Origin of the sequence: Bariatricus sp. HCP28S3_A4 (genome assembly GCF_052066395.1) — a bacterium.
Classification (GTDB): Bacteria; Bacillota; Clostridia; order Lachnospirales; family Lachnospiraceae; genus Allocoprococcus.
In genome coordinates, this window is the sequence record NZ_JBQHSE010000008.1 from 1 (window position 1) to 110,481 (window position 110,481).

The 110,481-nt window shown below is 40.7% G+C and carries 114 protein-coding genes, 1 tRNA gene and 3 pseudogenes; 76 read left to right on the plus strand and 42 right to left on the minus strand.

Features of this window, described 5'->3' with window-relative positions:
• The first annotated feature begins 166 nt into the window (after window positions 1-166).
• The 6 genes and pseudogenes from ACTNBF_RS05695 to ACTNBF_RS05720 form a co-directional block, all read left to right on the plus strand.
• Complete coding sequence (locus tag ACTNBF_RS05695) at window positions 167-874, plus strand: LytR/AlgR family response regulator transcription factor (protein ID WP_441088888.1); 708 nt, start codon at window positions 167-169, stop codon at window positions 872-874.
• Window positions 778-2,190, plus strand: coding sequence for an ATP-binding protein (locus ACTNBF_RS05700; RefSeq protein ID WP_441088889.1), 1,413 nt, complete (start codon window positions 778-780; stop codon window positions 2,188-2,190). Before ACTNBF_RS05695 ends, ACTNBF_RS05700 begins: the two co-directional genes overlap by 97 nt.
• Window positions 2,191-2,471: 281 nt before the next feature.
• Window positions 2,472-5,357, plus strand: coding sequence for a glycoside hydrolase family 3 C-terminal domain-containing protein (locus tag ACTNBF_RS05705; RefSeq protein ID WP_441088890.1), 2,886 nt, complete (start codon window positions 2,472-2,474; stop codon window positions 5,355-5,357).
• A gap of 76 nt (window positions 5,358-5,433) precedes the next feature.
• On the plus strand, window positions 5,434-7,857 hold the full coding sequence (locus tag ACTNBF_RS05710; protein WP_441088891.1) for a glycoside hydrolase family 3 C-terminal domain-containing protein: 2,424 nt from the start codon (window positions 5,434-5,436) through the stop codon (window positions 7,855-7,857).
• Window positions 7,858-7,872: 15 nt separating this feature from the next.
• Entirely contained in the window at window positions 7,873-8,472 is a 600-nt protein-coding gene (locus ACTNBF_RS05715; RefSeq protein WP_441025062.1) for a hypothetical protein, read from the plus strand.
• Between the two features lie 117 nt (window positions 8,473-8,589).
• Window positions 8,590-9,032: pseudogene (locus ACTNBF_RS05720) on the plus strand (glucuronate isomerase); the annotation flags it as partial.
• Window positions 9,033-9,156: 124 nt separating this feature from the next.
• Here the strand turns inward: ACTNBF_RS05720 and ACTNBF_RS05725 are convergent.
• Window positions 9,157-10,332, minus strand: coding sequence for a M20 metallopeptidase family protein (locus ACTNBF_RS05725; protein WP_427807596.1), 1,176 nt, complete (start codon window positions 10,330-10,332; stop codon window positions 9,157-9,159).
• 130 nt (window positions 10,333-10,462) lie between these two features.
• Complete coding sequence (locus tag ACTNBF_RS05730; RefSeq protein ID WP_441088892.1) at window positions 10,463-11,170, minus strand: TraX family protein; 708 nt, start codon at window positions 11,168-11,170, stop codon at window positions 10,463-10,465.
• A 322-nt stretch (window positions 11,171-11,492) separates the two neighbouring features.
• Between ACTNBF_RS05730 and ACTNBF_RS05735 the strand changes: the two genes are divergently transcribed.
• On the plus strand, window positions 11,493-11,822 hold the full coding sequence (locus ACTNBF_RS05735) for a helix-turn-helix domain-containing protein (protein WP_427807591.1): 330 nt from the start codon (window positions 11,493-11,495) through the stop codon (window positions 11,820-11,822).
• Between the two features lie 259 nt (window positions 11,823-12,081).
• Here the strand turns inward: ACTNBF_RS05735 and ACTNBF_RS05740 are convergent, their stop codons facing one another.
• A complete protein-coding gene (locus ACTNBF_RS05740) occupies window positions 12,082-12,315 on the minus strand; it encodes a helix-turn-helix domain-containing protein (RefSeq protein WP_427807589.1) in 234 nt (77 codons plus the stop codon).
• Between the two features lie 120 nt (window positions 12,316-12,435).
• A complete protein-coding gene (locus ACTNBF_RS05745; protein ID WP_427807587.1) occupies window positions 12,436-12,597 on the minus strand; it encodes an Arc family DNA-binding protein in 162 nt (53 codons plus the stop codon).
• Window positions 12,598-12,733: 136 nt separating this feature from the next.
• Here ACTNBF_RS05745 and ACTNBF_RS05750 point away from each other — a divergent pair, with 136 nt between their 5' ends.
• The 4 genes from ACTNBF_RS05750 (at window position 12,734) to ACTNBF_RS05765 (ending at window position 14,840) form a co-directional block, all read left to right on the plus strand.
• Window positions 12,734-13,186, plus strand: a complete 453-nt coding sequence (locus tag ACTNBF_RS05750) for a hypothetical protein (protein ID WP_441088893.1) — start codon at window positions 12,734-12,736, stop codon at window positions 13,184-13,186.
• Between the two features lie 112 nt (window positions 13,187-13,298).
• Entirely contained in the window at window positions 13,299-13,556 is a 258-nt protein-coding gene (spoIIID, locus tag ACTNBF_RS05755; protein ID WP_427807583.1) for a sporulation transcriptional regulator SpoIIID, read from the plus strand.
• A 198-nt stretch (window positions 13,557-13,754) separates the two neighbouring features.
• Window positions 13,755-14,471 carry a tetratricopeptide repeat protein gene (locus ACTNBF_RS05760; RefSeq protein ID WP_427820698.1) on the plus strand — a complete coding sequence of 239 codons (717 nt, stop codon included), beginning with the start codon at window positions 13,755-13,757 and terminating at the stop codon, window positions 14,469-14,471.
• A 66-nt stretch (window positions 14,472-14,537) separates the two neighbouring features.
• Window positions 14,538-14,840 (plus strand): hypothetical protein, encoded by a 303-nt coding sequence (locus ACTNBF_RS05765; protein WP_441088894.1) that lies wholly within the window; start codon window positions 14,538-14,540, stop codon window positions 14,838-14,840.
• 129 nt (window positions 14,841-14,969) lie between these two features.
• On the opposite strand, the gene ACTNBF_RS05770 is transcribed toward ACTNBF_RS05765, so the two are convergent.
• Entirely contained in the window at window positions 14,970-15,323 is a 354-nt protein-coding gene (locus ACTNBF_RS05770; RefSeq protein WP_427808835.1) for a cupin domain-containing protein, read from the minus strand.
• 320 nt (window positions 15,324-15,643) lie between these two features.
• On the opposite strand from ACTNBF_RS05770, the gene ACTNBF_RS05775 reads away from it, so the two are divergent.
• From ACTNBF_RS05775 to guaA, 6 genes are all read left to right on the plus strand, one after another.
• On the plus strand, window positions 15,644-16,120 hold the full coding sequence (locus tag ACTNBF_RS05775) for a DUF554 family protein (protein WP_441025024.1): 477 nt from the start codon (window positions 15,644-15,646) through the stop codon (window positions 16,118-16,120).
• A 136-nt stretch (window positions 16,121-16,256) separates the two neighbouring features.
• Window positions 16,257-16,937 carry a GrpB family protein gene (locus ACTNBF_RS05780; RefSeq protein ID WP_441088895.1) on the plus strand — a complete coding sequence of 227 codons (681 nt, stop codon included), beginning with the start codon at window positions 16,257-16,259 and terminating at the stop codon, window positions 16,935-16,937.
• A gap of 8 nt (window positions 16,938-16,945) precedes the next feature.
• Window positions 16,946-17,806 (plus strand): DNA glycosylase, encoded by an 861-nt coding sequence (locus ACTNBF_RS05785; RefSeq protein WP_427820840.1) that lies wholly within the window; start codon window positions 16,946-16,948, stop codon window positions 17,804-17,806.
• Between the two features lie 56 nt (window positions 17,807-17,862).
• Window positions 17,863-18,042, plus strand: coding sequence for a hypothetical protein (locus tag ACTNBF_RS05790; protein ID WP_441088896.1), 180 nt, complete (start codon window positions 17,863-17,865; stop codon window positions 18,040-18,042).
• Window positions 18,043-18,212: 170 nt separating this feature from the next.
• The gene (locus ACTNBF_RS05795) at window positions 18,213-19,220 is read left to right on the plus strand and encodes a helix-turn-helix domain-containing protein (RefSeq protein ID WP_441088897.1); all 1,008 of its coding nucleotides are present in this window, start codon (window positions 18,213-18,215) and stop codon (window positions 19,218-19,220) included.
• Between the two features lie 65 nt (window positions 19,221-19,285).
• Window positions 19,286-20,827 (plus strand): glutamine-hydrolyzing GMP synthase, encoded by a 1,542-nt coding sequence (gene guaA, locus ACTNBF_RS05800; RefSeq protein ID WP_441025017.1) that lies wholly within the window; start codon window positions 19,286-19,288, stop codon window positions 20,825-20,827.
• Window positions 20,828-20,906: 79 nt separating this feature from the next.
• On the opposite strand, the gene ACTNBF_RS05805 is transcribed toward guaA, so the two are convergent.
• The 3 genes from ACTNBF_RS05805 to ACTNBF_RS05815 all read right to left on the minus strand — a co-directional run bounded on the left by ACTNBF_RS05805 (window position 20,907) and on the right by ACTNBF_RS05815 (window position 22,992).
• A complete protein-coding gene (locus ACTNBF_RS05805) occupies window positions 20,907-22,091 on the minus strand; it encodes a site-specific integrase (protein WP_235251053.1) in 1,185 nt (394 codons plus the stop codon).
• Between the two features lie 33 nt (window positions 22,092-22,124).
• Complete coding sequence (locus tag ACTNBF_RS05810) at window positions 22,125-22,319, minus strand: DUF3173 domain-containing protein (RefSeq protein WP_154322052.1); 195 nt, start codon at window positions 22,317-22,319, stop codon at window positions 22,125-22,127.
• Window positions 22,320-22,674: 355 nt separating this feature from the next.
• Window positions 22,675-22,992, minus strand: a complete 318-nt coding sequence (locus tag ACTNBF_RS05815; protein WP_235251052.1) for a helix-turn-helix transcriptional regulator — start codon at window positions 22,990-22,992, stop codon at window positions 22,675-22,677.
• A 152-nt stretch (window positions 22,993-23,144) separates the two neighbouring features.
• Between ACTNBF_RS05815 and ACTNBF_RS05820 the strand changes: the two genes are divergently transcribed.
• From ACTNBF_RS05820 to ACTNBF_RS05860, 9 genes are all read left to right on the plus strand, one after another.
• Complete coding sequence (locus tag ACTNBF_RS05820; RefSeq protein WP_441088898.1) at window positions 23,145-23,423, plus strand: hypothetical protein; 279 nt, start codon at window positions 23,145-23,147, stop codon at window positions 23,421-23,423.
• Window positions 23,424-23,773: 350 nt separating this feature from the next.
• Window positions 23,774-24,916, plus strand: a complete 1,143-nt coding sequence (locus ACTNBF_RS05825; RefSeq protein WP_235251050.1) for a transposase — start codon at window positions 23,774-23,776, stop codon at window positions 24,914-24,916.
• A gap of 34 nt (window positions 24,917-24,950) precedes the next feature.
• The gene (locus ACTNBF_RS05830; protein WP_427739564.1) at window positions 24,951-25,994 is read left to right on the plus strand and encodes a YqaJ viral recombinase family protein; all 1,044 of its coding nucleotides are present in this window, start codon (window positions 24,951-24,953) and stop codon (window positions 25,992-25,994) included.
• A gap of 24 nt (window positions 25,995-26,018) precedes the next feature.
• On the plus strand, window positions 26,019-28,265 hold the full coding sequence (recD2, locus tag ACTNBF_RS05835) for an SF1B family DNA helicase RecD2 (RefSeq protein WP_441019053.1): 2,247 nt from the start codon (window positions 26,019-26,021) through the stop codon (window positions 28,263-28,265).
• Between the two features lie 103 nt (window positions 28,266-28,368).
• Entirely contained in the window at window positions 28,369-29,313 is a 945-nt protein-coding gene (locus ACTNBF_RS05840; protein WP_235250686.1) for a hypothetical protein, read from the plus strand.
• Window positions 29,314-29,379: 66 nt separating this feature from the next.
• Complete coding sequence (locus ACTNBF_RS05845; RefSeq protein WP_235250685.1) at window positions 29,380-30,597, plus strand: CHC2 zinc finger domain-containing protein; 1,218 nt, start codon at window positions 29,380-29,382, stop codon at window positions 30,595-30,597.
• Window positions 30,598-30,650: 53 nt separating this feature from the next.
• Window positions 30,651-31,439 (plus strand): class B sortase, encoded by a 789-nt coding sequence (srtB, locus tag ACTNBF_RS05850; protein ID WP_235250684.1) that lies wholly within the window; start codon window positions 30,651-30,653, stop codon window positions 31,437-31,439.
• Window positions 31,440-31,550: 111 nt separating this feature from the next.
• On the plus strand, window positions 31,551-32,483 hold the full coding sequence (locus ACTNBF_RS05855; protein ID WP_235250682.1) for a ParM/StbA family protein: 933 nt from the start codon (window positions 31,551-31,553) through the stop codon (window positions 32,481-32,483).
• A 17-nt stretch (window positions 32,484-32,500) separates the two neighbouring features.
• Window positions 32,501-32,878, plus strand: a complete 378-nt coding sequence (locus ACTNBF_RS05860; protein WP_235250680.1) for a hypothetical protein — start codon at window positions 32,501-32,503, stop codon at window positions 32,876-32,878.
• A 141-nt stretch (window positions 32,879-33,019) separates the two neighbouring features.
• Here the strand turns inward: ACTNBF_RS05860 and ACTNBF_RS05865 are convergent, their stop codons facing one another.
• Entirely contained in the window at window positions 33,020-33,352 is a 333-nt protein-coding gene (locus ACTNBF_RS05865; protein WP_328284220.1) for a helix-turn-helix transcriptional regulator, read from the minus strand.
• A 414-nt stretch (window positions 33,353-33,766) separates the two neighbouring features.
• Between ACTNBF_RS05865 and ACTNBF_RS05870 the strand changes: the two genes are divergently transcribed.
• The 5 genes and pseudogenes from ACTNBF_RS05870 (at window position 33,767) to hydE (ending at window position 37,123) form a co-directional block, all read left to right on the plus strand.
• Window positions 33,767-34,210: a sigma-70 family RNA polymerase sigma factor gene (locus ACTNBF_RS05870; RefSeq protein WP_235250679.1), complete on the plus strand. Its 444-nt coding sequence runs from the start codon at window positions 33,767-33,769 to the stop codon at window positions 34,208-34,210.
• Complete coding sequence (locus ACTNBF_RS05875; RefSeq protein WP_235250678.1) at window positions 34,207-34,395, plus strand: helix-turn-helix domain-containing protein; 189 nt, start codon at window positions 34,207-34,209, stop codon at window positions 34,393-34,395. The genes ACTNBF_RS05870 and ACTNBF_RS05875 overlap by 4 nt, the downstream gene beginning before the upstream one ends.
• 175 nt (window positions 34,396-34,570) lie before the next feature.
• Window positions 34,571-34,896 (plus strand): annotated as a pseudogene (locus tag ACTNBF_RS05880) (tRNA threonylcarbamoyladenosine dehydratase); the annotation flags it as partial.
• Window positions 34,897-34,900: 4 nt separating this feature from the next.
• Window positions 34,901-36,067 carry an ATP-binding protein gene (locus ACTNBF_RS05885; RefSeq protein ID WP_347375388.1) on the plus strand — a complete coding sequence of 389 codons (1,167 nt, stop codon included), beginning with the start codon at window positions 34,901-34,903 and terminating at the stop codon, window positions 36,065-36,067.
• Window positions 36,068-36,085: 18 nt separating this feature from the next.
• Window positions 36,086-37,123 (plus strand): [FeFe] hydrogenase H-cluster radical SAM maturase HydE, encoded by a 1,038-nt coding sequence (gene hydE, locus ACTNBF_RS05890; RefSeq protein WP_347375389.1) that lies wholly within the window; start codon window positions 36,086-36,088, stop codon window positions 37,121-37,123.
• A 90-nt stretch (window positions 37,124-37,213) separates the two neighbouring features.
• Here hydE and ACTNBF_RS05895 read toward each other — a convergent pair whose 3' ends face one another.
• The gene (locus ACTNBF_RS05895; protein ID WP_235251057.1) at window positions 37,214-37,606 is read right to left on the minus strand and encodes an ArsR/SmtB family transcription factor; all 393 of its coding nucleotides are present in this window, start codon (window positions 37,604-37,606) and stop codon (window positions 37,214-37,216) included.
• Window positions 37,607-37,936: 330 nt separating this feature from the next.
• Between ACTNBF_RS05895 and ACTNBF_RS05900 the strand changes: the two genes are divergently transcribed.
• The 9 genes from ACTNBF_RS05900 (at window position 37,937) to ACTNBF_RS05940 (ending at window position 47,031) form a co-directional block, all read left to right on the plus strand.
• Window positions 37,937-38,587: an L-2-amino-thiazoline-4-carboxylic acid hydrolase gene (locus tag ACTNBF_RS05900; protein ID WP_441088899.1), complete on the plus strand. Its 651-nt coding sequence runs from the start codon at window positions 37,937-37,939 to the stop codon at window positions 38,585-38,587.
• A 107-nt stretch (window positions 38,588-38,694) separates the two neighbouring features.
• Window positions 38,695-38,916, plus strand: coding sequence for a hypothetical protein (locus tag ACTNBF_RS05905; RefSeq protein ID WP_441042807.1), 222 nt, complete (start codon window positions 38,695-38,697; stop codon window positions 38,914-38,916).
• Between the two features lie 199 nt (window positions 38,917-39,115).
• Window positions 39,116-39,277, plus strand: a complete 162-nt coding sequence (locus ACTNBF_RS05910; RefSeq protein ID WP_441018704.1) for a hypothetical protein — start codon at window positions 39,116-39,118, stop codon at window positions 39,275-39,277.
• Between the two features lie 78 nt (window positions 39,278-39,355).
• Window positions 39,356-40,237 carry a ketopantoate reductase family protein gene (locus ACTNBF_RS05915; protein ID WP_235251227.1) on the plus strand — a complete coding sequence of 294 codons (882 nt, stop codon included), beginning with the start codon at window positions 39,356-39,358 and terminating at the stop codon, window positions 40,235-40,237.
• A gap of 229 nt (window positions 40,238-40,466) precedes the next feature.
• Window positions 40,467-42,692, plus strand: coding sequence for a peptidyl-prolyl cis-trans isomerase (locus ACTNBF_RS05920; RefSeq protein WP_347375390.1), 2,226 nt, complete (start codon window positions 40,467-40,469; stop codon window positions 42,690-42,692).
• Window positions 42,693-42,714: 22 nt separating this feature from the next.
• Window positions 42,715-44,256: an FtsH protease activity modulator HflK gene (gene hflK / locus ACTNBF_RS05925; protein ID WP_235250995.1), complete on the plus strand. Its 1,542-nt coding sequence runs from the start codon at window positions 42,715-42,717 to the stop codon at window positions 44,254-44,256.
• A 28-nt stretch (window positions 44,257-44,284) separates the two neighbouring features.
• Window positions 44,285-45,181: a protease modulator HflC gene (hflC, locus tag ACTNBF_RS05930; RefSeq protein ID WP_235250994.1), complete on the plus strand. Its 897-nt coding sequence runs from the start codon at window positions 44,285-44,287 to the stop codon at window positions 45,179-45,181.
• Between the two features lie 17 nt (window positions 45,182-45,198).
• Entirely contained in the window at window positions 45,199-46,377 is a 1,179-nt protein-coding gene (hflK, locus tag ACTNBF_RS05935; RefSeq protein WP_235250993.1) for an FtsH protease activity modulator HflK, read from the plus strand.
• 276 nt (window positions 46,378-46,653) lie between these two features.
• Window positions 46,654-47,031 (plus strand): hypothetical protein, encoded by a 378-nt coding sequence (locus ACTNBF_RS05940; RefSeq protein ID WP_441088900.1) that lies wholly within the window; start codon window positions 46,654-46,656, stop codon window positions 47,029-47,031.
• Between the two features lie 50 nt (window positions 47,032-47,081).
• Here the strand turns inward: ACTNBF_RS05940 and ACTNBF_RS05945 are convergent, their stop codons facing one another.
• Window positions 47,082-48,080, minus strand: a complete 999-nt coding sequence (locus ACTNBF_RS05945; protein WP_427738641.1) for a helix-turn-helix transcriptional regulator — start codon at window positions 48,078-48,080, stop codon at window positions 47,082-47,084.
• Between the two features lie 205 nt (window positions 48,081-48,285).
• Between ACTNBF_RS05945 and ACTNBF_RS05950 the strand changes: the two genes are divergently transcribed.
• The 15 genes from ACTNBF_RS05950 (at window position 48,286) to ACTNBF_RS06020 (ending at window position 58,593) form a co-directional block, all read left to right on the plus strand.
• On the plus strand, window positions 48,286-48,504 hold the full coding sequence (locus ACTNBF_RS05950) for a cation transporter (RefSeq protein WP_235250825.1): 219 nt from the start codon (window positions 48,286-48,288) through the stop codon (window positions 48,502-48,504).
• Window positions 48,505-48,613: 109 nt separating this feature from the next.
• Entirely contained in the window at window positions 48,614-50,497 is a 1,884-nt protein-coding gene (locus tag ACTNBF_RS05955; RefSeq protein ID WP_441088901.1) for a heavy metal translocating P-type ATPase, read from the plus strand.
• A gap of 93 nt (window positions 50,498-50,590) precedes the next feature.
• Window positions 50,591-50,896: an ArsR/SmtB family transcription factor gene (locus ACTNBF_RS05960; RefSeq protein WP_235250829.1), complete on the plus strand. Its 306-nt coding sequence runs from the start codon at window positions 50,591-50,593 to the stop codon at window positions 50,894-50,896.
• 135 nt (window positions 50,897-51,031) lie between these two features.
• Window positions 51,032-51,241 carry a hypothetical protein gene (locus ACTNBF_RS05965; protein ID WP_235250831.1) on the plus strand — a complete coding sequence of 70 codons (210 nt, stop codon included), beginning with the start codon at window positions 51,032-51,034 and terminating at the stop codon, window positions 51,239-51,241.
• Window positions 51,242-51,264: 23 nt separating this feature from the next.
• Entirely contained in the window at window positions 51,265-51,969 is a 705-nt protein-coding gene (locus tag ACTNBF_RS05970) for a response regulator transcription factor (RefSeq protein WP_441088902.1), read from the plus strand.
• A gap of 9 nt (window positions 51,970-51,978) precedes the next feature.
• A complete protein-coding gene (locus ACTNBF_RS05975; protein WP_235250835.1) occupies window positions 51,979-53,388 on the plus strand; it encodes a sensor histidine kinase in 1,410 nt (469 codons plus the stop codon).
• A 55-nt stretch (window positions 53,389-53,443) separates the two neighbouring features.
• Window positions 53,444-54,814, plus strand: coding sequence for a L,D-transpeptidase family protein (locus ACTNBF_RS05980; RefSeq protein ID WP_441088903.1), 1,371 nt, complete (start codon window positions 53,444-53,446; stop codon window positions 54,812-54,814).
• 113 nt (window positions 54,815-54,927) lie between these two features.
• On the plus strand, window positions 54,928-55,302 hold the full coding sequence (locus ACTNBF_RS05985) for a winged helix-turn-helix domain-containing protein (protein ID WP_441088904.1): 375 nt from the start codon (window positions 54,928-54,930) through the stop codon (window positions 55,300-55,302).
• A gap of 222 nt (window positions 55,303-55,524) precedes the next feature.
• Window positions 55,525-55,959 carry a recombinase family protein gene (locus ACTNBF_RS05990; RefSeq protein WP_331472909.1) on the plus strand — a complete coding sequence of 145 codons (435 nt, stop codon included), beginning with the start codon at window positions 55,525-55,527 and terminating at the stop codon, window positions 55,957-55,959.
• Between the two features lie 15 nt (window positions 55,960-55,974).
• Complete coding sequence (locus tag ACTNBF_RS05995; RefSeq protein ID WP_331472910.1) at window positions 55,975-56,184, plus strand: hypothetical protein; 210 nt, start codon at window positions 55,975-55,977, stop codon at window positions 56,182-56,184.
• 49 nt (window positions 56,185-56,233) lie between these two features.
• The gene (locus ACTNBF_RS06000) at window positions 56,234-56,455 is read left to right on the plus strand and encodes a DUF5348 domain-containing protein (RefSeq protein WP_154322120.1); all 222 of its coding nucleotides are present in this window, start codon (window positions 56,234-56,236) and stop codon (window positions 56,453-56,455) included.
• 12 nt (window positions 56,456-56,467) lie between these two features.
• Entirely contained in the window at window positions 56,468-56,791 is a 324-nt protein-coding gene (locus tag ACTNBF_RS06005; protein WP_235251277.1) for a hypothetical protein, read from the plus strand.
• Entirely contained in the window at window positions 56,778-57,221 is a 444-nt protein-coding gene (locus tag ACTNBF_RS06010; RefSeq protein ID WP_441088905.1) for a hypothetical protein, read from the plus strand. The genes ACTNBF_RS06005 and ACTNBF_RS06010 overlap by 14 nt, the downstream gene beginning before the upstream one ends.
• A 152-nt stretch (window positions 57,222-57,373) precedes the next feature.
• Window positions 57,374-58,006, plus strand: a complete 633-nt coding sequence (locus tag ACTNBF_RS06015) for a Fic family protein (RefSeq protein ID WP_441088906.1) — start codon at window positions 57,374-57,376, stop codon at window positions 58,004-58,006.
• Window positions 58,006-58,593: an SOS response-associated peptidase gene (locus ACTNBF_RS06020; protein WP_235251176.1), complete on the plus strand. Its 588-nt coding sequence runs from the start codon at window positions 58,006-58,008 to the stop codon at window positions 58,591-58,593. Before ACTNBF_RS06015 ends, ACTNBF_RS06020 begins: the two co-directional genes overlap by 1 nt.
• A 55-nt stretch (window positions 58,594-58,648) precedes the next feature.
• On the opposite strand, the gene ACTNBF_RS06025 is transcribed toward ACTNBF_RS06020, so the two are convergent.
• The gene (locus ACTNBF_RS06025; protein WP_441050044.1) at window positions 58,649-59,548 is read right to left on the minus strand and encodes a DUF5688 family protein; all 900 of its coding nucleotides are present in this window, start codon (window positions 59,546-59,548) and stop codon (window positions 58,649-58,651) included.
• 429 nt (window positions 59,549-59,977) lie between these two features.
• Between ACTNBF_RS06025 and ACTNBF_RS06030 the strand changes: the two are divergent.
• From ACTNBF_RS06030 to ACTNBF_RS06040, 3 genes and pseudogenes are all read left to right on the plus strand, one after another.
• Window positions 59,978-61,246: pseudogene (locus tag ACTNBF_RS06030) on the plus strand (DNA polymerase Y family protein).
• Between the two features lie 13 nt (window positions 61,247-61,259).
• The gene (locus ACTNBF_RS06035; RefSeq protein WP_235251124.1) at window positions 61,260-61,574 is read left to right on the plus strand and encodes a hypothetical protein; all 315 of its coding nucleotides are present in this window, start codon (window positions 61,260-61,262) and stop codon (window positions 61,572-61,574) included.
• 16 nt (window positions 61,575-61,590) lie between these two features.
• Window positions 61,591-62,139, plus strand: a complete 549-nt coding sequence (locus ACTNBF_RS06040; protein WP_441050043.1) for a GNAT family N-acetyltransferase — start codon at window positions 61,591-61,593, stop codon at window positions 62,137-62,139.
• Window positions 62,140-62,314: 175 nt separating this feature from the next.
• On the opposite strand, the gene ACTNBF_RS06045 is transcribed toward ACTNBF_RS06040, so the two are convergent.
• Window positions 62,315-63,373, minus strand: a complete 1,059-nt coding sequence (locus tag ACTNBF_RS06045; RefSeq protein WP_441050042.1) for a helix-turn-helix domain-containing protein — start codon at window positions 63,371-63,373, stop codon at window positions 62,315-62,317.
• A gap of 198 nt (window positions 63,374-63,571) precedes the next feature.
• Here ACTNBF_RS06045 and ACTNBF_RS06050 point away from each other — a divergent pair, with 198 nt between their 5' ends.
• From ACTNBF_RS06050 to ACTNBF_RS06060, 3 genes are read left to right on the plus strand one after another with little or no spacing between them, the layout of a single operon-like run.
• Entirely contained in the window at window positions 63,572-64,951 is a 1,380-nt protein-coding gene (locus ACTNBF_RS06050; RefSeq protein WP_441050041.1) for an MFS transporter, read from the plus strand.
• The gene (locus ACTNBF_RS06055; protein WP_441050040.1) at window positions 64,948-67,419 is read left to right on the plus strand and encodes a glycoside hydrolase family 2 protein; all 2,472 of its coding nucleotides are present in this window, start codon (window positions 64,948-64,950) and stop codon (window positions 67,417-67,419) included. Before ACTNBF_RS06050 ends, ACTNBF_RS06055 begins: the two co-directional genes overlap by 4 nt.
• A gap of 18 nt (window positions 67,420-67,437) precedes the next feature.
• Complete coding sequence (locus tag ACTNBF_RS06060; protein ID WP_288861594.1) at window positions 67,438-68,967, plus strand: glycosyl hydrolase 53 family protein; 1,530 nt, start codon at window positions 67,438-67,440, stop codon at window positions 68,965-68,967.
• Between the two features lie 68 nt (window positions 68,968-69,035).
• Here ACTNBF_RS06060 and ACTNBF_RS06065 read toward each other — a convergent pair whose 3' ends face one another.
• From ACTNBF_RS06065 to ACTNBF_RS06105, 9 genes are all read right to left on the minus strand, one after another.
• The gene (locus ACTNBF_RS06065; RefSeq protein WP_441050039.1) at window positions 69,036-69,563 is read right to left on the minus strand and encodes a hypothetical protein; all 528 of its coding nucleotides are present in this window, start codon (window positions 69,561-69,563) and stop codon (window positions 69,036-69,038) included.
• Window positions 69,560-69,811 carry a hypothetical protein gene (locus ACTNBF_RS06070; RefSeq protein ID WP_441050038.1) on the minus strand — a complete coding sequence of 84 codons (252 nt, stop codon included), beginning with the start codon at window positions 69,809-69,811 and terminating at the stop codon, window positions 69,560-69,562. Before ACTNBF_RS06070 ends, ACTNBF_RS06065 begins: the two co-directional genes overlap by 4 nt.
• A gap of 17 nt (window positions 69,812-69,828) precedes the next feature.
• Complete coding sequence (locus tag ACTNBF_RS06075) at window positions 69,829-70,341, minus strand: AbrB/MazE/SpoVT family DNA-binding domain-containing protein (protein ID WP_288861603.1); 513 nt, start codon at window positions 70,339-70,341, stop codon at window positions 69,829-69,831.
• 61 nt (window positions 70,342-70,402) lie between these two features.
• Window positions 70,403-71,107, minus strand: a complete 705-nt coding sequence (locus ACTNBF_RS06080) for a hypothetical protein (protein ID WP_441050037.1) — start codon at window positions 71,105-71,107, stop codon at window positions 70,403-70,405.
• Window positions 71,108-71,123: 16 nt separating this feature from the next.
• Complete coding sequence (locus tag ACTNBF_RS06085) at window positions 71,124-73,235, minus strand: vWA domain-containing protein (protein WP_427738646.1); 2,112 nt, start codon at window positions 73,233-73,235, stop codon at window positions 71,124-71,126.
• A gap of 20 nt (window positions 73,236-73,255) precedes the next feature.
• The gene (locus ACTNBF_RS06090; RefSeq protein ID WP_427738647.1) at window positions 73,256-73,519 is read right to left on the minus strand and encodes a helix-turn-helix domain-containing protein; all 264 of its coding nucleotides are present in this window, start codon (window positions 73,517-73,519) and stop codon (window positions 73,256-73,258) included.
• A gap of 13 nt (window positions 73,520-73,532) precedes the next feature.
• Entirely contained in the window at window positions 73,533-75,347 is a 1,815-nt protein-coding gene (locus tag ACTNBF_RS06095) for an AAA family ATPase (protein WP_427738648.1), read from the minus strand.
• A gap of 18 nt (window positions 75,348-75,365) precedes the next feature.
• A complete protein-coding gene (locus tag ACTNBF_RS06100) occupies window positions 75,366-76,142 on the minus strand; it encodes a hypothetical protein (RefSeq protein WP_427738649.1) in 777 nt (258 codons plus the stop codon).
• 86 nt (window positions 76,143-76,228) lie between these two features.
• Window positions 76,229-76,936, minus strand: coding sequence for a single-stranded DNA-binding protein (locus ACTNBF_RS06105; RefSeq protein ID WP_427738650.1), 708 nt, complete (start codon window positions 76,934-76,936; stop codon window positions 76,229-76,231).
• Window positions 76,937-77,234: 298 nt separating this feature from the next.
• On the opposite strand from ACTNBF_RS06105, the gene ACTNBF_RS06110 reads away from it, so the two are divergent.
• The 3 genes from ACTNBF_RS06110 to ACTNBF_RS06120 are packed head-to-tail and all read left to right on the plus strand — an operon-like array spanning window position 77,235 to window position 78,866.
• The gene (locus ACTNBF_RS06110) at window positions 77,235-78,056 is read left to right on the plus strand and encodes a hypothetical protein (protein ID WP_320813108.1); all 822 of its coding nucleotides are present in this window, start codon (window positions 77,235-77,237) and stop codon (window positions 78,054-78,056) included.
• A gap of 31 nt (window positions 78,057-78,087) precedes the next feature.
• Complete coding sequence (locus ACTNBF_RS06115; RefSeq protein WP_320813109.1) at window positions 78,088-78,426, plus strand: MmcQ/YjbR family DNA-binding protein; 339 nt, start codon at window positions 78,088-78,090, stop codon at window positions 78,424-78,426.
• Window positions 78,423-78,866, plus strand: a complete 444-nt coding sequence (locus ACTNBF_RS06120; protein ID WP_320813110.1) for a YaiI/YqxD family protein — start codon at window positions 78,423-78,425, stop codon at window positions 78,864-78,866. The genes ACTNBF_RS06115 and ACTNBF_RS06120 overlap by 4 nt, the downstream gene beginning before the upstream one ends.
• 165 nt (window positions 78,867-79,031) lie before the next feature.
• On the opposite strand, the gene ACTNBF_RS06125 is transcribed toward ACTNBF_RS06120, so the two are convergent.
• From ACTNBF_RS06125 to ACTNBF_RS06185, 13 genes are all read right to left on the minus strand, one after another.
• The gene (locus tag ACTNBF_RS06125; protein ID WP_320813111.1) at window positions 79,032-79,466 is read right to left on the minus strand and encodes a hypothetical protein; all 435 of its coding nucleotides are present in this window, start codon (window positions 79,464-79,466) and stop codon (window positions 79,032-79,034) included.
• Window positions 79,467-79,476: 10 nt separating this feature from the next.
• Window positions 79,477-80,163 carry a cell division protein gene (locus tag ACTNBF_RS06130; RefSeq protein ID WP_427738651.1) on the minus strand — a complete coding sequence of 229 codons (687 nt, stop codon included), beginning with the start codon at window positions 80,161-80,163 and terminating at the stop codon, window positions 79,477-79,479.
• 18 nt (window positions 80,164-80,181) lie between these two features.
• On the minus strand, window positions 80,182-80,763 hold the full coding sequence (locus ACTNBF_RS06135; RefSeq protein WP_427738652.1) for a sigma-70 family RNA polymerase sigma factor: 582 nt from the start codon (window positions 80,761-80,763) through the stop codon (window positions 80,182-80,184).
• A 14-nt stretch (window positions 80,764-80,777) separates the two neighbouring features.
• The gene (locus tag ACTNBF_RS06140; protein ID WP_427738653.1) at window positions 80,778-81,191 is read right to left on the minus strand and encodes a zinc-finger-containing protein; all 414 of its coding nucleotides are present in this window, start codon (window positions 81,189-81,191) and stop codon (window positions 80,778-80,780) included.
• Window positions 81,192-81,684: 493 nt separating this feature from the next.
• On the minus strand, window positions 81,685-82,053 hold the full coding sequence (locus ACTNBF_RS06145) for a hypothetical protein (RefSeq protein ID WP_441042803.1): 369 nt from the start codon (window positions 82,051-82,053) through the stop codon (window positions 81,685-81,687).
• A 49-nt stretch (window positions 82,054-82,102) separates the two neighbouring features.
• Window positions 82,103-85,378, minus strand: coding sequence for a VaFE repeat-containing surface-anchored protein (locus ACTNBF_RS06150; protein ID WP_427738654.1), 3,276 nt, complete (start codon window positions 85,376-85,378; stop codon window positions 82,103-82,105).
• A gap of 57 nt (window positions 85,379-85,435) precedes the next feature.
• Window positions 85,436-88,714, minus strand: a complete 3,279-nt coding sequence (locus ACTNBF_RS06155) for a TraG/VirB4 family ATPase (RefSeq protein WP_427738655.1) — start codon at window positions 88,712-88,714, stop codon at window positions 85,436-85,438.
• Complete coding sequence (locus ACTNBF_RS06160; protein ID WP_441079524.1) at window positions 88,711-89,274, minus strand: DUF5038 domain-containing protein; 564 nt, start codon at window positions 89,272-89,274, stop codon at window positions 88,711-88,713. Before ACTNBF_RS06160 ends, ACTNBF_RS06155 begins: the two co-directional genes overlap by 4 nt.
• Window positions 89,275-89,320: 46 nt before the next feature.
• A complete protein-coding gene (locus tag ACTNBF_RS06165; RefSeq protein ID WP_427738657.1) occupies window positions 89,321-91,105 on the minus strand; it encodes a lysozyme family protein in 1,785 nt (594 codons plus the stop codon).
• On the minus strand, window positions 91,106-92,029 hold the full coding sequence (locus tag ACTNBF_RS06170; protein ID WP_427738658.1) for a hypothetical protein: 924 nt from the start codon (window positions 92,027-92,029) through the stop codon (window positions 91,106-91,108).
• Between the two features lie 56 nt (window positions 92,030-92,085).
• A complete protein-coding gene (locus tag ACTNBF_RS06175) occupies window positions 92,086-92,637 on the minus strand; it encodes a hypothetical protein (protein WP_427738659.1) in 552 nt (183 codons plus the stop codon).
• 62 nt (window positions 92,638-92,699) lie between these two features.
• Window positions 92,700-93,410 carry a hypothetical protein gene (locus ACTNBF_RS06180; protein WP_288859596.1) on the minus strand — a complete coding sequence of 237 codons (711 nt, stop codon included), beginning with the start codon at window positions 93,408-93,410 and terminating at the stop codon, window positions 92,700-92,702.
• A 21-nt stretch (window positions 93,411-93,431) separates the two neighbouring features.
• Window positions 93,432-93,812 carry a fimbrial protein gene (locus ACTNBF_RS06185; RefSeq protein WP_427738660.1) on the minus strand — a complete coding sequence of 127 codons (381 nt, stop codon included), beginning with the start codon at window positions 93,810-93,812 and terminating at the stop codon, window positions 93,432-93,434.
• Window positions 93,813-94,288: 476 nt separating this feature from the next.
• Between ACTNBF_RS06185 and ACTNBF_RS06190 the strand changes: the two genes are divergently transcribed.
• The 8 genes from ACTNBF_RS06190 to ACTNBF_RS06225 all read left to right on the plus strand — a co-directional run bounded on the left by ACTNBF_RS06190 (window position 94,289) and on the right by ACTNBF_RS06225 (window position 100,874).
• A complete protein-coding gene (locus ACTNBF_RS06190) occupies window positions 94,289-94,609 on the plus strand; it encodes a helix-turn-helix domain-containing protein (RefSeq protein WP_288859599.1) in 321 nt (106 codons plus the stop codon).
• A gap of 154 nt (window positions 94,610-94,763) precedes the next feature.
• Window positions 94,764-95,489 (plus strand): hypothetical protein, encoded by a 726-nt coding sequence (locus ACTNBF_RS06195; RefSeq protein ID WP_427738661.1) that lies wholly within the window; start codon window positions 94,764-94,766, stop codon window positions 95,487-95,489.
• 135 nt (window positions 95,490-95,624) lie between these two features.
• The gene (locus ACTNBF_RS06200; RefSeq protein WP_441042802.1) at window positions 95,625-96,608 is read left to right on the plus strand and encodes a hypothetical protein; all 984 of its coding nucleotides are present in this window, start codon (window positions 95,625-95,627) and stop codon (window positions 96,606-96,608) included.
• Between the two features lie 232 nt (window positions 96,609-96,840).
• A complete protein-coding gene (locus tag ACTNBF_RS06205; protein ID WP_441088907.1) occupies window positions 96,841-97,401 on the plus strand; it encodes a hypothetical protein in 561 nt (186 codons plus the stop codon).
• A 19-nt stretch (window positions 97,402-97,420) separates the two neighbouring features.
• Window positions 97,421-98,185 (plus strand): hypothetical protein, encoded by a 765-nt coding sequence (locus tag ACTNBF_RS06210; RefSeq protein WP_288859611.1) that lies wholly within the window; start codon window positions 97,421-97,423, stop codon window positions 98,183-98,185.
• 818 nt (window positions 98,186-99,003) lie between these two features.
• On the plus strand, window positions 99,004-99,792 hold the full coding sequence (locus ACTNBF_RS06215) for a hypothetical protein (RefSeq protein WP_288859613.1): 789 nt from the start codon (window positions 99,004-99,006) through the stop codon (window positions 99,790-99,792).
• A tRNA-OTHER gene (locus ACTNBF_RS06220) sits at window positions 99,783-99,881 on the plus strand. Before ACTNBF_RS06215 ends, ACTNBF_RS06220 begins: the two co-directional genes overlap by 10 nt.
• A gap of 42 nt (window positions 99,882-99,923) precedes the next feature.
• The gene (locus tag ACTNBF_RS06225) at window positions 99,924-100,874 is read left to right on the plus strand and encodes an abortive infection family protein (protein ID WP_288859615.1); all 951 of its coding nucleotides are present in this window, start codon (window positions 99,924-99,926) and stop codon (window positions 100,872-100,874) included.
• A 43-nt stretch (window positions 100,875-100,917) separates the two neighbouring features.
• On the opposite strand, the gene ACTNBF_RS06230 is transcribed toward ACTNBF_RS06225, so the two are convergent.
• The 7 genes from ACTNBF_RS06230 to ACTNBF_RS06260 all read right to left on the minus strand — a co-directional run bounded on the left by ACTNBF_RS06230 (window position 100,918) and on the right by ACTNBF_RS06260 (window position 108,208).
• Window positions 100,918-101,844 (minus strand): S1 RNA-binding domain-containing protein, encoded by a 927-nt coding sequence (locus tag ACTNBF_RS06230; RefSeq protein ID WP_427738664.1) that lies wholly within the window; start codon window positions 101,842-101,844, stop codon window positions 100,918-100,920.
• Between the two features lie 17 nt (window positions 101,845-101,861).
• Complete coding sequence (locus ACTNBF_RS06235) at window positions 101,862-103,829, minus strand: VirD4-like conjugal transfer protein, CD1115 family (protein WP_427738665.1); 1,968 nt, start codon at window positions 103,827-103,829, stop codon at window positions 101,862-101,864.
• The gene (locus ACTNBF_RS06240; protein ID WP_427738666.1) at window positions 103,819-104,925 is read right to left on the minus strand and encodes a hypothetical protein; all 1,107 of its coding nucleotides are present in this window, start codon (window positions 104,923-104,925) and stop codon (window positions 103,819-103,821) included. The genes ACTNBF_RS06235 and ACTNBF_RS06240 overlap by 11 nt, the downstream gene beginning before the upstream one ends.
• A gap of 140 nt (window positions 104,926-105,065) precedes the next feature.
• The gene (locus ACTNBF_RS06245; RefSeq protein ID WP_427738667.1) at window positions 105,066-105,737 is read right to left on the minus strand and encodes a DUF6100 family protein; all 672 of its coding nucleotides are present in this window, start codon (window positions 105,735-105,737) and stop codon (window positions 105,066-105,068) included.
• Entirely contained in the window at window positions 105,734-106,270 is a 537-nt protein-coding gene (locus tag ACTNBF_RS06250) for a DUF5697 family protein (protein WP_288859629.1), read from the minus strand. Before ACTNBF_RS06250 ends, ACTNBF_RS06245 begins: the two co-directional genes overlap by 4 nt.
• 245 nt (window positions 106,271-106,515) lie before the next feature.
• Window positions 106,516-107,046, minus strand: coding sequence for a hypothetical protein (locus ACTNBF_RS06255; protein WP_288859631.1), 531 nt, complete (start codon window positions 107,044-107,046; stop codon window positions 106,516-106,518).
• 1 nt (window position 107,047) lies between these two features.
• Window positions 107,048-108,208 (minus strand): MarR family transcriptional regulator, encoded by a 1,161-nt coding sequence (locus ACTNBF_RS06260; protein ID WP_427738668.1) that lies wholly within the window; start codon window positions 108,206-108,208, stop codon window positions 107,048-107,050.
• 628 nt (window positions 108,209-108,836) lie between these two features.
• On the opposite strand from ACTNBF_RS06260, the gene ACTNBF_RS06265 reads away from it, so the two are divergent.
• From ACTNBF_RS06265 to ACTNBF_RS06280, 4 genes are read left to right on the plus strand one after another with little or no spacing between them, the layout of a single operon-like run.
• Window positions 108,837-109,064 (plus strand): hypothetical protein, encoded by a 228-nt coding sequence (locus ACTNBF_RS06265; protein ID WP_008705329.1) that lies wholly within the window; start codon window positions 108,837-108,839, stop codon window positions 109,062-109,064.
• Window positions 109,057-109,275, plus strand: coding sequence for a hypothetical protein (locus tag ACTNBF_RS06270; protein WP_008393122.1), 219 nt, complete (start codon window positions 109,057-109,059; stop codon window positions 109,273-109,275). Before ACTNBF_RS06265 ends, ACTNBF_RS06270 begins: the two co-directional genes overlap by 8 nt.
• On the plus strand, window positions 109,272-109,469 hold the full coding sequence (locus ACTNBF_RS06275) for a hypothetical protein (protein ID WP_024853999.1): 198 nt from the start codon (window positions 109,272-109,274) through the stop codon (window positions 109,467-109,469). Before ACTNBF_RS06270 ends, ACTNBF_RS06275 begins: the two co-directional genes overlap by 4 nt.
• 2 nt (window positions 109,470-109,471) lie before the next feature.
• Complete coding sequence (locus ACTNBF_RS06280) at window positions 109,472-110,437, plus strand: Arm DNA-binding domain-containing protein (RefSeq protein ID WP_441088908.1); 966 nt, start codon at window positions 109,472-109,474, stop codon at window positions 110,435-110,437.
• Window positions 110,438-110,481 lie beyond the last annotated feature (44 nt).

Consider the following 110,481-nt stretch of genomic DNA (forward strand, 5'->3'; position numbering starts at 1 on the left):
CTCCTTTGGTGTTTTGGAATTTTGGTCGAGGACATTATACCAGAAAAAGGGAGGTCAATGCTCTTTTTATTTGCATTCTCCCATAAAATCAAGGTTTTTATTGAATTTTGGAACAAAAAAACAGGTAGTTTTTGACACTACCATTAATGGAGAGGAGGATATTTTTATGATTCGAATCGCCATTGTAGAAGATGAAGAAAGTTATGTCAAGGAATTGACCGGGTATCTGAAAGAGTACCAGAATACATACAAAGAAGAGCTGGAAATTACGGTATATCGGGACGGAGATGGGATTACATCAAATTACAGGGCGCAATTTGATATTATTCTGATGGATATTCAGATGAAATTTATGGATGGAATGTCCGCAGCGGAAGAAATACGGAAACAGGATTCGGAAGTTGTGATCATGTTTATCACGAATATGACACAGTATGCCATCCGTGGATATGAAGTGGATGCACTGGACTATATTTTAAAACCGGTGTCGTACTTCGCATTTTGCCAGAAACTGTCCCGGGCTATTGCACGCATTAAGAAACGGGGAAGTAAACAGATCACAATCCCGGTTAAAGGCGGAATCGTGCGGCTGGATGTTGAGGATATATATTATATTGAAAGTGTGGGACATAATCTGATTTTCCATACAGCACATGGGGAACATATCTCATCCGGTACGATGAAATCGGCAGAAGAGGAGATGGAGGGCTTAAGTTTTTCCAGGGGAAATAAGTGTTATCTGATCAATCTTCAGCATGTAGATGGAATAAAAGATAAATGCGCGATCGTGAAAGGAGAATCGCTGCAGATCAGCCGTCCGCGAATGAATGCATTTATGCAGGATTTGACGAAGTATTGGGGGGATTTGAAATGACACCTACAGAAATGCAAATCATACTTCCGGATATCCCCAGATTTTTTACGGCATTGGCGGAGTGGCTGGCGTGCATTCTGTGCCTTCTGGAAATGAAACGAAGATACTCCAGATGGAAAATGGTTTCCGTTTCGGTGGGGGCCTTGGTACTGCAGGCAGCATTTCTGGAATTTACAGGAGATATGGAAGGCATCTGGTGGATGCTTTGTATGGCGGCAGCAGTGGGTATGATGTATCTGTTCATATTTATTTGTGGAGAAATAAATGCGAAAGACGCAGCATACTACTGTGTGAGAGCATTTGTCATGGCAGAATTTGCGGCTTCGCTGGAGTGGCAGATTGATTGTTATTTTGTTTATACACAAGGCTGGGACAGTACCTGGATACACGTAATGTGGCTGATCGTGATCTATGGCGCGCTTTATGCCATAATGGGAGTGATTTTCCATAGATCGACCAAATCCGAAGAACCGCTTATGGTGACGAACAAAGAACTGGTGTCTTACATTATCATTGGTCTGGCTGTTTTCCTGATAAGTAACGTAGGATTTGTGTCATGGAATACACCATTCAGCAGCCAATATATGCCGGAGGTATTTAATGTCAGAACTTTGATTGATCTGGGAGGGGTTGCCATCATCTATGCATATCATGTACAGAGGATGGAACTCAGAGTGCGGCATGAACTTGAGAGTGTACAGAGTATTTTACATAATCAGTATGTGCAGTACAAACAGTCACAGGAAGCAATGGAAATCATAGAGTATAAATACCATGACCTGAAGCATCACATCCTGGCACTTCGCGCGGAGGACAACACACAGGAAAGGAATGCCTATCTGGATAAAATGGAAGAAGAGATCCAGAATTATGAAGCTCAGAACAAGACCGGCAACCAGGTTTTGGACACACTTCTCACTGCAAAGAATCTGTACTGCATGAAAAACAACATTTCCATGACTTGCGTTGTAGACGGCCCGCTTTTTGACTTTATGGATGTTATGGACATTTGCTCTATTTTCGGAAATGCACTGGATAATGCAATCGAGTATGAAAAACAGATTCCGGATAAAGAAAAACGTTTGATTCATGTTACCGCATTTTCACAGAAGAATTTTCTGATCATTCGGTTTGAGAATTATTGTGAAGACTCACTTGCATTTGATAAGAACCTTCCGGTTACGACAAAAGGAGATGCCAGATTCCACGGATATGGGCTGAAGAGTATCCGATATACGGTGCGAAAATACGGTGGAGAGGTGGATGTGTCGGCACAGGATAATTGGTTTAATCTGAAAATATTGATTCCTATGTAGATAGGGTATGTAGATAGGGGGCGTTCCTTTTGCCACGACCAGCGCCCTTTGGCAGCTTAACAGCTACGCCAAAGGGCGCTGGTTGTGGAAAAAGGAACGCCCCCCTATACATACTGCACAAAACAAGAGGAGAGAAATTAGATAAAATATCCAACATGCTTGCAATTTGTGCAGAAAAAGTGCAGTTTATGCAGAAAACCGCACAGGTTGTTAATATCTGATAAAATGCAAGTCACAAGATAAAAATACGTCATGAACAGACGAAAAAGGGAGGAAGAGAGATGTTAGCAATCAACATTGAGGACGTGATAAACGTCCTCAACACATGCAAACCGTACTTAATCGCACTGGCAGTTATTCTTGCAGCAGCAATCATTATCACAGTTGCTGTAATGAAAATGCCGAAACCAAAGAAGAAATTTGTCCGTGCCCAGAGCTGGATCGCATTTCTTCTTTCTCTGGTAGTCATTGTGAATATGATATGCTGGGGACCAATGTCCAGCATGATTTCACTGGCTACAGGAAATGGAACTATTACCGAAGAAACTTCGGCAGAAGCGACAGAACTCTGCGAGGACATTGCAGATGAGGGTATTGTTCTTCTTCAGAATGAAGACAACATGCTCCCACTTGCAGGCGGAACCAAGATCAATGTATTCGGATGGTCTTCTACCAATCCGGTTTACGGCGGAACCGGTTCGGGAAGCCTTTCAGATGCATATCCGACCGTTTCGCTTCTGGAAGGTCTGGAAAATGCAGGATTTGAAGTAAACCAGGATCTTGTGGATTTCTATAAAGATTTCCGTGAGACACGTCCGACAGTCGGAATGTGGGGACAGGATTGGACAATCCCGGAGCCGACCGTTGAGGAATACGACAAAGCAGGGATTTTTGAATCTGCAAAAGCATTCTCAGATACAGCAGTTGTCGTAATTGCACGTTCCGGCGGAGAAGGAGCTGACCTTCCGACAAGCCTTGACCCGGCAGTGGAAGACAATTTCCAGGATGGTGGTACATTCGGGTCTTCCGGACTTCGGTACAGTGACCAGAAAAACGATCTGGATGCATCCAAACACTATCTGGAACTTTCAAACAGAGAGCAGGCAATGCTTGACCGTGTGACGGCAGATTATGAGAATGTGATTCTGATCGTAAATGCTGCAAACACAATGGAACTTGGGTTTGTAGAAGATTACAGCCAGATCAAGAGTGTGATCTGGTGCCCGGGAACCGGACAGTCCGGATTTAATTCACTGGGCAAGATCCTAAACGGAGAGGTTAATCCGTCTGCTAAGACGAGCGATACATTCGTAAGAGATCTTACCGCAACACCGACATACAACAATTTTGGAAACTTCACTTATGATAACATGGATGAATTTGCAGTTGATGGAGTTAATCCTAATTTCGTAAATTATACAGATGGTATTTATGTTGGATATCGTTTCTACGAAACTGCAGCCGAGGAAGGCTTCCTTAACTATGAAGAAGCTGTACAGTACCCATTTGGATATGGCCTGAGCTATACACAGTTCAAGCAGGAAATGGGAGAACTGAATGTAAATAACGGAACAATTTCTGTGGATGTAACTGTAACCAATACCGGTTCTGTTGCGGGCAAAGATGTTGTGGAAGTGTACTACAATCCTCCGTACACCAACGGCGGCATTGAAAAAGCTTCTGTAAATCTTGCGGGATTTGCGAAAACACAGATGCTTGAACCAGGCGCAAGTGAAACAGTGACTGTTACATTTACCGAAGAAGATATGGCATCTTATGATGATAAAAATGCAAAAGCATATGTGCTTGAAGCAGGCGATTATGAGATTTCTCTTCGCACAGACTCTCATACAGTTGTAGATACCAAGACATATACAATCGATGAAACTGTTACATATGGAGAAGACAACGCGCGTTCTACTGATGAAACAGCAGCTACAAATCAGCTTGATTTTGCAAATGGAGATATCACCTATCTGTCACGTGCTGATGGATTTGCAAATTACGCAGAAGCGACAGCAGCGCCGACCAACTTCACGATGTCAGATGAAGACAAAGCAACCTTCATGAATAACAGTAACTACAATCCGGAAGATTACAATGACGATGCAGACGAAATGCCGACAACAGGAGCAAAGAACGGGCTGGAACTTGCTGACCTTCGTGGAGCTGACTATGATGACGAGCAGTGGGAAGAATTGTTAGATCAGTTGACGATCAGCGACATGGATACCATGATCGCACTCGGAGGATACCAGACAGCGGCGGCAGGCAGTGTGGGAAAAGCACAGACAGTTGACTGTGACGGACCTGCTTCTATTAACAACAACTTTACCGGAACCGGATCCATTGGATTCCCGGCAGGGGTGATGATTGCAAATACATGGAACGTTGAAATTGCAGATGCATTTGGACAGAGCATCGGTAAAATGGCAGACGAGATGGGCGTTTCCGGATGGTATGCACCGGCAATGAACATGCATAGAAGTGCATTTGCAGGACGTAACTTCGAATACTACTCAGAAGACCCGCTTCTGTCAGGAGCAATTGCAGCAAATGCAGTTATCGGAGCGGAAAAAGAAGGTGTATACGCATACATTAAGCATTTTGCTCTGAACGATCAGGAGACAAACCGTACAAATCAGCTGTGCACATGGTTCAATGAACAGTCAGCACGTGAAATTTACCTGAAACCATTTGAGATGTGTGTAAAGACAGGCGGCGCAAAGGCAGTTATGACTGCATTTAACTTCTACGGAACAACACCGGCTCAAGCATGTTCGGAAGTATTGAATAATATTCTTCGTGATGAATGGGGATTTGAAGGATTTGCACTGACCGACTATTATGGAGTATACGGATATCAGGATGCAGACAGAATGATCTGCAACGGAAATGACTGTATGCTGGTTGCATACGACACCGAAACAAACCATGTATCTGATACCGAAAGCGCAACTTCTGTAAAGGCAATGCGTCAGGCATGTAAGAACATTATGTACACTGTTGTAAACAGCCGTGCATATGACGCGGAAAATCTGCAGACCGGTCTCATGACATGGCAGATCACAGCAATTGTAATCGATGTGATTCTGGCAGCAGGTCTGATTGCATTAGAAATTCTGGCAATTAAAAAACTGAAAAAGAGAAATGCAATGGCAGAATAAAGACAATTACAACCAGGAGACTGGAACCGGAGTTTATTTCCGGTTCCGGTTTTCGGAAGTTTAGGAGGAATATACAGTGAAACATCAGGAACTACTTAAACAAATGACGCTCGAAGAAAAAGCGGCGTTCCTTAGTGGGAAAAATGTATGGCAGACGTGGGAATTCCCGCATCTGGGTCTTCCTTCCATTTTCTGCTCAGACGGGCCTCACGGAGTGCGCAAGCAGGCTGGGGCAGGAGATCACCTGGGACTTAATGCGTCCTTGCCGGCAACCTGTTTTCCGACAGCAGCTACGGTTGCAAATAGTTGGGATGAAGATCTTGGAGAGGCTGTCGGCAGCGCATTGGGAGAAGAGGCAGCGTCGCAGGAAGTAAATGTACTTCTGGGCCCTGGACTTAACATCAAAAGAAGCCCTCTCTGCGGACGAAATTTTGAATATTTTTCAGAAGATCCCTATCTGTCAGGGAAAATGGCAGCTTCTTATGTAAAGGGAATTCAAAGCAAGGGCATTTATGCATGCCCGAAGCATTTCGCGGTGAACAGTCAGGAACTTCGCCGCATGGCAATGAATTCCGTTCTGGACGAAAGAACACTTCGGGAAATCTATCTGACCGGATTTGAGATTGCCGTGAAAGAAGGCAAATCAAAATCCATTATGACGAGTTATAACGAGATCAACGGTGTTTACGCCAATGAAAATAAACACCTTTTGCAAGAGATTCTGAGAAATGAATGGGGATTTGACGGAATCGTCATTACAGACTGGGGGGCTTCCAATGACCATGTAAAAGGTGTGGCGGCAGGATCCAATCTGGAAATGCCGTCACCGGGACTGGATTCCGCAAGAGAAATCCTGCGAGCTGTGGAAAATGGAAGTCTGACGATAGATGAATTGGATGCCTGTGTGGATGAACTCCTGGATGCGGTTCTCACTTTAACAGAGAATGCAAAGAAAAAACCGACGGGATTTAAAGAAAGCGAACACCATAACCTGGCACGTAGGGCAGCGGAAGAAAGTGCAGTCCTCCTTAAAAATGATGGAGGAATCCTTCCACTGGCTCCGGGAAGTAAAGTCGCGATTATCGGCGATTTCGCAGTAGAACCGAGATATCAGGGGGTAGGTTCTTCTATGGTCAATCCAACTTACCTGGAGACGATCGAAAAGTCAGTGGAGAAATATGATCTTGATATTGTTGGAATTAATCGTGGCTATAAACGGAACGGCGAAGAAGATGCGGCACTGAAGAAAGAAGCCCTTGATCTGGCAGCAATGGCAGATATCGTCATTTATTGCTTTGGACTGGATGAACTCAGTGAGTCCGAAGGAATGGATCGTACGCATATGAGAATTCCGCAGAATCAGATCGAACTGCTCCAGGCAATCGTACAGGTCAATTCGAATGTAGTAGGCTTGCTAAGCGCAGGAGCGGCGATTGAAATGCCATGGCATTACTGCTGTAAAGCAATTTTACATGGATACTTAAGCGGACAGGCTGGTGCCAGTGCCATGCTCAATATTCTTACCGGAAAAGTCAATCCATCCGGAAGACTTGCAGAAACCTATCCAATCAAATACGAAGATACACCGGCTTTCCGTAATTTTCCAAGTAATCAGAGAAATGCCGAATACCGGGAAAGCGTTTATGTGGGGTATCGTTATTATGACACAAGCAAAGTCCGCGTGCAGTATCCGTTTGGATATGGGCTTTCTTATACCACATTCGAGTACGCAGATGTTCATGCTGATGAAAACGGCGTTACATTTACACTGTCCAACACCGGTACCTGTGATGGGGCGGAAGTGGCGCAGTTCTATGTTGGAATGGAAAATGGGAAAATATTCCGTCCGGCAAAAGAACTGAAAGGATTTAAAAAAGTATTCCTGAAAGCAGGCGAAAGCCAGACCGTCACTATACCATTTGACGATAAAACGTTCCGTTACTGGAATGTGAAAACAAACCGCTGGGAAGTAGAGGTTGGCACATGGCAGATCATGATCGGAGCCAGTGTGGCAGACATCAGACTTCGGACTACAGTGGAAATTGCAGGAACAGAAGCAGTGATTCCATACAACAAAGAAGAAATGTCGTCTTACTATTCCGGACTGGTGCAGCAGGTGGAAGATGAAGAATTCAAAAAACTTCTCGGGCATGAGATTCCGGACGGAAAATGGGGCGGAGAATTGGGAATGAACGATGCGATTTGTCAGATGTATTACGCAAAGAGTCCGGCCTCACGCCTGATATATAAGATATTAACCAACCTTAAGAAAAAAAGTGAAGAGAAAGGAAAACCGGATCTGAATATTCTCTTCATTTACAATATGCCGTTCCGTGGAATTGCCAAAATGACAAACGGAATGGTAAGCATGGACATGGTCAGAGGAATGGTGACAGCAGTCAACGGACATTTCTTTCGGGGAATGAAACAGATCATATCAGGCTTCTTTAAAAATTCAAAGGAAAATAAAGCCTACACAGCAAAAATTTCCCGTAAGTAAAAGTGAGGTATAAAAATGGGTAATTTGAAAGAAAAATGGATGAGCATTTGGGGTGGATTTGAAGAAAAACATCCCAAACTGGCAAAATGGGTATATCAGATTTTTTACTTCTTTGTGTTCAGCATGGGCGTTACCGTATTCCAGTATCTGGTCTTCACATTCATGCCGGGGATCCTCGGAATCGGCCTTGCCGGAACAGAATTCATGTGGCCACAGAAAGAAATGCATCTCTTCGGAGTGGATTTTACATGGAGCCTTTTGGGATATAACGTACTTCGTGATGCCAGCGGAGCGGTTATGATAGGGGGCGGACTTGGATATTTTATCAGCTACGAAACGGGTTCGTTTCTTGCGCAATGCATTAATTTTCCTCTGCAGAGAAATATCACTTTTAAGAGTAAAGGAAATCCTTTTTACCAGGCAATGTGGTACTTTATCGCATGGGTAGTAATATCGCTGGTATGTAACGGATTCAATAATTTATGGATGCCGATCGCATCAGCATATGTTCCGCCTGCAGTTTATAATCTGCTCGTAACCTTCATTACAGGTGGAGTTTCCATGGTGATCTTCTTCTTTGTATTTAAGATTATCTTTCCGGAAGGAGAGAAATAGGGACGTTGCAAAGGATTTTGACGTAATATTTCGTGCAATTCACAAACAATTAATACATTTGTTTAAAGACATGGCTTTTGCCCCCAACATCGTGTCAAGATGCAACGTCCCTATTTCTCCCATGCGCCAAGTTCCGAGACGGCAGATTCCCTGAATCACTGATCGCGACGGATGAACTTCAGAAAACGATTCTCTACTCCCTGAATCCGAATGATAATGAGGCGATCGGAACGATCCTCGGATGCTTCCAGGGAACAGAGGCTGCCGGCAAGATCCAACAGGGAAGTGCATGGTGGTTCAACGATCACAAGCAGGGAATGATCGCGCAGATGACATCCCTGGTAAATCTCGGGCTGCTCGGAAACTTTGTGGGAATGCTGACAGATTCCAGAAGCTTCCTGTCCTACACAAGACATGAGTATTTCCATAGAATCATGCGCGAACTGATCGGCGGATGGGTAGAAAACGGAGAATACCCGGCGGACTACAAGGCATTGGAAAAAATCGTATGCGGAATTTCTTATAATAATGCAGTAAAATACTTTGGATTTGAGTTATAAACCATGCAGGATATGACGAAAGGAAAAATGAGGGGAGAGAAGACCGGTAAATAAAAATTTCCTTGCAGCCATGATTCAAAATGGCCTGCAAGGAAATATTTTTTTTATTCAAATTACAAAGAATTTATGCGTTCTTGTCCAGCCAGTTCATTGCTACTTGAGCGTAGATTGCCGCACCTGTGGATAAGATATCCTCGTTAAATAAAACCTTTGGATTGTGCTGCCCAACACGTTTGGAAGGATCTTCCGGTCCGGCACCGATCATGTAGTAAGAACCAGGCACTTTATCGGTAATTTCAGCGAAATCTTCTGAGCCCATTCCGTGGCCGCCACGAATGACCTGAATCTGCGGCAGCATGGATTTAACGGTATCCTCTACCAGAGCAGTTACGGCATCATCTGTAACGACACTTGGGCACGAACTTAAGGTTTCATATTCCATCTGGCAGCGGTAAGTCATGGCAACACCTTTGGCAACCTCTTCAATTCGTTTAACAAGTCTTTCGCGAACCTCTTTCTTAAAGGTACGAAGAGTTCCCTGAAGAACGGCACGCTCAGGAATTACATTCGATACATCGCCTGCAGCAAGCTGGCCGATTGTAAGAACAGCTTCTTCCGTTCCGCCGATCTCACGTGCGATCAGTGACTGAAGGGCAAGATAGACCTGAACGGCTGCGTTGATCGGATCAACACAAGCTTCCGGCATAGAGCCGTGTCCGCCATGACCGATCAGTGTGATTTTAAAACCGTCTACAGAAGACATTGGCTCTTTGCCGGTCATGATAATACCCTTCGGAATGATTGCGATTACATGCATTGCAAAAGCAGCATCCACATGCGGATTCTCCAGCACACCTGCCGCTACAGCTTTTTTAGCACCCTGGAATACTTCCTCTCCTGACTGGAATAACAATTTAACCGTTCCTTTTAATTCATCTTCATGCGCTTTTAAGAGCTTTGCCGCACCCAGCAAGAAAGTTCCGTGCATGTCATGACCACATCCGTGCATGCAGCCATTGGTGGATTTAAACGGTACATCAGCTTCCTCCGTCACAGGAAGTGCGTCTACATCACTGCGGAGCATGAAGCACTTTTCCCCCGAACCGATCGTTGCTTCAATGCATGAAATATCTTCGTATACTTTGTATGAAATTCCCATCTCGTCTAATCTCGCTTTGATAAATGCAATTGTCTGAGGGAGAGTTGTTCCCGTCTCCGGAATCTGATGAAGCGATCTTCTCCATTCAACAAGTTGTCCCTGCAGTTCGGCAGCCTCTTTTAATAATTCATTTCCCATCATGAAATCTCCTCCTGTTCTTAAATTGGTGAATAATTGTATTGTAGCACAATTTGCAGGGTACAATTATAAAATTTTTATGATATAATAAGTCCTTAAGAGTGTAACGGAGCAGCGATGGTATTTCATTGTACTAAATACCAAGGTAAAGGCGGAGTATTCCAAGGGTGAGCAAATGGGCAGGATAAAACCAATAGTTAAGCATTTTATTCTGTTTGCCACGCTCGCCGTTATATGTAAGTGTCAGACCAAAGCCTAAAAGTGACCAAGGCTGTGTATACATGGAAGCGTAACCCAAAGGAATGGCAAAGAGCGGCACATCATGGAACAGATAAAAGAAATAACCGATTAAAATAGCGTGGTGCTCATAATCAAGACTCAAATATATGGCAGCTATGCACATTATGATAATAATAATCCACGATACAAAATACCAAAGCACTTTTGGCAGCTTCTGCATTTTTTCTTTTAAAATGTCTATACTCCATATTGTCATGAGAACAAACGCCAGAGTGAACATGACGTTATTCCAGTTCATATTAAAAAAACATGCCGTTGTAAACATATCAAAAGGTACTTCTGATATTACACCGAATAACAGTAAATTAAACAGATATTTCTTTCGGCTTCGGGTTTTGAAATAACCTTCAACCAGCAAAAAACAAAACAATGGGAATGCAATTCTGCCGATAATGTCAAATAGATTACTCACAACAGTAAGGACTCCGTCATTTGAAGTCAGATTTGGATAAATCAGTGCTTTGTTTACATGGTCAATAAGCATGGATGTGATGGCGATCAGCTTTAACCATGCCCTGAAAGAAACTGAACTTTGCTGCATAGATTGTTGATTTTTTCTTTCATATTATTTTCATCTCCCTTCATGGTATTCAAGTAAAAATGTTAAAAAGTTTTGGATAGTGGCTCCATTATACAGTATGAAGTGTTAAAAAGAAAGCGAAAAATGATGAATCCGTCTTTTTGCGGGAATGAAAATATATCAATAAAAGAAAATGAAATTAGAATTTCCCCCTTTTCTGATGTCTGGATTGAATTATAAATATATAGATGATATACTTCAGTTAAACAAAGAGGATGAAATGCAGGAATTGGATGATCTAATAAAAAGAAGATAATGCTTTTAGGCGAAAAGGAGAAAGCGAATGCAGGAAATTGATATTAAAAAAACAGGGCATAAAATTAAAGAAATGTGCAAGGTAAGAAATATATCCGTGAAAGATATTCAAGAGAAGTTACTCGTTGGATCTTTTCAGGCTGTTTACGCATGGTTTTCAGGAAAAAGTCTTCCGAGTCTGGATAATCTGTATCGCTTAAGCAGGCTGCTGAATGTTTCAATGGACTCGCTGATCGTAGGTCAGCAGGAAGAACATCCTGGTATAATGTATGTAGATAATCGTTATGAAATAAAATGGGAGAAGATACCCGACAGAATTCTGTTATATTATATGAAATTAAAGGAAGAGGCAGCTTAAGGCTGCTTTTTTGTTGAGCCATCGTAAGAGTTAATTCAATTATGAATTGAATGATTTTGGGGCTCAGCTGCGTTACAATAAGACTACATACAATATGTATTGCTAAGACTGGGGCAGAATAAGACGGAGTATCAATGGCATATCCTTCGAAAAATGCCGCGGTACCGGGAGATTGCTCCTTGTGGACACCTGATTTGGGGAGAATTTAAAGGAATTAAGATGAGGACAGAACTATGCGTTAAGATTCGTCGTAGTAACTCTATTTTAATAATTCATCATAAGTAGTATTCAGACAGTCACGTATTCCCTTTAGCTGGGAGACAGTAATATGTTGAATTCCGCGTTCGATTTTAACCAGGGTCTCACGAGTCATATTTACATCATGAAGCTGCAACTGGCCAACCAATTCCGTTTGGCCAATGCCAGCATTTAAACGTATTTCCCTTATATTCTTTCCAATATTTGCATTAGATTGTTTTATCTTTTGTTCCATAATATCATCCTCAAAAAAGTGGACTAAAATTAGTCCTATTCTGTTTATCATAGCGGTTGAAAATGATATAATGGGACTAAAATTAGTCCAAAATATGGAAGAGAATGATATTTATTAGATTTATTTTAATGGTCCTTGCTGCTGCTCATGTTGGATGATGGCCTGACGAATTAAATAAAGAACCTCACCGTTGATAGAACGGCCATCAAATTCAGCCAGGCTTTTTAATTTCTGATGTGTTTCTGCATCTATTCGCAATCCTAAATGTTTCTCTTTTTCCATAATACATCCTTCCTATTTAAAATGAGTACATATTTAAGTTTGTACAATAAGTTCATTTTAAGTATAGAAAGTGTTATGATGTCATAAATGGACTTAAAATAAGTACACTATATTTATCAAAAGGGAGTATTTTTGAATGAAAATTAGAAGGCTTTATTATGAGGAATCTAAGATGAGTGACAGGATTATTGAAGAGAAAATCAAGGCAAAGATGTGTAAAATGAGTGAGGAAGAACAAATTAGGGATAAAAAACAGAAACTGATGGAGGCACAGGTCATAGTTGAAATGGCGAAAATGAAAATAGATGCGAAGCTGAACAATATAAGTCAGGAACGAGTAAAACATTTTGAAAAAATGGCAAAGAAAGCACTTCATGTGGCACAGGAACTCTTCTTAAATGTGGAGATAGATTCTGAAAAAGGATATGTAGGAACAATTGAATTTACCGGCGATGCCATGATAATCAATGAGTATGTGGAGGAGAGTGTGATACAAGATTTCCGGGACTTGATGTGTTCGACGAAAGAGATTATGATCGTGCCGGCAGATAAACTTGTGAAAATTGTTTTTTATTATAGTTTATCTTAGCATGAGAAGACTCCTGCTTTTGATTAAAAGTATATGAGGAAAAAGAAATTATCGAATATTTATAAACGGCTCCTGCATACATTGTAAAAACAATGTTTGCAGGGGGATTTTTTTGAAGGATTATATTGCAAAAAGAGCCGTGGAGATTGCAAATTATATTATAGAAAATAACGCAACGGTGAGGCAGACGGCAAAACAGTTTGGAATTAGTAAGAGTACTGTACATAAAGACTGTACTGAACGTCTCCTCCAGATCAACCCGGCTTTAGCAGCAGATGCACGGAAGATACTGGATCTCAACAAGTCCGAGCGCCATATCCGCGGTGGACTTGCCACCCGAGAAAAATATTTACATATGGAACATCATTGAAGAAAGTGGTTGGAAGCTTGCTGTGCTCCCAACCATTTCACATTTCATGTCCAGAACATAGTTTCCCCTCAATAAATAGTTCTCAGTACTGCAATATTTATGTTTCCATCATCCCCTAAAAAGAGTATAATGAAAAATTGGAGCAATTCTATCAAACAGTAAACCGAGTTACTTACTTACACATATGGAGAAAATAATATGCAGAATAAGAAATGGAAAACATTCAATAAACTGACGGCAAAATGCTATAACAATATGATTCGTGCAGAAGCGGATGGAAATTGCTGGCAGCAGGCGTTCGAGCTTCTGAAGGAAATTGTTCGCGAAGAAAGACAGAATAATCCGAATTTTGCATCCGAAATAGAAATGATCGATGATATTACCGATTATGAATACGATATTCAGGGATGGATTGAGGATTGCTTTGATGAGATGGATATGAGAGGCGAGCATGAGATACTGCTGAAAATGTGCGATGATTTGCTCACTATGTTCAGCTGGCCGGACTATACCGGTTCTGATTTGAAATTCAGAAAATCATCTGCCCTCGAATCGCTCGGACGAACGGAGGAAGCGGTTCGATTTTGTAAAGAGTGGATACAGAAAGAACCTGAAAATATTATGGCGGCAACGGCAGGAGTTTACGCTTATATAAAAACAAAAGAATTTGATGCAGCGGAGAAGCTGGTGGATCAGTTTATTTTTGATAAAACAGATTGTTTAGATGAAAATGATATTATGTTTACGGCTGCATCTAAATTGTATGAAGCAGAAGGAAAGAAAAAAGAGAAAAAGCAGATCGACAAGGCGATTCAGAAATACGAAGAGTATCTGGAGAAATATTTTGATTTCCCGGATTTTGACGAGGAAGACGATGACTTTGATTTCTTTGATGAAGATCTGCCGTTTATGTAAAATTGCTTTATATAAAATAAGCGGTCTGGAAGCAATTTGCAAACCGGGGAACAGAGGATATAGGAGATGAAACAAGTAGAAATACAGAAGCGACTGCGTTTTCGAATTACGAAAAACGGATTTTTGTTGGATGAGCAGGAAGGGGAGTTTTCGGAGAAAATTCTGCCGTGGAAGGAAAAGTTCGAAGCGGACAAATGGAAGGCGTTATATGGAATCGGAGCCAGGTTTGATGAAAATCCACTTCTTTTCTTTGAATTGCGCGGTATTGACGTAGGGCGATTTGTAGATGTAACCTTAGCGAATTGCGTGGAAAGTATGCTTGAAAATGCAGATGCACCCAGTGAAAGGATCATAAATGATGACCACTGAGAAACTGTTTGGTGTATTGTGAGCATGATGCCATTTGCATGATTTTGCACAGTAGAAAATCCCTGTATAGATTCTGAAAACTATACAGGGATTTTTGCGTCATGCATATCACAATTTGGGAGCTTCCGGTTAATTGTGAGCCGCCTCCGCTTCTTCTTTCGTGCGGTGAACCGTTCCAGCCGGGTGGTGGGGCGGTGCATAAATCGAAGAAACTTTCAAAGGCGTTCTGCCAATATTGATCACATTATGCCATGTTCCGGCTGGAACAAAAATGGTATCATCCTTGCAGACTTCCATCTGAAACTTCAATTCATTTTTGCGCTGCCCCATTTTCACCAGCGCCATTCCCTGTTCGATCCGAATAATCTGATCCGTTTCCGGATGAATTTCCAGTCCAATATCTGAACAGACAGGAATGCTCATCAGAGTCATCTGTGCGTAACGGCCCGTCCAAATGGCAGTACGGAAATTGGTGTTGTTCATTGCTTTTTGCTCGACATTTGTTACATATGGTCTGAAATCGTGAGATATATGTGGTGTGCAATTGCGAGGTATCATAGAAATAACCTTTGACGCTTTTGATATATCATATGTATTTATTTCGATTTTGGTGACCGGGCGGGGATGGGTGAACTGGAGGGACGGGTACATATCTGCAAAAGTGGCTACCGTACCCGCCCCAGTCATTTTTTCTGCAATTGTCAGTTGTCTTAAGAAGGATAAAGAGATAAAATGATGTATATCCGATGCGCAAGACTTTGGAAGGAGCAGCGAACGAAAGAAACGGATAAGAGGTATATAAAATGGCAGGGTTAGGAACAGCTATCAATACGGCGGGCGTGATGAAGATTGAAAATGGCGCACTGGTGAGCGGGCAGGCAATGATGGTCGTCCTTTGTATCGCGCTGGGCGCTCTGGTCGGAGAAATGATCAATATCGAAGAATGGTTTGAGCGGTTTGGCGAATGGTTGAAGAGGAAAACCGGAAATGCAAAAGATAAGAATTTTGTAAATGGTTTTGACTTGTTCTCTTGGGAAAGGATGCGTGTTTTCCGCAATTCCTGTTTTCGTGTTCGAAGGTGCGATCACGTTGCTGGCAACACTACTGAAACCGATCATGACGGATCTCGCGCTGAATTATCTCTCTATGATCGGTTCTATTTTGATCTTCTGTGTGGGAATAAATTTGGCCTGGGGAAAGAAAATGAGGGTTGCAAACAGGCTTCCGTCACTTGGGTTTGCGGTCATAGCGGCTTTTTTGCCGATTTCATATTAAGTTAGAATCTGGATGAGAAAATATGCTTTACTATATAGGGAACGCAATCAATAACGGGAACAAAGAAATTAAAAGATTTCTAGATTAATGAATTAATAGAGATACGATATAATTATACTATATTGGAGGGGGGAGATAATCATGGCAAGAAAAATAGAGGTTGTGGACTATAATCCGGAATGGGAGAAACAGTTCAAAGAAGAGGCGAAAAAAATAAAAGCAATCCTGGGAAAAAACTGCGTGGAAATTCATCACATCGGCAGTACTTCTGTGAAGGGATTAAAGGCAAAGCCGGTGATCGACATCATGCCTGTGGTCAAAGACATTTCCCTTGTGGACGGACAGAATGCACAGTTTGAAGCTCTTGGATACGAGTGCATGGGAGAATTCGGCATTCCGGGAAGGCGCTTCTACAGAAAAGGCGGCGATAACCGGACGCATCATATTCATATTTTTCAGAAAGATAATACTGCCCAGATCCAGCGGCATCTTGCGGTGCGGGATTATCTAAGAAGCAACAAAGAAAAAGCAGAAGAATATGCGGACTTAAAGACGAGGCTTGCAGAAGAATTTACCTATGATAATGACGGATACTGTGAAGGAAAAGACGCATTTATGAAGGAACTGGAGCAGGAGGCGCTCGCATGGCAGGAGAAGCAGAACCATATCGGAACCTGCATGTCTCTTGGAATGTGTTTCGGTGTGGCAATGGGAAGTGCGTTCGGAGCTGCATTTGGAAATATGTCACTCGGAATGTGCTATGGTATCGGCATAGGGATGTGCCTTGGTCTCGTAGTCGGCTATGCAAAAACGAAAAAGTAGAGGGAAAAATGGTTAGAAAAACGATAGAGAATTTCAGTATTTATCAGATCTGTGATTCGGGACAATGCTTCCGTATGACTCCGATTCATGGCGAGACGGATCCTGCTTCCGGAGAAATCCGGATGCAGGTGATTGCAGGAGACCGGTATCTCGAAATACTGCAAAATGGAAAAGAGTGCATGTTCGATTGCACCGAAGAGGAGTTTGAAGGCTTCTGGAAAGAATATTTTGATCTGGAAACGGATTATGCAAGTTATATCGCACAGATCAATCCGAATGATACTTATTTGCTAAATGCGGCTGCATTTGGTTCCGGAATGCGAATACTCAGACAGGATTTATGGGAAATGATCGTGTCCTTCTTAATTTCCCAGCAAAATAATATTCCAAGAATCCGCAAATGCATTGAAAATATTTGCCGGGAATATGGAGAAAAGAAGGAAAATGCCAAAGGGCAGACTTATTATGCATTTCCAAAACCGGAAGCACTGGCAGGACTTGACGAGGATGCGCTCAAAGCATGTAACCTGGGATATCGCAGCAAATATGTGGTGAGAAGTGCCAGAAGCATCGTTTGCGGCGAAATCGATTTAGATGCGATCCGGAACATGTCCTATAAAAAAGCGAAAGAAGAACTTCTGAAGCTTTTCGGTGTAGGGGTGAAGGTGGCGGACTGTATCTGCCTTTTTGCACTGCATCACCTGCAGGCATTTCCGGTGGATACCCATATTCATCAGGCAATGGAGACGCACTATAAGCGGGGATTTCCAAAACGCCGATACAAAGGAGTGGAAGGTGTGCTTCAACAATACATTTTCTATTATGAACTGGCAGGGACACCATTAGAAGCAGGTAAACGATCAAAGTAATGAAATCGTTTCCTATAGAGACAACGTAACCAGACAGCAAAAAGGAGGAGACTGAAATGATGAATGTAGTAGGAATGTTGGATGAATTACAGACAAGGGTAGCGCACAACGAAGAGTGGAAACGCCTTCTTCTGGCGACCAGGGAAGAAGCGGAGCCACTGTCAGCATTTTGCAGAGTCTGCAGGGAACTGGGATATGAGCTCTTTTTTGCTGGACTGGAAGGGAAAAGACATTAAACCTGCAGATGGAACGGCATTTTCAGAAGAATATCGTTCGATGCAACTGATAGGTGACAAATTATACAGCGCAATTGGTGGTTGTCAACCGGAAAATATCCTATGATACAGACATACCCGATGAGAAAAAAGCAACGGGAAAGTTTCTTATCAGAAAGGAAGGTCAGAAAATGATTTTAGCAGAAAAGATTATGGAAATGAGAAAGAAAAATGGCTGGTCGCAGGAAGAACTGGCATATCAGTTGGGCGTGTCACGGCAGTCAGTCTCAAAATGGGAGTCCGGAGCATCGATTCCGGATCTGGAGCGGATTCTGAAGCTGAGTGAAATCTTCGGAGTCAGCACGGATTACTTATTAAAAGAAGAAATCGAGCTGGCACCTGACATTGTAAATGTACAGGCAGAGCTGGTAGAAGAGGGAGCAGTGCTTCGGAGAGTCAGCATGGAAGAGGCCACCGAATTTATGGAAGCACGAATCGGCTCCGCCAAACAGATGGCATTGGCAGTAATGACCTGTGTTTTGTCTCCGGTTCCGCTTCTTGCACTGGGAGTACTGGCAGAAGAGACGAAAATCAGTATTTCAGAAAACCTGGCCGGAGGGGCAGGACTGATCATACTTTTACTCATGGTAGCGGCGGCCACTGCATTTTTCGTATTACACGGAATGAAGATGGAGAGATTCGAATACCTGGAAAAAGAACAGTTCTCGCTGGAATACGGTGTAGAAGGAATTGTGCGCAAACGCATGGCGGAATATGAAGGAACCTACCGAATCTGTACGATCGTCGGAATCGTTCTGTGCATTCTCAGTGCCGTCCCACTTTTTGCCGCACCGATCGTAACCGATCGGGATCTGGTATATATGTGGTGCGTGGTTGTGCTCCTTTGCATCGTATCTGTAGCAGTATTCTTATTTGTAGTCTCAGGACAGACGAGAGGTTGCTATCAGATGCTCCTTCAGGAAGGCGATTACACCTACGAAAAGAAAATGGAGCAAAAGAAAACAGCACGAATCAGCAGCATTTACTGGTGTGTTATAACAGCAATTTATCTGGGAATCAGTTTTTATACGAATGCATGGCACAGAACCTGGATCGTCTGGCCGTGTGCCGGAGTCCTGTATGCGGCTGTGATCGGAATCGCACTGATTGTGAAAGGTGATGAGAGAAAGAAATGTTGAGGTTGCGAAATTCCGCGACCTCATTTATAATAAAATCACTACAACAATAATAGGGAGGAAAACTTGTGAAGAACGAATTAGTAATTGTCCTCGATTTCGGCGGACAGTATAATCAGTTAATTGCAAGACGTGTCAGAGAGTGTAATGTATATTGTGAAGTTCATCCATATACTCTGAGCCTGGAAAAGATCAAGGAGATGAATCCGAAAGGAATCATTTTCACAGGCGGACCGAACAGCGTTTATGATGAAGCCTCACCACGTTATGAGAAAGCAATCCTGGAACTCGGCATCCCGGTGCTGGGTATCTGTTACGGCTCACAGCTTATGGCATATCTGATGGGCGGAAGCGTAGAAACTGCTCCGGTGAGCGAATATGGCAAAACAGAAGTAAAGGTAGATCCTACATCCGTTTTATTCAACGGAGTTTCTGAATCTACCATTTGTTGGATGAGTCACACCGACTACATTGCAAATGCACCGGAAGGATTCAGAATTACCGCAACAACGCCGGTATGTCCGGTGGCTGCAATGGAATGTGCAGAAAAGAAATTGTATGCAGTTCAGTTCCATCCGGAAGTTATGCATACCCAGGAAGGAACAAAGATGCTCTCCAATTTCGTTTATAAAGTGTGCGAATGCAAAGGAGACTGGCAGATGGGATCCTTCGTAGAGAAGACCATTCAGGATGTACGCGAAAAAGTCGGAGACGGAAAAGTGCTCTGCGCACTGTCCGGCGGAGTTGACTCTTCCGTGGCAGCCGTACTTCTGTCAAAAGCAGTCGGAAAGCAGCTCACCTGCGTATTCGTAGACCATGGCCTTCTGCGTAAAAATGAAGGCGACGAAGTAGAAGCCGTATTCGGGCCGGAAGGACCATACGACCTGAATTTCATCCGTGTAAACGCACAGGATCGTTTCTATGCAAAACTCGCCGGCGTAACCGAACCGGAAGCAAAGAGAAAGATTATCGGTGAAGAATTTATCCGCGTATTTGAAGAAGAAGCAAAGAAGATCGGTGCGGTAGACTTCCTCGTTCAGGGAACCATTTACCCGGATGTCATCGAATCCGGACTTGGAAAATCCGCAGTGATCAAGAGCCACCACAATGTAGGCGGACTTCCGGACTGCGTGGATTTCAAAGAGATCGTGGAACCGCTCAGACTTCTCTTCAAAGATGAAGTGCGCAAAGCCGGAAGAGAACTTGGAATTCCGGAATACCTTGTAAGCAGACAGCCATTCCCGGGACCGGGACTTGGAATCCGTATCATCGGGGAAGTAACGGCTGAGAAGGTGAAGATCGTTCAGGATGCAGATGCAATTTACCGGGAAGAGATTGCGAAGGCTGGTATTGATACCGGACTTGGACAGTATTTCGCGGCACTTACCAATATGAGATCTGTCGGAGTTATGGGAGATTTCAGAACGTATGACTATGCAGTGGCGCTTCGGGCTGTAAATACGAGTGACTTTATGACCGCTGAGGCGGCGGAAATTCCGTATGAAGTGCTAAATAAGTGCATGAACAGGATTATTAATGAGGTGAAAGGGGTTAATCGAGTCATGTACGATTTGACCTCGAAACCGCCGGGGACGATTGAGTTCGAATAGTAGGCGGTGGGCCAGAAAGCCTTATTTTACGGGGCTTCCGGGCTTCGGCCTTTGAAAATTGCATTTTTATTGCATTTTTCTAATTCACCTGCTTATGATACTCAGCTGTGAACTGATTGCTTGTGTAATCAGCCACACTTTCTGTTGCAGGTGTATAGGTAAGTTTTCCTGTCAGCTTCTTTGCTACTTCAAAGTTGCTGTTTGGATATAAATGCCCATAGGTTCCCAAAGTCGTTTGGATTTTTTCGTGTCCTAAACGGTCTTTGATAATTAATGGGTTTTCTCCCATGCTGATTAACAGGGAAGCGTGGGAATGCCGTAAGGCATGAATTTTAATACGGTGGACACCAGCAAGATTTGCCAGCTTTTCGAGGGCTCTTGGCAGAGTTGTCTTGCTGGTGGGCGTTCCGTTATAGCTTAATATAAAATTACATTTCGGTAGAACTTTCTGTTGAACTTCTTTCCATTCTTTCAGCTCTTTAAGCGTATCATCATCTATAACGATATCCCGTATACTAGCCTGCGTTTTTGTCTCTACAAATTTGTAGTCGGTCATGGTTTTGTAGTAAAGATTTTTGTTGATGCTGAGAATACCTGTTTCAAAATCAATATCTGACCATTGCAGAGCCGCAGCTTCTCCGATTCGCATTCCAGTCATAAATAACAACCAGTAAGAAATGAACAAGTAGTGTTCATAGTAATCTCCCTTATACAGTAGAGAAATGACTTTCTGGAATTCTTCCAGTGTCCAGAAATCAATTTTCGGTTTTCTGCTTTTGACATTTCCGATCATTCTGGCCGGATTTTTCTTTGCAAGTCCCAGAACGATAGCTCTGTCAAATGCGACTGCAAGCATTCCCTGTATAATCCTCACATAATTTGGGCTGTAGTTTTTTGCCAGTTTTAATTGCCAGTTTTGCACATGAATTGGCTCAATTTTGTCAGTATTCATCTTATAGAAATAGGCAAAGTGTTTTTCAATGGTAGCATACCTGTTCTTGTATGTACTTTCTTTTACCTGGGTTTTATACCAGGGAAGATAAATCTCCTGAATAAATTTTTTGAAAGTCACTTCCTCTTTCTTTTCCGTAAGTTCATCTGGTGTAGACAGAATAAGCTTTGAATATTCTGCCCGAGCCTCTTTCTTTGTTGCAAATCCACTGCGATACTTTTGTATTTGTTTCCCGGTTACAGGGTGTTTCCCTAAGTTCGCCCTGAAATAATAGGTTCCGTTAGTTGCTTTCTTGATTGGATCTTTTGCCATGGTTACACTCCTTCTCTAATGCAAGAAGTACACTTAGTTTTCAGTATCTGGCAAAGTGATTCCCAATAATTCCTCAACCGCTTCCTTTGGTACCCTGTCCAGTTTCTTTGATTGATAATAAGTATGGCCTTTGGCAATCATCAGCTTTTTCGCTTCCCGGATAATGTCTGCTGAAAAAGAAGGACCATAACCTAACTTTATCAAATCACTTTTTGTTACTGTAATCATTCTACTCCTTTCTATGGACAGGATAAAACTTCAATACCTGTCCATTATTATATCAAGTTTAGAGTAATTTTACTATTGTAAAATAGCCTGACGAAAAATGGTGTAAATCTCCCAGAAGCCAGTTCCTGCGCCCTTTCCGGCCACGTATAAGGCGTTACTATGTAATCTTAAAGCTGCAGGCACGCAATAAACGCAAGCACTATCTGCAGCACCTATATCAATCTCCTGAGAGGTGTATGTAATTATCAAAGTACAACTTGGGTCTTGCCCATTTACTTAGAAATAGTCATGGAATTTTAAATATTGGAAAAAAAGCAGAAAAAAAGCTGCCATAATACAGGCAGCCGATAAGACATTAAGAATGTTTTTCAGTTAATCGTTTGAGAATAGAGAGGATGGCCAGCATATCGTCTTCGTCCAATTGCTTTAATAATTCATTGGCTTTTTGATACAGAGGCAGATCATGAAGCCTTTCATCAAAGAATTCCTGAGGTGTGATTTCAAAATAGCGGCAAATTTCATAGAACTGGCTCATGGAAGGCAGAGAACGTCCGGAACTGATATTCTGGATGTAACTTTTATTTTTACCAAGATCAAGACTCATCTGGTATTCCGAAATATCTTTTTTTAAGCGCAGTTCGGTAATGCGTTCTGCAATAAATTTTTCATCCATCTGTCACACCTCCATTTTCCTTCATTTTAAACTATTTACGAAAGTGAAATTGCGGATTAAAATAGGTGTATTAAGGATATAAAGAACAATATTATTGATTGTAACCGTAATTTACGGATACAATACATTACATCAAGTAAAATGGTGAGCTTTTGGCGTGTTACAGACGTAAAAAGCAAGATAAAAAATGTGTTGCTTATATGATTTCGGGGTATGATGTAATAGAGGTGAGTCAGATGAAAGTAATCGGAACAGAACAGGAAATCAAATGGATTAAAGAAGCCTTGCAGAATAACTGTGAGGGATGTCCCCTTTCTGCATTGTGTGCAGGAGCTGCTAAGAAAGACAGTGAGCAGTACGGAAAGGTAAAACAAACATGTAAAGAATTCCTGGGTGAGCATATTGTTTTTATCACAGAAAACAATATATAGTATATATAGAATTGACACAAACAATATCTTGTGCTACTATACTGATATAGTTTATTTTTTATGCATTCCCTTGTAGGGAAGTTCTGGGATTGTGCGAATCCCGGAATCAACAGGCAGACAAAAACTTCCTGTCTGGCATAAGCTGTTTATGTTTGTATAAAGTGTCACTATGCGGTGTGTATCGCAGTAGTGATGCTTTTTGTTTTATTAGGTAAAATACCAGAGATTTAGGAATGAATGGAGAAATACTCTTTTCATTCCTTTTTTTTGTTTAATGGCAGATGGAGCAGCCACAATCAGCTTTGAGCTGTTTATGGATAAAACTTATTTTAAGAAAGGTGGAAAGACACATGAATGAAACAAGAATTTTTGCAGATGCGTATCAGACGACGTTTGCAGACCCAAAGGAGATGCTGGAATTTTTGGCACAGAGAGCAAAAGAATCATCCTGGATCCGTAAGCCTACAAGAACACTGCGACTGGTTCCGGCTATTCAGGAAGCGGGTAAAATGAAGGACACAGTAGGAAAGAATTGGGAGGAGATTCTGGAGGATACTGAGAATAATACCCAGCTTGCCTTAAAAATTAAGGGTGAGACCTATCCGGTGCGTACCTGTGCAATCCGGACAATTCTGGATCGGGCAGGAATTTCTGGCTCGGGGCTTAGGAAACTGGAAACAGCAAATTATACGAAGGTAGTGAATTATTGCCTGAAGGTAGCGAAAGGGGATGCTCTGATTAAGATTGCAGATGGAAAAGTATCTGCAGTTCACGGCGGAGATCACCACGATTACAGCATATTGGATATGCGGGCAGTATTTGAAATGACCATGCAGTTTCTGAATACCAATTTTCCGGGAAACAGTTACGTGGAAGGTTCCGGAATGTTCGATCATTCCATTGTTTCCGCAATGTGGGAACTTGGTGGAAATCAGGAACTTCTGGATACTTACAGGGAGGCTTTAAGTGATCATGGCATCAGCGATAATATCATTGCACCCGCTGTAAGGCTTACGACATCAGATGTTGCAGTAAGCGGTGCAAATCTGTATCCGATGCTGACCTGCTCCAGCAGTGGCAGGACGATCAGTCTTGGCAGTCCAATTAAACTGGCGCATACCGGCGGTGCTGATATGACACAGTTTCTGGCAAATTTAAGAATGCTCTGTTCCAGATATCAGGATGCGATTTCAGATATAACAAAATTGATGGATATTGAAATCCGTCATCCGCTGAATTGTATTCGTTTATTGATGAAACGCCTGGGAATCCGAAAAAAATTGATCAATGATGTGGCGGAAATGTTCGAGTTCCAGAAAGGAAACGGACCCTGTACTGCACATGACCTTTATTTTGCAATGAACGAAGCATCGTTTTTTGCAGCCTGTGAAGGGATGCAGGGAGCAGCAATCATTAATCTGGAAGAACAGATTACCCGTGCATTGGCTTTAGACTGGAAAGAGTTTGATGTAGGTGGAGCAATCAAATGGTAAGGTAATAAGAAAAATCAGAAGGAGGGAATAAAGAATGACAGGACTGAATTTGAATTATGAACCGGAGATTGTAGTGGATATCAGTGAACTTACGAGAGAGGAATGGCTTGATTACCGTAAAAAGGGAATTGGCGGCAGCGATGTAGCCGCCATCATGGGAATCTCCCCGTTTGCGACGATCCGGGATCTATATAACAACAAGGTGGGAATACTGCCTGCTATCCCGAAGGAAGAAGAAAGTAACTGGGTTGCAAAGGAAGTCGGACATCGGCTGGAAGATCTTGTAGCAGAGATTTTTGTCAGAAAGACAGGACTGAAGGTATTTCCGGTAAGAAAAATGTTCCGGCATCCCCTGTATCCGTTCATGCTTGCAGATGTGGATTTTTTTATTTTATTTCCCGATGGTACATACGGAATTCTTGAATGTAAGACCTGTAATTACAATGCAAGTAAGAAATGGGATGATGATGCAATTCCGGATAATTATGTGCTCCAGGTCAAACATTATCTGTCGGTCATGAACATGCAGAAAGCTTATATTGCATGTCTGTATGGGAATAATGAAGACGAATTTGTATTCCGCTATCTGGAGCGTGATCTGATGGATGAAGAAGACATCATAGAACAGGAAGTATTCTTCTGGGAGGAATATGTTGAAAAACATGTGGAACCACCGTATAACGGAAAGACAGACCTCATTTTAGATAGTATTCGGAGATCTGTGGGATATGCGGACATTAGTCTCCCGGAAATCGAATTATCATGTCTGGAATCTAAAAATCTTGAAAGATATCTTGCTTTAGCAGAAGAAAAATCCCAAATTGAAAAAAGAAAAAAAGAGATCGAATCGGAGCAGCGTGCGATCAGCGTCCCTTTTGTGGAGCAGTTAGGAGCCAGATGCAAAGCTATTTTAAAGGATGGTACGAATTGTTACCGGATTACGTATAATCCTACAAAACGTACACAGATCGGAAAAGCGCAGATGGAGAAGCTGAAGATTCAGCATCCTGATATTTATGAAGAATATGCGAAGACAACTGAGAGCAGGACATTTCGTATAAAGAAGGAGGCTGCATAATGTTTTCAAATTCAAACTGGAGGGATGTGGAAGATGCGATGCAGATATGTGAATAAGATCTATATGAATGAAGGAAATGGTTTTACTGTGGCACTCTATTGTACCCAGGATACGTCCGTACCATTGTCAGCCAGGGACCGGTATCTGGCATCCCGAAAGATGATTGGGTTTACTGCCGTTGGATACAATTTGCCTCTTACAGATCAGATTGAACTGGAAATGGAAGGATCTTGGGAAAACGGAAGTCATGGTCTACAGTATAAAGTGGAATCCTTTATGGAAATTGTTCCAAGGACGAAAGAAGGAATCATAGGATATTTAGCATCTGGTGCAATAAAAGGCGTCAGACAGAGGACAGCGGAAGCCATCTATCGTCAATTTGGTCTGGATACGCTGGAAGTCATTGAGAAAACACCGGAGAAACTGCTTTCGATTCCAGGAATTTCAGAAAAGAAACTCCGTGGGATTATGGATTCCTTTGGGAAGAACCAGGTGTTTCGGGAGCTGATGACCTTTCTGGCTCCTTACAAAGTGACACCAAAGAAAGTGAATCTGATCCTACAGACATTTAAAGATGAATCCGTGGATATCATCCGGAAACGCCCATATATGTTATGTGCAGTCAAGGGATTTGGATTCCTGACAGTGGATAACATTGGCAGGGCACTCGGAAAGACTCTGAATGATCCCATGCGTATTTCAGGGTGCATCAGTTACGTGCTAAGTGAGGCTATGAAGGAAGGGCATCTTTATCTGGAACAGGAGATTCTAACAGAACAGGTACTGGAAGTGTTGAATAAAGATCTGACTTTTCAGGCAGTGACCGTTCAGGATGTGAGCAATGTACTCTACCGTCTGGTTATGCAGAACAGCATTGTGTTGGATGATGAAAAGGTTTATACCTTCCGCCAGTTTGAAGCAGAGGAGCAGACCGCAGCCATGATAGCAAGGCGGATTCTTTATCCTATGGAATCGCTTGATGTGGAGACTGAACTTGTACAGGCGCAGAAAGTTCTGAGAATTACACTGTCAGAAAAGCAGAAACAGGCGGTCCGGATGGTGTTTGCGAATCCCATCAGCATCATTACAGGAGGTCCGGGTACCGGAAAGACAACTGTTTTAAAGGTGATCCTCTATATCCATGGCATGAAATGTAAGTCTGAAGTGCAGTTAATGGCACCGACCGGCAGAGCTGCAAGACGGATGGCAGAAAGTACGGGTAACCAGAACGCCTCGACCATGCATATGGCAATGGGGCTTCTGGGAGAAGATTATACGGCTGAGTTTGCCTATCTGGAGGCAGGGTTTGTCAATGTGGATGAAACATCCATGGTGGATATGCGGCTGGCTTATGAATTCTTCCAGAGAGTCAAAGGAAATACAAGAATCCTTCTCGTGGGGGATGTGGACCAGCTTCCTTCGGTGGGAGCCGGTGATGTATTTTGTCAGCTTATCCAATGTGGGCTGATACCGGTCACAATGCTTGACCTTGTGTATCGTCAGGGTGCCACAAGCAACATACCAGTGAATGCAAAGCTGATGCAGGAGGGAAAAACCAACCTGATTCTGGGTGATGATTTTGTGTTTGTGCCCTGCAAAGGGACAGAAGAAACTGCAGATACCGTAAAGAGACTCTATCAGGAGGAAGTCATCCGAAATGGTCACGACAAGGTGCAGATCCTGACACCTTTCCGGGTAAGAACTGCAGCTGGTGTGGTGGAACTGAACCGCACACTGGAGGATATCATCAATCCACCAGTCAGTGGAAAGAAGGAACTTGTGATTGGAAAAGACGTATTTCGGGTTGGGGATAAGATCATACAGAATAAAAATACTGCTCTTATCAGCAACGGAGATATGGGAACCATTCTGGATTTTTATGAAGACGAGGAAGGCAACCCCAAGATCAGTATCCAATTTACGGAGAACCGGATGATAGAGTATGAGCTGGAGCAGATGGAAATGATTGAACATGCAAATGCGATTACGGTTCACAAATCACAGGGATCAGAGTGCCCGGTGGTAATAATTCCATGGGTGAAGGCATTCTATGTTATGCTGAAACGCAATATTCTCTATACTGCAGTTACCAGGGCAAAGTCCAAAGTGTATCTGGTCGGGGATTGGAACGCAGTATGTCAGGCGATTCATACTGATGACAGTGGAAAGAGAAATACAGTGCTTGCAGAGAGAATCTGTAGCTATTATGACCAGTATCAAAGCCGGAATAAGCCTGCGCAGGAAATAGAACAGTTAAAACTTGCAGTATGAAAATTTGAAGAAATATTACAATCTCAGAGAAATGCAGACTATTACTCTATGTAGGGTTTTCGTCTGCTTTTATTTTGAACAGAAATCGAAAGGAGCAGAACGAATGAAATCAATCTTATATGACAAATCAGAAGCTGTTGCAGCACTCAACCGGGTGGAAGGATTTAATCCTGTGGAACTTGCAAGAAGACTGGAAAAGGAAGGACAGGAAGACCAGCTGTATCTGGATGTGAAATACCGGAAACTCTGGTTCCGTCTGGTATATCCCATGGGAAAGATTATTAGTATTGTCCGCAGTTTTTCAGAAAATGCAGCTTTGGTGGAAGCGAGAATTTATCTGGATAAGTGTGACGCAGAGGATAACTTTATTGCTAATGCGTTTTCACAGAAATTCCGGTCAGAGGATCCGAATTTTGGAGCGAAATTTCTGGAACTTGCGGAAACGGCTGCTGTCGGACGGGCACTGTCAGATGCCGGGTTTGGACTTCAGTTTGCGGATGTAGGTGAAGAAAATGATCCGGAACAGGTGGATGCCGGGATTCAGATTCCGCAGTCATCTCAAAATTCAGGAACTGTGCAGAGTCCTTATAGCGGGAATCGGGCTGATTATCAATCGACTGAAAATACGTATCAACAGCCTGAAAGGCAGATGACGGGTGGTTCCATTCCGCCGATGCAGCTACAGTCTGGCATGATGGGACAGTTCTTCCAACAGGCACAGGCAAATGGCTCCATCATCGGTCAGCCATCCATGCAAAATACCTATGGCCAGCAGCCGGGAATGAATTCCATGGCGACAGGTACAGTGGGAATTGCGCTAGACGGTTCCCTACCGGTAGAAGAACTTCTGCAGCATATGACTTATGAGCAGGCGGTGCAGGTTGAGATTCCGGGCAAAGGGAAATATGGCGGCAAGACTATGGGCCAGGTGGCAAAAGAAAGTCCGCAAAGTCTGGACTGGTTTGCCAGAAGTTATTCCGGAAATAACAATGCGGTTCCGGCTGCAGCTAAATTTTTGTTAAATAAAGCATTACCAATGGCAGGATAGTGGATTCTGCCTGTTAAGACCCACAGTCAGCTATCTGGCTGCAGGGGAAAGGAGGCTTGAATATGGATGTATGACATGTCAGGGTTTGATTACGATATCCGCGATGTGGTGCGTGTACTGAATCTGCAGGTGCGTCGGAAAAATCCCAGTTCCTATGATGTGGACTGTCCTTTCTGCAACCATAAAACGGGAAAGATGAATGTCAATATCAGGAAAAACGTCTTCCGTTGTAATTATTGCAATGAGCAGGGGGGAATGTTGGATTTATACGCCAAATTATATGGACTCTCCAAGGCAGAAGCAAATCGGCAGATCCGGGAGGCATTAAACCTGGGACAATACCGGGATGATTATAAGATTCCGGAGAAAAAGCCGGAGCCTGAGATTCCCGAAAATAGTGACCGTGCATCGGATGCGGAAATCAACCATACCTATTCCATGCTGCTTTCCTATCTTACGTTATCAGAAAAGCACAGGGAAGACTTGCTGGCGAGAGGGCTTACGGACGAGCAGATCGAGATGCAAAGATATCGGAGCGTTCCTCTCTTTGGATTAAAAAGTCTGACCAGGAAACTACAGGAAAAAGGATGTATGGTAGAGGGAGTGCCGGGATTTTATCAGGATCAGGATGGAAAATGGACGATTCATTTTTCAGCAAAGAATTCCGGATTCCTGATCCCGATTCTTTCCATGGAAGGTCTGATCCAGGGATTTCAGATCCGGCTGGATCATGTGACAGATTCCAGAAAGTATATCTGGTTTTCTAGTGTAAATTACCAATATGGAGTCTCATCTGGCAGCCCGGTTCATGTAATCGGGAATTTGGATGCGAAAGAAGTGTATGTGACAGAAGGCGCTTTAAAAGGAACCATTGCTCATTATCTATCCGGAGCTACGTTCTTATGTATGCCCGGAGTGAACCAACAGCGGAATCTTCGCCCAATTTTGGAGAGCCTTTCCAAAAGAAATCTTCAGCTTGTGTATGAGACTTATGACATGGACAAGAAGATGCCGGTTGTCTGTGATAGACAGTATAGTAAATGCAGCGAATGCACGCAGAGTAACAGGATTGGAGAGTGTCCTTATAAGGTAAAAAAAAGGGAAATCATTCAAAGTGGGTGCAGGAAACTGTACGAACTTTGCAGGGAATGCTCATTACCGGTGAAGCGCATGCTTTGGAATACGGATGAAAACAAAGAATGGCGTGGACAAATCAAAGGAATTGATGATCTATATTATGATTTGTACATAAATCAGACAGATAAAATGTCTCAAAGATTATAGAAACTGGAGGACCGGAGTATTCTGCTCTGGTCTTTCTTGAAAGGAGAAGATTTATGAAAGGCAAAAGAAATGTACCACTACTGTTTATGATGATTGCATCGTTCATTATATTTATATTTGCCGTAGGCAAATTAATAGGAATTTTTCTGGAGTATCAGAAAGGCGATCGTACGTATGAAGAAATTATGGAGTACGTACAGGATCCAGAAACAGATGAGCAGGGTAAAAATGATCCGGATCCAGAAGATGATTCAGGATTTACGTTCCTTCAGGTAGATTTTGAAGGATTAAAGGCTCAGAATCCGGATGTGGTAGCATGGATCCAGATACCGGCACTGGACATTAGTTATCCGGTTGTGCAGGGAAAGGACAATTCTTACTATCTGCATCATATGTTTGATGGGAAGGAAAACAAGAATGGCAGTATCTTTATCGACTATCATAACCAGCCGGAGTTTACGGACAGTAATACGATTGTGTATGGGCATAATATGAAGAATGGAAGTATGTTCGGAACGTTGGACAGATATCAGGAAAAATCGTTATTTGAGAAGTATCCTTGCTTTTATATCTATCTTCCGGACGGCATCTTAGAGTACCGGATCGTATCCAGCTATGCGGGAATGACAGGAAGTGTGGGTTTCACTTACCGATTTCCAGAACTGGAAGATTATCAAGACTTTTTGGAAAAGATTATATCCTACGCTGCCTATGATACAGGAACGGAAGTTACGGATACGGATCATATCGTTACGCTTTCTACCTGTGTCAACTCGGATCGAAATTATCGATACCTGGTGCATGGAAAACTGGAGAGGAACATAAAGATGTATAATGAATGAAGGCATCGGCAGCTATTGCTGGTGCCTTTTCACATTTTTTGAGGGTGTGGTTGCGTTTTACGTAGGTAGTACGTACAGAGTAAGTAGAAAGAAAAAAAGGAGTGATCATTTATGATTAAGAAATTAAGAGTAGCCGTAGATCAGGGCAACCGTAATATGAAGACCTGTAATCATGTATTCACGACAGGACTGACAGAAATGGATAAGAAGCCTGCTAGGGGCGAGGTATATCTGCGGTATCAGGACAAGTATTATACGCTCAGCGAACGCCGTATCCCATATCAAAGGGATAAGACTTCAGACTCCCGATTTTTTGTGCTTACATTATTTGCAATTGCTATGGAATTGGAAGACAAGACACAAATTCAGCCAGATGATGTGATTCAGATTGAACTTCCAATCGGACTTCCGCCAAAGCATTACAAGGAGCTGTATGACAGGTATGAAAAATATTTTAAGGGTGATGGAAAAGTGTTTCAGGTGGAATACTGTGGAAAGGAATATCATCTGTGTATGAAAGATGTGAGGGCTTTTGTGCAGGATTTAGCTGCCATGATGACAAAAATGGATAAGATTGGGGAAGCCCCGAAAGCAGTAGGAATTGATATTGGGGGATTTACAACAGATTATCTGCTATTAAGAAGAGGAAAGCCAGATATGGATTACTGTGATTCATTGGAAAAGGGCATCATTACTATGTGTAATGAGATCATTTCCAAAGTCAACAGTGAATATGACATGCTGCTGGAAGAAATAGATGTGGAAAGTATCATTCGTGGGAAAACAGAGTTTTATGATGAGTATGTAGTCCGGGCGGTTGAGAATATGGTACAGGACTATGTCACAGATCTTCTGAATAGTATTCGTGAACGAGGTGTGGATACGAAATCTGCTTATACCGTTTTCATTGGCGGCGGCTCTATTCTGCTCAGGCGATTTTTAGAGAAATCAGACCGTTTGGGACGTTATCTGTTCATTGATGACCTACGTGCCAATGCAAAAGGGTATGATCTTCTGTATCGTATGTATGAAAGCAGCAAATAGAATGGGAAGTGATTGTTGTGACAAAAAAGAACCCCAATAAATTCACGATTGGATTTAAGAAGAATAATGCTTCCCATCAAAAAGTCGTTGAGATTTTAAATAATACGGAAGATAAGGCGGATTTCATTGCCAGCGCAGTACTTCATTATCTTGGCGAGGGAAAAGAAACTGATTCTTTGAATCCGGACAAGTCTTTCCTACTGCCATTGATTAAAACAATTGTAAAGAAAGAGATTCAAGAAGCAATCTCGGAAAAGAAATATGTCACTGAAGAAAGGGCAGCTCCGGATGAGAAAGTCATGGATCTGTCTGGTTCAGAAGAGGAACCGATTGTTCTTGATGATCATATTATAAGAAATATTTCAAATGCATTGGATGCATTCCGAGGTATATAGAAAAGAAGCAGCCCTTGATTGGGCTGCTTCGAATTTTGTCGAAAAGTTTTTCAATTCATAAGTCATTCATAACTGGCTCATAAGTCGCTCATAAATGGCCATTCTATAATCAAACAATGGTGAAGTGGAGAATGAAAAGAATTACTTTTGTTTTCGGAGACCTTCAAGGAGTCCACGGAGCGTATGTAAAGCCAGTTGTTTTTCTTCATCTGTACAATCATTTAATTCATAAATGATCTGTTCGATATAAGGATCTGCAGGTGGATTGTCGTGGAAGATGACGGAATCAAGCGAAATATTCAAGTATTTGGCTAATAGACTCAGAGTTTCAAGTCTGGGGTTAGCATTATAGTTTTCAATATCGGATATTGTGCGTAGCGAAACGTGCACATTCTCAGCTAGAGTATTCTGTGAAAGATTTCTGCGAAGGCGCTCTTCTTTGACCAGATCTCCGAGCAATTTCTTAACCATCATTTTCATCACCTCACTTAATGCATATATTTTACTCTAGTTCGGCAGTATATGAAATGTGTTATGCTGCGTGAACTAGAGCGATATAATGCGTGAAGTGAATAGAGAATAAGAATGTTATTTGGGAGAAGAGTCTGATTGAGTTACACAGATCGGTATAGACATAGCAAGAATTTATTAAAAAAATCTTATACCAATATGTGGAACACCCTTCTGGTGAGTATGCGGAATATGCGTTAATAACATGTGGTTTAGCACATAAAATAGTATGGATAATATGGAAAGTCGAATTAGGTAATAGCCAATTCGACTTTCTTTTTGTTTGTCGAATATTATCGAACAATGGAATTCGGTGTCGGTCCCCGCCTTCTGGGATTTCAAAAGAAAAATGAAATCAGAATACAGGAGGATAAATAAATGGATGAACATACTTATACTGGTTCGAAAATAAAAAACCAATTTACTGCATACATACTGGCACAGATCCGGGGAACCAGACAAAATTATTTGAGAAAAATGCTGAGGATTAACAGTAATGAAATGCCGGCAGAGAATCTGATAATGGAAGAAAATAGCATTTTGGTAGAAGAGAGTCTGGAGATGGAATATCGTGAAGAACTGTTAATGAGAGAGGTAGATGGGTGCTATCCTGAATGGGACGAGATGAGGGATCAAAAACTTGTCGAGGCATTACTCTTATTGCGCGAGGATGAGAGAAAACTGATCTATCAGCATGTGTTTGAAGAACGGACGTTTGATGATATAAGCCAGATTAATGGTTTGCCACCTTACAAGGTGAAAGGAATTTATTATTATGCAATCCGTAAGATTAGAAAATGGATGGGAGGTGAAAAATCATGAATTTTGAGGAGGTGCTATTTCGAGCACAGATGGGAGATCAGGAGGCAATATTGCAGATACTGGAAATGTTTCGGCCTCTATTAATAAAAAACTCTTTGATTAATGGAAGATTTGATGAGGATTTGTATCAGGAGTTGAGAATTGAAGTACTGAAGTGTATTAGGACATATCACGAATTGGTGTAAAGAGATATTCGTTGAAATGTGCCACATTAACATGATAAACCTATTGACTTGATAGGGATTAGATGGTAATATGCGTGCCATAAAAATGCAAAGGAAAAAGGTCACGATAAAAGCTGTTGTAAGAACTAATACATTCTCTCAGATATGAGTTCAAGCAGACCCAAAAGAAAAATGTTCCGGTAATCAGCTGGATGCAAGTGTATTCTGCATTGCTAATATCTGTCAGACTAGGATGTGTCCTCTGGCAAAGGTCATGAGGCGGGAACTGAAGAAACATGGCATAAGAAAACTGAAAGTCGTGTGTTCTGAGGAAAATCCGAGACGACTGCTGGAGGATATGTCCATTAGCTGCAGAACTCATTTCAACTGTTCATCGGAAGAACAGCATAAATATATCGAGAGAAGAGACCTTTCAGGCAGTGTGGCAGTTGTCCCGATAGTCGTCGGACTGATCCTAGTGGAGAAGTGATAAAAAACCTTGCTAGAAATTATGAGGATTAGAATTATGTGGGAAATTACAGTAGAAGAACTAGAGAAGATAGAATCTAATCAAAGGATTGTTGTAGATATTCGTCCAAATGAGCAGTTTCAAAGGGGAACGTTCCCGGGAGCAGTGAATATCCCGATGGATGAATGGGAAGCACATAAAAAGGAACTGGACGTGACCAAAACCATCTATCTGATCTGTCATACTGGGGACAGAAGTCAGGAATATGTACAAGAACTGGTGAATGAGGGCTATCGTGCAGTTAATGTGGAGGGTGGCTATCGTGCTTACTTGCGTTTGTCTCTATCCAGATTCATGCAGGAGGATTCTCAGAAAGAAAAAGAGAAGAAGAAAGAAGAGATCGAACGCAGCATTATCAAAAAATATCGGCGAACAATCTGGCGGGCTTTTACCAAGGCTTTGAATGAATATCAATTGATTCAGGAAGGGGATCGGGTGGCAGTCTGTATTTCTGGAGGTAAGGATTCCATGCTTCTTGCAAAATTAATACAAGAACTGAAAAAACATGGCGAGATCAATTTTGATGCAACATTCTTGATTATGAATCCTGGATATAATAAAGATAACTGGAAAATAATTCAAGATAATGCAAAACTTCTTGGTATACCGCTTACTGTATTTGAGACAAATATTTTTGATACGGTGGCAACTATTGATAGGAATCCGTGCTATCTTTGCGCAAGGATGCGAAGAGGATATTTGTATTCAAAGGCAAAGGAGCTGGGATGTAATAAGATTGCTCTGGGACACCATTTTGATGATGTAATCGAGACAATCCTGATGGGCATGCTGTACAGTGGAAAGATTGAAACTATGTTGCCAAAACTTCATAGTCAGAATTTTGAAGGAATGGAATTAATACGTCCATTGTACCTCGTGAGGGAAGACGCAATTCAATCCTGGAGGGATTCCAATGGATTATATTTTATTCAATGCGCCTGTCGTTTTACAGAAAATTGTGTAAGTTGCGGAGGCGGAAGAGGATCTAAGAGAGATGAGATGAAGAAACTGATTGCGCAGTTTCGAAAAACCAGTGATGTAATGGATGTTAATATTTTTAATAGTGTAAAGAATATTAATTTGAGGAAAGTAATCGGATACCAGATGGATGGTGCGAAATATAATTTTCTGGATGATTATACTTGTAGTAAAAGTAACGAGTGAAGTAGATAGGTGACGGGTATGGTAGTAATAGATAAATTTCTAGAACAGCACAGTCTTACAGAGGAAGAGTATATTAAGCTACTTGAATATTGGAACGATGAAGTAGTATTTGCTAGGCTTAAAGATGAAGCGGTCCAGATTAGAAAAACATATTATGGAAATAAGGTACATACCAGAGGGGTGATAGAATTTACCAATTACTGTAGGAATAACTGCTACTATTGTGGTATTCGGAGAGATAATTGTAATATCATACGGTATCGCCTTACTAAGGAAGAGATTCTTGCATGCTGTCAGAGCGGTTATGCTCTCGGGTATCGCACGTTTGTATTGCAGGGCGGAGAAGATCCGTGGTATAAAGATGCGTATATAGTAGAAATTATTCAAGATATTAAAAAACAATTTCCAGAATGTGCTGTTACTTTATCTATCGGAGAAAAATCATATGAGAGTTATCGAAAATTTCGTCATGCAGGAGCAGATCGATATCTGCTACGGCATGAGACAGCGGATAAAGAATTGTATCATTTACTGCATCCTACATCCATGAGCAATAAGAATAGAAAACAATGCCTATATAATTTGAAAGAACTTGGATATCAGGTAGGAGCTGGTTTTATGGTGGGAATTCCAGGACAGACAATGTCTCACCTTGCAAAAGATTTGGTGTTTTTGCAGGAACTTCATCCCGAAATGGTGGGGATTGGTCCATTTATTCCTCATCATGATACAATATATGATAGCGAAACAGTAGGAAGCTTCCAAATGACATTGTTTCTGTTGGCAGTTATCCGAATTATGTTTCCCAAGATTCTCCTTCCGGCAACTACCGCATTGGGGACGGTGGATCCGCTGGGAAGAGAGAAGGGACTTGCTGTCGGAGCGAATGTAGTGATGCCTAACTTGTCACCGATAGAGAAACGTAAGTTGTATGAATTGTACGATAATAAGATTTGTACTGGTGATGAAGCGGCTGAGTGTAGACAGTGTCTCCAAAAGAGAGTAGAGAGCGTCGGATACCGTTTGGTAGAAGAGCGGGGAGATGCGATTGGATAATAGGTAAAGAGCTTAATTATAGTTTTGTTGATAGAAAGAATAATCGTTGATTAAATAAATAAGATACCAGAGGAGCAATCTTCTGGTATTCTACTTTGTTCCTTTCAAAAAATGTGCAGATTCCGGGCAAGTGATTTCCATTATTTTCTCTATCGTCAGATGTAGAAGATGGCTTTGCTCTGTATCCGCAGCTTTATAATATACTTCTTTTCCATCTCGCCTGCTGACAATCAATCCTTTGTCTTTTAGCTGGCGCAGGTGATGCGATACTGCTGGACTTGTCATATCAACCAGTGCAGAGATATTGATAACACATTCTTCGCAGTGACATAACAACCAGTAAATACGAATTCTGCTGCTATCCCCAAGTAGCTTAAACATATCTGCAACAGTTTGAAAAGTATCTGTTTTATCTAATGTTGTTTTCAACTGAGTTACTTCTTGATTATTATGATGATGGTGAGGCAAAATATCTGCAGACATTACAATGACTCCTTTCGTTTCTTATCTGTGTGCAAGTAGATTCTACCATATTCAAATCAATTAAACAAGTGCTTAAATTTTGAATAGAATAGCCCAAATGGAAATTATATTCGCCCAAATGGAAGGTTTATTATGTTACACTATTGACTTGTATTTGCCAGAATTATATAGTGAAGTAACGTTAGTTAAAAGGTTGTTTAATTGTTCATGCGAACTCCAAAAAGAACTCGTTTAGAATGTCACGATGAACAAAGGATGCATTTGTCAGAAAAATACAACAAAAAAGCAATCATTGAATTAGTGTACTGGGAATATGTTACATTTTAGTTTTTGAAGAAAAGGGAGGGGAATAAGAAAATGAAGAATGGGCTAATGCCACAAGCTATGTGGCGGTGCTTTCAGGGTTCTTTTATGCGAGAAATGTATCGTATGAGCAAAGAGAATCCACGAAAAGTAATGGCAAAGGCCAGGAAATGCTATCAGAATATTTTAGTAGATATACCAGAATTTGAAAAAGGAGATCCTTTTCTTACGAATATTTTGAGTGCAGCAATGCTGGCATCGGTATATCTGGAATTGGAAGAGAAACCAAACCTTGAACAAGTTACCGACTTTTATCATCATGCCATGACCAACAATATGATTATGAAGTGTTTCCTTAAATTGGGTAGCAAGTACACGCCAAAAGCGCAGGCAAAGTTGAAACGACAAGGTGAGGAAAGTGTGAGGCGGTCAGAAAGAAATCCTTATACATGGTGTTTTCGTTACGAAACGGGGAGGAACATTAACTGTTACTCAGCTATTTTTACCCACTGTGGTATATTGTACTTGTTGAAGCTGTTGGATATACCAGAGATTTGCCCGGCAATGTGTACTTATGATTATGATATGGCAGAATTAAGTGGTAGTACATTTATTCGTAAATTCACACTAGCTGGTGGAGAACCATGCTGCGACTGCCATTGGACAAGAAAATCCTAAAAAAGTATTTATTGTAATAAAGAGTTCTCAAGGTAGATTTTCACAATATGAAATTTTGCCTTTCGGTGTGATGTTTGCTTTCTATCGCTATGTTTGCCCTTGGTATTTTGTTAACAGGCTGTTTTTTCATCGAAGTATTTGCAACCTGGGCAATTAGCTTTGGCATCATTTCCCTCGGTGCAATTGCAATCGGCGATTTTCCTGCTGTGGGTGCATTATCTGTTGGTAAATACTTCGCTCTCGGTGACAATGCATGGGCAATGATTGCCATAGGCGATACGGAGGTCGTCGGAAGTGCGTTTCAAAAAATCGGTGAAATTTCTACATAGGATATTACCTATGTAAAACAATCGCTCAATACGATTGTTCCGACTTACCTCTCGTGGGCAAAAGAAAAATGTTATGCCAGGAGCTTGGCATTACCATATCCGAGTTAATGAATGGTAAAGCGGATAGTAGTATTCGAGAGTTTAGCGAAGAACAAATATTAGACATGATTGGGTGGATACAGTAGCTAGAAAACAGGAAATGTACATATTTGGTATACTGTTGATAGTAATGGGAATCGCATTGTTCGCTTTTTCCAGGTTGTTTGGCGGAACAGATTTTCTGTCCAGATTAATGGCAGGGATATCTGTTGGAGAGATGTCTGTTGGAGTATATATCATTGGTCGTTCACTCGCAAAATAATAGATATATTGCTTGCTACGCTAAGTAGCATAATCAGAATTAAGTAAACTGGTCAAAAATTAGAGAGGTTTTTGTGCGATGAAATTACTTGTTTATGGAGCTGGCGTTATCGGGTGTTTATATGCGGCATTGTTCAGTGATGCCGGACACCATGTTTGCATATACGCAAGAGGACAGCGGCTGGAAATTCTAAAGAAAAATGGATTGCTGTACTCTAAGGATAATAGCATTCTGAAAGCGGAATTAACGATCATTGATAAATTGGAAGATGACGATTTATATGACTTTATTTTTTTGCCTGTCAGAGAAAATCAAGTCTATATTGCATTAAGGGAGCTAAAGAATAATTGTAGCCCTAATATTGTTACAATGGTCAACACACTGGAACCATATAGTAATTGGGAAGAAATTTGTGGAAAAGGCAGAATTGTTCCTGCGTTTCCGGGGGCGGGCGGAAGTTTTGATGAAAATGTGCTTCACGCAGCTCTTACTCCGAGGCTTATTCAGAAAACAACTTTTGCTGAGATTTCGGGAGAAAAAACGGAAAGATTGTTGAAATTGGCATCTCTCTTTAAGCAAGCTAATATACCGTATCAGATTGTTCAGGATATGCATGCCTGGCAATTGAGTCACTTGGCAATGGTTGTACCTATTGCGGATGCTTATTATATGGCAGACAACCCAGAAAAGGCGGGGTATGACGGAAAAGTGATGCTCTATACTGCAAAACAAATGCAGCGTAATTTTTCAGCACTTCATAAATTGGGAATAGAATTATCTCCGCCCAAAATGAATTTCTTTCGTCTTGCACCGGTTTCTATATTGAGCATGGGATTGAGTTTCGTGTTCAGAAGCAAATTTGGAAATATGTTCATGTATCAACATTCAATGAAAGCGCCAGATGAGATGAGGCAGCTACATGAACAGTTTTATAGATATATTAAAAGCAGTTTAGCATAAATTAAATATTGCGATAGAATCCATATGTTTTAGTCATGGAAATATTTCGAGGATGGAAATCCATAATAAAATCCCAGAGGATATTCTGGGATTTTATTTAGTTTGGATAGATCATTTTAAGAGTCTTTTTCGTAATTACCATATTATCCTCATAATTTCCCCATAATATTCCCACATTCATTATTTATACTATTTTTACACTTCACGAATGCTTACAGGAGGGATTGAAATGGAGGATAAGGAGAGAAATCCAGACATTCAGGAGAACAGCAATAATCAAGAGATAAAAAAAAGTAATTTGGATGAAAATAATGAGGAATCGGTAGTTTCTGATTTATTACATGTTCTTGGAATCAAGAAAAAATCTAAAGAACAAGGGAAAGAACAGGCAGAGAAAATATATGACGATATTACAAATAGAAATGAAGAAAAAAACTTTCAGAGAAATCAGGAGGATACGCCGCTTCAGATAGAAAATATTAATCTTGAAGAGATAGAGCAGGTACTATCTGATTCATTAGATGATTTTGAATTAAATAAAACGCCAACCAAACGCAATACAAGGTGGAAGATTATAGGAATAGCAGTGACTATATTTTGGGTCGTTGGTGGACTTGTGTGGAAGTTCCTTCCGGATTTAGTTGAGTCTCGACCTCCAAAACCTGACGTGGTGGGTTCATATAACGGTAACAATATAACTATTGATCAGTTGAATCAATTTATTGAAGTTGAATCAGCAAAAGAACAGGAACATATTTTTTGCCCAACTCATGGATATGATCATTCAAAATGCGATTCCACAGAGGAATGCGAAGTTCATCCTATTGATTCACTTAACGGTTATCAGCAAATGGTTACCAAGCTGGCAGTAGAGAAGATTGTCAATGACTGGGCGGAGAAAAAAGGAATTACAAACCGTGAAGAAGTGCAGCATGGGATGGAGGATTTGCTGAATGACGCTACGGTAGAGCAATATATGGCAGATTTGCATGAAGATAATATTGTTCCGGAATCTATTCCAAAGCTAGAAGTGCAAGAATATTACAATAAAAACCAGAAGGATTTTGATGGCAAGACATTTGAAGAGGTGGAGGATGAAATTCGCCAGACATTGTCGAATCAAAAAGATGAGAGTTTTATAAGTGATTATATTGAAGAGTTGAAAAAAACAGCAGGTCTGCAAGTCAACTTTGAAGTGCTACAAATAGACTCTCCGACGGATGAAGAGATAAAAAACTATTATAATGTTAACCTGGAACAATATCGGACGGAAGAAAAGGCTGAATACAGTGAGTTTAAAATAGCTAAGGAAAAAGCTGACATAGCGAATAAAGCGATACGTAGGATTAAAGGAGGTGAAAGTTTTCAAGATGTGGCGACAGCTTTTTCACAATCAGGGAAAGTGACAAAGGGAACTCTGACAAAAGGGACAGATGACGGTAGTACAAAAGCTGTTATCTGGGAAATGAAGGAAGGGGAAGTCAGCGATCCTATTGTGAATACAGATGGAACGGTAAGTATTCTGAAGCTGGATAAAAAGCAGGCAACCGGGACCAAACCTATTTCAGAGGTTTCGGATAAAATCAAAGGAACCCTTATGCTGGAAAAAATGGATAAAGAATATACAGAAAGAAAAAATGATATGCTCTTTTCTGTTCATAGCAGACGATACACTTTAGGTGAATTCTATACGGAATTCAAAGAACTCTCGGAAGTTTATAGACAGAAACTTTTGACTTATGAATCAAGAAAAAAACTTGTAGAGCAAATCATTGCAAAAGAACTCTTACTTGAAAAAAGTGAGGACGGTGCTTCTTCGGACGGCAGTAAAACACATGATTTTGAAGAACTGAAAATACAGTATCTTTACCAAGTCATGCATCAGGAGGAAGTGGATGCAAACTTGAAAGAGCCTACGGAAGAAGAAATTGCAAAATATTATGAGGAAAATAAAGAACTCTTAACAACGCCTGCTACTGTGGAATTGAGCATGATCTGGATTGATCAGGGAACAAATGGGGAGAAAAAAGAGCAGGCTTTGACAAAGGCAAATGAAGCGCTTGCTTCCGTACGTGATGGAGAGGATTTTGCGGAGGTGGCAAAAAAGTATTCGGAGGATTCTTCTGCATCTTCCGGTGGGGAGCTTTCTGGTACCTTCGATAAAGGTCATATGGTGCAGGAAATATCAGATGTTGTTTTTTCTCTGAAAAAGGGGGAATTTAGCGAAGTGCTGGATTACAATAAAGGATATTACATTTTTTATGTAAGAAATCGCATGGAGGAGAACCTTGCATCTTTGGAGGAATTGTCGGAAGGAATAAAGAGTCATTTACAAGAGCAGGAACATGATCGGCAGATACAGGACATGGAAGAGAAAATGCTGGAAGAGGCGGAGTTTAAAATATATAACAGAACATTAAAGAAACTTCTAAAAGAAGAAAAAAATAACACATAGACACATTTGAAAGGAGAGAAAAATGGGCAGAAAGGAAAAAACGATATTCATAACGCTTATTGCAAATATCATTTTGATTGTACTGCGGTTTTTCCTAGCAAAAATATCGGGGAGCATAGGACTGGAGGCAAACGCATGGCATTCATTTACGGATGTTTTCGTGACAAGTGTAGTATTTGCCGGACTGATGGCAGCGAGACATGGCACAGAAAAACTACGGTTGGCATCTAAAAAGTTGGAACATTTACTCGCAATTTTTGTATCAGTATTTATATTTATTATGGGAATAGAAATCTTGTCTGATGCATTAAGCGGGGAACAGACAGAGCTTAAATATGTGCCATTTGTAGCGGCTGCAGCTTTTGTCGGAGTAGCAATTAATTATTTCATGGCAAGGTACAAAATTTATGTAGGAGAGCAAACAGGGTCGTCAAGCCTTATAGCGGATGGTTACCATTCAAAAATGGATATGTACTGCTCTATAGCTGTGTTAGTGGGAATCGTAGGTTCCTTGTTTGGAATGCCGGATCTGGATAAGATCTCTGCGGTTGTTGCAATGGTATTACTGATGATATCAGGCTATGAAATATTTACATCTAATTTGTCTATGCTGCTACATCCAGAAATGGAACAGAGGACGGATGTACATATGGGACATGTGCATGGTTTTCATGGAAATAAGAAGATGATTGCCGGTATAGCTGGTGTGCTGACCGCTGCCTATCTTTTGTCCGGAATCTATTTTGTGGGTTTAGATGAAACCGGAGTTGTTCGCAGGTTTGGAGCTGTTGTGAACGAAAAAGTAACGCCTGGGATTCATTATCGACTGCCAGCTCCGTTTGAAGAGGTTAGTATTATAAAGTCAGATAATGTTCAGAAGATTGAGGTAGGGGTACAGGAACTTCTGACTGGAGATACAAACTTGGTTAATGTCAACCTAGTGGTAAATTATCGGATTAATGACACATCGGATTATGTGTTGAATGTATCTGATGCCGAGTTGCTGATTCAGTCAGGAGCAACCACAAGCATACGTAAAATAGTAGGAAAGAGTACAATTGATTATATTCTTACAGAAGGAAAAACAGATATTGAAAAAAGTGCAAAAGGGCTTTTGGAAGCTGTGATGGAAAAGAATGGTACAGGTATAGAAATTGTCAATGTACAGCTTGTACAGGCAGATCCGCCGGAAAGTGTAATGGCAAGTTTTCAGGATTTAGCAACAGCACGGCAAGATAAGAGTATATACATCAATGATGCATTGGCTTATAAAAACACGATTATTCCACAGGCCAATGCAGACGCTTATAAACTGGTAGCTGATGCAGAGAGTTATAAACAGAATAAAATCAGTACAGCGGAAGGAGATGCGTCCCTGTTCACTGCAAGACAGCAGGAATATGCGAAGTCAAAGGGGGTTACTGAGTTCCGGATGTATATGGAAGCGATGGATAAGGTCTTGCCAAATGTACAAAAGGTGCTATTAGGAGTAGGTGTTAATGTTGATAACGCAGAACTATGGATTGCAAACCAGAAGAATGCATCAACACAATCGGAGGAATAGATGTGAAAAAACGGTGGAGGTAATCGAGATGATAAAAATAAAGAAAAGAATATCTAAACATATGATAGTTGGAGGTCTGTTGACAATAGTAATTTTTGTAGCGGCTCTTGTAGTTTACAAGGTGGATGTTACTCAATATGCGGTAGTGACACAGTTTGGAAATCCGGTAAGAGTGGATGAAAATCCAGGCTTGAAAGTGAAACTTCCGGATCCTATCCAGTCAGTTCAGTATCTTGATAAGAGGGTACAGGTATATCAGACTTCTTCTATAGAACTACTAACACTGGATAAGAAAAGTGTGGCATTGGATTATTATGGAACATGGAAGATAGTAGACCCGATAGCATTCTTGAAAACGGTGAAAAATCAAGTGGGTGCAGAATCACGGCTTATGGATGTATTTTCTTCAAGTCTAGGAGTGCAAATGGGAAAATATAATCTGGAACAGCTTGTTAATACAGATGAACAGAAATTGGAACTAGATAAAATGACAGAAGAAGTAGTGGTATATGCGAAAGATCAGGCGGCAGATTATGGAATAGAAGTTGTGGACGCACAGATTCGTGTATTGAATTTTCCAGAAGCAAATAAGCAAAGTGTCTACGACAGAATGAGTGCAGAGCGGGAACAGATGGCACAAAAATATCGTGCAGAAGGAAGTGAACAAGCGTCAAATATACGTTCTGATGCAGAAAAAGAGCAACAGCTTATTTTAGCTGAAGCTTATAAAAAAGAGCAACAAATCAAGGGAGAGGGTGATGCGGAAGCTATTAGAATTTATGGAGAGGCATTCCAGAAAGATCCTGATTTTTATGAATTTATCCGTACCTTGGAGACTTACGAAAAAACGATAGATGGAAATACTACTTTGATATTACCGTCCACGGCGGAAATCTTGAAGTATCTAGGTGGTAGTTCAAAATAAGGCGAGGAGGACAGGCTATGTGGAAACGAAAAAAAAGAGTTTCCCCAGATAAAAAAGGCGAAAGCTTCTTAGAAAAAGGGAAGAAACTAGCTGGAAAAATAAATGGAAAAGAAGGCCGAACTGTGAGAAAAATTACAGTTATAATAAAGAAGATATTCCGAGGAACCGGTGGGAATACTATAAATGATTTGAAAAATGCATTTGGTCATATTAATCCTAGAAAAGCGATTCTGGCTGTTGGAGGTGCGGTAGTTGTTATATATTTGCTAACAGGAATATATATTGTTAGTCCTGGAGAACAAGCTGTCATTCGACGATTTGGAGTGGTGCAGGTACAGCCGGTGGAGGAAGGATTACACTATAGATTACCATTCCCGATTGACCAGGTGCAAAAGGTAAATGTATCAGAAGTAAGACGAGCTGATGTAGGGATGTCGCTACCGGAACATGTACATCAGCCAGAGGAAGAACCGCAGGCGATTCAGTTGTTAACAGGTGATGAGAATATCATTACGACACAGGCAGTTGTTCATTATAAAGTAGTGGATGCAGCCAAATTTTTGTATAACATCAATGGGAGCAGTGAGCAATTGGTACGTTACAGTGTTGAATCTGCTCTTGTACGAATGATGGCAAACACTGCCGTGGATGATGTACTAAGTTCGGAAAAGGTTGTAGCACAGAACAATATTTTGCAAATTGCACAGAATATTTTAGATAAATATGATTCAGGTATGCAAATTACGGCTTTTAATATTAAGTCAATTGTTCCACCGGGTGAAGTATCAGATGCCTTCTTGGATGTTACAACTGCAAAAGAGGAGAAAGAAACAGCTATTAACGAAGCAAATGGTTATTCTAACAGCTTGATTCCACAAGCGCGTGCTGATGCAGAGAAAAAAATTTCTGCGGCGGAGGCTTATAAGGAAGAACAGATTTCGCGCGCAACAGGTGATACTGAAAAATTCCTGAGTATGCTAAAAGAATACCAGAATAATTCTGCAATTTATACGGAGGATACGACAAAATACAGATTGCTTCTGGAGACATTGGATAAGATTCTTCCAACAGTAAAGATGTATATTGTTGATTCATCAGGTGGTAATGTGGATGTGAAACTGTTTGACCCGAGTCTTCAAAGTGGTATGAATATTACAGATAGCTCTGGGGTGCAAGCACAGGATTCGGGAAATTAACATATAAGCAATTCCATCGGCATGCATAAAATAATATGTCTGATGTTTATATAAAGGGGCAATAGATGGGAAAGAAGGGGTTTGAGTAGATAGAGATTATGCAACCACATGTTTTCAATCCCATCTGCCCTATGAGATTTCATTATTGTGAAATAGTTTTAAACTAATACATACAGAATAACCTTGGGTAAATTATCAAATTGATAGAGAGGAGGATAGTAAGGAAGATCTAGTACTGCCATTGGGAATTATTCCATGACAGTACAGACCATCATTATGCTGTTATATAAAGAGATTGTAATTTTGGTGATAATAGTGTTTGCTATAGTCATGATTCTTATTGGGTTTGCTGTTATCATGACGAGGTATCACATACTTAAAGGGAGTTTGGAAACAGACGATAAAGAATACATGATGAAGATTACAGTTCCAGAAGAACGGATGGATAAAATAAATTTTGATGTAGTTATAAAACAATTTACCATATCGAAGGAATTGATCATGATAAGGACATCTGAAAAAAATAAAAGCTGTGAATATTATTATCATGTATTGATTAAGTCAAAAGCTGAAAAACAGGCTTTACTGACAAATATATATAAAATGAGTGGAGTATTGGAAGTAAGATATAATAGAGACCATAAAGATAATTAGCTACTGTCTGATTATCCTTATGGTCTGCTTTTTATTAAGAAATATATATTTTAGTGAATGTTGGAATGAATTCTTCGATATTCCAACGGAAGCATTTGGTATACTTCATGAAAAGCTGTAGAAAAGCGGCTCTGGCTTGTATAACCGACTGCTTTAGCAATCTGTGAGATGCTGTTATTGGTTTCGGTAAGCAGTATAGCAGCTTTTTCTAGTCGGTGCTCTCTCATGTGTGCAGCAAGAGAATCTCCATATACTGCTTTAAATACAGATTTCAAAGTTGTAGGGTTCATTAGATACTGTTTTGATAACTCTTCAATTGTTATCCGGTGGTTTATGTTCTGTAAAAGGTAATCATGGATTTGGCGGATAATTTCCACCTGTTCCGACTGGTATTTCCCTGGTTCTTTTCCGGAAGTGATTTTAAATTCACTAAGATAGAGAAGTAGCTCGAGGGATTTCAATATGAAATATTGTTTCCTGAGATTTTCGGATAAATTATAAAATCCAGAAAAGATTGCTTCTGTTTTTTCATTGCCTGTAAGTAAGGAGAAATTTCCACGAGAGCAAAATTTTTCCGAAAGCATCTGCCCTGTTATTTTTGTCCCTCTTAAGAGTTCTGGGGGTGCCTGATCAAATTGTGAAAGATCAATGCAGACAGTAAGTCCTTCATAATGACCGCTGGGCAGAGTCATGACGGAACCGGCGCATAGTTGCCTTGTGTGAAGTGAGAAATCACCAGGACCAAGGTAGATGGAACGACCGTTTTTCATATTCCAGCCGATTCGTCCATAGCGACAATAGTTAATTTCCAAAAGTTCCTTTTCTGGTTTGTGGTTACAGGAAATCTGTTCTGCTAAATAATCTTGAAAAATAATAGTAATTCCAGTCAATAATTTCCATGAAATTTTTTTGCCCTTACCATTTGGAAGCGTATCAAGGTGTTCAGAACAGACAGGAGTATCTATGCAGGGATATGTCTGTTCAAAAAGGATTCCGTCCGGGATATTTATGAGTTCATTCTTGATTTGTGTAATATATTCGTTATACAAAAGGCACCTCGTCTTTCTGATAATTAATAGTCAGATTATCAATATCTACTGTTTAAAAATATCCTTTTTAGAAATGTTTTTATCCATTTTGGAAGGGACTGTCTGCAACCTGTTGACTTCCATTTGTGCAGTAATTATACTACAAACATAACAATTAAACAAGTGCTTAATGGTTAAATCTAAAAAGTGAAAAGGAGAATTTGTAATGAAGAAAACCTATAAGATTGAAGTTGATTGTGCCAACTGTGCTAATTTAATGGAAGATGCAGCAAGAAAAACAGCTGGTGTTGCTTCTGCTACAGTTAATTTTATGACTCAGAAGATGATTGTAGAGTTTGAAGAAGGCAAGGATGCAAAGCAGGTAATGAAAGAAGTTTTAAAAGCCTGTAGGAAAGTAGAACCTGACTGTGAAATTGAGATTTAGTTAGAAGCAGTATTTTATGGCGCTCCGGATGCAGAAAGCGGAAGGGGCGCTGATTTGAAGTATATAATTCAACAAATAAGCAAATATTAAATTGAAAGGAGGCTTCGTTATGACAAAGAAGCAGAAAAAAATGCTGGTTCGGATTCTTATTTCGGCGGTCATGGTGGTAGGTTTAAAACTCCTGCCGTTTAATGGATTTATAAATATAGTACTTTATATGGCGACATATTTGGTGATTGGCTATGATATATTACGGAAGGCCGGAAAGGGAATTGTGAACGGTCAGGTGTTTGATGAAAATTTTTTGATGGCTGTGGCGACAGTCGGTGCTATTGCACTTGCTACTTATGAAAAGAGTGGTGATTATAGTGAAGCAATTGCTGTTATGCTGTTCTATCAAGTAGGAGAATTGTTCCAAAGTTACGCTGTGGGTAAAAGCCGCAGAAACATTACTGCCCTCATGGACATCAGACCAGATTATGCAAATATTGAACGTGATGGGAAGTTGAAAAAGGTTGATCCAGATGAGGTTGGTATTGGAAACGTGATCGTGGTACAGCCGGGTGAAAAAGTTCCTATTGATGGAGTTATCATAGAAGGAACTTCAGCTTTGAACACCAGCGCACTTACCGGAGAAAGCATGCCAAGAGAGGCCGGTGAGGGAGACGAGGTAATCAGTGGATGTATCAATATGACAGGGGTACTGAAAATCCAGACTACAAAAGAATTTGGAGAATCAACAGTTTCTAAAATCTTGCAGCTAGTGGAGGATTCTAGCTCTCGTAAGTCACATTCGGAGAATTTTATTTCTAAATTTGCAAAAATTTATACACCAGCAGTATGTATTGCTGCACTGTTGCTGGCAGTTTTACCACCTGTTTTTAATTTAATTACAGGAAATGCGGCAAACTGGGCAAACTGGATTTATAGTGCGCTTACATTTCTTGTAATTAGCTGTCCGTGTGCATTAGTAGTTAGTGTGCCACTCAGTTTTTTCGCTGGAATAGGTGGAGCCAGCAAAGAAGGTGTTCTGATTAAAGGCTCAAATTATATGGAAACATTATCCCAGACGAAAGTTGTAGTTTTTGACAAGACAGGGACACTGACTCAAGGAGTATTTGAGGTGAGCGGTATTCATCACAATGAGATGGAGCAGGAGAAACTTTTAGAATACGCAGCTTTGACAGAATGTTCTTCCTCCCATCCGATTAGCAAGAGCCTTCAGCGGGCCTATGGAAAAGAAATTAACCGTAGTCGTGTGACAGATATTGAAGAAATCAGCGGACATGGATTGATCGCAAAAGTAGACGGCATTGAAGTGGCGGTCGGTAATCCTAAGTTGATGAAAAGGCTGAATATTCCGTATGTGGACTGCCATTCAGTTGGAACTATCATTCATGTAGCAATTGATGGGGCATATGCTGGTCATATTGTAATCTCTGATATTGAAAAGCCAAATTCTAAAAAGGCAATTGCGGAATTGAAAAAAACTGGAGTTGAAAAGACTGTTATGCTTACAGGAGACGCAAAGAGGGTTGCTGAAAAAGTTGCTTCTGACCTTGGCATAGATGAAGTCCACAGTGAATTACTGCCTAGCGATAAGGTTACTCAAGTGGAACGATTGTTAGAACAGAAAGGGAAAAAAGCGAAGCTAGCTTTTGTAGGCGATGGCATCAATGACGCTCCGGTGCTTGGACGTGCCGACATAGGAATTGCTATGGGAGCAATGGGATCCGATGCGGCTATAGAAGCAGCAGATGTGGTATTAATGGATGATGATCCAATGAAGATTGCTAAAGGGATTAAAATTTCTAGAAAGTGCATCTCTATAGTTTATCAGAATATTGTATTTGCTTTAGTTGTAAAATTTGTTTGCCTTGGTTTGGGTGTGGTTGGTATTGCAAATATGTGGATGGCAATTTTTGCTGATGTAGGGGTGACAGTAATCGCAGTATTGAATGCAATACGTGCTTTGAGAGTACACAATCTATGATAATTAACGATTAATGTTTGACTTGTAATAAACTTAAATATATAGGCGCAGACACCAAAAGACTGCGCCTTTTTTAGGAGAATAAATATACAAATGAAAAATGTATACGATACGGTTCAGGTTGATTATAGTCAATTGGCTGAATTTTTTAAGGTGTTGGGTGAACCTACAAGGCTTCAGTTACTTTTTTTGCTGTCTGACAGAGAAATTTGTGTCAGTGAGTTGACAGGTTATCTCAATGCATCACAGTCTACGGTATCCCATCAGTTAAATATATTAAAAGCTCATAAACTCATAAGAAGACGCAGAGAGGGCAAGCAGATATATTATTCTGTATCTGATTGCCATGTGAGTTTGGTTACCAAGTTAGGAATAGAAATTGTTACAGCCCGGAAATAGTGAAAGTTTATTAGCTTAATCTCCACATAATCCCCACATCATTCTGATATAGTAAAACGAACAAGATTAATTAGGTTACATGTGAAAATATTCCTATATGAGAGGTGAGATTATTTTATGGAAAGGCGAATATTTATGATTCAGGGACTGAACAATAAAGATTCTGCAGATAGGATATGTGAGGAACTAAAGAAGATTGTAGGAATAAATAAAATAGAAATTTATTTTGAGACGGGGCAAATGATTCTTGAAGCAGATTACGTATCTATGCCGAGGATTATAAATGCGATTATTACCATCACATCTATATTGGACTATAGAGTTACGATTATAGAGGTAGATTGAAGCGAGGACAGGATATGGAACTAATGGAAAGTACAAAAAAAAGGACGGTATTGATTGTAGATGATGAGATCAAGATTACGGAAGTGTTGGAAGCATATTTAAAAAATGCAGGATATCAAACAAAGTCAGTACATAGTGGACAGAAAGCAATAGAGGCGGCAGAGGAACTGAAGCCGGATTTGATTATTTTGGATTTGATGCTACCGGATATTATGGGAGAAGATGTCTGCCAGATGATTCATCAGAAGCAGGATATACCTATCATTATGTTGACTGCAAAAATAGAAGAAAATAATATGGTCAGGGGTCTGCAGATTGGTGCGGATGATTATATTGTTAAGCCTTTTAGTCCAAGGAATGTATTGGCCAGAGTAGAGACGGTGTTAAGGCGCACTCAGAAAAGGATGGAGGAAAATAAGCAGGATGTTGTAATCATAGGAAATCATTATATTACAGTGGATTTTACATATCGGAAGGTAGAAAAGCAGGGGGAGGAAATCCATCTTACACCGACAGAATATAAAATTTTTGAACTATTGGTTAGGTCACCAAACCGTGTATTTAGCAGGGAACAGATTATATCTTATGCATTGGAGGATGACTTTGCGGGATATGATCGGAGTATTGATACTTACATAAAAAGTATACGACAGAAAGTGGAACCAGATGGAAAGATGCCTAGATATTTTGTGACAGTGTACGGTGTTGGATATAAATTTGTGTTATAAGAGGTGAATATGAAAACCATTAAGAGTAAATTGATTTTGACATATTCTTTGATTTCTATTGCCGTCATCTGTTCCATTGCTGTTGCGTTTATATTTAATATGGAGAGAGAATTTGAAAATTATGCTAAACGACAGCAGGAACAGAGAATATCCAATATCGTGAATGAATTACAGGACTTATATGATGCGGAAACTGGAAGTTTTAGTCAGGAACAGGTAGAAGTTATAGGAAATGCTGCAATGCAAAATGGGGTTTTTATCCATTTGGAAACAAAAGGTGGAGAAATGGATTGGGATATTCAAACACACAAGAGTGAAGAATGTCAACTTGTTTTAGAACATGCTGAGAGTAATATGCGTAGCAGATATTTTAATTTTCAGGGTAAATATCAGGAAGAAATATATACTCTGTCTTATGAAAATAAAAGCGTTGGAAAACTTACGGTTGGCTATTATGGACCGTATTCTTTTTCTGATGAGGAACTGCGTTTGATGAATAATCTCAACATCTGTTTTGTAGTTATTGGTGGGGTGTTTGTTGTAATAGCTATTATAATGGGAGGAATCATGGCACGAAAAATAGCGGAACCAATTTCAGATGCTGTCCGGGTGGCGGAAAAAATAGCGAATGGTGAATATGGAGTAAAGTCTTTGGTAACAAGCCGTACTGCAGAGACTCAACAGCTGATTACTGCAATTAATGAAATGTCGCAAACATTGAAAAAAGAGGAAGAACAAAAGCAGCAGATTACTGCGGATGTAGCTCATGAGCTTAGGACACCCTTAACCAACATACAGAGTCATTTGGAAGCGATGATTGATGGTATATGGGAGCCAACAGGAGAACGTTTGGAAAGCTGTAGAGAAGAGATTCTCAGACTGTCAGGGATTGTGAAGCAACTCCAGGAACTGTATTTGTTGGAGAATCGGAAGGGAATACTTAGATACGAGGATTTTGATTTTTATGATATGTGTAAGCAGTTATACTACAATTTTGATGTTCAATTGGATAAGAAAAATCTGACATTTAACTTGTGTATAAAGCATGGCGATATAATTTGGGGAGACAGGGCGCGTATTATGCAATGTATGGTTAATCTAATTGGTAACGCAATAAGGTATGCCGAACCCCAAACAGCCATTTGGATAAGGTATTTAGAAATGGATTATATGATTGAAATCCAAGTAGAAAATATAGGAAATCCAATTCCCAAAGAATGTCTGCCACATCTGTTTGAGCGCTTTTATAGAGTAGATAAATCGAGAAATTCAAAAACTGGAGGAATGGGGATTGGATTGTCAATAACAAAAGCAATTGTTGAACGACACGGTGGGAAAATTTGGGCAGAAAACAGAGACATAAGAACCTTATTTTTTATTACTTTGCCCAAAAGAATAGAAAAAGAGGCGAAGTTATGAAATGAAATGTAGAAAATTAAAGTTAATATATTTTTTACTGAGTAGTATTTTATGTATGATGCTTCTTGGAATTGTACTGGCTATTTATGAAAAAAAGGTGGATGAAGAAACAATGGGATGCGGAATATCCATATATGGAATGGATATTTCGAAATGTACCCTGGAACAGGCAGTAAAAGAGATTGAAGAGACATTTCGAAATAAAGAAGTTGTTTTCCAGGAAAATGGGAAAAACATATTTGAGACGACAGTGGGAAATATGGGATATGCACTGGAGCCGTCTTTATTGAAGAAAGAACTTTTGAAAATAAAAAAACAAAGAGACCAAAAGCGTGGCCTGATTGAAAAAAGAAAGAATTATTCGATAGAGTATGAAATTAAAATGGAAAATAAGTTGGAAGATGTTTTGAATATCGAGGATTTCAATTTAGGAGAACGAATAGAATCATCAGATGCTTATATCGTTTACGACAAACAGAAAGAAGCATTTATTTTAGTGGATGAAATACAAGGTAATCAGATTGACAAAAAGAAGTTGGTTGAACAAGTGTATAATGCTTTAGCAGAAGACTTTGAAGAACAGCTGATCTCTAGTCGTTTAGAAATAAAAATAAATCGTCAGGTATATCAGACAGCTGTATCATCAGAAGAAAGTGATCTAAATAGAAAATTAGAAGAATTAAACAGACAGCTTTTGCAATACCGGACAACAACGGTTTCTTATATATTTGGCGATACTGTCGAAGTTTTGGACAATGAAAAAATATGTTCATGGTTAATTGTCAGTGGGGACAGTATAAGTGTTAAGGAAGAAGACGTAGTAGCTTTTGTTAAAGAATTGTCTTCAAAATATAACACAATGTACGTGCCTCGTTCTTTTAAGACTTCTTTTGGAGAAAAAGTAATTATCAGTGGAAATGAATATGGTTACTGGATTGACAAAGATGCGGAATTGCAGAAGTTGTTAGAAGATATAAAGAGTGGTAGTGATGTAAAACGAGAACCGGTTTACAGTAAACAGGGGTTGAGGAGGAACGGAAGTGATGATCTTCAGGGAAGTTACATAGAAGTAAGTTTAGATAAACAATATTTATGGCTTTATAAAAATGGAAAGCTTGTTACAGAAACAGATATTATCAGCGGACTTCCTAGTGAGGGATTACAGACGTATCGTGGGTCATGGCCAATTGCATATAAAGCAAGGCCATTTACACTGAGCAGTGATATTTATGGATATGAGGTAGAAGTGGAATATTGGATGCCGTTTGTGTATGGACAGGGACTCCATGATGCGGACTGGCAGGATGCATTTGGTGGCGAGTTATATAAGACAAAGGGAAGTCATGGTTGCATCAATCTTCCTAAAGAACAGGCAAAAATTATTTATGATACGATTGAAGCAGGTTATCCGATTATTATTTATTGATGAATAGATACAATAACTTTTTTAAATTTTTGTTGAAATAGAACCTTAGGGATATCACATGATTTGAAGTGAAATAGTGGGTGGTGGTGTTGAAAGAAATGATAGAGATTGTAATGAGGAAGATTGGAAAGTCGGGGAATATTACAGAGACTGTTCTGGTTTCATTGCCAAATGCAGAATCCGCTACAATGACTCATGATCCCAATATACTTACTTTCTCTCAGTTGGAAATTCATCTTCAGAAACAGATGATTTTCCAAAATGGTAGATTTATTTCTCTTTCTCATTTAGAGTTTCAGACCCTTTCTTATCTGGCATTACATCCTGGATGGGTGATTTCAAAAGAACAGATTTATGAAGCTGTCTGGAAAGAAGATCAGGAATATTGCGGAAGTGCTGTGGCAAATGTGATCAGCCAGATTCGAAGAAAAATTGGAAACGGTTATATAGAGACAGTGATAAACAGTGGATACAAATTTGTTGGGTAAATTGAAATCTAAATCCTAGAGTCAGGGATATTATTTTGCTTAGAGGTTGCGTTTTCCTTTCCTATTACATACAGAATAGTTAAGCATATTTCAAAAAGTACACAATTTGGAATATGGAAAAAGAGACGTGAATTTTGTACCGAAATGTATGGATAATTCCTTTTGGAATATTCCAGAAGAAATGCCTACATTTTGGAACATTTGCAGAAGGGAGAGTGCAAAATGGCTGTATATGGTTATCACAGGACCAGCACTAGGGACCAGCATCTTGACAGAGGAATTCAGGAGATACGGCAATTCTGTAAGGAACACGAAATGGAGCTGAAAAATATCTTTACGGATCAGCAGACAGGAAAGAATTTCAACAGACCAAGATACACTGTGCTGGTAGAAGATGTTCTGCGGTCAGGAGATATTTTGATTATTACGGAATTGGACCGGTTGGGCAGGAATAAGAAGGATACCATGGAGCAGATTCGACAACTGCAGGAAATGGGCGTGCGGCTAATGGTTCTGGAGTTGCCGACTACATTGATGGATATGTCAAAAATGGATAACACCATGGCTTGTCTTATGATGGAAACCATCAATAATATGATGCTGGAACTTTATGCTTCTATGGCACAGGCAGAAATTGAGAAAAAAGAAAAGCGCTAGAGAGAAGGCATAGAAATGAAGAAGCTCCGAGGAGAATGGGATGATTATGGAAGACCTGCAGCAATCGGAGAAGATAAGTTTGATGCAGCATTTTCAAAAGTAATTGCCGGAGAGATTACACCGACAGAGCTTCGGAAAGAATTAGGATTATCCCACACGACGTTTTATCGCTATCGAAAAAAATATTTAGAAAAACATCCTGAGATTTTGCAATCATCAGATTAACGTCACTATTACTAAGTATAAAAGATAATTTTTCAGGAGGAATAATAGAATGAGCGAGAAACGAGAAGGTAATCTTTTTTATGACAAGGAAAGTGGACGTTATGATATCCGATTTGGAATGGAATCATATTATGGCGGTCTGCATTGTGGAGAATGTTTTGAAGTAAAAATTAATGATGTCTGGGTGCCGGTCCGGATTGAAATGGATGAAGACTGGTATCTGGTGGGACTGCCGCTGAAAAGGCTTGATGGATTAACCGTCCGGATGTGAAAGGAGTTTCAGATGGCAGCCGTGCAGAAAAGGAAGTATGAAAAACCAATGATAAAGTTTGTGACAGATATGAATATTATATTGGAATGTCTATATGAGGTGTACGGACAGGAGGAACATCATGTACTTGAAGGGAAGGATATTCAAAAAACGATGATTTTTCCATTTCTGAAGATGTTAGAGAATCAGTGCAATGGAATTACTGTAAGAGTGATACATAAACAATTATGGGAAATCTATATAGCGGATCAATCAAAGGAACAGTTTATCAGTAATGCAGAGTCTCTTTTGAAACCGTTGAAACGAGCGGAGGAAAATGTGAATGTACTACAATAATAACAGAAAATCATGTGGAAACAGGCCACTGAATAAGAGAATACCGCTAGCGGTTCAAGAGGTCCAGAAACAGTACACAGTGGCTTTACAAAAACTGTATGAGAAAAACGATTTAGAAAGCATCTTTTTTCTGCGGATTGCAGCAGAAACCGGATTGAGAATGCGTGATATTTATGATCTGAAACCCTCTGAGATTATTGTAAGGAAGATTTATAAAAAATCATTGAAGACTGGTAAATATGAGGATTACCCGTTGATTTCAGAAGAAACAGGGAGGATTGCAGAACAATTAGTGGAGCGTCAAGGCAGATTTTTTAGCAGGGATTATCAGTATTATATGACTAAGATTAAAAGACAGTTCAGTAATCCCAACATGAGATTACTTTATATTGTGAGTTACAAGAGAACTGTGGGAAAGAAAATAATGTAAATATTGTAGAATCATTATAATCTGGCTGCCCTGTAATGGGTGGCCTTTTTGAATGTGTGGTATGAGAGCAGACGATTTATTGTGATGGTTTATGGCGTTAAAATAAGATTGATAATGAAATATAAATCGGATAAAATAGAGGATATAATAATATGAAGGTGATAAGAAAAATGAGTCTGGTAAATATCGGTCCGGAAACTGAGACAGTAGAATACAAGAAAAGTACTGGCGAGATGAAAGAAGCAATGATATCTATAGCTGCAATTCTCAACAAGCATCCAGGTGCATTTCCGACTGGAGTTTCACCAGAGAAATTTATTGAAGGAAATGAAAGACCAGTCAGAAGAAATCCACTGATTACAAGAACGTTATATTACTCAAAAGATATGGAAAGTTTTGCAACAGGATTGAAGCGTATTTATACTGCTTGCAAAGCGGCAGGATGTAGAGTGGAATTTGAACAGCAGGCATATGGATTTGCGGTGATTTTCTATAGAAGAAATACAAGCACCCAAGATAGCCCCCAGGATAGCACCCAAGATAAACACCAGGATAACACCCAGGATAGTCTGCAGAACAGGATTTTAGAATATTGTAAAGTACCGAGAAGCAAAAAAGAAATTACAGTATACATGGGATATAAGGATGTCAAAAGCTTTGCGAAAAGATACTTGAAGCCGTTATGTGAAGCAGGAGAACTTCAAATGACAATTCCGGATCGTCCATCAAGTAGAAATCAAAAATATGTAACAGTTGAAAAAAAGGAAGAAAAGGAAGAAAAATAATGTGTGGACGATATTATGTGGATGATGATACAGCCAGAGAAATAGAAAAAGTGGTCCGGGAGGTGGATGAGAAACTGAGAAGAGAGCGCAGGGGTGATATTTATCCCTCTCAGTCTGCAACTGTGATCACTGGAAGGAAACCACATCTTTTGGCAGAAGAAATGTCATGGGGCTTTCCGCAATATCAGAAAAAAGGGCTGCTGATCAATGCAAGAGCAGAAACTGCTCTGGAAAGAAAGTCGTTCCGGGATAGTGTGATGCACAGACGCTGTATCATTCCAGCAAAGCAGTTTTATGAATGGGATCCGGATAAGAATAAAGTTACTTTCCTGAGAGAAAATCAGCCGGTCTTATTCATGGCAGGGTTTTACAATCGCTTTCAGGATGATAATCATTTCATTATCTTAACTACCCAGGCAAATGAATCGGTCAGTCCGGTGCATCATCGGATGCCATTGATACTGGATAGATCTGAATTGGAAGATTGGGTATATGAAGACACGTTTTTGGAATATGCACTGCATAAAAAGCCGCCACAGCTGGCACGAAGGCAGGACTATGAACAACAGAGTTTATTTTTAACGTAAAAGGAGCCGTCTGAATTTAATCAGGCGGCTCGGTGTTATTTTATGGCATTTTTGGTTAAGCACATAGGAGTTCCTTACGATCCCGAGAATAAAAGTATGCATGATCTGAAAGAATTTCTTCTGGGATGACCGTTGTTTCATTGACTTCCCGAATGATTTCGTTTAATTCCATGCAGTCAGTATCAGAAGCTTTTAATAACAGAACTTCATGTACGCTGCTGGGAATGACAAAAAAATCATCCTGTAATGTTTTCCCGATTTGATTCATGATATCATCATACAATGTACAGATAGCACCGTGTTGTCTTATAGCATTAGAGAGTATGAACAATTCTGATTTCATGACACAATCTCTGTCTGAATCTATAAACTCATTTGAGTTAGGAAAAGCATTTTGCAGAAAATCAGACATAGGTGTGAGTTCAGCCGGAAAGACACGAGGAGTGTTTTTTCTTGCATCTGAGAAGATGGTATTTAGATCTTTTCCCCAGGTCTTCAGATGTTCATTTCGAATCAGAACCGTTGCCATTCTACTATCCTTACAGTCCAAAAGTACATAGAAGACAATTGCCAGATCCAAATATGGAATATGCGGTATGTCTTTTAGCAGGGATTGATTTGCCTTGAAATTGACTAATTTGTAGAGAATCTTTTCCTGAAGTTTTTCATAATCGAGCAGCATTTCTGTGTCCGTAAAGGAAACATCTGCAGCCTGGTGATACAGCTCAACAATATCTTCTGCAATCTGAGAAAGAGATTTTCCGGTCAGGTAGAATTCATACCATTCGTCCAGATACAAAACAGGGCTTATATTGGATGTATCATTGGAAAATTCAATTCCATGCTTCAGGGTGTTATTGTTCTTAGTCGTTGTGATAGGATTCAGGCTGATATGGGAATCAAGCCTGCTTTCCAGTTCTTTGAATAATGTTTCTTGAAATTCGTTGTAATTCATAAAAATCTCCCTTCTGGTAAATTATTGGGCAATCATTTTTGTGAATAATTCGTTTGTCCTTCCCTCCTTCCTGCATTTAGGCAAAAAAAGAGAATGGACACAAATGCGTTCATTCTCTAACATGCTGCAGATTCCTGCAAAATAAAAAAGCCAGAAGGCTCTGCACTGTGATGGCAGAGTAATCCTCCTGACTTATATACAAACCTAAACTGCGTGTGAATATCCATTACGGATGACACAAATAATGATTACAGTATTATTTTAACACTATATATAGAAGATGTCAAATAATCAAAAACTATATATTGTGTATACGGGACTTTTATTATATCAATGATAGTAGAAAATATCAGATGATGTGTAGATTCCATATTTTCACTCTTGTAAAAAGAACACCAGTTCGATATAATAATCTAAAAGGAGGCGAACATAAGTTTGAATAAAGTGATTTTTCATATTGATGTGAACTCAGCCTTCCTTTCCTGAGAGGCTGTTTACCGCCTCTACCATTTAGGCGGAAAAGTAGATCTGCGGGATGAAGTAGCAGCTGTCGGTGGAGATATGGCCATGAGGCATGGAATTATCCTGGCGAAATCAATCCCGGCAAAGAAATATGATATCAAAACCGGCGAGAGTATTGTGGAGGCACTTCAAAAGTGTCCGCAGCTTAAATTGGTTCCTCCGAATTATAGTTTGTATGAAAGATGTTCCGCTGCTTTTATGGAGATCCTTCGGCAGTACTCTCCGGATGTTGAGCAATATAGCGTGGATGAGGCATTTGTTGATATGACCGGTACCGAAAGTTTATGGGGAGAACCGGTCACTGCAGCCAACCGTATTCGGAATCAAATCAAGGAAGAATTAGGGTTTACGGTGAATGTAGGGGTATCGGAGAATAAATTGCTGGCGAAAATGGCAAGTGATTTTCAAAAGCCTGATCGGATTCATACCTTATGGAAACATGAGATTGAGATGAAAATGTGGCCACTTCCGGTAACGGACTTGTTCTTTGTCGGGCGAGCTACTGCAAAGAAATTGTTTCATATGGGAATCCATACGATTGGTGAGCTGGCGCAGTCTGATCCGATTATGCTGAAAAGCCATTTGAAAAAACATGGGGAGGTGATCTGGGCATTTGCGAACGGGATGGATGTTTCTGTGGTTCAGTCAGAAGCTCCGGCAAATAAAGGATATGGGAACAGTACAACGATAGCTTTTGATGTTACAGATGCATCTACAGCAAAGCTGGTTCTCCTTGCTTTGGCAGAGACTGTTGGAACCAGATTGCGCGCGGCAGGCGTTCGTGCAGAGGTAATCGCCGTCGGAATCAAAACATTTGATCTTCAGTATGCAAGCCATCAGATGACCTTGAATAATGCGACCAATATTACGATAGAAATTCATCGTTGTGCATGTCAGCTTTTCGATTCTCTTTGGAATGGGAAAGCGATCCGGCATCTGGGCATTCATACCAGCAGGATTAAGGATCATATGGATATGCGGCAGCTTGATATGTTTGATACAACGGATTATGAAAAGCTGGAGCATATGGATGCAACTGTAGATAAGATTCGGATGCGTTATGGCAGGGATTCCTTAAAACGGGCAGTCTTTGTAGGAAGCAGGATCGATCACATGTCAGGTGGTATCAGCCGGGAAAAACGTACAGTTGATTATAAGAAAGTAAACGTAGAATAGGAGGTGTCATTTGATGGGATTTGCAATCGGTATGGAAGAGGAAAAACTTCAGGAGCAAGCAATTCGGGGAGTGCCACATAAGGTTGCGGCAGACTGCTGGTTTACCAGCACCGGTAAAATGATCCCCAGAATGATAAAATATGAGGATACTGAGGGAGCCAGGCATTTACTGAAAGATATTGAAGTGCTAAAATCTGATAAGAAGCATTATGCTGGTATTCTGATGTATCGATATGACTGCAGAGCAGTTGTGAATAATCGGATGCAGAACTTTATCCTATGTTACCATCCGGACAATAATACGTGGGATATGATATTCCCGGAATAGAAAGAAGGTACAAAAGATGAATCCATTTTTAGATTGCCCTGTGTATGAAACAGAGCATTTTATTATAAGAAAACTTAAGCGAGAAGATGCAGAGGCGTTGTTTTCCTGCTATTCGGATTCGGATGCAGCAAGATTTTTCAATGGAGATTGCTGTGAGGATGATTTTTACTATACAGATTTGGAAAAATTCAAAGGATGTGTAGAATTCTGGCTGGAGCGGTATGAAGTACAGGACTTTGTACGCTGGAGCATCCTTGACAAAGAGACTGATTATTTAATAGGAACAATAGAGATTTGTCCTTCTTTAAAATATGCAGTAGATGGGAAACGTATGGGGATTTTGAGAATAGATTTAAAATCTGAGTACGAAAGACAGGAAGTGTTAAACGAACTTATGGATATCCTGATTGAATATGCGTACAATGGTTTCCAGATTACGTCTTTGCTCATAAAAATTCAAAAGGATGCCGTAGAAAGGCAGAAATTGATTAAAACGTATCAGTTTGTAACAGCGAAAGATGAATGTAATATTTCTTTTGAGGATTATTATATCAGGTACAAATAGAAAGAGTCGTCCGGATGGGCGGCTCATAGCTTGTAGATAAAAACAGATCTTATACATCTCACCTATATGTTATAACATTCAAAAAGGATATGTACTCTTCTTTTATAATTTTTATTTTTCAGGAAAGCTGAAATTTATCTGAAAGATCACTGAAAAAGCTACTTTTGAAATATTATTATTTAGTGTTGTTGAATTTTCTGTACTCTCCTGGAGAAACTCCATATTTTGCCTTGAATACCTTATAAAAATGAGTTCGATTTGTAAAACCAAGTTGTACCGCAATAGAGGAGATTGAGAAGTCGGTTTCAGTTAAAAGAGAAGCAGCAGTTTTAAGAGTAAAGGAAAGACCATAATCATACAGGCACATGCCTGTATATTTTTTTACGATAGTATTAATATAATTACCGCTGTAACATAGAGCTTTTTCCAGAGTGAGTCTGGACATTCGACCATTAGTGTCTTCCATCAGGTGGCTGATACGTGAAAACAGGAGCAGATCTGAGCTGGAGTTAAGAGTAACATTACTGATATGATAAAATTCTTTAGTATCTAGGTATTGAAATAATTCACATACCAGCGATTTTATGGCAAAGGTAGATCCTAATTTAGGAATCAGCATTGCATGAAGTAACTGATCAGAAAGCTGATGTAAATCTTTCAGATGGCTCTGATTTTGAAATACTGGGAAAAAATCCAGATAATTTTTTCCTTTTTCTGATTGAAGATTCTCTGCCATAAACTGAAAAATTGAGTTTTCAATAGTGCTTTCCTCTTTTGGAAAATAAGCTGTTTTATGAGATTCTAGTAATTCTTTTATCATATTTGTAGACAAGCCGAGAAAGAGTACTTTTGCCTCTCCAGTAAACTTTTCTACATGAACGACATTCTGATTGATCAGGCAACAAGACCCTGCCGGATACAAATACTCTTTGCCTTCTATTTTCTGCGTGATACTTCCTTCCAGGACAAGCAATAATTCAAAGAAGCTATGCTGATGGGGAATTCGAGCATTAAATTTATGAAAATCATCAACGATTGGTGTTGAATACAGAAACTGATCAATGGGAGAAATAGTCATGATATTAAAGAAATCTTTATCAGATAGCCCACTGCAATAACTTAATGTAAATTGTATTGGTGCAGACATATCATAAAAGGAGCTGATGGTGCTTTGTGTATGATATACTTTTAAAGTATTGCTTTCTTTTTGAGAATGGGTAGGATTGTGTTGCATAAGTTCTCCTTTGATCTTGATAAATAATAAAGTTTATCCACGAATATGATACAGTTTTTGCGGGAAAATGATATCGGTGACATTGTGTGCTTTGTTTAAAATTGCTAAAATTTAATCATATTAAGATAAAGTATATACATTATCACGAAAAAAGTAAAGGTTATTACAAGAAAAGTAAAGGAGAAAAAGATAAAACTTATGAATGAGAAGAAGTATTTAAAGTGGTATCAAAAAGTAGCGTATGGTTCCGGTGACATGGCAGGAAACTGCGGCTATGCACTGATTTCAAGCTTTGTGATGCTTTATCTTACAAATGCTGTTGGTTTGAATAGTGCAATTATTGGTACTTTAATGATGGTGTCAAAATTGTTGGATGGTGTATCAGATATATTCTTTGGCGGTCTTATGGACAAGACAAAAAGTAAGATGGGACAGGCACGTCCCTGGATGTTATTTGGACAGATTGGGGTTTCGGCAAGTTTGTTTTTAGTTTTTAGCATTCCCAGTATGAGCCAAACCATGCAATATGTTTATTTTTTCGTATTCTATACAGCATATAATGCAGTATTTTATACCGCAAACAGTATTGCATATGCTTCATTGGCGGCTAAAATAACAAAAAATGGGCAGGAAAGAGTACAACTTGGATCTATTAGATTTATCTTTGCGACATTTACAACATTAGTTATTTCTTACAGTGCAATGGGACTTGTAGAGAAATTTGGTGGTGGAACACAGGGATGGCGTATGGTTGCACTGATTTTTGCAATCATTGGACTTGTAGTTAATACCTTTTCTGTTTTGATGGTAAAAGAAGTTCCAGATGAAAATGTTGTTGAATCTTTTGAAAGTAAGAGTGATGGTGGAACAAACGTAAGTTTCAAAGAATCTCTAAAATTACTGTTAAAAAATCCATATTATATTATCATACTTGGATTATATCTGGTAAATTATATTTACAGTGGAATTACACAGGGCGCAGGAATTTATTTTATGACCTATTACATGGGGAATCCTGCATTATTAGGAACCTTTTCGCTTGTCAGTCTGATTCCAGTTATGCTCATCTTAATGCTGACACCGACATTGGTAAAAAAATTTGGTACGATGCGGAAGGTAAATTTATACGCCCGTGTAATCACTATTTTGATGGGGATTGTCTTTATTGTAGCAGCAATGAATAAAAATCTGCCACTTATGCTAGGAGCTGCATTTTTAAGAAATATGGCAGGTGGTCCACTTACCGGTACGTTAAACGCTTTAGTTGCAGAAACTAGTGATTATACCTGGAGAACGCAGAAGAAGAGAATTGATGGAGTTATGTTTAGCTGTTCTTCCATTGGTGTAAAGCTTGGAGGAGGTATCGGCAGTGCTATTGTCGGCTGGCTTCTTGCATGGGGGAATTTTGATGGAACTGCTGCGGTGCAACCGACAAGTGCTGTTAACGTGATTTTCTTTATGTATGCGGTAGCACCAGTTGTATTTGGTCTGATTATGGCTGTCCTGATCTATTTACTAAAAGTAGAAGATGCAAACAGAGCATGGGATAAGGAACATTTAGAAGGAGAAAAAGCATGATTCGTAGAAACTTTAATCATGACTGGCAGGTAACAAAAGGCGGGAAAGGTACTGATACAGCTTCGTTTATGGGAGCGTCAGGAATGAAAAAGGTGCATCTCCCTTATGATGCAATGATTCATGAGGAACGCACCCCTGATGTGGAAAGTGGTGCTCAGACAGGATTTTATCCGGGAGGAGAATACATATATCAAAAGTCTGTGATGATACCGGAAGAATGGAAAGAAAAAAAAGTAATCTTGGAATTTGAGGGAATTTATCAGACTGCGATGGTTTATATCAATGGTGCACTGGCAAAGCGGAATTTATATGGATATTCTGATTTTTATGTGGAATTAAATCCATGGCTGAATTATGGAACTGAGAATCAGATCAAAGTGATTGCAAATAATAGCACAGTTCCAAACAGCCGCTGGTACACAGGCAGCGGAATTTACAGGAATGTAAAATTAATCATCGGGGACAGGATTCATGTCCCCGTAGATGGTGTCAGGATTACGACTCTGGCAGCCGATGAAGAATCGGCAATCATAGAAATAGAAACAAAGATACAAAGTATCAGCAAAGTAAGAGAAAATATATCCGTAATTGTCTGTTTAGAAAAAGATGGAAAAATAATTGCCAGGGATAGACAGAAAGTGGTAATGTACCCAGAAACAAAGGAAACTGCGAGATGTAGCATCTGTGTGACGGAGCCGGAGTTGTGGGACTGTAATACTCCGAATCTATATCAGTGTAAGGTTCAGATTGAAGATGCTGGCGAAGTGTTGGATGAAACTATAGAGACATTTGGAATTCGGACACTGACGTTGGATTCTGTACATGGTCTGCGTATGAATGGAAAGGCAGTGAAGATGCGTGGAGCTTGTATCCATCATGACAATGGAATCCTGGGAGCGACAACACTGGAAAAGGCAGAAGAGAGACGTTGCAGGCAACTAAAAGAAGCGGGATTTAACAGTATTCGGAGTTCTCACCATCCAATTAGTAAAGCGATGCTGGCTGCATGTGACCGTTATGGAATCATGGTTATGGATGAATTGAGTGATATGTGGACTCTTCATAAAAATCCTTATGACTTTGCGCTGCATTTTGAAGAATGTTGGGAACAGGTAGTGGAACAGATGGTGGCAACGGATTATAATCATCCGTCGGTGGTATTGTATTCCTCTGGAAATGAGATTACAGAAGCCGGTTCCGATGCAGGAGCGGCAATCAATAGAAAAATCTGCAATAAGTTTCATGAGCTGGATCACACAAGATTTACGACAATGGGGCTGAACGGTCTTATGACAGCCGGACGGCGGTTGAAGGATATTATGACCGATGTGATGGGAAAATTCGGGACACCTGAAACAGACGGTTCGGGAAACAAAGACGGAAGCAATGCCTTTAACAGCTTTATGAGTATGATGGAAGGGGAACGTGGAGAATATTTTTCTACGCATCCGTTGCTGACAGAAGCGCTAGAAGGTTGTTCTGCATCCAGTGATATTGTCGGACTGAATTATCTCACCGGAAGACATGTATTAGAACAGGAGATTCATCCGAATAAAACTGTTCTTGGTACGGAAACGTATCCGGCAGATATTGTAAGATTGTGGGGAATTGTAAAACGATATTCACATGTCCTGGGAGACTTTACCTGGGCCGGGTACGATTATCTTGGAGAAGCGGGATGCGGAATATTCCATTACGATGGTAATGCGAACTTTTCCAGTGTATATCCTGAAAGGGCAGCTTATATCGGCGATCTGGATCTGATTGGATATCGGCGTCCGATCAGTTATCTTCGGGAAATCGTTTATGGACTTCGGAAAGAACCGTATATCGCAGTAGAAAGGGTAAATCGATATGGTATGAAATGTTCGAAAACACCTTGGATGCATAAAGACTCTGTTTCGAGCTGGACCTGGCCGGGATATGAAGGCAGACCTGCTGTTGTAGATATCTATGCTGATGCGGAAGAAGTGGAATTGTTTCTAAATGGGCATTCCCTTGGAAAGAAACCTGCAGGAGAACAAAATGAATTTACTGCAACTTATGAGTTGGTTTATGAACCGGGTGAACTAATCGCAGTCAGTTATGAAGCTGGAATAGAAACCGGAAGGTATTCACTGAATACAGCGAGCGAGAAGATACAGCTCTGTGCAGAAGCTGATAAAAAAGTACTTTGTGCGGATGGAGAAGATCTTTCTTTTATTATTGTGAAACTGGTGGATGAGAACGGAACGGAAAACCTTTTTGTACCTAAAAAAGTAGCAGTTTCTGTAGAAGGAGCAGGAAGATTGGAGGCATTTGGAAGTGCTGATCCGCAATCTCTGTCCAGCTATGGTGATACAGAATGGGATACCTATGACGGACACGTAATGGCTGTTGTCAGGTCAGGAATGGAGTCAGGAAAGATAAAAGTTGTTTTCACTTCAGAAGGATGCAAGGATATATGCGTGGAAATTGAAGTTCGTTAGTAGAAAGGAATATATTTTATGAAGAGAAAAGGATGGAAGAGAAAAATAATATCTTTTTTGGCAGTAATTGTAGCAACACTTGCTATGAATGAGTCTACTGTGTTTGCAAATGAAGATATTGTGTGTGGTGCAGATATCGGTTGGATGAGTCAAATGGAAGATGGAGGAGTTACTTGGGTAGATGATGATGGGGTAACAACAGATCCACTTGTTTTATTGAAAGATAAAGGGATTAATGCGGTAAGACTTCGTGTTTTTGTAAAACCATCTTCAGATTTTGAGTGGACAAAACCAGATGGGACCGTTTGTAAACTCGGATATACCGATACAGCTGGTCTATTATATTCGGCACAAAGAGCCAGAAATCTTAATATGAAAATATTAGTAGATTTTCATTATAGTGATTATTTTGCAGATCCTTCTATTCAGGATGTCCCTAGTGAATGGGCGGATGCAACAACTTCAGAGTTAGAACAGTACATATATGATTATACTGTTTATATAATGACACAGTTGGCTAATGTTGGGATTTACCCGGAATGGGTACAGGTGGGAAATGAGGTCAGTCATGGAATTCTGTTTCCAACAGGATCAAATACAACCAACGATTTTACACAGCTTACTCGCTATTTGAACAGCGGATATGACGCCGTTAAAGCTGTAAGTCCTAATAGCAAAGTTGTTACGCATCTAACGCATGGTGCGGGTATTGATCATTTCGAATGGTTTTTCAGTAATTTTTTGACTGTTCAAGGAGGAAAGACAGATGTTATCGGTATGTCATACTATCCATATTGGATGGGAGCAAATGATATCGAAAATATGACATATAATTTAAATAAAATGGCTGCAAAATATGGAAAAGAAGTTATGATTTGTGAAACGGGTGATTACGAAACAGATCCAGAAGGAACTTATACTCTGATGCGCCAAGAGATGAATGCTTTGAAAACTGTAGCAAATAATAAAGCTATTGGTATCTTTTATTGGGAACCAGAAGCAAATTCGGCGCTTCTTCCAGACGAATATCCTTTAGGTGCTACTGAATTAGTTGGTGAGAAAACGTTGAAGTTCACATCAGCATTGGATGCTTTTATGACGGAGCCGGAATTTTTGGATAATGAATGTAGTTTTGAAATCCAAAATTATAATAGTGGAATGGCTTTGAATGTCTCTGGAGGATCCACTGAAAATTCTTCGGTAATTGAACAGTATACATACGACAAATGGGATAGCCAGAAATGGATTTTTGAAAAAGTCGATGGAAATTATTATAAAATTGTCAATAAAAATAGTGGAAAAGTTCTGGACGTAAATGGTTTGTCAACATCTGCAGGAACTTCGTGTATTCAATATGATTATAATGGAGGTTGGAATCAGATGTGGGAAATTATTTCGACAACAGAAGGGCAATATAAAATTAAAAATCGTTGGAGTGGATTATATTTGGGAATTGCTAATGCTTCTGAATCTGATGGCGCTGTATGTGTGCAAATGGAAGATGATGGAAGTGACAATCTTAGATGGTACTTTTTGGTAACAGAATAGTATAATAAATATTAGAGGGTGAAGCACAGATTTATGTTTTCACCCTCTATTTATCTGTAATTACAAAATTATCTTGAAAAATTATCCGATTTGAAATAAATCAACAACTTACCTTTAAGGTCCAGTGCATGGTCTACCCAGTGGTCATTTTCATATACTTGTTTCGTGAGTGTATTGTAGATAATTGGTTCCTTTTCGCTAGCGTCAAGATCTGCCACCAGACAGTTTTTCCTGGCAATATAGGGATATAAGGCTGCCTCTACTTTTTTTCGTAGTTCTAAAGCCATCAGATGTATAAGAGTGACATCATAGGTCTGTGACATACAGTGGTTGATCTGTTTGATCATTCCCGAATCCTGAATTGTCTGGTTAACTACATCTGCCTGCTCGTCCATTGACACGTCAGGATTGATCAGTAACTGACCAGCTACAATTGATTTGACAAAGGCAGTGGCTGTCTGATTCACCTGTGCAATTAATTCTTCGTAAGGAGCTTTATAATAGGTCTTCAGGATATCCAAAGGGACATTCTCACGGTTCTGCTTTAGTTTGGAAAGCAGCTTTTCCAGGCTGCTTCCCAGTTCATAAGTAGTCAAGCACACATCACCTCAATTTCATTCGGTACGTTCTCATATTTCAGGTTATACCGGGTGTTACGGGTTTCGAAAACAATGCAGTTTCCGGATACTTCCAGAATACGTTCCACAGCAGTCGTCATGAAAGTATGTGTGTGAGTAGAAATCCATGCACGTTCCCCGATTCGAAGAGGCAGGAATAAGGTTCCAGTTACGGTAATTGCCTTTTTTTCAATGTTGCTTATTGGTCTGATATTCGTTCTTTTCATGGTGATCACACTCCTTTTTAACAAAATTCTTTCTCTAATGTTTTTGCCACTAACCTTGCACATCCCATTTCCATCTCAGTAAGAGGAGTTTTGGATAAAACTGCCAGAGCAAGAGGCATTTCCTTGTCATTGCGGATTGGAAACAGAGCTGCTACGGGTTCCCGATGATGGGAAAGCATATAAAGAGGCTGACTGATATCCAAAACTGCCTCATTTCCGGAGGCGATATAAGGCTCCAGTTTTTCCGGAAGGGAAGTGCCTTCTGGGAGATATATCCCTGCTGCTGCAATGACATACTGGTCTGTGCAGATAAAGGCTCCGTGCTTGATTGAGCTGTATAGAATGGAAAGAATGCTCTGGAGTTGTATAGTATCCTGCTGAGGCTCCCGACATTTCCGAATCCGGATTTCCTGATTGGATAATTCTACTTCCAGGGGATTTCCATTCTCTAATTTTAAAAGTCTGCGCAGTTTTGCAGGAATAACGATACGTCCCTGCGAATCTATGGTGCAGATATCTGAGTATTTCATAAAATCACCTTTCTTTCTAAAAGAAAAGAAGCAGCAAATTGCCGCTTCCTTTCCATAAACTTTATGCGGCATAAGGCGATGCCTGTGCCGGGTTTTGATATTGTCCGTTTTGTTGGACCTTTTGAGATTGTTGTTCTGCATAAGCACGCTTCCCATTTGAAATAAGGGAAGGTGCCATACAGGATTCCCAGTTGGTAATGTAAGAATCCGTGCGCTTTAGTAACGTATACAGGTCCATATCCGTTAGCTGGATAAAGGCGTTTTTTTCTAAAATAAAACTCCCGGATTTCATATAAGATCCGCCATTTTGATTTTTGACCTTGATGCCTTTGCCATTTACGATCTGAATCCGCCAGGGGCTTTTCATCATCCGCCCGTTCTGGTCATTTACATGCCGGGAAATAGAAAATTGCTGTGCAATGGAGTAGCCCTGTGCATCAGGATTTCCGTATATTTTGCTCAGCGACCATTCATATTCTTGAAAGCCTGCGGTGATCCTGGTTAAGAAAAACTGGATCTGTTCCGGTGCCAGATTGAACTGGACGATGATATTTTTATTTCCCGTGCCATTGGAATAATCCTGGATAGTGATCCCAATCAGGGAGTTGACATTATGACCGTTTTCCTGATACTCGCCTTTGGCATGTATCTGAGCATAACTGGTCAGTGGTGCATACCTAAGCCTGTCATAAACAGCAATGAGTTTGCGATCCGTTTGTAGTTTATAGATCTGCTCGGAGATCCGTGATGGTTGATTCTGATTCATAGCTTTTCCCTTCTTTCTACTTCAGGTATTGTTTCACTAACAGCGTCATGTTTTTTGGTAAGTCTTCTAGCTTTGTAATATCCAGAAAGCCATCCTGATAGATCCGCTTGATATTTTCCTTATCATCTCCGATCGCTGCAGCAAAGAGCTTGATCCCTTTTTTGGAATACTCCTTTTTAATGCCACGCAGGTCGGCTTCTGCTTCAGTGCCGTAATAGCCGGTATCTGCAGGCTGTCCGTCAGAAATGATGATCAGAAGTTTCTGCTTTTCCGGACGTTTTGCCAGATGCTCCGCCACAAAGCGGAGAGCAGCACCATCACGATTTCCGCCTCTTGCTGACATATCCATGAGCCGGTAGCGGTCTGATGTGTCGATCGAATCAAATTCTGCATAGGAATAAAGTTCTACGCCTCTGCCACCAGTTGAATGGCCATATATAGTAATGGGCACTTGAAGGCTCTGGCAGAAATCATAAAGCACAATGGCCGTCTTTTTCGCATGTGTAATCCGGTCTCCCCAGCTCATTGATCCACTCTCGTCTACCAAAAGTCCTACTGCAAGTTTCTGCTCTTCAGAAGGAAGCCTGGTCCTGGTGAAAAAGGTTCCATCTTCGTGGTGCATTGCACGTGTATCCAGACGTTTTCCAAATTGCAGGTTCTTTAATTTTCCACCCTCACTTTCTTCTTTTAAAAGCGGTGCGATAGACTTCTGCAGGCGTTTGGACGCCCGGATAAGCATTGGTGCTACGGCCTGATATGACTGTTTTAAAGAATCCGGTACATATGCCATTCGGTTGATTGTAACATGAACTCCGGTATGAGCATTTCCGTAATGGATATCGTTTGCTGCCTTCTGCAGTTCTTCGGTCATTTCCTGTTGGTACTGTGTTTCTGCTTTCTCTGTAGCGATGCCATTCAGGATCCGGAACAAGTCGTTGGCAGACTTTTCATAACCGGTGCCAAGGTACTGGTGATTATAAGTAATTCCTGGATTATTTTCGTCAAGGATGGTATTCGTTTTCGCAAGTGCAATCCGGTTTCCTTCTTCGGCTACAACATCCTGGGCAGCCTGCGTTCTTTCCTGACGCATGGCAGGAGGAGTACACGGTAAGGGATTTGCTTTCTGTTCCTTTTTCCCTTCTTCAGCCTGCTTTGGCATAGTACCGCCTTTGCCAGAAGGCAATGGGGTGGCACCATGAATCTGGTTACCCAAAAGTTCCTCTAACATCTGACTTGCATCCGATGCAGAATGTTGCTCCATTCGTTCTTTTGTCTCTTCGATCAGAGGCTTGATGTATTCCCATAGAATAGCCACAATGTGATTAGAAGCGTGAAAACGGTCCTTTGTTTCATCTGAATAAATGGCAACATCTACATATGGCATGCAATCTTCCAGATAATCCAAATAAGGACCTTTATAACCGGACAGGTTATTGATGGTTCCCGCCCTGCAGTATTGAAGCAGAAGATTTGCCATGATTGCAAAATCAGAATACTTCTTTTCAATCTGACTCTGGATTGATGGCATTTGTTCACACATCCGCAGGTTATTCAGTTCAATCCCCCGGCGGAAAGTGCCCGGATGAGAAGTGCACATTCGTGCCTCTATATAGATGTCTTCCAAAATATTATTGATATGAGAGGCGCAGGATGCCAGAGTCAGGCAGGTCGCTTTATCTTTGCTATCCATAGCCTCCAGTATTTCTTCACAATTTGTCTGATAGGAAAATTCCGTAAAGGAAGGATTGGATGGGTAGAAGGCACCTTTTTCTATGTTGCCAAGATACAGCCCTAGGGCTGTAAAATCTGAGAACAGCAGGTGCGCAGTCTCATGCCCGTTGAATCCGACAAGGCTTTCGGAACGGAGATACCGGGAAGGAAAACTCTGGGTGATTTCATTTGCAGCATTGATATGGATTTTATAGTTATCCGTATGTGCAATGCCTGCGTCTGCCCGGGCATTCCATTCCATCAGAGTCTGAAGACCTTGACGGTAGCGGCTGGTAGCCGCTTTCGCCATAGAGGTCAGGTATTTCTGGTAAGCAGATGATGTGAACAGTTCCTTGTCACTGATGGCAAGTTCCTGATCCCGAATCATCTGTTTTAATTTTTTCTGGTTGCTATTCAATTTTAATTCGTCCTTTCTTTTTAAAATAATTTTTCAGTCAAAAGCTCTTCCATGGTGTATCCAAAATAGACTGCCAGATGGTAGACCACAAATACGGGTGGAAAGCCTCTTCCTAATTCATACTTACGGTAAGATTTTGTTGGAATATGCAGAATCCTTGCCAGGGTTTTCTGGGAAAGATTCCAGCGTGGTAGTTTCCGCAGATAATGGATATTTGCGGAGAAAATATCCAGCATATCTTCTTCTGTAATTTTTAAATTGTTATAAGGTTTTCTCTGTGTCAATGTACCAACCCTCCTATGCTGCGAGAATAGAATCCAGACAGCCGGTTTCCACTTCCGAACGGCTTTCTGCGTCAGCAGATACCGAAGAAAGGATCGTGTAATGTGCAGCTTCCCGGACGTCACCACAGACCATATAGGACTGCACCCAGGAAATCAGTTCACGTACACCGCAGCATCCGTCTGTGATCAGATTCTCACTGCAGTATTCGGAAACAGCCTTGACGATCTGTGCCATAGTGCGGACCATTTTCTTATCTTTGCATCCGGTGATCCCGAGAACGCGCTGTACCAGTGTTTCTTCATCCGGCTCCTCCAGATCGATCACCAGATTCATTCTGGAAATGACAGACTGGTTCATCTGTTTACAGCCTGCATAATCATTGTTGGTTGTAACAACGATGGTCGTATCCGGATGCCTCTTGATCACTTCTCCGTTTGGCAGAAATACACTGTTACATCTGTCAAGAAGGGAATTGAGTCCTACTAAAACACCGGGGTTTGCGATGACCGTCGGCTCCTGAAGTTCCACCAGATAACCGTGTCGGATTGCCTCAACAAGAGGGGTATCTACGTATTTAAACTTCTGGTGGGAAGACTGGTTCTTATAATGCGCATGCATTTCATCAAAGATTGTGTCGATGAGCTGTTTGTATACCACATCCTCCGTCACCTCTTCGTCATAAATACCGGTCAGCTTCTGATAAGCAGTTGCTGGGTCTAACATGATATCCTGGAAAGATGGATATTCACTCTGAAGGCTGGATAATTTTCCATCCACGTCCGGAAGAATCTGACCGAGCAGATCAAATATCTCCGTATTGGCAGAGCAGGTAATGCAACGGTAGGGCAGATGTAAGCCAGCAGCAATCGCCTTGGCACCTTCTGTTTTTCCGGTTCCTGCAGGACCCCGCAGAAGAAAATTCCGCATAGGTGAAACAGTATTTGTTGTCAATTTTGCATGTTCACAGATCCGCTTGATCTCTGGCGGTATGATATACCATGGTTCCAGCGTTGGAACAGTAAGTTCTTCCTGGGGAGTGAGTATCCGTGATTCAGATAAGACGTATTTACTGATAAAGTCTTCTTTGGCAATGGATTCCGTGTTCCTTTTTGTGGTGAAACCGGGAATCAGCACTTGAAAAGTACCAAAGAGCGTATTTGTAGGAGCGTAAGTACCCTGCTGTACTGCGAATGGTTTGAGCTTAGGAATAGCACCATTGGCAGGAGTATCATTGGGAATCCCGCCGGTAGAAAGAGAAGTTCCGTATCGTAATCTGCGATAGATATTGTCACAAAGGACGGCTGCAGTTTTCACGGCTTCTTCCATATCCGTATAACCATTGTCACGGTGCTTTTTCAACTCCTGATAATATTCGTTAAACTCGTCATCCTGCATAATGGTAGGGAGAAGTGCAAACAAAAGTGCAGCTCCGCTGTTCTTATCTTCCTTCAAAAGATATTGGTCGGCTGTTGTTTCGGAATCTATTGGTTTGGGATAAATACCGGCAATGAATTTTCCGTTTGTCCGGTTATAGATCACCACATGCAAATCTCCGGTTTTGCTGGGATATTCCGCTATTGTATAATTATTCCCCTGGCTGCCAATTGCCCCGAGTTCTTCAGAAGCGGTTCCACCGGGCGGATTTTCCAGTTCCATGTATGCAAGAATCGCCCGGAGCGTGGACGCATGAAGTGTCGAACGTTTCTGAGGCTGTGTGCAGTATTTGGAATAGACATCCTTCCTGATGGGATCATCCGTATAATCTTCAAAAGGTTCCGGAAGTTTTCGCTTGAAAGACCAGTTACTGATCAGGTTTCCATTTGGCATAGTATTTCTCCTCCTTTTTTACATCCAGGATAATTCCAGGGTGCCTTCGTTTTCTTTTGCATTCAGCTCATCACGGATAAAAATATCTGTGAGAGCTGCCCAGTAGTTTTGGGGCGGAAAATGCTCGAAAGTACCTTTGATTTCCTTGGAATCTCCATTTTTGATAAATATTTCTCCATTTTCGCTGATAAATAATTTTTGATGTCCTCTTGCCTGCAGATCTCCAATCAGATTGGAGAGTAATGGCTTGCCAATTAGGGTATACCAAGACTGGGGATCCACCTGACCGATGGAATCAGTGCCTGCAGGTTCCGACTTTGGCTTTAATGATTCTATCGTCATCATAGAAAGTACCAGTTCTCCATAACAGTCCAGCCGGACTTCAGCAAAATTATATTCTTTCGTATGGAAGGTACGAATACGCAGGGCATTTCCATTCAGAAGACTGTCTACAGTTGGTTCTTTAGTAAATTCCCATGTGGCATTCGGATAAGAGGACTTCAGTTTCCCTGTAATCTGGTAACTGATCTGTCTCCAGAGCAGAGTTTCCATATCGGTGATACCGTCTGGATTCCCAGAGGAATATGCTGACTTTCGTTTGAGTGCCGGAGATGGGATGCGGGGAAGACGCGGGACAATCAGGAAGAGGAGACTTCCTAAAATACCTGCAAGTGCAATGCCCGCAATCACTGAGCGGTTTATATTATCCGGTACAAACAGTAATGACAGAAACAAAACGAGAACAACAGATTTTAATATTTTTAAACCTTTACTTTTTTTCCTTCGTACTTTCATTGTATGATTCCTTTCCTGTAAACAAAAAAAGAGGAACCGCCATGCCCGATGGGTAAGCAATTCCTCAACCTGTTATTTCTTTTGAGTTATCCGTTAAACGGAAGCTGGTCAGCCATGCCTTCCGGGATTCCCTGAAAACCGTCCCCGGTAAAGCCACTTTGCTGTCCATATGCCATGTTCTGTTGTGGATAATAGCTCTGCTGGTACATGTTGTTTCCAATCGGTCCAGAAGGTGGAACTGCATAAGAGTTGCCCTGTGTTCTGGCACCTGCGGTGTTTGGTATACCTGCATTTTGATTTCCAGCACCATTCATGTAGCCGCCTCCCTGAGCAGCGCGATTTTGATAACTGCCACTTCCTGGGGTAGCCGCACCTCCGTTGTTGTTATTAGGCATGCTATTGCCATTTTGATGATTTCCAGAATTTCCGTTATTCTCATTTTCCGGCTTGTTGGAAAGGCAAAACTGCCAGTCCTTGACATTAATTTTGGCTCCAACTCCTGGCTGCCCAGCCTTCTGTCCCTGCTGATAGAGAAATGGATGGATTTCCAGATCTCCATAGACATAAATACAGGTTCCGGATTTTACACCGGCTTTGATCAGACGCTCTGCCAGGAACTTGTTAAAATAGCATTGATAGAACATGGACTCGTATCCATTCTGACCATTTTGTGTGTTCTGGCTCCTCTGAGAGGAAGCAAGATCCAGACTGATGTACTCTGATCCGTTGTTCTTTCCTTGCTGCATGGCAGGATCCTTTGTTACCCTTCCCATAACATGAATAATTGCTGACATAAAAATTCTCCTTTCTGCCTCTTAGGGCTTTAAAATAATAAAAATGAATAAAAGAATAGGAAACCTGTATACCAGATTTCCCATAAATAAAAAAAGAGCCATTAAGTGACCGCATAATACGGCTATCCTAATGACTCTAATTTCCAACATAAACTTACGTGTGTTCTGGAAGAATGGTCCAGACTCCCTTTAGGGGATAACACAAAAACTCAAGTACAGTATTATAGTAACACAAGATATAGTAAGTGTCAATGAACGAAATGCTATATATTGGTTTCGGAGGAGAATCTACTACATATTGAACTATGAAAAAACAAAAGTATATAGTACAATAGAATTTACAAATAATAAATCAGAAAAGAGTAAATATATGACATATGATAAAATGCAATTATTTATAAAACCATTACCTGCATCAGTAATAATTAAAAATTATATAGAGGGACATCCGATTGATTGTGAAGAATATTTAACAGAATTCGTTAATTTTTCTAAATTGAAAAAGGATAAAGGAAATGAAACCTTCATCTTAAGAAAACATTGTGAACAAAGTCAGAAACAAAGTGATATTTATAATTCTTTTTATGAGTTAGATTTTAAGATATTAGTAGATACCCGATATATGGAAGCAAAAAGCACATTGAGTAATTCAGTTACAGAACTTTGCCCAGGGGTTACACAAATTGGTCCTTCTAAATTTTCTGGTAGTAAAACTGCTTTTGATATAATAAAGTGTTTTCGAGGAAAAACAGAAGAGGATTTAAGAAATATCGAACAGGGATTATTAAAGCTTCCTGAAGGAAAGGTTATAAGACAGACAATGCAAAAGATATCTGTTAACAAAAATATTATGTTTTTCCTTCCGTATGATTATTCATTTAAGAATCAAGAAACAGATTTTGAAGGTGCTAAATTAATTGCTGATTGTATTTCTAAAGATTTGAAAAGTTTATTAGCATATAGAAAAATGAAAGTAACAAAAGATACTTATATAGCATTTATATCAGAAAGATATTTTGTTATAACGGAGGAAAAAGAAAGTAGCCTCATTTTTTATGATATGATAAAAACAAGCGATAGTAGTTTATATAGTTTTTTGTATTCTGTTGGTAAACTGTAATTAGCTGTATTATAGATAAAGGGAAATGACCATGCAAAGCAAACAAGAAGTAATTACATATTGTCATTCTTTTGAGCAGGTATACGAGGATTATCCATTCCACGATTCTAACTGGTGTGTGATGCGCCATAAAGGGTCTAAGAAGACATTTGCTCTAATCTATAACAAAGATGGACATGTATGGATTAATGTGAAATGTGATCCGCAGTGGAGGGACTTCTGGCGAAGTACTTTTACATCGGTTGTTCCTGCATACCATATGAATAAGACACACTGGAATTCTATCATTCTGGATGGAACTGTCCCGGAGGAAGATATCAAACGGATGATTGGTGAAAGCTATGATTTAACAAAGGGGAAGAAAGCATGAGGATTTTGGTAGATGCAGATGCCTGTCCGGTGGTATCTATTGTAGAGCATATTGCGAAAAAATATCAGATATCAGTAATCTTACTGTGTGACACGAATCATATTCTGCAGTCTGATTACAGCGAAGTTTTGACAGTTGGAGCAGGAGCTGATGCGGTAGACTTCAAGTTGGTCAGCGTCTGCCAGAAGGATGACATTGTGGTAACACAGGATTATGGTGTTGCTGCGATGATTCTTGGAAAAGGAGCATACGGGATACATCAGAGTGGCAGATGGTATACGAATGAAAATATTGACCAGATGCTTATGGAGAGGCACTTAGCAAAAAAGGCACGAAATGCGAAAAAAAGAAACCATATAAAAGGTCCAGCGAAACGTACCGCTGAAGATGATGTACGGTTTGCAGAATCGCTGGAAAGGCTGATTCATAAATATCGTTAAGTGTAGGTCAGGATGAAAGAATACATTATGAAAGAATACATTATGAAAGAATACATTATGAAATATGAGTGTTACCATGTTAACTGGTAATATAAAAGATGCCGTAGACAAGGAAGAACCTTGCTACGGCAATCCTTTTGTGTTGATAAGTATATGAGAGCTGGATCAATCTTTTGAGGGAGAACCCGAGGATAGCTCCTCGAATCCGAGCAAATTATCACTGATCCCCATACTTTCTTCCTCGTTATAAGGAGATTTGCGAAAATACATTCGGTAATAGTGCCCTTGAAGCAGTTTTACACTTTTATCTGTCGTGAACTGATATTCCCGGTCATCGGTTCCGATAAGATGAATTTGCTGTGTTTTCTTAAAGGCTGAAACTTCCCGTTTGCTGCAATATCCTTCCACTGTCAGGTAGGAACCGGAATGGATGAGATGGTACAGGCTGATACACCGAATCAGGCAACATACACCGATTACGAGGCTCATAATGAGAAGGATTTTATCTTTTGTCTGCATCCCGATGATGCATCCGAACAGTACACAAAAAAAGCCGATTGCCGCCTGGGCAACCAGCTTGGATAGTAATGGTTTTGGCATAGTGCTCCTTTCAGAATCGTTGGAATGAAATTTGTTTATTAAGATACAGATTGCCGACAGCCTGCAGGACCGGATACTGGATATGCAGAATCTGTGCCTGGTCAGCCAGTGTCTGGTAGGTATATTCTGTCCCATCATAGAGTTGTGTGAGGACATCTTCTTCCCGCGTTGGAGCTTTCTTTTGCTCCACACAGGTCACCAGTTCTGCAGTGGTTAGCGGAATGGCTTTTGTAAGCTTTATGACGGTTTCCTCAATAGGCGTGTTTTTTTCTTTCCGCAGATATTTTCCAAAATCTCCGGGCTTGATTTTACCATCTACATAGAGCTGGATACAGGTAAATAGCCGGGTGGAGAAAGTTTCGTGAACCGGAAGGATGTGAAGTTTTCCTAAAAGCTGATAGAGTGCATCTACGCCGGTCACTCCTTCTCCTTTTGCAATCAGACCGCGCAAAAGCAGTCGGTTCAGATAGTGGGAAAATGCCAGTCCGTCCGGTCTGCCGCTGTTTTTAAGCCGCACATTGTAAGCAGATTCCAGTTCGTGTATCTGCAGAATCTGGAAGGCAAGGCAGCTCCAGAGAATAAGTTCGTGATCGCATAGTCCGAATTCCTGATGATTATTCAGAACCATAGGAGTGGATTTCCCATCTGTATTTTTGACAAATTTTAATGTGCCGATGGCGGTATAAAGTGTCAGCATAGAACTGCCTCCTTCTTGTTATGATGCTAATAGCTCATATAATAGCTCATTTTCTTTCAGCCATTTTCTCGCCTTGCTCTGCCATGCCCTTACCCTGTTGGAAGGAACCTGATATAGTTTTGCAAGCTCTCGATCGGTGTAACCGTCTTGCTGCAGACGGAGAGTGGCAATTCCTTTTTGTATCATATTGCTGCTTGTTGCTTCCAGTTCCTTCAAGTATGCAGTGGACAGGTTTTGTATCGCTTCCTGCTCCGTGGAAAGGGAAGTACGATTTTGGTGAAACTCACCTTCATAAGAGTGACCGTCCTCGGATTCCAGCAATGCATCTAAGGAACAGAATCGTTTATTATATTGGTAAACGGTACGCCAGTATCCGTAGATCGCATTACGGACTGCAGCTCTGGCATATGGTCGGAAGGGACGGTGTCCATCGTATTTAGAAGCTGCATTGCACAGTGCCAGGTAACTGGTTTGCGTAAGCTCTTCATATTCCTCCAGAGAAAGATTCGAATAATTCCGTGTCAGGACATTTACCATTTGCGGCACCAAATCCATATTTTCTTCCATGAGCTGGCTGTAGGGGATAGGATTATTTTTCATGTCATCCACCCTCCTTACCCTGCAAGGCACAGCGGTACATGGTTGTAGCGAAGGACTTTCTCTGATTCTTCTATAAGTCGTTCGCACATGTACTCACTGAAATTACCGATATGTGCCTGTGTGGTGTCGAGGCAAAATTTGTCTGACATCCACCGGTAGGCATCTTTCTTGGATAGAATTCCCTGTTTCCAGATCTGGTCAAAGATTCGGTGTGCACGGATTCGTTTCTCACGAAGAGATTTATTTGCCAGAGTGCCTTTAGGGCGAGTGGTGCCGGGATGGACGCCGACATAGGAATTGCAGACCGGATAGCGGCTGCATACATAAAGTTTGCCTTCCCATGCATTTTTTCCATGGACATAACATGTATCTCTTAAAATGGCCGGGCTGCCACAGTAAGGGCAGCGTATGATTTGTTTCTTCATCATGATTCACCTCGCATTACGTTTTTTATACGTACATTTATCCTTTATTAGTAAGTTTATTACGTTTTCTATACGTATATTGTAAGTAAAAGTGTGATGAATTCCCATATATCAGGGACGGAAACAGGTACCCAAATGTTCCCTTATTACCACTTTCTGCCATTTTTTATGAATGTTCTGGATAGAAAATGGTTTTGATTAATGGAAAAAGGCCACTGTCTGTAAAACGTTGGTAATTAACTGCCGTGAAGATAAACTTATTACAAAAGTATCGGAGCAGGAACAGTGCAATTAGTATCAAGCAGATCCGGTAGATGGTGAGCGCCTGCCTTTTCTTTTTGTGTAAAGAAGTAAATCTGCAGTACAGGATATAAACCATAGGGAGAAAAATCAGGGTAGTAAAGCCCTTGTCAATCGTTTGGATGATCAGAGTAAGCATGTTGCACACCTCCTTGTCTTTATTCATTCTGTACGCAGAAACAAGCAAAAACGCAACTTACCAGTCATAGTTTTTCTCTTCCTGCATTTTTAGGAGTTCCATACAGGGACAGTCGGACTTGACTGCTGTTTTAGTATTCAGGTAAGAGCGATATAAGGATAAAAAAGCAGATACAGATATGTTGCTTATGCATTCTTCCGGTTCCGGATAACAGGAAAATAAAATCCGGGCATCGGAAAGAGGAAGAATCAGCGGTTCTGCTGTGGTATCCGGATGAAATAGGAATCCGGGTTCCCTGCATATACCAGAAGTTTTACAGGAAGGGCAGGTCACATGGATGCAGTGATGCCAGTTCCCATCACAGGCATCTAAAAATCTACGAACATGTTTGATATCTGTCTGGATATAGGTTGTTTCCATATTCATCACCAAAAAGCAGGCAGTCTCTATGGACCGCCTGCACTGAAATTAAAGATTATTTTTGTTTCTTTTTCCGGAAATAGATTACTGTAGCAATACCTGCGAGCAGAAGGGCACCTGCAGCAATACCTGCGTAAAGAAGAAGTGGGGTATCATCGCCGGTCTTGACTGGTGTGGAGATATCCGGAGTATCTTTTGGTACATCGGTAATTTTCACTGTCTGGTCGTTATCATTTATATCTTCGTGATTCGTCAGTTCCACTTCTTTTTTGTTGTCTTTATCACCGGTAGATACATAGAGCTTTTCAAAAACAACTACATCGTGTCCAGAAAGAGAAGTAGCATCAAAGGTAAAGGTTACTTCTACAGTGCCTTCAGAGTTTTCCGGTTTGAAAGTTGCTTCAGATGTTACAGGTTTTCCGTCAATCAGTACTTCCTTACCGGTTTCCTTGTCTATCAAAGTACCTACGACCCGGTAGGTAAGGCCAGTTACCAGATCCTTGTAAGAAACGGTATCAATAATAGAGGTTTCTTTTTCTGCAAGGACTTCCTGGTCGCCGTCTTTTCCATCTTTAGCGGTAGTCTTAATCTCTGGGAAATAGATGGTCTGTGGATCATCATCAATCTGGGTATGGAAAGCAACTTCTTTGTCCTGATAAGATACAGACTCAAAGGCTACTATCGTTTTGCCTGCGAGAGCAGTGGCATCCAGTGTGAAAGTAAGCTCTACAGTGTCTTCCGCATCTTCTGGTGTGAAGGTCAGTTCGGACGTAACTTCTTTTCCATCGATTTGCAAAGGTTCGCCAGATTCCTTATCCATTAAAGTTCCGGTTAACTTGTACTCTTTATTTGGAATGAGATGGTAGGAAACGGTATCCGTAATGGTCAGTTCTTTCTTTGGAACTGCCATCTGGGTATTGGTATCCGGGCAGTTTGCCTGAGTTGCAATTTCCGGGAAAAAGATCTGCTGGCCTTCATCTTCGAGATCTGCATGAACAGCAATTTCTTTTTTATCCTGTGTTACAGATTCAAAAACAACGGTTGTCTTACCGGCCAGCGAACTGCCATCAAATTCAAAGACTACATCTACGGTGCCTGAGCTAGTTTCCGGCGTAAAGGTTGTTTTGGCAGTTACCTGTTTGTCATTAATTAGAACAGGTTCTCCAGTTTTCGCATCCATGAGTGTACCCGTTGCAGTGTATTTAAGGTTTGGAACCAGCCCTTTATACTGGATCGTGTCAATGAGTTTCACTTTCTCATCAGCATTTGCCATATGCTCACCGGTTTCAGAGTCTATGGCCTGCGTGCCGATCTCCGGGAAAGAAATCTGCTGGTCTTCATCAGAAAGGTCCGCATGGACAGCCAGCTGTTTATCTTCCTGATACAGTTCCTCGAATACAACAGTTGTTTTTCCGGAAAGTGAGGAAGCATCAAAGGTAAAAGAAACTTCTACTGTACCAGAGGATTTTTTCGCTGTGAATGTCTTTTCAGAAGTTACAGGTTTGCCGTCAATCTGAATTGCTTCACCGGTCTCAGCGTCCATTAGTGTTCCAACCAGCTTATAGGACTGACCTTTCTTTAGTCCGGAATATTCGACAGTATCTGCAAGAGTGACTTCTTTTTCCGGTTTGCTCATATGGGTACCTGTTTCTTTATCCAGAGCTGTTGTGCCGATTTCAATCAGGTCATCGGTCAGGGTTCCAAGGTCAATGGTAACGGAATCTTTATATACAGTCACTTCGAATTTTAAAAGACTCATTCCTTTATTGGATTCACATCTCTGCTCCTCAATGACATATTGATCATAGATAAGGGCACCTTTGGAATCGTCTGGCGTGGAAGATCCGAACCAGACCCCATCTTCAGATGTTTCTCCACGGTTGGTGTTCTGGGTGTGTTTGTTCCATTTGGAAGAAGTACTGGCATATCCATTTTTATCCGTCACGATGGTATGGCTTTCTCCGGTTGTAACAGAGGTGATGGTAAATGGAACATCAGAAAGACGTGTTTGTTCTCCATCGGATACCTTTACCAGTTCCAGATCGCCACGGTAGATCTGTTCTTCGACAGATGAAGTATTGTAGCACTGTACGGTTTCCTTGACACCATCGGCTGTGATCTTCTGTACGAATACAGTATCATTGGAAAAGTATCCGACAGGAGCTTTTGTTTCCTGAACAGTCACTGTACCGAGCGGGAGACAAATGGTTTTTCCATCCGTCTGTGTATAGAAAGCATCTCCAGATACCATATAATCTTTGGTGAAATGAGATTTCCCTTCTGCATCGGTCTTAAATATCCAGGTGCGTGCCGGGTTAGCCCCATTTGTGGCAGGATCCTGATCGGATTGTTCGGTATAGAATTTTACTGTAAACTGTGCATCCGCAAGAGATGCAGATCCTTGTGGCTGTGCTTCCTGTGCTTCCTTGTCCAGTTTCTGAAGGAGCAGATCCATTGGATTGCTCTGTGGGATTTCCGTCACATTTACAGGCGTGGTTGCTTCGGATTTGACAGTGACGTTATGGGTTTTGGTGTCCAGGATGAATCCTTTGGAAGCTTTGGTTTCTTTTACCGTGTAATTACCTTCCTCCAGTTCTCCGGATTTTGCATAGCCGTTTTTATCTGTTGTCAATGTCTGTACCTGTTTGTCTCCTTTGTAGATGCCATATTCGGCACCCTGTAAGCTATAGTTACTGTTCCCTTCGGAAACAGAGGCGTTGGCTGAAGATTTACGGATTTCCAGATAACCGTAAGGAACCTGATACCAGCTTCCAACAACAGTCTGGCTTCCGCTTCCAGGAATAATAAATGCCCGGAAGCTTTCCGGGGGAGCAGGAAGGCTTTTGATTGCTTGTGCAACTTCTTTTGCTTTGTCAATGAAACTCTGGGGTGCACCATGGAAGGCTCCGGTATCTGAAGAATACCCTGCATAAATATAGGCGACGACAAGATGTCCGATTACATAGGAATTGTCATCAGACCAGCCGCTGAAATATTTGTCTTTTACAGTTTTTTCATAGCCATAACCGCCATTTAAGTAATACAGTGCTTTCCGAAGCGGGGAATCCTTTGCCAGAAGGTCATAGGAATAACTGCCGGAAGCAGGGGTTTTCTTGAGTGGTTCCACACAGTAAGCGGTATTGTTCCCATCAAATGTCATGCGGGAAGTAAAGTAGTCTCCATACGGAATATTCGCTCCTGCGTGAAAACTGACGGTACCGTCTGCCGCATGAACAGTCATGCCGCCGGAAAATACGGTGCCGACAGTAACCAGTACTGCAAGCAGAAATGCGAGCAGCCGGTGGATGGATTGATTTGTTCTTTCTAACATAAGTCTCCTCCTTACTTTGAAGATATGAAAAAGGCAGCGATTTTGCTGCCCTGGGTGTTAACCGGCTTTTGCTTCTTTGTGTTTCTGGCGTTCAATGATTTCCAGAAGCTCCTGCCGGTCGGTGGTAATCAGCTCTTTTTCCAGTGTGGATGCTTTGAATTCCACCGTAATGTTATTGTTGTTTGTTGAGATCAGGCCATTCCCCCTTTGAAAATGTGTGATATTCATGACTTCGGTTTCTGACAGGTGCAGGATATTTTTTACCCGCTGTGCCTCTTCGTCCTCCATGTTCAGGATGATCTTGGTCTTACAGTTGTTGATGATACCTTTTCCATATTTACCATCATCCAGAGCAAAGAAATCATTTAAATCTTGTGTGGCAAAAATGCCGGCTCCTGAGTAGGCACGGATGATTTTGGCAATCTCCAGAACAAATTCTGCAGCCAGACGGTTACTGGAAGCACCGATGAGCTGCCATACCTCATCAACGAAGATCGCTTTTTCCTCTGTCCGGTTTTCTTTCGCTTTATCCCAGACGTAATCCAGGGCAACGAACATGCCGACCGTCAGAAGGTCAGAGGAACCTGTCAGTTCCGAAATGTCGAGTACTGTATATTTGTTCGTCAGGTCTACGTTCGTTTTCTGGTTGAAAGAAGAAGCAGAGCCATGGACCAGACGGTTTAGGATATGTGCCAGACGTTTGGTATCCGGACTTTCCATCAGGATGTTATAGACATCCTCAAGGATCGGCATTTCCTTATACTGGTTTGGATGATCCGGGTCAATGAGGGATTCGTTTTTATGTGTAATCCCTTTTCTGGCATAGGTTTTAATGAGTGTCTCGTCCAGAAGCTGTTTCTCCTCATGATTCATGTCAGGAATCAGGAGAGAGAAGAAGATATGGAGCCTCTGGATTTTGGAAGCCAGAGCGGAAGCATCCAGTGTTGGTCCGTCTAGCAGTTCATTGACAGAATTATCAACTTTGCGGATTTCCATGACGTTAATGCAATTTTGGCTGGCAGGAGAGATCTGGATAAATTCTCCACCTACGTTTTTACAGGCCCGGTAAAATTCATGCCCCTTCAGAGGAGCAATGATGAAGACCTGGATTCCCTTCCGCCGCATCCGAAGTGCCATAGTCTGCATGGTGAAGGTCTTACCGGCACCGGAGCATCCAAGGATACAAATGTTGGAGTTTTTATACTGTTTGGAATCAAAAATGTCCGCTATGACCAGTGAATTGTTATGCTTATTTACTCCGAATAAGATGCCATTGTCATCACAGATGGAGTAGCTGGTGAACGGGTAGCAGCTTGCAGCTCCCGTAGTCAGGACATTTCGTTTTGACAGTTCATAGAGTTTTTTATCCAGGTTTGCAAGCGGCAGTGAGGATAGGAAGCCCTGCTCCTGTAAGAAGTAGCAGGAGTGCAGATCCATATCCTGGGAAATCAATAGTTTCTTCATTTCCTGAATACGCCACTGCAGTTCCTCAAGATTCGAAGCAGTAATCGTAATCAGAAGATTGATATAGTAAAAGTCTTCATTATTTGCCAGACCAGCTTTCAGGAAATATCCGGATCGTATTGCAGAATCCAGATCATCAAAGTCTGCGTTTGTATCGGATGCATCCTTGATCTTTGACCTGTTGATACGGATCTGTTGTCCAAGTCGCTGCTGAATCTTATCCTTTGGCTGTTTATGCAGATAAAAATCAATGTCTATGCCTTCCCCGGCGTTGATCAGTAAGGACAGCCAGCCGGGTGCGACCTTCTGTTTATAGCCGTCGCTTGGAACCAACAGGTATGCATGATAAATTCCGTTGATCCGCACATAATTGGAGTGTCGGAAATCTACGGACTCCGGTGCAATGAACTCGTTGATCCGGATATGATCCAGTTCTTCCTGGCGACCTTCCTTCATATAGCGTGCAAGGACATCTGCGATTCTATCCTGCAGAGGCTTTTCCGTACAAAGGGTTCGGTTTAATAATGTGTATAGGACATCGGTTGTAAATTCATCTTCATTATCATGGGTAACCACCTGATTTCCGCATTGATATAAGAACGTCTTAGCTGTCTGGGCGGCTGTCTCCAGTGCAGCAAGGATTTCTTTTTCTTCTACTTTCCGGTTTACATTGAATGGTTCATACTCAAAGATTAGAAAGAACCGTCTTGAAACGGCCTCTCTGGAACTTAATTTCTTTACGAACTGGATGTAATCTTTCTGCAGTTCCCGACAGTGAGGATTAGTCTCAAGGGACAGTTCCAGTGCTGCCTGTTCCAGATGTTTATTGATATCTGCCTTTTTGGAGATCATCTTAATCTGTAATTTGACCGGGCTGATTTTTAAGTAGGAGATAAAGCTGTAAATGATGCCTTGCTGTTCCCTTGCGCTTCGCAAAAGGAAGTTGATAGGTTCAATCTCCAGAATCTTTACATATCGGTGGTCAGTGGTATAGATGATCCCGTTGGCAATTTTATCAATCGGAAGATAATCCTCCAGTGTCATGTCCTTTCGCTTTTTCTTTTTCGAGGAAGCGGAAGGTGAAGGATCAGGTTGTTTCTTATTGGAGCGTGCATCTTTTTTCGTAGCTTTCTCCAAACGTTTTGCCTCCTTTTGGGCAAGCTTATCCTGATGCAGTTTTTCTTTATGCTTTTGCTTTTCAGCTTTTAAACGCTGTTTCTTTTCACGTTTCGCAACTTTGAGGGCTTTCGCCTGTTCCTTTTTTCTTTGTTTCTTTTCAAATTTCAAAATCCGTATATCTTCCCTGGCCTGCTTCTTGATGCCGCGTTTTGTAGATATATCATAAATCCGACGTTCTTTTTTTTTAGAAGCTGGTGTGGGAGCAACTTTTGAATCGGGTGTAATCCCTTCCTCTGAAGAAGATGGCATATTATAGGTAACCTCCTTATCATGTGTGGCTGTCTCCATTGGTTGAGGTGATAGCTTCTTTTTTTTCTCCCGATTCTTTTTCGTCTTTGGTTCTTTTTGACGAGGATTTTTACGCTGTTTTCCCTTTAGCTCCGGTTTGGTATCCAGCCGGTATAGGATTCTGCGGTTAAACAAAAAACGGACAGCATTCATCAGGAAAGCCGTCAGACTTTCCCCTCCAATGCCGATCAGGGCGACCATGGCTGCTGGAAGAGATGTCATACATAAAATGATGATCCGTATGGTCAGGGACAGGGGAAGATGCACAACAGGTATTGCAATCCCGATGGCAAGAATGGTGCCTTCAATTGCATTGCGGATCTTGAACATTCCTCCCATGAATGTACCCCGCTCAATAAAATTACGGGGGATTAAGGCAATTTGTTGTTCTTCAGGGTTGTTCACGGCTGCACCTCCTTTGCATTAGTTTTCTTTTCCGGTTCTGTTGCTTCGATATCGTTTGGGGTATCAGCAAAACCGCCTTCCTGCATGGATTCTATTTCTTCTGTAGTAACAGCTGGAAGTTTTTGATCCGTCTTACGTTCATAGGTAATTATGTTTTCACTGACTTGCAGTTTTTCTTCCCCAAATAAAAAAGCACCGGTACTGGTGCTGCAGGTAACTGGAAGGGTAGTATTATCAGAGAAAGCAAAAGTAAGCATGATGTCGTTTCCTTCCGGATAGGTGGTCTGTTCTGGAAGAAAGGTCACAGAGGTAATGTCTGTTTTCCCAGTTTCTTTGAGATACAGAGAAAATTGTTGCTTTAGTTCATTAATCTGGATGTCTGCAAAAAATGCCTGTAATTCTTCAAAGGCAACGTATTTCAATGTGGGAAGTGAGGCAGTATTCTCTCCTTCCGTTTGGATTTCTTTTGCGGGCTGATTTGGGTCAGCCGTATGGTTTTTCTGTTTTTCTGCTTTCCATAAGGCAGGCAGTACAATGCCTGCTACGATCATGCCGATCATCAGCAGGATGGAAAGAATCAATTTTTTTCTGCTCATAAGCTCTCCTTTATTTCTTGTCAAAGATCCAATATGCACTTGCTGTTGCATGAATTTCTGACATCATATCAAATTCCCGGTTGATATAGTTTTTGGATGCACTGTCATTCGGATCGTTAACCAGTACCTTTCCGGAAGCCGTTACACCACGAAGGACAATGAAATGTCCGCCTCTGGTAAATAAGCCTGCACTTTGGGAACTGATGACAGGATGGCCTTCTGACAGTGCTTTTAGGACTTTATTGGGATCGTTGGTATGGGTGACCGATCCGCATCCAAAATGACTGGCTGCCGCTGCAAAGTAGGACCAGTAAGTGCCGACACCTGGTTTGTAGTAAGAATTTCCACACCAGGAAACTGCATCTACCGGAGTGATGGTTTTGCCCGTTAAATAACTTGCGACCATGGCAAAGCTGGTCGGGCCACATCCGCTGGTTGCAATGGAACCTCCGCCATATGGAATATTTCCGTAATCTGTCTGCAGGTAATGAGGTATCTGCATTCCATTTGCAGGATAGGTGCCGCCTGTAGAAGTAATGATGTAGTACCGGAGTACATGGTCTACGTATTCTTTATCGCCATATCTGGAATAAGGCCAGTTAGGGCGGGCACACATCATATCAGAATAAGCGATGGCGTTTGCTTTGGTATAACCACTGTCCCGTTCCATGGCCCAGTCAATATAACCGGAACCGTAATTGTATCCCTGCAAAGCAAGCTTGATCCGGTCAAGATCTGTTGGACCGGTGCATCCGGCTTTATCCAGGGCATATTTGAGTTCCTGAATTCCGCATTCGATGCTGTACTCTGGGTCCGTAATACCGTTAGGCACATGGGGATATTTCTTATTAAATCCACCTTCTGCCGCCTGCATGACATCAAGACCACGTCCTCCGGATTCCTGCATCATCACAGCAAGGATTAGTTCCACATAGGGAGTCATTCCGTATTTTGTAGCAATCCGTTCTACGGTTGCCCGGTAGCGAAGCACCTCATCGGATACATTGGCAGTTGCGACTCCGGAAGCAGAGGAACCAAAAAAGAGGGTCAGATTTTCTGCATAAGCGTCTGCCACTTTTTTCTGTTTGTCGTTCAGATGAAAGACATGGTCTGCAAAATAAGAATCACCGGCATAGTTGATTACAAAGTTATGCCGGGTAAAGGTAACTGTCTGAGTATGAGAATCTGTTCCTTCACCGGCGTCCCCTTCTGCGCCGGCATCCACCGTAACTTCCATGGTAACTCTCTCTGTTGATACTTCATAAGTAAAAAGTCCATCCTTATTCGCCCGGATGACCCGCTTCAGTTCCGTAAGGTTGATATCCCGATAGTTGTCTTTACTTGCACAGAACTGGGCAATGAGCTGATTGGCATTTACAGAGATATAGTAAGCATAGGGATCCGTAATAGATACGGCATCATTTTCCGGTACACGAGAAGCCGCGGCATTCACCTCAGCAAGTACCTCATCGTGACATTCCTGTAAGACTTCTACAATGGCTTCATTGGCAGCACGTATATTTTCATTGATCCTGCTGTTACTGGTAAGTGCTCCGGTATTTTCGGAGAGATTTCCGAAGACAAGTCCTGGAAGCATGACAATGAATAATACTGGAATTAGAAGCACAGAAATAATTACGGCGACTGCCTTTTTAAAGGTTTCCCGGTTCTGAATTGCAGCACCAATGACGGCTCCAAAGGGACCGGCTGTGGCACCTTTTACAGCACCTGAAATAGAAGCTGCAGCTCTGCCTACCCGAACTGCTTCATTCAGACCGGTCTGATGATTTGCCAATTAAATTCGATCCTTTCTTGGAGGTGTCGGGGGCAGTTTCTGGTCGATGGATTCATGGTAGGCAACTTTTCCACCGCCTGCGTCATAAGGGGTTTTAGTTACTGCATCCTGTGCATACTGCTTGTACCATGTAGCACCGTCTACAGACTGCACAGTTTCATATGTACCCTGTGAGGGTGCCATATATTGGTCTGCATGATAGAGAGCAAACTCTCTGGAACCTGATTCGGTAGATTCCGTTCCGGTGATCCGTCCACCTCCGATTTCCATATTGGAATAATTGGATAAAGGGTGTGTGGAATCTACTTTCATGCCCATATAAGAAATATAAGCCTTTTCTGCATCTGCTCCTTTAATGGAACCGACCTGATTGTAGTTACCCTGTGCAATGCGGCTGATCACATTGTTGGCAAAGTCTCCACCTTTATTTAAAGAAGAATGATACATGACACTGCCGATGCTGGAATGCTCTGTGTAGCCAGTTGCCGTATTGACTGCGCTACGTTCCACCTGCCTTCCGACAGCTCCGGCCAGTCCACCTGACAGGAAGCTTCCACCGACAGCAGCATCACCTGGAGAAGAGGGGGCTCGGTAACCGCCACTACCGCCGCCACGTAAATGCATGGAACTTGCCAGACTCCTTCCGGCGATTAAAAGCTCTGCCATCATGTTCCCGCCAGTGTTTCCTACATTAATGCCGAGGCTTGCCATGAAAGAATCAATCTTTTGGCTGACTTTTAAAAATGCGATGGCGCAGAGAAACCAGATGAATATATTACCGGTAACGGCTTCCTTTCCCTGGTTTGCCACTGCCTGTTCCACTTCTGCTTCCGTAAGTTCTGCCGCGAAGACTGGGAAGGAACAGAGTATGACCATGCAGGCAGTAAGTGTCAGCAATAAAATAATATTTCTCTTATGTTTCATGTGTTCCTCCTGAAAAAGTAAGGTTACCATTGGGACGATAAATGGGGATTCGTTGCTTAATGGATTGCATTACAGGATATTGCTGCTTTTTCAGACCATAAACTGTAGACGCTGCCATTATCTTTAACTGCACGAACTGCCACGGTTGCAGATTCCCAGTTCGTTCCTACCTTCTGTTTTAAGCAGCCTGTTACAAACTCATCTGCCCCTTGATTTACAGTCAGATAATTATTTGTTGTAGTGTATACGTGTTCCGTTCCATCTGCTTTTGTAATCTTAATCTCGTATGATGTTGCATCATCTACAGCATTCCACTGGATATTCAATCTACTTTTTGAATAGAACACATTGCTGTGTATATATGTAGCTCTGGTGATTGTCGTGGTATTCAGAAGCTTAATATCTAAGTCTTTCACAGCATCTTCTACTGCGTTAGATATTCCAGTTTGGTAACTGTCAGGCAGCTTCACAGTAATATTTGGGACACCGGTATATCCGTATTCTGATAACGGTTTATATTGTGGTGTTGCTGCATGTGCCGTAAGGGTTGAACCAAGCAGCATGGTTGTTGCTAAGGACATTACGATTATTTTTTTGGCTTTTTTCATATTTGAATTTCCTTTCTTTGTTTTGTATCAGTGTTGAATTTCAAGTTATTCTGTATCTCACATTAGAGAGATAATGGGTTGGCAAGGAAGGTCCCGACCATTGAAGTAAAGAGCCGTAAACACCAGGCGTTCATCAGCAGCAGGAAAAATTGTCCCCCAAGCATCCGACACCAACTCTTGAAAATATTACCGGTTGCCTGAGAAGAGCCCGTTGCGAAAGCGACTGGGGCTGTATAGACGAGAACGCCGAGAAGAATGTAACGCTCTGCCGCTTCAAACAGCAGTTTGATGTAATTCCATGCCAGTATCAGTACCAGGATCAGTGCAGTAATCGCAACAGCTCCATTGGCACAGACACCGAGGATAACTGTGATAACGGAGTTAAAGTCTGCGAATTTTAGCGGAGGCAGATCTTCTGTCAGTATCCAGCTATATGGTGTTCCTGCAATGTCAAGTAAAAGATCTACGATATCTTTTGCATAGAAAGTAAGGAACAGGAAGATGAAAGAGCGCATGGATAATTTCAGTGGATCTTCTGCCTCAATTCCGGCACCAGCAAAGTAATTCTTAAATAACTGCCAGACCCAGTTCAGTAGGATCAGACCAATTGCCAGAGCCAGAAATACCTGATACATGCTCTCGGCTGCGGGGAAATATCTTAAAAAGGTATCCATGGAACATCCCAGAGCACCTAAGACCGAAGTGGTAATAAGATCCAGAATGTTCATGACCTGTTCTGCAATCCATTCTACAATTCCATCTAAGATTCCCATTTAGGCACCTCCTTTCCTGGATTAGCCATTCCATTTACCTCCGGCAAAGAACGGTGTGATGTAAGCCATGATGAAGCCAAGACCGTTTAAGATTGCCCAGGTGATGACGATACGCTTGAGCCATGCACGGGATTCGTCCACGGTTTTTCCTGATTTGGAAAAGTTCATCATTAAAAGAGCCACAGATGCTGTTACAACAGCAGCTATGGTAGAAATCAGGATAATCTGGTTGTAGACATCTTTCATGATTTCATTTGCTTTGTCCCACATGTTAGCTGCCAAGACCGGCTGGATATTGCATGCCAGAAGCGTGAACAGCAGGGATGCTGTGTAAATAATCCGCATGTAGTCAGGACGACGCTTTTCATTCGGCGGGTTTTCTTTGACTGTATGTTTTCTCACGTAAGTTAAACCTCCTTCATATGAAAAGGGCAGTATGGAATATCCATCCTGCCCCGATGCTTATAGTTTTTTAGTGCCTCATGCCAGTTTATCCGGCAGCAAAAAAGCAGCCCGGTCAATACAGGCTGCCTGATGCAAATACAGTATAAAATTGTAAAGCCGATTCACCTCCTGCAAGAAAAAACGCAGCCAGTACCAAAAGGGAGAGGCAATGACTCCGGTACCGCTGCGCAATTCCTGCATATAATTTTGACAATACCAATTTTAGCATGTGTATATTTACATGTAAATCGCAGAACTGTGCCAGTTTAGGTCGTGGAAGAGCCATAACTGTGCCATGACATCAAAAGTGCATTGATTCAACACCATTAGAGTTGGTGCAACTCTACCAGATACTGTATAGAAAAATCCTTGGCAAATATACTAAAAGTACGATTGTAACGCCGTAAGAATTAGTATGATTAGGAGAAGATAATATGCAAGGAATAGGGAAAAGGATTCAAAAGAGCAGGGAAGCTGCCGGACTAAAGCAGGAACAGCTGGCAGAGATGGTTGATTTGAGTTGTAATTATTTAAGTGCCATAGAGCGGGATGTGAAGACGCCAAGGCTGGATACATTTGTAAGGATTATTAATGCGTTGAATGTATCAGCAGACGAAATCCTGATGGATGTGCTGGAAGTAGGCACAAAAACGAGATGTACGCAATTGGAAGAAAAGATGAAACACTTGCCAGCAAAGGAGAAAAACAAGATTCTTCGTGTTTTGGAAGTGATGATTGAAGAGGCGGGGAAATAGTGTGCGTATGGGCGTGGACTTTTTGAAGATCCGGAAGATGCAATATAGTGCGTGAATATTTGGAAATCATGTGCTATATGATGAAATACATTTTCATATCTGTTATACTAACGCTAATAGAGTTAATCTACTAATTCTAAAGTGCGGAGGCAGTATGAAGAAAATTGGAATAATTATCACAGTATCCATAGTAAGTCTGATGGCAGGCATTGGAGTTGGAAAAGGAGTAGAAGGTTATAGGCAAAATAATAAGAATGAGGTACAGGAAGAATCTGTGGTCTGTGAGTGGAAAAAACCGGAATCGGTAAAGAGTAAGTTGAAGGATCCGGACAAATGTTACTTGTGTGGTTATGATAACCGCAGTCTGATGGGGCTGTTTCGTAAATATGATGATCTTGGAATCATCTGTGTGAATAACTGGTATGTATTGGATATGAAGATACGGAATCATGATGATGCAGGGAATCTGACAGGTCCACAAGGGCATATTAATACGACATTTACTGGAACCGGGGAGGGAGGATGCTTTTTTCATGCAAGCCCGAATTCTGATAGGGGAATCTCAGATGTAACTGTAAGTTACGGTGAGAACAGTATACTGGATGTGAAATTTATCCGGAAACATCTTTGTCAGGACTGTCTGGATAAATTAATAGCAGTGATGGAGACTTATGGACCAGAGGATGAACCGTGGAAACCAAGAGATTTGTGTCTTGTGGATTTTAATACACTGGAGCTGTATTCCCTGCAAGGTAATTATAGCTCATATTATGTGGGAGATTATTATGTCGAGGTCGATGACAGCAGGGAAGAGGAACTGAAGGTTACAGCAGTTTATGCTCCGGAGTTGGAGAAGAACGGGGAGAAATCAGGAGAGTGATTGTAGGATTTGTATAGGGAGAGTATAATAGAAAAAGAGTTAGACGATTATAATTTGTAGATTAGTTAAATTCCGGTTTGTTTGCTGAAATATACACGATAGCATAGGTTGATTTTAGTATTTCAAAATGATTGGATGGGAGATGAAAAAATGACAAAAACAATACATATGGTTAGAAATGTGTTTAATGAACGGTCACCAAGAGAAATAAAAAGCATAGATAATGTATTTGGGGATTTTCTTGTAAATAAAGGCTTGTACGATGAAATAGAGATTACAAAGGATAATATTTTTGAATTAGCTGACTTGGTAGGGGGACATGTAAAAATTGACATTTATTGCCCTAAATGTGGAGAAAGCAGAGTGTTTTCTTGTGAGATGATTCCGTATTATTGGTATGATGAACATAATCAAGAAATAAAAGGACGTTCTTTAGAAGAAGAAATCGTATCATGGCAAGAAATTCAAAATATGGATGGAACTCGTTTTGTAGGTGATCCAGAAGCACCTTGGACATGGACCAATAATTCTATAGAGAATGACACTCGATTAATGGTATTTAAGTTTTTTTGTGCAATGGATAATACACATCATTTGGACTATATTGTTCTTACATATGGAAATAAGATGAAAAAAATTGGTCAATATCCTTCTGTTGCAGATTTGTCATTCCCTGAATTGAAAGAGTATAGGAAGGTTATGACTAAGGAAGATGAAAAGGAGCTTAAAAGGGCCATCGGATTATTTGCTTCTGGAATTGGAGTAGGTTCTTTTGTATATCTTAGAAGAATTTTTGAGCGTATCATTGTAACTGCTAGTCGAAAGGCAATAGAGGAGGGAAAAATAAAGGAAGAAGAGTTTGGCAAGGCTCATGTGGATGAAAAAATAAAGATGCTGGCAGAGTATCTTCCAAAATCATTAGCAAATAATCCTGTATTCTACGGAATTATTAGTAAAGGAATTCATGAGTTAAGTGAAGAAGATTGTATAGAGTTTTTCCCAGTGATGCAAAGCTTTATAATGATGATTTTAAGACAGTGGGAAAAGATACGCAGAGATGAGGAAGAAGAAAAGAAATTAGCAGCTTCTCTTAGTCATATTGCTGCAAAAGTAAAATAAAAAATTACAAAAGAAAAAATAGGTGTTAAGCACATTGTAATGTATCATGTTACTGTTTTAACATGGATAGAGATGATTACGGAAGAAAAATTGCTGATTTGACCAAAATTGTTGGATAGTATGAATTGATAAGAAGAACAGGTGGAAAGACCAAGACTATTGAATTTGAAAAAATAACAAAGGAGAAATAAGTAAATTGGTAAAGGAAATATTATCATTGATCGGCAAATTAATGGACAAATATGGAAATACGTTGTTGCTTGCGTTTGTAGCAGGAATTCTTACAATCAGCAAAGCCCCTAAAGATTGGATCAATATGCTACCATTTGGAACGCAGAATATATATTGGGGCTTGGCTGTTTGTGTTGTAGCATACATACTTATAATCAATTATTTTCGACATGCATATAGGAGTTTTAAAAGGAAACTTTATTTAAGCAAATCATCAGAGGAATATCATAAAAAGCAAAATCAAGAAGCCATGCAAATACTCTGGGATCAGGTGGATGGACTAAGCGAAGCAGATAGGGCAGATTTGAGAAAATTTATTGAGACAAATAATCAGCCGATTTCTAAAGGTGGATATTTTTCTTATGATAGCCTGTATCAATCGGATTGGGTAGTGTCTATGGAGAAGAGAACACCAAAAACCACTACTGCAATAGACTATACTACTGGTAAGGAAGTTACTCTTCATGGGTATGATACGCATGTGTATAAACTCAAAGAACCGATTTTTCTAGCTCTGAAATACTCTATGGAGACATATGGGCGGATTGGTAATTTTGAATAGAGATTATAGGAGAAAATAGATGGATAGACAGATGGTATTAGAAGAAATTGATGAGTTGAATAAAGAGGGCCAAAAGGTGTTGTCTACTAAGTGGACAGAAGAGATGGGTGTTTATACGTTTGTGGAAGAAGAAATATATTATAGTTGGCGCACAAAAACTTTGACATTTTTAAAAATGTTTTTGCCAGAAGAACATGAGTATGTAAAGACGTTTTCTGAATTAAGAGACAGTGATTTCACCAATGCTCAGATTTGCGTTCAGACACTGGGAAATGTAAAGAGTTATCTGGAAAAAGGCTATATCTCTCTTGAAGAGAAAAAAGAGATTGATGTGGATGGTGTTCTGGAAAGAATATTTTCACGTTTTTATAAAGTGGCAAGACAGCTAAGAGATAGATATAATAATAAGCCTACGCTTGAAATTGAAGACGAATACGATGTGCAGGATTTGCTTCATGCTTTATTACAGTTATATTTTGATGATATAAGAGCAGAGGAATGGACTCCTTCATATGCAGGCAAATGTGCAAGAGTGGATTTCCTTTTGAAAAATGAAAAGATAGTAATAGAAGTCAAAAAGACTCGGAGAGGGCTGGACGATAAAGAATTAGGTGATCAGCTTATTATTGATGTGGACAGATATAAAGTGCATCCAGATTGTGAGAGACTTGTTTGTTTTGTATATGATCCAGAAGGGCGAATTGGAAATCCCAATGGAATAATGGCTGATTTGAATAAACAGCATGAAGGATTTGCAACTGTATATATTTATCCCAACATGTGAGGAAGAGTGCTGTTGATGTTGGTGGCAATCCTTTTTAAATCATATTTGGTATATTTACATCCTAAGTTTCCATAGATTGAATAGAAAAAAGGGGGACTTGATTTCTCTCATCCCCCAGTGTATAATTTACTTAAGAAAGGTGATCAGATGCAAGATCTGATGCCCTCAGTAAAATTTAATTTATTTCTATGTTAAGACATAGCATCCATCAAACTTTCCTAGGGTTATCGTGGATGCTATTTCTTATTATGTCGGTTATCTATGTAGGTCAAAGCCGCAAAAACTACTAATAGTAAAGTAAGAACTTCCATTGTGTTCATGGGCATCACCCTCTTTCTAAAAACTAGAGGGCGTTTCGAAATTGCATCCGCATTCTTCCTTGTTCAATTATACTTGCTAAGTATAACACAGTCAGATATCAATGACAATGGATGAGCAGTTGAATGAACCAAGAGAATTATGTCTGTTGGATTTTTATTTACTGGAGTTCTATTCCTTGTAATGTAATAATAGCTCATATAATGTGGAGAGTTTATGCGTGGAGATTTATGATGGAGAGGAGGAACGGAAAGTTACGGTAGTTTATGTTCCGGTGTTGGAGGAAAATGGGAGAAAGTCAGAGGGATGATTGCAGCGGTAAAAAAAAGAGAGTATAATAAAACATAATGTAGATTGTTAGAGAATGGGGATTATTTTGGGAAATTGAGTGATGAGTGGAATATTCTCGCAAAGTGTAGGTATGGAAGAAAATCTGCATGTGAGATAATTGATAAATATCTAAAGAGTAGTTCTTCGATTCATGTATTAGGACAATTGTAATGAAAAATATATTGAATAATTTTAAGGAAATATTAGGACAATATTGTGCCATAAATCAGTTCGTTGAATTGGGAAAAAGATGCTTTGTTACTGAACATCAAAAAGCATTAGAAACGAGAGAGGAATTTGTTGAATTAGCAATAAAAAATTCAATAACATTAACTTGTTATGATGCTGATAAGATGGTTAATGCTATCTCGAGAAGTTATATTGTCAATGTCCATTTGTGTTTTGAAACATTTTTGAAGGAAGCTTATAATCAAGTGAAAAAATATGGAAAAGGTGGCTATCAGGAAAAACAAAAAGAAGATTCTTGGTTGACATGTGTTACGAAAAATGTTTTAAAAGGTAATTTACCAGATGATTTGAGACCTATTTCTGAACTCTGTGAATATTATCGACTGATTAGAAACACAGCTGTGCATGATTTGTGTGATATTGATTCACATGTAAATGAATATAAAAAGTTACAGAAATACAATTTTAAAACGGAAGCTAAGTTTGCAAAATTATCAGCACCTAATGAGTATGAAAAAATATCTTTTGATGATTTTGTTATGTTTTCACGCTCATGTGTTGAAGTTGCAACATATTTATTCAATCAAATTGTATATGATTATGAAAAAATTATTGAAGATGTTCCTGAATCTCAAAAAAAGGTGTGGCGCAAATATAGCGATCAGAGATGCGCAAGAGCTATTATTTCATACTTAAACACAGAATTTAAATTAGATGATTCATTAGATGGTCAAATGAGTCGTTTGATAGAATATGTTAAGGCTCGATAGTCAATTGGTAAGACGTCCCCCTTCATAAGTGCATTTATAATAATGCATTTATGAAGGGGAAGTATGTGGTTCGATTCCACATCGAGCCGTTATTATATAGAATATTTTTTATGAGAAAGGAGAATAAATGATTGTCAAACAAGATCAGTGAAGTGACGAAAAGAGATATAAAGGATTTATTTTCATGTGGTGTATCAATGCAATATGGTGAAACAGGAAATATCTCATGGCATGGACGTCTTGATGATATTGAATTTTTGCAAAGATTATATAATTTGGATGAACTTCCATCATATGACTCAAGGTATCATACGGCAAAAGGAGATATTGCAACGCACGTTGGATTTGGAGATTGGGAAGATGAGTGGGTTTTTACAGATGAAAGATTTGGCTTGATGAATGGAAATGATGAAACTTATTTGAGGTTTATATGTGAAATCTTTCATCCGGCGGTAGCACGACATTCAATTGAAGACGAAGATTGGGCTGAAGCTGAGTTTTATAGGCAAATATCTAATCTGTTAAAAACAGAAGGATATGAGTTGTATGAGGTTAAAAGACTTGGAAATAAACCGGTATTAGGATGGAGAGTAATAGGATCAGCAGAAACGGTTATATCCGCTCAGACGGAAGCTTTAAAAGATGTTTTTGACTCTGATTATTTACAACAGCAAATTGATCAAATGCAAAAATCTATATCAAGTAATCCCACAGATGCAATTGGTAAAGCAAAAGAGATAGTAGAATCTTGCTGTAAAACAATATTAGAAGAGCATAAGAAAGAAATTGATAAAAATTGGGAAGTCCCAAAGCTTGTAAAGGAAACTTGTAAGATTCTAAATTTGTTGCCAGACAATGTCCCAAATGGGATTCAAGGAGAAGATACCATTAGACGTATTTTGGCTAATCTTTCAGCTATTCCGCATGGGTTGGCTGAATTGAGAAATCCGTATGGTTCAGGCCATGGAAAATCAAATAGTTTTTCTGGACTTGAAGGTCGGCATGCAAGATTAGCAGTTGGAGCAGCAGCTTCTGTTTGTTGGTTTTTATGGGAAACTCATATTTCACAGAAAGAGCATTAACGCTAAATACAGGGAGCATATCGATGGTATGCTCCCTGTATTTTTATATATTTTGCTTTATAATCCGGGTAATGATTCCTACTGCCACATTCCTTTCTTCATCTATATGAGTCACTACAAAGGACACGTTATCTTTCTTACCAACGGTACGGCTGTCATAGCAGGAATGGGCAATGGCATTGACTCCAATAGAGAGCCGGACAAATACGGTACCTTTGTGAATGTCTTCTACAGTGCCGGCATATTTGCCCTGGACTTTACATTTCTTCATATTTTCTTTGCTGGTATTGCCTTCCACACTTTTTACATCTGCCCGGACAGTGATATGTGCCAGATTTTCTGCATTTACTTCCAGTATGCGTACCAGGATATGGTCACCGACATGAAAGCGTTCTCTGGCGTCGCCGAGCCAGTCGAAAGAAAGGTCACGGGCAAGGATGGATGTTTCCACTCCAAAGATTTCAGCACGTACCACTTTTTCTGCAACTGCAACGACTCTTGCCTGCACGACACGGTCTTCGTGTACCTTTGGGGTACCGTTTGCATCTTTCTCCAGATAGAAAATCTGCCGTTTCTTCAGCATGGCTTCTTTACGGCTTGCTACAATGCTGCGCGTCTTCGCATCCAGTCCTTTTACAATAAAATCAATCTCACAGCCGAGCATATTGTTGAGAATCTTATTCTGGCGTAGGGACAGTTCCCCGTAATCATGGGCATCATCCTGTACCAGATTGATCATCATTTCTGTCACTGGAATGACAGTCCGGAAATCTTTGTAGTAAATAATTGCGATCAGGTTGCCGGTTTCCGTTTTTTCAATTCCGCCGAACATACCAGTCAGGATCTTCCTGGTACGGTATGCGTTCTGGATCTCATGCCAGATCAGATCCGCCTTTGACTGGGCAGTTTCCAATACGGTATCGGAATCAAGAGTTAATACAGTAGTGTTGGTAATCATTTCGTTTGACATAAATGTTCTCCTTTCGTTTATGACATGATGGAATTTTTATCTAAAGGAACCATTTCAGACGAATTTTGCCAGTCATCTTTTAATAGATCTTTTGGAAAGTCATCATAATCTGGTTCCTGATAGACGGGGTCCTGAATCGGGAGGACCGATTCTTTTGTCTTTTTTGATGGTGTATATGCACGTCGTTTCTGAGATTTTGCTTGTGGCTTTGGGAGGTAGTCATATTCTTCTGTCTGTCCATTTTCTCGCCATTTTGGAATATGTTCCGATGCTTTTCTTGTGACAAGCTTTTTGGCATCCGGATGCAGGGTATAATCATATTTTTCTACTTTCAAAACCTTTTGCCCGCGTAGAATGACCAGAGCGGTATCCAGTGGAAGACGGAGAATTTCATCTGGGGTTAAAAGTTTACGTTTTCCAATGGATTGGGTTTTTCTGTATTCCGGAGAATAGTCAGATACCCGCCAGGTATTGAGTTGCTTTGCTTCAGAACTGACACCTACGGTAATATCGCCGGATCGAGAACTTATGAATTCTGCAGTGACCTCATCTGTACACCCTAAAAATAATTGGGTATCACAATTCCCGATGATTTCCTGCCATTGGTTATATGGATAACGGTTCTGCATCTGGGGCAGGTTCTGAAAGATACAGGAAATGCTTAGTCCCCTTGATCGGCAGACGCTGATCTTTTTGTTCAGTTCCAGAATGGCACCTGTATTGGCAAGCTCGTCTGCCAGGATATGAACTGGGACCGGCAAACGCCCATTTTTACCATGCTTATCTGCAAATCGTACCAGTTTGATGAATACGAAAGTCATGAACAGGGATGACAGGAAGTCAAAGGCACTGTCCTGATCGGAAGTGATGCAGAAATATGCACATTTTTCTTTTCCCGGAAGTGTCAGGTCGATCTCATCATAAGATGTGATTTGTCGGATCAGTTTATTTTGAAAAACCTGCAGCCTGGCACCCAGACCGATGATTACGCCGGATCTTACTGTATCACTTGCCTGCTTATAGATGCAGTAAGGCACTTTTGCCGGATGGGATACAGGCAACAGGTCAAAAAGACTATTTAGTTCCTTTTCGGAACTCAGTGTTAGCAATTTATAAACCTGACCGATATTTTTGGACTCTGGTGGAAATCCTTGTTCCACGTAAAGAACCAGTGCTTTTAAAAGATTTAATTCTGCATTATCCCAGAAATGATCCCCTTTGGCAGAACCGGTATTTTGAATGATGACATCCGAAAATACCTGGGCCATAGTTTCCTGACCGTCTATTTCCATCAGACAGTTCCAGGCATCTGAGTTTTCTGGGTTGACCAGATTGAAACACCGCACAGTATATCCTTCGTTCTCCAGATATCCTGCCATACTTTCATATAATTCTGATTTTGGATCGGTTATAATCAGGCTTTCTCCACGAGTAACGCATTGAAAAATCATATTCCTTGCATAAGCTCTGGATTTCATGGAACCACTAGCACCGTAAACTGCAACATTTCGATTCATGCGTGTTTCATAAGGAAGGCAAACCGCTTTTCCGTTTAGCTTGCCAAGAATTGTTCCCTTATTTTTCTTCACATGATCAGTTAGTTCCAGAACTTTGTGCATCTCATCTGGAGTCATGAATCCGGAAGTTCCATAGGTACCTTTGGTAGAGTAGTTTAGATTTCGCTCTTTATCAAAAATTTCGCCATTTCTGTCATATCCCATCCGCATCACTAAGAAAGTTAGTAGACCAAAGGCAAGAAGGCATAAAAAAATCCCATACAGGTTATATGGAAATCGTGTCAATGCCATAAGGCAGGCTTTTGGATGTAGGGAGGCTGTCTGTGGGTAAGTACCATTGCCAGCAAAGTTTCCGGCAGCACTCCAGGTTTGGTAGTTATAAATAAATTGTGCCACATAGCCGCCAGCATAGAGCGTGCAGAGGCAGATTGGAAGCAGATAGATGAGCTTCCACCATTTACGGTTCATGTAAAAACCCCCTTCTGAATTTGTTAAGGTCAATACTGGAGAATTGAATGTCTGCTGTGAGGTATTCTTTGAGAACCGGGATCTGGAAATCAAAACAGATCAGGTTTCCGTGTAGGCCGTAAACATTCAGTCCGGTATTGAATCGATTGATTCGCTGCATGTCAAAATCATAAGCAAGAAGTGCAGGGTTTCCATCTTTGGTTACTGCATCATGCTCCAGTGGTATTTCTTCCTGGCGAGCGTTCATATCCGATAGCAATAATTCGTTAAGCTGTTTTGTCATTGCCGGGTTTGCTAATAGCTGCATCAATGTTTCCCCCTGAAGATCGTTGGGAAGATAATGGAAATGTTCAAACGATGTGTCCAGCATAAAGAGGCTTCGCTTGTAGCCACCAGTGCTGGTCAGCAGTTTGAAAGCAGTTTCCATATTGTCACCAAGCATAATTGCACGAATTTTCGGATGTCCGGAGTAAGGATATCCCTGCAGATAATGCTGCAGAAATGCATTGAGGCGCACTTCAGTTTTATACTCCCACTTGAGGACTCCACTTCCGGTATTGTAGATGACGTAGATGCAATGGGATGCCATCAGGATTCCCATACTCCGCGAATTTTTGATTTTTGTTGTTGCCGCCCCAAGTTCTTTAATCTCTCTGGAAGAATAAAATAAAGGAAGGCTTCGCATATGGATGGAAGCAGCTTCGCGTTCCACAGAAAAAATATGTGGTTTTCCATCCGGATAAAATGGGATTCCGGCATGGAGCAACGTCAGGTATGTTTGTGCCTTCTGATGAAGACGGATGCGGCGTGACGGTTCGCTTCGGATAACATTAGTCTCAGTATTTCCACTTAGATAGCAGTGGAAGCGGTCAGGATAGTAGGCGAGGAGCAGTTCCTTGGAACGTTTGGTCAGTCGGTATCCTCTGAGTTTATCCTTATAGTGGGGGCGAATGAGCTTTTCAGCCTTCAGTTCAGTGATGATTTTTTCAGCATAAGAAGGACTTGTAAAAAGCCGATTCAGTTGATCCGAAGGAAATTCCCCACAGATTCCGATAAGTTCCAGCAGCCTGAATTTCTGAGTGTCTGGTCTTAGCAAATAAGTATCACCTCAATTCAATTATTACCGATGTTAGCCTGTACTTGGGTAAAATGGCTTTTGTCAGTTGGTAGAAAAAGCATGGAAATATAATGCTTCAATCCTCTTTTTACCTATGTCGGAAAAATTAGGTAAGAAAATCAGGAAATTTCCGATATGGTTTCCAATAGCTCTTTATGCGCTTTCACCCAATCCGGAAAGGCAGATTTTTTCATGATGTAGACAACTGTCGAATCTGCATTACCAAATTCTGTTGTATGATAGGAATCGCAGTACAATCCAGTATCGTCCAATAAAACGTAAGTTGCTATCGTATCCAGAATCTGCTTGAATTCCAGATTGTCATAGTCACGAACCCTTTGGCTGGAAAGAGTACGATTATAAATCTGGCTGAAGCAGACCACACAGTCTTTATACAGAGCCAAGTCGTGGCTTTTTACATATTCCTGCAGAGCATAATTCAAGGGCTCATGAAGAAATGCCATATTAGTGCGGACTTTTCTTTTGGGGAGAAGTCCTGGAAGGGTAATAGACAAAATCTCCTGTTCCTGTGAAATAGCGATTCCCTGTGCGTCTGCAGCAAGTTTTAGATAACTGTTCTTGCCAGAGAAATCATTGATATAGACCAGATTCCTGAGCTGGCAGGTGATACGTTCTGATCGTAAGGCAGCATCGGTGCTTAGTGCTTCATAATTTGCACCATATTTTTCAATGTCTGTAGTTTTCAAAGCAAAAAGGGTGTTTCTGAGCTTTTCTATTTCGCTTTCCACACCCTGTAATCTCTGAAATATGATTCGTGTATTTGCGTTCATAAAACCTCTTTCTTTTTGTAGTAGCTGACAGAGCCATCAGGGGTGACCATGCAGTAGGCAATCACACCATCAATTGTAAGTTTTCCCGCTTGTTTTTCCGATTCAATGATGATGATTCGTAATGCTTCTCTTGGAGGAATACTTTCAAACACATGATTCATCAACGCTTCCTGCCCATTAGCAACATAAATGATTTCATAGGTTTCATCATGGGAAAAGAAATGTAATTTAACGGGAAAATCACCACTGGTATGGTAGATGAGTGCCTTTTTAAAATCCAGCAGAACCCAGAAGGCAGCAATAGTTCCCATATCTGGTGAATTGGCAGACTCTTCAGTGTCACATAGTAAATGCTGTTCTTTATCATGGTAAATCCGCCCCTGTTTGGTCAAACTGGTGATGAGAGATTTGATAGAGTCTCTGTTTTTATCAAAAAGTTGCAGCACCTGTTCATAATGCAAGGCGTGATATGTAGTGAGAATCCGAAGAAGGGCTGCCCCTTCGCCTTTATATATCTGTTCTCGTGTTTTCATAGATGGTCTCCCTTCGTATTTGTAATTGTACGTATATCTATACGTACAGCCTGCGTATAGGATTCTGTGCGTATGGTGTACGTACAGATAGTGGCCTGCTGTCAGTACGGTTTTCGGGTACAAAAAAAGCACCGGTCAGGGTGCTGGTAAATAAGAAAACTATAAGCAATACTCATTTTAACATGGGTATTTTTTCCCTTCAATCGCATTAGCAGGCCAATACTATGCCATTTTCGTGACGATGGCTATTCTGGAAAAAATTGATTCAAAATTTCAATGGTTTCTTTCGCAGTAAAACCCCAGAGAATGGTACTCAGCGCTTCAATAGCTGCGTGACGTTTCCGGTAATAGGTACGGTAAGAAATATTGCTGATATGCGGTTCGAGCTTTTCAAGGATCTCATCCGTGTTTTTCAGTTCCTGTGGAGATAGGAATGCATAATAGAGAATCCAGTAATACTGTTCTCCGTGCTTATGATTGTTACGGAGAAGATCAACGGAAGAATCTAATAGCTTCAACATCTTGTTACTCCGCTCAATGCTTTTTGCCCTTTCTGCTATGTCAGTTCCGGATAATTCTACCCCTGCAGCATAAACGGAATCTAGAAAATCATCCACACTGGTTCCATATTCCATACGGAATTGCGCTTCTAACTGCCGGACCACTACCTTCAGGCTGTATGTGGCATCCCGGTATCTTCGCAGAAACTTGTAAGTGTCGTGGAAGCGGGGATCTTCTTCAGGAGTCGCATAGCTTTGTTTTTTGTTTCCAGCCATTCTATTCACCCCCTTTCGCAGTAGTCATATATGTTTCAGCAGGCAGGTTAACGGCAGGTTTTTCTTCTGGCATGACAGTCAGTTCAAACCGATATGCAGCTTTTCCGTAAGGACAGATAATATTTAGTGTATATTGATTAACTGTATCTATGCAGGCTGATAAAGGAGATAATATATACCTGGTTTTGGAGCATTCGCAACACGGAATCCCCTGTGTTTGCAGTAGTTCTGCGACTTTTTTGATGATAAATTTCATGTGAGAAACCGGAACGCAGGACTCATTTTCTGGAACGGTGATTTGTTCTTCCGTGACAGTTTCTGAAACGCAGACTTCTTCTTCGATTTCAGGTACGTGGATTGGCAGTTGCATGTTCATAGCGATTTCCTCCTTGTCTATCATTACATCACTGATGTCAAACATTACAGACAGGTAGTAGTTAAGATAGATTATGCTACCATGTTTGCCTTTGAAACTAACAAGAGTGATGAAGTTTAACTCTTCAAATTTTTTTAAGATACGTGATATAGTGGTTTTTGAATGTCCCCAACGTTCTCCAAGAGACTGGAAGCTGGTCAGGGGATTGCCTGTATTATTTCGGTAATAAACAACAGGCGCAGAGAAAGAGCCTTGCACGGTTGGATCATTGTATATAGCATGAATCCACATATCCAGTAACATATCCATCTCTGAGCATTTCCCCAGGCTGATAAGTTCATGGACTTTTGCAATAGGGAAAAAGAAAAATCCATCATCCTTTTTGCAGGGACAGTTGTATTCCAGAACGGTATTGTCCTTTGCCCAGTCAGTGATCTTAAATTTTACGATTTTCTTATTTCCAAGAAGAGAGTATGTAATACAATTTTGCTTCTCCAATAAATCCAGGATAGAGACTGCCTGATGCTGGAACCGGCAGCGAAACCATGTCTGAAGATCGGAAAGAGTACAGATCCATTCGCCGGGACCTATCATGTAGGTAATATTCTCCATTCGCCGATAAGACGAGCGGTAATTGGCATAGGAGCAAAGAACGATATAGTAAAAAAGAAAAGAGCCTCCGTTTGTGCGGATGCTCTTGTCAGCAACAAGTGATCGTATAAAATCTCTGTAGATTCTGCAACGTGGGAAATCCACAATTTGTTTTAATTCTAATTGATAGTCCATAAAATAACCTCACATTCTAAAAAGGTATTGAAGTACCTCCGGATACGATTCTTTGATAGTGAATCAGGTGTACCTCATTGCATTTCTATTGCATTTTTGATATCTTTTCATACTATTTCAAACTATCCAATATTGCCTGAAAATGGCTTAAAATCGTTGATTTTGCTTTATATTGCTTACCGTCAAACTGGAGTTTGAGTAGCTTGAAAAATCGCGGAAAAGCCCATAAATAAAGGCTTTGCGGGGTGTCGAAAAGACCAAATGGAGTGCAAATGGAGTTTAAAAATTATTTTTTTCTCTTGTTTATATTCCAGATTCACCTGCAAATTTCGTGAAATCGGTTATTCTCATAAAATAAAATTAGAGTAAATATGAAGAACAGTTTGTTTTGATTGAAGTGATTTTCGTCAAGGCAGACTGTTTTTTTGTTGCCTGCATTTAGAAAACAGATACCACAGAAAGGTTCTTTACTTTCGATGAGCTTAAACTCCATGACACAGTAATCACACTGATGGAGAATTAAAAAACAAGAAAATTTGATAAATTTCGGAAAATGATGTCCGATTTTGCATCTGCCAGTACAGAGTATATGAAGAGATAAATATTCAAAACACAGGAGGTACTGATTATGCAGAATAAATTATTTTTAAAGGCAGCCGATATATGTGAACTTCTGGAAGTAAAACAGACATCGGCTTATGAAATCATCGGAAATCTGAACAAGGAACTGGAAGAACAGGGCTACCTGACGCTTAGAGGAAAAGTTCCGACAAAGTATTTTGTGAAGCGTTTCTACGGAGTAGAAGATACTTGTGAGATTCCACAGGAAGAGGGAAAGGAATGGTTTCATGCGTAAGAGAAAAATGTATTTATCAGTGGAAGACATTGCAGAACTCTTTGGATTATCAGTTTCGTTTGCTTACCGGGTAGTGGAAAGAATGAATGCCGATCTGGCAAGCAAGAACTATTATGTGATTCTCGGTCGGGTGCCAACCCGCTATGTAGAGGACAAGATCTATGGTCTGGAACATGTTGAGCAGTATTTGAAGGAGGATAAAGCGGTATGAGTATGATGCAGGAAAAAATGTATATGGATGTGGATGATGTGTGTGCAATTCTTGGAGTTTCAAAAACTTATGCATATAGTCTGATGCGAGAATACAACAAAGAATTGAAGGCAAAAGGCTATATTGTAGTAGCTGGAAAAATCTCTACGAAATTCCTGGCAGAAAAGATTTATGGCATGAAAGTCGAGGATTAGCAATGGGGGTTTACAAAGAAGGAAAAAACTGGAAAGTACAGGTCTATTACAAAGACTGGCAGGGAAATCGGAAAAGAAAACAGAAAAGAGGATTCAGGACCAAGGGTGAAGCTAAGGAATGGGAAAGAGATTTCCTGCAACAGCAGAGCCAGGGTGTGGATATTGAATTTGGAAATTTTCTGGAGATTTATTACAAAGATATGGATGTCCGTCTTAGAGAAAACACTATGTACACGAAGCGATATATTATTGACCTGAAAATCAAGCCTTATTTTGAAAAGAAGATTCTCAGTGAAATTACGGTGGCAGACGTCCGTGCATGGCAGAATGAGTTGCTGACGTATAAGGATAAGAATGGAAAAGGATATTCTCCTACTTATCTGAAAACAGTGAACTGCCAGCTGACTGCAATCTTCAATTATGCAATGCGGTATTATAACCTGCAGGATAATCCCTGCAGGAAGGCAGGAGCGATTGGCAAGAGTAAAGGAGAACCGAAGGACTTCTGGATGCAGGAAGAGTTCAATGCTTTTCTGGAAACAGTAAGTGATAAGCCGGAGACAAGAATGGCGTTTCTTTTGTTGTACTGGACCGGAATGCGTATCGGTGAATTGCTTGCACTTACTTATAATGACATCAATCTTGAAGAGAAAACCATATCAATCAATAAATCTTATCAGAGACTGAAAGGAAAGGATATGATCACGCAGCCGAAAACTCCAAAGAGTATCCGTGTGATTACGATGCCGGATTTTCTTGCAGAGGAATTTAGGGAGTATTGCAGTCATTTGTATGGAATTATGAAAAAGGAAAGACTTTTTCGGTTTACCAAATCGCATATGGAACATTGTATGGCTACCGGAATCGAGCGGTCTGGTGTAAAGCGGATACGACTTCATGATCTCCGATATCCAAACTTAAATAAAATCCAAACCTTTTGCAGATGGCGCAGGAAATGCGGTACATAACACCTGAAAAGGTTTGGATTTTATTTTCATCCTTTCTTTCGGAC

What these genes read in the sequence shown, in the direction of transcription:
- ACTNBF_RS06050 (WP_441050041.1), top strand. Translation starts at nt 63,572, where the DNA reads ATGAATGAGAAGAAGTATTTAAAGTGGTATCAAAAAGTAGCGTATGGT.
- ACTNBF_RS05815 (WP_235251052.1), bottom strand. Translation starts at nt 22,992, where the DNA reads ATGGATGAAAAATTTATTGCAGAACGCATTACCGAACTGCGCTTAAAA.
- ACTNBF_RS05830 (WP_427739564.1), top strand. Translation starts at nt 24,951, where the DNA reads ATGACAGGACTGAATTTGAATTATGAACCGGAGATTGTAGTGGATATC.
- ACTNBF_RS05885 (WP_347375388.1), top strand. Translation starts at nt 34,901, where the DNA reads ATGTGGGAAATTACAGTAGAAGAACTAGAGAAGATAGAATCTAATCAA.
- ACTNBF_RS06195 (WP_427738661.1), top strand. Translation starts at nt 94,764, where the DNA reads ATGAAGAAAATTGGAATAATTATCACAGTATCCATAGTAAGTCTGATG.
- ACTNBF_RS06205 (WP_441088907.1), top strand. Translation starts at nt 96,841, where the DNA reads ATGGACAAATATGGAAATACGTTGTTGCTTGCGTTTGTAGCAGGAATT.
- hflK (WP_235250995.1), top strand. Translation starts at nt 42,715, where the DNA reads ATGGGCAGAAAGGAAAAAACGATATTCATAACGCTTATTGCAAATATC.
- ACTNBF_RS06105 (WP_427738650.1), bottom strand. Translation starts at nt 76,936, where the DNA reads ATGTCAGCAATTATTCATGTTATGGGAAGGGTAACAAAGGATCCTGCC.
- ACTNBF_RS06170 (WP_427738658.1), bottom strand. Translation starts at nt 92,029, where the DNA reads ATGAAACATAAGAGAAATATTATTTTATTGCTGACACTTACTGCCTGC.
- ACTNBF_RS05895 (WP_235251057.1), bottom strand. Translation starts at nt 37,606, where the DNA reads ATGTCTGCAGATATTTTGCCTCACCATCATCATAATAATCAAGAAGTA.
- ACTNBF_RS06100 (WP_427738649.1), bottom strand. Translation starts at nt 76,142, where the DNA reads ATGAAAGTACGAAGGAAAAAAAGTAAAGGTTTAAAAATATTAAAATCT.
- ACTNBF_RS05740 (WP_427807589.1), bottom strand. Translation starts at nt 12,315, where the DNA reads ATGGAACAAAAGATAAAACAATCTAATGCAAATATTGGAAAGAATATA.
- ACTNBF_RS06130 (WP_427738651.1), bottom strand. Translation starts at nt 80,163, where the DNA reads ATGCTGACACTTTATACCGCCATCGGCACATTAAAATTTGTCAAAAAT.
- ACTNBF_RS05705 (WP_441088890.1), top strand. Translation starts at nt 2,472, where the DNA reads ATGTTAGCAATCAACATTGAGGACGTGATAAACGTCCTCAACACATGC.
- ACTNBF_RS06140 (WP_427738653.1), bottom strand. Translation starts at nt 81,191, where the DNA reads ATGATGAAGAAACAAATCATACGCTGCCCTTACTGTGGCAGCCCGGCC.
- ACTNBF_RS05915 (WP_235251227.1), top strand. Translation starts at nt 39,356, where the DNA reads ATGAAATTACTTGTTTATGGAGCTGGCGTTATCGGGTGTTTATATGCG.
- ACTNBF_RS05855 (WP_235250682.1), top strand. Translation starts at nt 31,551, where the DNA reads ATGATTAAGAAATTAAGAGTAGCCGTAGATCAGGGCAACCGTAATATG.
- ACTNBF_RS06235 (WP_427738665.1), bottom strand. Translation starts at nt 103,829, where the DNA reads ATGAACCGTAAATGGTGGAAGCTCATCTATCTGCTTCCAATCTGCCTC.
- ACTNBF_RS05765 (WP_441088894.1), top strand. Translation starts at nt 14,538, where the DNA reads ATGAAACAAGTAGAAATACAGAAGCGACTGCGTTTTCGAATTACGAAA.
- ACTNBF_RS05810 (WP_154322052.1), bottom strand. Translation starts at nt 22,319, where the DNA reads ATGATTACAGTAACAAAAAGTGATTTGATAAAGTTAGGTTATGGTCCT.
- ACTNBF_RS06215 (WP_288859613.1), top strand. Translation starts at nt 99,004, where the DNA reads ATGAAAAATATATTGAATAATTTTAAGGAAATATTAGGACAATATTGT.
- ACTNBF_RS05955 (WP_441088901.1), top strand. Translation starts at nt 48,614, where the DNA reads ATGACAAAGAAGCAGAAAAAAATGCTGGTTCGGATTCTTATTTCGGCG.
- ACTNBF_RS05715 (WP_441025062.1), top strand. Translation starts at nt 7,873, where the DNA reads ATGGGTAATTTGAAAGAAAAATGGATGAGCATTTGGGGTGGATTTGAA.
- ACTNBF_RS05910 (WP_441018704.1), top strand. Translation starts at nt 39,116, where the DNA reads ATGTACATATTTGGTATACTGTTGATAGTAATGGGAATCGCATTGTTC.
- ACTNBF_RS05775 (WP_441025024.1), top strand. Translation starts at nt 15,644, where the DNA reads ATGGCAGGGTTAGGAACAGCTATCAATACGGCGGGCGTGATGAAGATT.
- ACTNBF_RS05845 (WP_235250685.1), top strand. Translation starts at nt 29,380, where the DNA reads ATGTATGACATGTCAGGGTTTGATTACGATATCCGCGATGTGGTGCGT.
- ACTNBF_RS06255 (WP_288859631.1), bottom strand. Translation starts at nt 107,046, where the DNA reads ATGGCTGGAAACAAAAAACAAAGCTATGCGACTCCTGAAGAAGATCCC.
- ACTNBF_RS06180 (WP_288859596.1), bottom strand. Translation starts at nt 93,410, where the DNA reads ATGGGAATCTTAGATGGAATTGTAGAATGGATTGCAGAACAGGTCATG.
- ACTNBF_RS06160 (WP_441079524.1), bottom strand. Translation starts at nt 89,274, where the DNA reads ATGATCGGCATGATCGTAGCAGGCATTGTACTGCCTGCCTTATGGAAA.
- ACTNBF_RS05795 (WP_441088897.1), top strand. Translation starts at nt 18,213, where the DNA reads ATGATTTTAGCAGAAAAGATTATGGAAATGAGAAAGAAAAATGGCTGG.
- ACTNBF_RS05965 (WP_235250831.1), top strand. Translation starts at nt 51,032, where the DNA reads ATGATTCAGGGACTGAACAATAAAGATTCTGCAGATAGGATATGTGAG.
- ACTNBF_RS05745 (WP_427807587.1), bottom strand. Translation starts at nt 12,597, where the DNA reads ATGGAAAAAGAGAAACATTTAGGATTGCGAATAGATGCAGAAACACAT.
- ACTNBF_RS06055 (WP_441050040.1), top strand. Translation starts at nt 64,948, where the DNA reads ATGATTCGTAGAAACTTTAATCATGACTGGCAGGTAACAAAAGGCGGG.
- ACTNBF_RS05975 (WP_235250835.1), top strand. Translation starts at nt 51,979, where the DNA reads ATGAAAACCATTAAGAGTAAATTGATTTTGACATATTCTTTGATTTCT.
- ACTNBF_RS06120 (WP_320813110.1), top strand. Translation starts at nt 78,423, where the DNA reads ATGAGGATTTTGGTAGATGCAGATGCCTGTCCGGTGGTATCTATTGTA.
- hflC (WP_235250994.1), top strand. Translation starts at nt 44,285, where the DNA reads ATGATAAAAATAAAGAAAAGAATATCTAAACATATGATAGTTGGAGGT.
- recD2 (WP_441019053.1), top strand. Translation starts at nt 26,019, where the DNA reads ATGTGGAAGATGCGATGCAGATATGTGAATAAGATCTATATGAATGAA.
- ACTNBF_RS06175 (WP_427738659.1), bottom strand. Translation starts at nt 92,637, where the DNA reads ATGAAAAAAGCCAAAAAAATAATCGTAATGTCCTTAGCAACAACCATG.
- ACTNBF_RS06000 (WP_154322120.1), top strand. Translation starts at nt 56,234, where the DNA reads ATGAGCGAGAAACGAGAAGGTAATCTTTTTTATGACAAGGAAAGTGGA.
- ACTNBF_RS06190 (WP_288859599.1), top strand. Translation starts at nt 94,289, where the DNA reads ATGCAAGGAATAGGGAAAAGGATTCAAAAGAGCAGGGAAGCTGCCGGA.
- ACTNBF_RS05920 (WP_347375390.1), top strand. Translation starts at nt 40,467, where the DNA reads ATGGAGGATAAGGAGAGAAATCCAGACATTCAGGAGAACAGCAATAAT.
- hflK (WP_235250993.1), top strand. Translation starts at nt 45,199, where the DNA reads ATGTGGAAACGAAAAAAAAGAGTTTCCCCAGATAAAAAAGGCGAAAGC.
- ACTNBF_RS05750 (WP_441088893.1), top strand. Translation starts at nt 12,734, where the DNA reads ATGAAAATTAGAAGGCTTTATTATGAGGAATCTAAGATGAGTGACAGG.
- ACTNBF_RS05735 (WP_427807591.1), top strand. Translation starts at nt 11,493, where the DNA reads ATGCAGGAAATTGATATTAAAAAAACAGGGCATAAAATTAAAGAAATG.
- ACTNBF_RS06070 (WP_441050038.1), bottom strand. Translation starts at nt 69,811, where the DNA reads ATGAAAAGAACGAATATCAGACCAATAAGCAACATTGAAAAAAAGGCA.
- ACTNBF_RS05980 (WP_441088903.1), top strand. Translation starts at nt 53,444, where the DNA reads ATGATGCTTCTTGGAATTGTACTGGCTATTTATGAAAAAAAGGTGGAT.
- ACTNBF_RS06005 (WP_235251277.1), top strand. Translation starts at nt 56,468, where the DNA reads ATGGCAGCCGTGCAGAAAAGGAAGTATGAAAAACCAATGATAAAGTTT.
- ACTNBF_RS06060 (WP_288861594.1), top strand. Translation starts at nt 67,438, where the DNA reads ATGAAGAGAAAAGGATGGAAGAGAAAAATAATATCTTTTTTGGCAGTA.
- ACTNBF_RS05770 (WP_427808835.1), bottom strand. Translation starts at nt 15,323, where the DNA reads ATGAACAACACCAATTTCCGTACTGCCATTTGGACGGGCCGTTACGCA.
- ACTNBF_RS06080 (WP_441050037.1), bottom strand. Translation starts at nt 71,107, where the DNA reads ATGAATCAGAATCAACCATCACGGATCTCCGAGCAGATCTATAAACTA.
- ACTNBF_RS05730 (WP_441088892.1), bottom strand. Translation starts at nt 11,170, where the DNA reads ATGCAGCAAAGTTCAGTTTCTTTCAGGGCATGGTTAAAGCTGATCGCC.
- ACTNBF_RS06245 (WP_427738667.1), bottom strand. Translation starts at nt 105,737, where the DNA reads ATGAACGCAAATACACGAATCATATTTCAGAGATTACAGGGTGTGGAA.
- ACTNBF_RS05970 (WP_441088902.1), top strand. Translation starts at nt 51,265, where the DNA reads ATGGAAAGTACAAAAAAAAGGACGGTATTGATTGTAGATGATGAGATC.
- ACTNBF_RS06200 (WP_441042802.1), top strand. Translation starts at nt 95,625, where the DNA reads ATGGGAGATGAAAAAATGACAAAAACAATACATATGGTTAGAAATGTG.
- ACTNBF_RS06025 (WP_441050044.1), bottom strand. Translation starts at nt 59,548, where the DNA reads ATGAATTACAACGAATTTCAAGAAACATTATTCAAAGAACTGGAAAGC.
- ACTNBF_RS06280 (WP_441088908.1), top strand. Translation starts at nt 109,472, where the DNA reads ATGGGGGTTTACAAAGAAGGAAAAAACTGGAAAGTACAGGTCTATTAC.
- ACTNBF_RS05760 (WP_427820698.1), top strand. Translation starts at nt 13,755, where the DNA reads ATGCAGAATAAGAAATGGAAAACATTCAATAAACTGACGGCAAAATGC.
- ACTNBF_RS05865 (WP_328284220.1), bottom strand. Translation starts at nt 33,352, where the DNA reads ATGATGGTTAAGAAATTGCTCGGAGATCTGGTCAAAGAAGAGCGCCTT.
- ACTNBF_RS05700 (WP_441088889.1), top strand. Translation starts at nt 778, where the DNA reads ATGCGCGATCGTGAAAGGAGAATCGCTGCAGATCAGCCGTCCGCGAAT.
- ACTNBF_RS06135 (WP_427738652.1), bottom strand. Translation starts at nt 80,763, where the DNA reads ATGAAAAATAATCCTATCCCCTACAGCCAGCTCATGGAAGAAAATATG.
- ACTNBF_RS06020 (WP_235251176.1), top strand. Translation starts at nt 58,006, where the DNA reads ATGTGTGGACGATATTATGTGGATGATGATACAGCCAGAGAAATAGAA.
- ACTNBF_RS05780 (WP_441088895.1), top strand. Translation starts at nt 16,257, where the DNA reads ATGGCAAGAAAAATAGAGGTTGTGGACTATAATCCGGAATGGGAGAAA.
- ACTNBF_RS06275 (WP_024853999.1), top strand. Translation starts at nt 109,272, where the DNA reads ATGAGTATGATGCAGGAAAAAATGTATATGGATGTGGATGATGTGTGT.
- ACTNBF_RS05790 (WP_441088896.1), top strand. Translation starts at nt 17,863, where the DNA reads ATGATGAATGTAGTAGGAATGTTGGATGAATTACAGACAAGGGTAGCG.
- ACTNBF_RS06045 (WP_441050042.1), bottom strand. Translation starts at nt 63,373, where the DNA reads ATGCAACACAATCCTACCCATTCTCAAAAAGAAAGCAATACTTTAAAA.
- ACTNBF_RS05940 (WP_441088900.1), top strand. Translation starts at nt 46,654, where the DNA reads ATGCTGTTATATAAAGAGATTGTAATTTTGGTGATAATAGTGTTTGCT.
- ACTNBF_RS05840 (WP_235250686.1), top strand. Translation starts at nt 28,369, where the DNA reads ATGAAATCAATCTTATATGACAAATCAGAAGCTGTTGCAGCACTCAAC.
- ACTNBF_RS06250 (WP_288859629.1), bottom strand. Translation starts at nt 106,270, where the DNA reads ATGAAAACACGAGAACAGATATATAAAGGCGAAGGGGCAGCCCTTCTT.
- ACTNBF_RS05950 (WP_235250825.1), top strand. Translation starts at nt 48,286, where the DNA reads ATGAAGAAAACCTATAAGATTGAAGTTGATTGTGCCAACTGTGCTAAT.
- ACTNBF_RS06035 (WP_235251124.1), top strand. Translation starts at nt 61,260, where the DNA reads ATGGGATTTGCAATCGGTATGGAAGAGGAAAAACTTCAGGAGCAAGCA.
- ACTNBF_RS06270 (WP_008393122.1), top strand. Translation starts at nt 109,057, where the DNA reads ATGCGTAAGAGAAAAATGTATTTATCAGTGGAAGACATTGCAGAACTC.
- ACTNBF_RS06210 (WP_288859611.1), top strand. Translation starts at nt 97,421, where the DNA reads ATGGATAGACAGATGGTATTAGAAGAAATTGATGAGTTGAATAAAGAG.
- ACTNBF_RS05985 (WP_441088904.1), top strand. Translation starts at nt 54,928, where the DNA reads ATGAGGAAGATTGGAAAGTCGGGGAATATTACAGAGACTGTTCTGGTT.
- ACTNBF_RS06230 (WP_427738664.1), bottom strand. Translation starts at nt 101,844, where the DNA reads ATGTCAAACGAAATGATTACCAACACTACTGTATTAACTCTTGATTCC.
- ACTNBF_RS05785 (WP_427820840.1), top strand. Translation starts at nt 16,946, where the DNA reads ATGGTTAGAAAAACGATAGAGAATTTCAGTATTTATCAGATCTGTGAT.
- ACTNBF_RS06115 (WP_320813109.1), top strand. Translation starts at nt 78,088, where the DNA reads ATGCAAAGCAAACAAGAAGTAATTACATATTGTCATTCTTTTGAGCAG.
- ACTNBF_RS06075 (WP_288861603.1), bottom strand. Translation starts at nt 70,341, where the DNA reads ATGAAATACTCAGATATCTGCACCATAGATTCGCAGGGACGTATCGTT.
- srtB (WP_235250684.1), top strand. Translation starts at nt 30,651, where the DNA reads ATGAAAGGCAAAAGAAATGTACCACTACTGTTTATGATGATTGCATCG.
- ACTNBF_RS06125 (WP_320813111.1), bottom strand. Translation starts at nt 79,466, where the DNA reads ATGCCAAAACCATTACTATCCAAGCTGGTTGCCCAGGCGGCAATCGGC.
- ACTNBF_RS06145 (WP_441042803.1), bottom strand. Translation starts at nt 82,053, where the DNA reads ATGAATATGGAAACAACCTATATCCAGACAGATATCAAACATGTTCGT.
- hydE (WP_347375389.1), top strand. Translation starts at nt 36,086, where the DNA reads ATGGTAGTAATAGATAAATTTCTAGAACAGCACAGTCTTACAGAGGAA.
- ACTNBF_RS05805 (WP_235251053.1), bottom strand. Translation starts at nt 22,091, where the DNA reads ATGGCAAAAGATCCAATCAAGAAAGCAACTAACGGAACCTATTATTTC.
- ACTNBF_RS06260 (WP_427738668.1), bottom strand. Translation starts at nt 108,208, where the DNA reads ATGGACTATCAATTAGAATTAAAACAAATTGTGGATTTCCCACGTTGC.
- ACTNBF_RS05725 (WP_427807596.1), bottom strand. Translation starts at nt 10,332, where the DNA reads ATGATGGGAAATGAATTATTAAAAGAGGCTGCCGAACTGCAGGGACAA.
- ACTNBF_RS05870 (WP_235250679.1), top strand. Translation starts at nt 33,767, where the DNA reads ATGGATGAACATACTTATACTGGTTCGAAAATAAAAAACCAATTTACT.
- ACTNBF_RS06095 (WP_427738648.1), bottom strand. Translation starts at nt 75,347, where the DNA reads ATGCCAAATGGAAACCTGATCAGTAACTGGTCTTTCAAGCGAAAACTT.
- ACTNBF_RS06040 (WP_441050043.1), top strand. Translation starts at nt 61,591, where the DNA reads ATGAATCCATTTTTAGATTGCCCTGTGTATGAAACAGAGCATTTTATT.
- ACTNBF_RS06150 (WP_427738654.1), bottom strand. Translation starts at nt 85,378, where the DNA reads ATGTTAGAAAGAACAAATCAATCCATCCACCGGCTGCTCGCATTTCTG.
- ACTNBF_RS06265 (WP_008705329.1), top strand. Translation starts at nt 108,837, where the DNA reads ATGCAGAATAAATTATTTTTAAAGGCAGCCGATATATGTGAACTTCTG.
- ACTNBF_RS06010 (WP_441088905.1), top strand. Translation starts at nt 56,778, where the DNA reads ATGTACTACAATAATAACAGAAAATCATGTGGAAACAGGCCACTGAAT.
- ACTNBF_RS05995 (WP_331472910.1), top strand. Translation starts at nt 55,975, where the DNA reads ATGAAGAAGCTCCGAGGAGAATGGGATGATTATGGAAGACCTGCAGCA.
- ACTNBF_RS06015 (WP_441088906.1), top strand. Translation starts at nt 57,374, where the DNA reads ATGAAGGTGATAAGAAAAATGAGTCTGGTAAATATCGGTCCGGAAACT.
- ACTNBF_RS05875 (WP_235250678.1), top strand. Translation starts at nt 34,207, where the DNA reads ATGAATTTTGAGGAGGTGCTATTTCGAGCACAGATGGGAGATCAGGAG.
- ACTNBF_RS05825 (WP_235251050.1), top strand. Translation starts at nt 23,774, where the DNA reads ATGAATGAAACAAGAATTTTTGCAGATGCGTATCAGACGACGTTTGCA.
- ACTNBF_RS05960 (WP_235250829.1), top strand. Translation starts at nt 50,591, where the DNA reads ATGAAAAATGTATACGATACGGTTCAGGTTGATTATAGTCAATTGGCT.
- ACTNBF_RS05695 (WP_441088888.1), top strand. Translation starts at nt 167, where the DNA reads ATGATTCGAATCGCCATTGTAGAAGATGAAGAAAGTTATGTCAAGGAA.
- ACTNBF_RS05990 (WP_331472909.1), top strand. Translation starts at nt 55,525, where the DNA reads ATGGCTGTATATGGTTATCACAGGACCAGCACTAGGGACCAGCATCTT.